Source organism: Streptomyces atratus (genome assembly GCF_040655115.1).
GTDB lineage: Bacteria > Actinomycetota > Actinomycetes > Streptomycetales > Streptomycetaceae > Streptomyces > Streptomyces atratus_D.
In genome coordinates, this window is sequence record NZ_JBFAJH010000001.1 from 1 (window position 1) to 113,149 (window position 113,149).

Annotated in this window: 100 protein-coding genes, 2 tRNA genes and 5 pseudogenes (1 of these 107 cut by a window edge); 67 read left to right on the forward strand and 40 right to left on the reverse strand. The window is 70.8% G+C overall.

Features of this window, described 5'->3' with window-relative positions; genetic code table 11:
* The 3 genes and pseudogenes from AB0I23_RS00005 to AB0I23_RS00015 form a co-directional block, all read right to left on the reverse strand.
* Nucleotides 1-102, reverse strand: a pseudogene (locus AB0I23_RS00005) (FHA domain-containing protein); the annotation flags it as partial.
* A gap of 9 nt (nt 103-111) precedes the next feature.
* Entirely contained in the window at nt 112-534 is a 423-nt protein-coding gene (locus tag AB0I23_RS00010; protein WP_359105157.1) for an ATP-binding protein, read from the reverse strand.
* A 286-nt stretch (nt 535-820) separates the two neighbouring features.
* On the reverse strand, nt 821-1,762 hold the full coding sequence (locus tag AB0I23_RS00015; RefSeq protein WP_359105159.1) for a hypothetical protein: 942 nt from the start codon (nt 1,760-1,762) through the stop codon (nt 821-823).
* Nucleotides 1,763-1,987: 225 nt separating this feature from the next.
* Between AB0I23_RS00015 and dapE the strand changes: the two genes are divergently transcribed.
* Nucleotides 1,988-3,067 (forward strand): succinyl-diaminopimelate desuccinylase, encoded by a 1,080-nt coding sequence (gene dapE, locus AB0I23_RS00020; RefSeq protein WP_359105162.1) that lies wholly within the window; start codon nt 1,988-1,990, stop codon nt 3,065-3,067.
* Nucleotides 3,068-3,161: 94 nt separating this feature from the next.
* Nucleotides 3,162-3,911 (forward strand): TIGR00730 family Rossman fold protein, encoded by a 750-nt coding sequence (locus AB0I23_RS00025; protein ID WP_359105165.1) that lies wholly within the window; start codon nt 3,162-3,164, stop codon nt 3,909-3,911.
* A gap of 147 nt (nt 3,912-4,058) precedes the next feature.
* Here AB0I23_RS00025 and folP read toward each other — a convergent pair whose 3' ends face one another.
* Nucleotides 4,059-4,931 carry a dihydropteroate synthase gene (folP, locus tag AB0I23_RS00030; protein WP_359105168.1) on the reverse strand — a complete coding sequence of 291 codons (873 nt, stop codon included), beginning with the start codon at nt 4,929-4,931 and terminating at the stop codon, nt 4,059-4,061.
* Between the two features lie 103 nt (nt 4,932-5,034).
* Here folP and AB0I23_RS00035 point away from each other — a divergent pair.
* Together AB0I23_RS00035 and AB0I23_RS00040 are read left to right on the forward strand one after the other, a co-directional pair.
* A pseudogene (locus tag AB0I23_RS00035) lies at nt 5,035-5,385 on the forward strand (hypothetical protein); the annotation flags it as partial.
* A gap of 149 nt (nt 5,386-5,534) precedes the next feature.
* Entirely contained in the window at nt 5,535-6,122 is a 588-nt protein-coding gene (locus AB0I23_RS00040; protein WP_359105173.1) for a DNA-3-methyladenine glycosylase I, read from the forward strand.
* Nucleotides 6,123-6,172: 50 nt separating this feature from the next.
* Here the strand turns inward: AB0I23_RS00040 and AB0I23_RS00045 are convergent, their stop codons facing one another.
* Complete coding sequence (locus AB0I23_RS00045) at nt 6,173-6,988, reverse strand: enoyl-CoA hydratase/isomerase family protein (RefSeq protein ID WP_359105175.1); 816 nt, start codon at nt 6,986-6,988, stop codon at nt 6,173-6,175.
* A gap of 312 nt (nt 6,989-7,300) precedes the next feature.
* On the opposite strand from AB0I23_RS00045, the gene AB0I23_RS00050 reads away from it, so the two are divergent.
* Entirely contained in the window at nt 7,301-7,468 is a 168-nt protein-coding gene (locus AB0I23_RS00050; RefSeq protein WP_003966491.1) for a DUF3117 domain-containing protein, read from the forward strand.
* A 184-nt stretch (nt 7,469-7,652) separates the two neighbouring features.
* Here AB0I23_RS00050 and AB0I23_RS00055 read toward each other — a convergent pair whose 3' ends face one another.
* Complete coding sequence (locus tag AB0I23_RS00055) at nt 7,653-8,318, reverse strand: O-methyltransferase (RefSeq protein ID WP_037688857.1); 666 nt, start codon at nt 8,316-8,318, stop codon at nt 7,653-7,655.
* A gap of 181 nt (nt 8,319-8,499) precedes the next feature.
* On the opposite strand from AB0I23_RS00055, the gene sigE reads away from it, so the two are divergent.
* The 5 genes from sigE (at nt 8,500) to AB0I23_RS00080 (ending at nt 13,467) form a co-directional block, all read left to right on the forward strand.
* Nucleotides 8,500-9,261 carry an RNA polymerase sigma factor SigE gene (gene sigE / locus AB0I23_RS00060; RefSeq protein WP_359105178.1) on the forward strand — a complete coding sequence of 254 codons (762 nt, stop codon included), beginning with the start codon at nt 8,500-8,502 and terminating at the stop codon, nt 9,259-9,261.
* Entirely contained in the window at nt 9,258-10,262 is a 1,005-nt protein-coding gene (locus tag AB0I23_RS00065; protein WP_359105181.1) for a zf-HC2 domain-containing protein, read from the forward strand. Before sigE ends, AB0I23_RS00065 begins: the two co-directional genes overlap by 4 nt.
* Before the next feature lie 110 nt (nt 10,263-10,372).
* The gene (locus AB0I23_RS00070; protein WP_359105183.1) at nt 10,373-12,112 is read left to right on the forward strand and encodes a S1C family serine protease; all 1,740 of its coding nucleotides are present in this window, start codon (nt 10,373-10,375) and stop codon (nt 12,110-12,112) included.
* Between the two features lie 99 nt (nt 12,113-12,211).
* On the forward strand, nt 12,212-12,688 hold the full coding sequence (locus AB0I23_RS00075; RefSeq protein ID WP_359105186.1) for a sec-independent translocase: 477 nt from the start codon (nt 12,212-12,214) through the stop codon (nt 12,686-12,688).
* A 119-nt stretch (nt 12,689-12,807) separates the two neighbouring features.
* Nucleotides 12,808-13,467: a hypothetical protein gene (locus AB0I23_RS00080; protein WP_359105189.1), complete on the forward strand. Its 660-nt coding sequence runs from the start codon at nt 12,808-12,810 to the stop codon at nt 13,465-13,467.
* Nucleotides 13,468-13,587: 120 nt separating this feature from the next.
* Here the strand turns inward: AB0I23_RS00080 and AB0I23_RS00085 are convergent, their stop codons facing one another.
* From AB0I23_RS00085 to AB0I23_RS00095, 3 genes are read right to left on the reverse strand one after another with little or no spacing between them, the layout of a single operon-like run.
* Nucleotides 13,588-14,721, reverse strand: a complete 1,134-nt coding sequence (locus AB0I23_RS00085; RefSeq protein ID WP_359105192.1) for an Mrp/NBP35 family ATP-binding protein — start codon at nt 14,719-14,721, stop codon at nt 13,588-13,590.
* A gap of 45 nt (nt 14,722-14,766) precedes the next feature.
* A complete protein-coding gene (locus tag AB0I23_RS00090; RefSeq protein WP_359105194.1) occupies nt 14,767-15,324 on the reverse strand; it encodes a DUF1003 domain-containing protein in 558 nt (185 codons plus the stop codon).
* On the reverse strand, nt 15,314-16,588 hold the full coding sequence (locus tag AB0I23_RS00095) for a magnesium transporter MgtE N-terminal domain-containing protein (RefSeq protein ID WP_359105197.1): 1,275 nt from the start codon (nt 16,586-16,588) through the stop codon (nt 15,314-15,316). The genes AB0I23_RS00090 and AB0I23_RS00095 overlap by 11 nt, the downstream gene beginning before the upstream one ends.
* A gap of 201 nt (nt 16,589-16,789) precedes the next feature.
* On the opposite strand from AB0I23_RS00095, the gene AB0I23_RS00100 reads away from it, so the two are divergent.
* Nucleotides 16,790-17,554: a hypothetical protein gene (locus tag AB0I23_RS00100; protein WP_359105200.1), complete on the forward strand. Its 765-nt coding sequence runs from the start codon at nt 16,790-16,792 to the stop codon at nt 17,552-17,554.
* 127 nt (nt 17,555-17,681) lie between these two features.
* Here AB0I23_RS00100 and AB0I23_RS00105 read toward each other — a convergent pair whose 3' ends face one another.
* The gene (locus tag AB0I23_RS00105) at nt 17,682-18,200 is read right to left on the reverse strand and encodes a hypothetical protein (RefSeq protein ID WP_359105202.1); all 519 of its coding nucleotides are present in this window, start codon (nt 18,198-18,200) and stop codon (nt 17,682-17,684) included.
* Between the two features lie 13 nt (nt 18,201-18,213).
* Nucleotides 18,214-19,329: a magnesium and cobalt transport protein CorA gene (locus AB0I23_RS00110; protein ID WP_359105205.1), complete on the reverse strand. Its 1,116-nt coding sequence runs from the start codon at nt 19,327-19,329 to the stop codon at nt 18,214-18,216.
* Nucleotides 19,330-19,738: 409 nt separating this feature from the next.
* Here AB0I23_RS00110 and AB0I23_RS00115 point away from each other — a divergent pair, with 409 nt between their 5' ends.
* Nucleotides 19,739-20,374 carry a suppressor of fused domain protein gene (locus tag AB0I23_RS00115; RefSeq protein WP_359105208.1) on the forward strand — a complete coding sequence of 212 codons (636 nt, stop codon included), beginning with the start codon at nt 19,739-19,741 and terminating at the stop codon, nt 20,372-20,374.
* A gap of 88 nt (nt 20,375-20,462) precedes the next feature.
* Here the strand turns inward: AB0I23_RS00115 and AB0I23_RS00120 are convergent, their stop codons facing one another.
* Nucleotides 20,463-21,695 (reverse strand): MFS transporter, encoded by a 1,233-nt coding sequence (locus tag AB0I23_RS00120; protein ID WP_359105210.1) that lies wholly within the window; start codon nt 21,693-21,695, stop codon nt 20,463-20,465.
* Nucleotides 21,696-21,852: 157 nt separating this feature from the next.
* Between AB0I23_RS00120 and AB0I23_RS00125 the strand changes: the two genes are divergently transcribed.
* From AB0I23_RS00125 to AB0I23_RS00135, 3 genes are all read left to right on the forward strand, one after another.
* Entirely contained in the window at nt 21,853-22,497 is a 645-nt protein-coding gene (locus tag AB0I23_RS00125) for a DUF6758 family protein (RefSeq protein WP_359105213.1), read from the forward strand.
* 107 nt (nt 22,498-22,604) lie between these two features.
* The gene (locus AB0I23_RS00130; protein WP_359105215.1) at nt 22,605-23,471 is read left to right on the forward strand and encodes a PHP domain-containing protein; all 867 of its coding nucleotides are present in this window, start codon (nt 22,605-22,607) and stop codon (nt 23,469-23,471) included.
* A 275-nt stretch (nt 23,472-23,746) separates the two neighbouring features.
* Nucleotides 23,747-24,352 carry a MarC family protein gene (locus tag AB0I23_RS00135; RefSeq protein WP_037688898.1) on the forward strand — a complete coding sequence of 202 codons (606 nt, stop codon included), beginning with the start codon at nt 23,747-23,749 and terminating at the stop codon, nt 24,350-24,352.
* A 77-nt stretch (nt 24,353-24,429) separates the two neighbouring features.
* On the opposite strand, the gene AB0I23_RS00140 is transcribed toward AB0I23_RS00135, so the two are convergent.
* Complete coding sequence (locus tag AB0I23_RS00140; protein ID WP_167747282.1) at nt 24,430-24,582, reverse strand: hypothetical protein; 153 nt, start codon at nt 24,580-24,582, stop codon at nt 24,430-24,432.
* A 210-nt stretch (nt 24,583-24,792) separates the two neighbouring features.
* On the opposite strand from AB0I23_RS00140, the gene AB0I23_RS00145 reads away from it, so the two are divergent.
* On the forward strand, nt 24,793-25,680 hold the full coding sequence (locus tag AB0I23_RS00145; RefSeq protein ID WP_359105219.1) for an NYN domain-containing protein: 888 nt from the start codon (nt 24,793-24,795) through the stop codon (nt 25,678-25,680).
* A gap of 1 nt (nt 25,681) precedes the next feature.
* Here AB0I23_RS00145 and AB0I23_RS00150 read toward each other — a convergent pair whose 3' ends face one another.
* Together AB0I23_RS00150 and AB0I23_RS00155 are read right to left on the reverse strand one after the other, a co-directional pair.
* Nucleotides 25,682-26,521, reverse strand: coding sequence for an alpha/beta fold hydrolase (locus tag AB0I23_RS00150; RefSeq protein WP_359105221.1), 840 nt, complete (start codon nt 26,519-26,521; stop codon nt 25,682-25,684).
* A 160-nt stretch (nt 26,522-26,681) separates the two neighbouring features.
* A complete protein-coding gene (locus tag AB0I23_RS00155; RefSeq protein ID WP_359105224.1) occupies nt 26,682-28,532 on the reverse strand; it encodes a DEAD/DEAH box helicase in 1,851 nt (616 codons plus the stop codon).
* Nucleotides 28,533-29,132: 600 nt separating this feature from the next.
* On the opposite strand from AB0I23_RS00155, the gene AB0I23_RS00160 reads away from it, so the two are divergent.
* Nucleotides 29,133-29,846: a ferritin-like fold-containing protein gene (locus tag AB0I23_RS00160; protein WP_359105226.1), complete on the forward strand. Its 714-nt coding sequence runs from the start codon at nt 29,133-29,135 to the stop codon at nt 29,844-29,846.
* Between the two features lie 19 nt (nt 29,847-29,865).
* On the opposite strand, the gene AB0I23_RS00165 is transcribed toward AB0I23_RS00160, so the two are convergent.
* The 4 genes from AB0I23_RS00165 to AB0I23_RS00180 all read right to left on the reverse strand — a co-directional run bounded on the left by AB0I23_RS00165 (nt 29,866) and on the right by AB0I23_RS00180 (nt 31,771).
* Nucleotides 29,866-30,135: a hypothetical protein gene (locus AB0I23_RS00165; protein WP_359105228.1), complete on the reverse strand. Its 270-nt coding sequence runs from the start codon at nt 30,133-30,135 to the stop codon at nt 29,866-29,868.
* Between the two features lie 235 nt (nt 30,136-30,370).
* Nucleotides 30,371-30,598, reverse strand: coding sequence for a DUF3107 domain-containing protein (locus tag AB0I23_RS00170; protein ID WP_359105231.1), 228 nt, complete (start codon nt 30,596-30,598; stop codon nt 30,371-30,373).
* 147 nt (nt 30,599-30,745) lie between these two features.
* Entirely contained in the window at nt 30,746-31,387 is a 642-nt protein-coding gene (locus AB0I23_RS00175; protein ID WP_018105511.1) for a TetR/AcrR family transcriptional regulator, read from the reverse strand.
* A gap of 168 nt (nt 31,388-31,555) precedes the next feature.
* Complete coding sequence (locus AB0I23_RS00180; RefSeq protein ID WP_359105234.1) at nt 31,556-31,771, reverse strand: hypothetical protein; 216 nt, start codon at nt 31,769-31,771, stop codon at nt 31,556-31,558.
* 110 nt (nt 31,772-31,881) lie between these two features.
* Here AB0I23_RS00180 and AB0I23_RS00185 point away from each other — a divergent pair, with 110 nt between their 5' ends.
* The 12 genes from AB0I23_RS00185 to moeZ all read left to right on the forward strand — a co-directional run bounded on the left by AB0I23_RS00185 (nt 31,882) and on the right by moeZ (nt 47,185).
* The gene (locus AB0I23_RS00185; protein WP_359105237.1) at nt 31,882-32,847 is read left to right on the forward strand and encodes an alpha/beta fold hydrolase; all 966 of its coding nucleotides are present in this window, start codon (nt 31,882-31,884) and stop codon (nt 32,845-32,847) included.
* Nucleotides 32,832-34,220: a DUF3152 domain-containing protein gene (locus tag AB0I23_RS00190; RefSeq protein WP_359105240.1), complete on the forward strand. Its 1,389-nt coding sequence runs from the start codon at nt 32,832-32,834 to the stop codon at nt 34,218-34,220. The genes AB0I23_RS00185 and AB0I23_RS00190 overlap by 16 nt, the downstream gene beginning before the upstream one ends.
* Nucleotides 34,221-34,364: 144 nt before the next feature.
* Nucleotides 34,365-34,460 carry an Ms4533A family Cys-rich leader peptide gene (locus tag AB0I23_RS00195; protein ID WP_359105243.1) on the forward strand — a complete coding sequence of 32 codons (96 nt, stop codon included), beginning with the start codon at nt 34,365-34,367 and terminating at the stop codon, nt 34,458-34,460.
* Between the two features lie 232 nt (nt 34,461-34,692).
* Nucleotides 34,693-36,417: an ABC transporter substrate-binding protein gene (locus AB0I23_RS00200; RefSeq protein ID WP_359105246.1), complete on the forward strand. Its 1,725-nt coding sequence runs from the start codon at nt 34,693-34,695 to the stop codon at nt 36,415-36,417.
* A gap of 2 nt (nt 36,418-36,419) precedes the next feature.
* Nucleotides 36,420-37,406 carry an ABC transporter permease gene (locus AB0I23_RS00205; protein WP_359105248.1) on the forward strand — a complete coding sequence of 329 codons (987 nt, stop codon included), beginning with the start codon at nt 36,420-36,422 and terminating at the stop codon, nt 37,404-37,406.
* Nucleotides 37,403-38,392: an ABC transporter permease gene (locus AB0I23_RS00210; RefSeq protein ID WP_359105251.1), complete on the forward strand. Its 990-nt coding sequence runs from the start codon at nt 37,403-37,405 to the stop codon at nt 38,390-38,392. Before AB0I23_RS00205 ends, AB0I23_RS00210 begins: the two co-directional genes overlap by 4 nt.
* Complete coding sequence (locus AB0I23_RS00215; RefSeq protein WP_359105254.1) at nt 38,389-40,065, forward strand: ABC transporter ATP-binding protein; 1,677 nt, start codon at nt 38,389-38,391, stop codon at nt 40,063-40,065. Before AB0I23_RS00210 ends, AB0I23_RS00215 begins: the two co-directional genes overlap by 4 nt.
* Before the next feature lie 190 nt (nt 40,066-40,255).
* Complete coding sequence (locus AB0I23_RS00220) at nt 40,256-41,998, forward strand: DUF3492 domain-containing protein (RefSeq protein WP_359106210.1); 1,743 nt, start codon at nt 40,256-40,258, stop codon at nt 41,996-41,998.
* A gap of 613 nt (nt 41,999-42,611) precedes the next feature.
* Nucleotides 42,612-43,970, forward strand: coding sequence for a hypothetical protein (locus AB0I23_RS00225; protein WP_359105257.1), 1,359 nt, complete (start codon nt 42,612-42,614; stop codon nt 43,968-43,970).
* Between the two features lie 185 nt (nt 43,971-44,155).
* The gene (locus tag AB0I23_RS00230) at nt 44,156-45,121 is read left to right on the forward strand and encodes an NAD-dependent epimerase/dehydratase family protein (protein ID WP_359105260.1); all 966 of its coding nucleotides are present in this window, start codon (nt 44,156-44,158) and stop codon (nt 45,119-45,121) included.
* Nucleotides 45,109-45,921 (forward strand): spherulation-specific family 4 protein, encoded by an 813-nt coding sequence (locus tag AB0I23_RS00235; protein WP_359105263.1) that lies wholly within the window; start codon nt 45,109-45,111, stop codon nt 45,919-45,921. The genes AB0I23_RS00230 and AB0I23_RS00235 overlap by 13 nt, the downstream gene beginning before the upstream one ends.
* Before the next feature lie 85 nt (nt 45,922-46,006).
* Nucleotides 46,007-47,185: an adenylyltransferase/sulfurtransferase MoeZ gene (moeZ, locus tag AB0I23_RS00240; RefSeq protein WP_359105266.1), complete on the forward strand. Its 1,179-nt coding sequence runs from the start codon at nt 46,007-46,009 to the stop codon at nt 47,183-47,185.
* Nucleotides 47,186-47,249: 64 nt separating this feature from the next.
* On the opposite strand, the gene AB0I23_RS00245 is transcribed toward moeZ, so the two are convergent.
* The 3 genes from AB0I23_RS00245 to AB0I23_RS00255 all read right to left on the reverse strand — a co-directional run bounded on the left by AB0I23_RS00245 (nt 47,250) and on the right by AB0I23_RS00255 (nt 53,458).
* On the reverse strand, nt 47,250-48,830 hold the full coding sequence (locus tag AB0I23_RS00245; RefSeq protein ID WP_359105268.1) for an alpha/beta hydrolase: 1,581 nt from the start codon (nt 48,828-48,830) through the stop codon (nt 47,250-47,252).
* Between the two features lie 109 nt (nt 48,831-48,939).
* On the reverse strand, nt 48,940-50,550 hold the full coding sequence (locus AB0I23_RS00250) for an alpha/beta hydrolase (RefSeq protein ID WP_359105271.1): 1,611 nt from the start codon (nt 50,548-50,550) through the stop codon (nt 48,940-48,942).
* A gap of 148 nt (nt 50,551-50,698) precedes the next feature.
* Nucleotides 50,699-53,458 (reverse strand): lysylphosphatidylglycerol synthase domain-containing protein, encoded by a 2,760-nt coding sequence (locus AB0I23_RS00255; protein ID WP_359105274.1) that lies wholly within the window; start codon nt 53,456-53,458, stop codon nt 50,699-50,701.
* Nucleotides 53,459-53,694: 236 nt separating this feature from the next.
* Here AB0I23_RS00255 and AB0I23_RS00260 point away from each other — a divergent pair, with 236 nt between their 5' ends.
* The 6 genes from AB0I23_RS00260 to nudC all read left to right on the forward strand — a co-directional run bounded on the left by AB0I23_RS00260 (nt 53,695) and on the right by nudC (nt 64,389).
* Complete coding sequence (locus tag AB0I23_RS00260; RefSeq protein ID WP_359105277.1) at nt 53,695-54,147, forward strand: MGMT family protein; 453 nt, start codon at nt 53,695-53,697, stop codon at nt 54,145-54,147.
* A 209-nt stretch (nt 54,148-54,356) separates the two neighbouring features.
* Nucleotides 54,357-57,758, forward strand: a complete 3,402-nt coding sequence (locus AB0I23_RS00265) for an ATP-dependent helicase (protein ID WP_359105280.1) — start codon at nt 54,357-54,359, stop codon at nt 57,756-57,758.
* A 168-nt stretch (nt 57,759-57,926) separates the two neighbouring features.
* Complete coding sequence (locus AB0I23_RS00270) at nt 57,927-58,238, forward strand: hypothetical protein (protein WP_359105283.1); 312 nt, start codon at nt 57,927-57,929, stop codon at nt 58,236-58,238.
* A gap of 247 nt (nt 58,239-58,485) precedes the next feature.
* Nucleotides 58,486-61,983: an ATP-dependent DNA helicase gene (locus tag AB0I23_RS00275; RefSeq protein ID WP_359105286.1), complete on the forward strand. Its 3,498-nt coding sequence runs from the start codon at nt 58,486-58,488 to the stop codon at nt 61,981-61,983.
* 10 nt (nt 61,984-61,993) lie between these two features.
* The gene (locus AB0I23_RS00280; protein WP_359105289.1) at nt 61,994-63,388 is read left to right on the forward strand and encodes a dipeptidase; all 1,395 of its coding nucleotides are present in this window, start codon (nt 61,994-61,996) and stop codon (nt 63,386-63,388) included.
* Nucleotides 63,389-63,432: 44 nt separating this feature from the next.
* Entirely contained in the window at nt 63,433-64,389 is a 957-nt protein-coding gene (gene nudC, locus AB0I23_RS00285; RefSeq protein ID WP_359105292.1) for an NAD(+) diphosphatase, read from the forward strand.
* A gap of 339 nt (nt 64,390-64,728) precedes the next feature.
* Here the strand turns inward: nudC and AB0I23_RS00290 are convergent, their stop codons facing one another.
* Together AB0I23_RS00290 and AB0I23_RS00295 are read right to left on the reverse strand one after the other, a co-directional pair.
* The gene (locus AB0I23_RS00290) at nt 64,729-67,101 is read right to left on the reverse strand and encodes an ABC transporter permease (RefSeq protein ID WP_359105295.1); all 2,373 of its coding nucleotides are present in this window, start codon (nt 67,099-67,101) and stop codon (nt 64,729-64,731) included.
* On the reverse strand, nt 67,098-67,790 hold the full coding sequence (locus AB0I23_RS00295; protein WP_359105298.1) for an ABC transporter ATP-binding protein: 693 nt from the start codon (nt 67,788-67,790) through the stop codon (nt 67,098-67,100). Before AB0I23_RS00295 ends, AB0I23_RS00290 begins: the two co-directional genes overlap by 4 nt.
* A gap of 224 nt (nt 67,791-68,014) precedes the next feature.
* Between AB0I23_RS00295 and AB0I23_RS00300 the strand changes: the two genes are divergently transcribed.
* Together AB0I23_RS00300 and AB0I23_RS00305 are read left to right on the forward strand one after the other, a co-directional pair.
* Nucleotides 68,015-69,298, forward strand: a complete 1,284-nt coding sequence (locus AB0I23_RS00300) for a sensor histidine kinase (RefSeq protein WP_359105301.1) — start codon at nt 68,015-68,017, stop codon at nt 69,296-69,298.
* Nucleotides 69,295-69,975, forward strand: coding sequence for a response regulator transcription factor (locus AB0I23_RS00305; protein WP_359105304.1), 681 nt, complete (start codon nt 69,295-69,297; stop codon nt 69,973-69,975). The genes AB0I23_RS00300 and AB0I23_RS00305 overlap by 4 nt, the downstream gene beginning before the upstream one ends.
* A 156-nt stretch (nt 69,976-70,131) precedes the next feature.
* Here AB0I23_RS00305 and AB0I23_RS00310 read toward each other — a convergent pair whose 3' ends face one another.
* Nucleotides 70,132-70,389, reverse strand: a complete 258-nt coding sequence (locus AB0I23_RS00310) for a glutaredoxin family protein (protein ID WP_359105307.1) — start codon at nt 70,387-70,389, stop codon at nt 70,132-70,134.
* Nucleotides 70,390-70,522: 133 nt separating this feature from the next.
* Between AB0I23_RS00310 and AB0I23_RS00315 the strand changes: the two genes are divergently transcribed.
* From AB0I23_RS00315 to AB0I23_RS00335, 5 genes are all read left to right on the forward strand, one after another.
* Nucleotides 70,523-72,775, forward strand: a complete 2,253-nt coding sequence (locus tag AB0I23_RS00315) for an ATP-dependent DNA helicase UvrD2 (RefSeq protein ID WP_359105309.1) — start codon at nt 70,523-70,525, stop codon at nt 72,773-72,775.
* Between the two features lie 164 nt (nt 72,776-72,939).
* On the forward strand, nt 72,940-73,263 hold the full coding sequence (locus AB0I23_RS00320; RefSeq protein ID WP_359105312.1) for a hypothetical protein: 324 nt from the start codon (nt 72,940-72,942) through the stop codon (nt 73,261-73,263).
* A 172-nt stretch (nt 73,264-73,435) separates the two neighbouring features.
* A complete protein-coding gene (locus AB0I23_RS00325) occupies nt 73,436-73,804 on the forward strand; it encodes a WhiB family transcriptional regulator (RefSeq protein WP_030915514.1) in 369 nt (122 codons plus the stop codon).
* 32 nt (nt 73,805-73,836) lie between these two features.
* A complete protein-coding gene (locus AB0I23_RS00330; RefSeq protein ID WP_359106212.1) occupies nt 73,837-74,160 on the forward strand; it encodes a hypothetical protein in 324 nt (107 codons plus the stop codon).
* Between the two features lie 165 nt (nt 74,161-74,325).
* A complete protein-coding gene (locus AB0I23_RS00335; RefSeq protein ID WP_359105315.1) occupies nt 74,326-74,529 on the forward strand; it encodes a hypothetical protein in 204 nt (67 codons plus the stop codon).
* Nucleotides 74,530-74,607: 78 nt separating this feature from the next.
* Here the strand turns inward: AB0I23_RS00335 and AB0I23_RS00340 are convergent, their stop codons facing one another.
* The gene (locus AB0I23_RS00340; RefSeq protein WP_359105318.1) at nt 74,608-76,083 is read right to left on the reverse strand and encodes an ABC1 kinase family protein; all 1,476 of its coding nucleotides are present in this window, start codon (nt 76,081-76,083) and stop codon (nt 74,608-74,610) included.
* Nucleotides 76,084-76,124: 41 nt separating this feature from the next.
* A complete protein-coding gene (locus tag AB0I23_RS00345) occupies nt 76,125-77,270 on the reverse strand; it encodes a ThiF family adenylyltransferase (RefSeq protein WP_359105320.1) in 1,146 nt (381 codons plus the stop codon).
* Between the two features lie 287 nt (nt 77,271-77,557).
* On the opposite strand from AB0I23_RS00345, the gene AB0I23_RS00350 reads away from it, so the two are divergent.
* From AB0I23_RS00350 to AB0I23_RS00365, 4 genes are all read left to right on the forward strand, one after another.
* Nucleotides 77,558-78,181 (forward strand): M48 metallopeptidase family protein, encoded by a 624-nt coding sequence (locus tag AB0I23_RS00350; RefSeq protein ID WP_359105323.1) that lies wholly within the window; start codon nt 77,558-77,560, stop codon nt 78,179-78,181.
* A 107-nt stretch (nt 78,182-78,288) separates the two neighbouring features.
* Entirely contained in the window at nt 78,289-79,908 is a 1,620-nt protein-coding gene (locus AB0I23_RS00355) for a TerD family protein (RefSeq protein WP_359105326.1), read from the forward strand.
* A gap of 11 nt (nt 79,909-79,919) precedes the next feature.
* A complete protein-coding gene (locus tag AB0I23_RS00360; RefSeq protein ID WP_037688983.1) occupies nt 79,920-80,600 on the forward strand; it encodes an AIM24 family protein in 681 nt (226 codons plus the stop codon).
* 19 nt (nt 80,601-80,619) lie between these two features.
* The gene (locus tag AB0I23_RS00365; protein ID WP_359105328.1) at nt 80,620-81,375 is read left to right on the forward strand and encodes an AIM24 family protein; all 756 of its coding nucleotides are present in this window, start codon (nt 80,620-80,622) and stop codon (nt 81,373-81,375) included.
* Between the two features lie 90 nt (nt 81,376-81,465).
* On the opposite strand, the gene AB0I23_RS00370 is transcribed toward AB0I23_RS00365, so the two are convergent.
* Both AB0I23_RS00370 and AB0I23_RS00375 read right to left on the reverse strand, forming a co-directional pair.
* Nucleotides 81,466-82,014 carry an NUDIX hydrolase gene (locus AB0I23_RS00370; protein WP_359105331.1) on the reverse strand — a complete coding sequence of 183 codons (549 nt, stop codon included), beginning with the start codon at nt 82,012-82,014 and terminating at the stop codon, nt 81,466-81,468.
* Nucleotides 82,011-83,447, reverse strand: a complete 1,437-nt coding sequence (locus AB0I23_RS00375) for a zinc-dependent metalloprotease (protein WP_359105334.1) — start codon at nt 83,445-83,447, stop codon at nt 82,011-82,013. The genes AB0I23_RS00370 and AB0I23_RS00375 overlap by 4 nt, the downstream gene beginning before the upstream one ends.
* Nucleotides 83,448-83,637: 190 nt before the next feature.
* Here AB0I23_RS00375 and AB0I23_RS00380 point away from each other — a divergent pair, with 190 nt between their 5' ends.
* From AB0I23_RS00380 to AB0I23_RS00395, 4 genes are all read left to right on the forward strand, one after another.
* Nucleotides 83,638-84,780 carry an SDR family oxidoreductase gene (locus tag AB0I23_RS00380; RefSeq protein ID WP_359105336.1) on the forward strand — a complete coding sequence of 381 codons (1,143 nt, stop codon included), beginning with the start codon at nt 83,638-83,640 and terminating at the stop codon, nt 84,778-84,780.
* 143 nt (nt 84,781-84,923) lie between these two features.
* On the forward strand, nt 84,924-85,385 hold the full coding sequence (locus AB0I23_RS00385; RefSeq protein ID WP_359105339.1) for a molybdenum cofactor biosynthesis protein MoaE: 462 nt from the start codon (nt 84,924-84,926) through the stop codon (nt 85,383-85,385).
* Nucleotides 85,386-85,512: 127 nt separating this feature from the next.
* Nucleotides 85,513-85,683, forward strand: coding sequence for a hypothetical protein (locus tag AB0I23_RS00390; protein ID WP_359105341.1), 171 nt, complete (start codon nt 85,513-85,515; stop codon nt 85,681-85,683).
* 141 nt (nt 85,684-85,824) lie between these two features.
* Nucleotides 85,825-86,913: a YlbL family protein gene (locus AB0I23_RS00395; RefSeq protein ID WP_359105344.1), complete on the forward strand. Its 1,089-nt coding sequence runs from the start codon at nt 85,825-85,827 to the stop codon at nt 86,911-86,913.
* Between the two features lie 52 nt (nt 86,914-86,965).
* Here the strand turns inward: AB0I23_RS00395 and AB0I23_RS00400 are convergent, their stop codons facing one another.
* The gene (locus tag AB0I23_RS00400) at nt 86,966-87,535 is read right to left on the reverse strand and encodes a PPA1309 family protein (RefSeq protein ID WP_359105346.1); all 570 of its coding nucleotides are present in this window, start codon (nt 87,533-87,535) and stop codon (nt 86,966-86,968) included.
* A 127-nt stretch (nt 87,536-87,662) separates the two neighbouring features.
* On the opposite strand from AB0I23_RS00400, the gene AB0I23_RS00405 reads away from it, so the two are divergent.
* The 4 genes from AB0I23_RS00405 (at nt 87,663) to AB0I23_RS00420 (ending at nt 93,291) form a co-directional block, all read left to right on the forward strand.
* Nucleotides 87,663-90,542: a UPF0182 family membrane protein gene (locus AB0I23_RS00405; protein ID WP_359106214.1), complete on the forward strand. Its 2,880-nt coding sequence runs from the start codon at nt 87,663-87,665 to the stop codon at nt 90,540-90,542.
* Between the two features lie 54 nt (nt 90,543-90,596).
* A tRNA-Met gene (locus AB0I23_RS00410) sits at nt 90,597-90,670 on the forward strand.
* 213 nt (nt 90,671-90,883) lie between these two features.
* A complete protein-coding gene (locus AB0I23_RS00415; protein ID WP_359105348.1) occupies nt 90,884-92,947 on the forward strand; it encodes a tetratricopeptide repeat protein in 2,064 nt (687 codons plus the stop codon).
* 270 nt (nt 92,948-93,217) lie between these two features.
* Nucleotides 93,218-93,291: transfer RNA gene (locus tag AB0I23_RS00420), tRNA-Met, on the forward strand.
* A gap of 24 nt (nt 93,292-93,315) precedes the next feature.
* On the opposite strand, the pseudogene AB0I23_RS00425 reads toward AB0I23_RS00420, so the two are convergent.
* The 3 genes and pseudogenes from AB0I23_RS00425 to AB0I23_RS00440 all read right to left on the reverse strand — a co-directional run.
* Nucleotides 93,316-93,648, reverse strand: a pseudogene (locus tag AB0I23_RS00425) (hypothetical protein); the annotation flags it as partial.
* Nucleotides 93,645-94,069, reverse strand: a pseudogene (locus AB0I23_RS00430) (ABC transporter permease); the annotation flags it as partial. The pseudogenes AB0I23_RS00425 and AB0I23_RS00430, both read right to left, overlap by 4 nt.
* 673 nt (nt 94,070-94,742) lie before the next feature.
* Nucleotides 94,743-95,162 (reverse strand): Fur family transcriptional regulator, encoded by a 420-nt coding sequence (locus tag AB0I23_RS00440; protein ID WP_359105351.1) that lies wholly within the window; start codon nt 95,160-95,162, stop codon nt 94,743-94,745.
* A 151-nt stretch (nt 95,163-95,313) separates the two neighbouring features.
* Here AB0I23_RS00440 and AB0I23_RS00445 point away from each other — a divergent pair, with 151 nt between their 5' ends.
* On the forward strand, nt 95,314-96,783 hold the full coding sequence (locus tag AB0I23_RS00445) for a catalase (protein WP_359105353.1): 1,470 nt from the start codon (nt 95,314-95,316) through the stop codon (nt 96,781-96,783).
* Between the two features lie 117 nt (nt 96,784-96,900).
* Here the strand turns inward: AB0I23_RS00445 and AB0I23_RS00450 are convergent, their stop codons facing one another.
* Nucleotides 96,901-97,302 (reverse strand): CBS domain-containing protein, encoded by a 402-nt coding sequence (locus AB0I23_RS00450; protein ID WP_359105355.1) that lies wholly within the window; start codon nt 97,300-97,302, stop codon nt 96,901-96,903.
* 182 nt (nt 97,303-97,484) lie between these two features.
* Nucleotides 97,485-98,321: a histidinol-phosphatase gene (gene hisN, locus AB0I23_RS00455; RefSeq protein ID WP_359105358.1), complete on the reverse strand. Its 837-nt coding sequence runs from the start codon at nt 98,319-98,321 to the stop codon at nt 97,485-97,487.
* Nucleotides 98,322-98,443: 122 nt separating this feature from the next.
* Between hisN and AB0I23_RS00460 the strand changes: the two genes are divergently transcribed.
* Nucleotides 98,444-99,052: a TetR/AcrR family transcriptional regulator gene (locus AB0I23_RS00460; RefSeq protein ID WP_359105361.1), complete on the forward strand. Its 609-nt coding sequence runs from the start codon at nt 98,444-98,446 to the stop codon at nt 99,050-99,052.
* A gap of 209 nt (nt 99,053-99,261) precedes the next feature.
* On the opposite strand, the gene AB0I23_RS00465 is transcribed toward AB0I23_RS00460, so the two are convergent.
* The 4 genes from AB0I23_RS00465 to AB0I23_RS00480 all read right to left on the reverse strand — a co-directional run bounded on the left by AB0I23_RS00465 (nt 99,262) and on the right by AB0I23_RS00480 (nt 102,830).
* On the reverse strand, nt 99,262-99,585 hold the full coding sequence (locus AB0I23_RS00465) for a DMT family transporter (RefSeq protein WP_311310331.1): 324 nt from the start codon (nt 99,583-99,585) through the stop codon (nt 99,262-99,264).
* A gap of 91 nt (nt 99,586-99,676) precedes the next feature.
* Nucleotides 99,677-100,693: a ribosome small subunit-dependent GTPase A gene (rsgA, locus tag AB0I23_RS00470; protein WP_359105363.1), complete on the reverse strand. Its 1,017-nt coding sequence runs from the start codon at nt 100,691-100,693 to the stop codon at nt 99,677-99,679.
* A gap of 3 nt (nt 100,694-100,696) precedes the next feature.
* Nucleotides 100,697-102,013: a 3-phosphoshikimate 1-carboxyvinyltransferase gene (aroA, locus tag AB0I23_RS00475; RefSeq protein ID WP_359105365.1), complete on the reverse strand. Its 1,317-nt coding sequence runs from the start codon at nt 102,011-102,013 to the stop codon at nt 100,697-100,699.
* A gap of 103 nt (nt 102,014-102,116) precedes the next feature.
* Complete coding sequence (locus AB0I23_RS00480; protein ID WP_359105367.1) at nt 102,117-102,830, reverse strand: M50 family metallopeptidase; 714 nt, start codon at nt 102,828-102,830, stop codon at nt 102,117-102,119.
* Between the two features lie 53 nt (nt 102,831-102,883).
* Here AB0I23_RS00480 and AB0I23_RS00485 point away from each other — a divergent pair, with 53 nt between their 5' ends.
* From AB0I23_RS00485 to def, 8 genes are all read left to right on the forward strand, one after another.
* The gene (locus tag AB0I23_RS00485) at nt 102,884-103,699 is read left to right on the forward strand and encodes an SOS response-associated peptidase (RefSeq protein WP_359105370.1); all 816 of its coding nucleotides are present in this window, start codon (nt 102,884-102,886) and stop codon (nt 103,697-103,699) included.
* An 18-nt stretch (nt 103,700-103,717) separates the two neighbouring features.
* Complete coding sequence (locus AB0I23_RS00490; protein ID WP_359105372.1) at nt 103,718-104,368, forward strand: alpha/beta hydrolase family protein; 651 nt, start codon at nt 103,718-103,720, stop codon at nt 104,366-104,368.
* A 326-nt stretch (nt 104,369-104,694) separates the two neighbouring features.
* Entirely contained in the window at nt 104,695-105,351 is a 657-nt protein-coding gene (locus AB0I23_RS00495) for a sigma-70 family RNA polymerase sigma factor (RefSeq protein ID WP_037689614.1), read from the forward strand.
* Nucleotides 105,348-105,659, forward strand: a complete 312-nt coding sequence (gene rsrA, locus AB0I23_RS00500) for a mycothiol system anti-sigma-R factor (protein WP_037689023.1) — start codon at nt 105,348-105,350, stop codon at nt 105,657-105,659. The genes AB0I23_RS00495 and rsrA overlap by 4 nt, the downstream gene beginning before the upstream one ends.
* 197 nt (nt 105,660-105,856) lie before the next feature.
* Nucleotides 105,857-107,305, forward strand: coding sequence for an HD-GYP domain-containing protein (locus AB0I23_RS00505; RefSeq protein WP_359105375.1), 1,449 nt, complete (start codon nt 105,857-105,859; stop codon nt 107,303-107,305).
* Nucleotides 107,302-108,573, forward strand: a complete 1,272-nt coding sequence (locus AB0I23_RS00510) for an HD-GYP domain-containing protein (protein WP_359105377.1) — start codon at nt 107,302-107,304, stop codon at nt 108,571-108,573. Before AB0I23_RS00505 ends, AB0I23_RS00510 begins: the two co-directional genes overlap by 4 nt.
* A gap of 92 nt (nt 108,574-108,665) precedes the next feature.
* Nucleotides 108,666-109,658, forward strand: coding sequence for a tetratricopeptide repeat protein (locus AB0I23_RS00515; protein WP_037689618.1), 993 nt, complete (start codon nt 108,666-108,668; stop codon nt 109,656-109,658).
* A gap of 167 nt (nt 109,659-109,825) precedes the next feature.
* Nucleotides 109,826-110,464, forward strand: a complete 639-nt coding sequence (def, locus tag AB0I23_RS00520; RefSeq protein ID WP_037689027.1) for a peptide deformylase — start codon at nt 109,826-109,828, stop codon at nt 110,462-110,464.
* A 276-nt stretch (nt 110,465-110,740) separates the two neighbouring features.
* Here the strand turns inward: def and AB0I23_RS00525 are convergent, their stop codons facing one another.
* Entirely contained in the window at nt 110,741-111,715 is a 975-nt protein-coding gene (locus AB0I23_RS00525; protein ID WP_359105380.1) for a GlxA family transcriptional regulator, read from the reverse strand.
* Nucleotides 111,716-111,796: 81 nt separating this feature from the next.
* On the opposite strand from AB0I23_RS00525, the gene AB0I23_RS00530 reads away from it, so the two are divergent.
* The 3 genes and pseudogenes from AB0I23_RS00530 to AB0I23_RS41570 all read left to right on the forward strand — a co-directional run.
* Nucleotides 111,797-111,997: a hypothetical protein gene (locus tag AB0I23_RS00530; RefSeq protein ID WP_359105383.1), complete on the forward strand. Its 201-nt coding sequence runs from the start codon at nt 111,797-111,799 to the stop codon at nt 111,995-111,997.
* 229 nt (nt 111,998-112,226) lie between these two features.
* Nucleotides 112,227-112,799: an IS607 family transposase gene (locus AB0I23_RS00535; protein ID WP_359105385.1), complete on the forward strand. Its 573-nt coding sequence runs from the start codon at nt 112,227-112,229 to the stop codon at nt 112,797-112,799.
* A gap of 134 nt (nt 112,800-112,933) precedes the next feature.
* Nucleotides 112,934-113,149 (forward strand): annotated as a pseudogene (locus AB0I23_RS41570) (IS200/IS605 family accessory protein TnpB-related protein) (its annotated part continues 396 nt past the right edge of the window); the annotation flags it as partial.

A 113,149-nucleotide genomic window follows, 5' to 3' on the forward strand; every position in this document is an offset into this window, starting at 1 on the left:
GTCCGCCGGGGCTGCGTAGTCGTGCCGCGGTGCCCATACGTCGAAGCTGAGCAACTCGGTACCGGCGGGCAGGACCACCCTGGAGAACTCGAACGTGTCCGGTACGCGGGGTCAGACGATCGGCAGGCCCTGGGCGGGCAGGCCCCGCGTCGTCGGCAGACCGCCGGTCGGCAGACTGCCCCTGGTCGCCGCACCGGTGGCCCCGCCGACCAGCTCACCGGCGTTGCCCGCGGCCTCACGGGCGGCCCTGTGTGCCGCGGGAGCGGCCTGGCTGCCGACGGTCGTGCCCGCTGCGGGGACGGCCGTCCCGACGATCTTGCCGCCGGTGGCGCCCGCGACCTTGGTGCCCTGCTCGGAGGCTCCGCCGACGGTCTTGCCGAGACCGGCGCCGTCGACGGTCGTCAGACCACCGAGCTCCGGGGCCTGCGGGAGCTCCGCGGCACCTGCGGCGCCGGCCGCACCGACCACGGGGGCTGCACCCGCCGCGATCAACAGCGCGGCACGGGCGATCCGACGGGTCAGGGGGAGGGACATGATGCTCCTTCGACGGGATGTGGAATCTGTCTGTCCGGTGATCGGACGCAGTGACAACCGTCGTGGGGGCGGGGGAGGTTGCGGTGCACCGAGGTAAAGAGTCGGTAATGCGTCACATAATCCACAACGGAGGAACCCGGACAAACGCTGTATTCCCGAACGCCGGATGGACCGTCACTTCTCTTTCCCTGCAAGGGAATCGGTGTGCGATCGAGAGGGTGCCGCAGGTGTGTGGCGGCGGCGGCTCCCGAAAGGACCGGATGACCCCTACGGGGGATCCTTCGTCCTAGCGAACGAGCTGCATGCGGACCTGTGTGGTGCCTGATTCCTCGCGGTCCGTCCGCCAGCCCTCCCCGGTCCTCCACACCCGGCCCGCGTACGCGACCCGGTCGATGCCCAGCGATTCGGCCTGCGCCACCGCCCAGTGCGCGAGCTCCCAGCCGCGCTGCGTCCTGCCGCCGCCCCCAGCGGTCCGCGCCGTCTTCACCGGCACCGAGAACGTGCCCGCGGCCTCCGCCCCGCCCGACGCCCCGTCGCCCGCCGCGTTTGAGGCGGGCAAGACTCCCTTGCCGAAGGCCCGTACCAGCGCCGACCGCACCTTCGTCGCGTCGGCAGGTCCCGCCGCCGTCCGCGTCGGCGTGCAGGTCAGCGCGGCGGGCGTGCGGCCGGTCAGCGCGGCGGCCAGCAGTGCGGCATCCGGCTCGTGCTTCGCGTACGCCTGCGGGAAACCGCTGCGCTGCACCCGTTGCGCGGCGACCGTCAGCGGCAGCCGTGAGTAGCCGGGGACCTCGGCCAGATGCCGGTAGAACTGCCCGGCCGAGTAGACCGGGTCCAGGATCTGCTTCTCGGTGCCCCAGCCCTGCGAGGGGCGCTGCTGGAACAGTCCCAGCGAATCCCGGTCACCGTGCTCGATATTGCGCAGTCCGGACTCCTGCAACGCCGTCGCCAGCGCGATCGTCACCGCGCGCTCAGGCATTCCGCGCGTGGTGCCGACCGCGGAGATCGTCGCGGCGTTCGCGGCCTGCTCCAGACTCAGCCGGTACGTACGCCCCCGGCCCGCCGAACCGTCGGCGGACTGCACGGCGCACCGCTCGACGCCCTTCTTGCCCGAGATGTACTGAATGGTCAGATAGCCGGCCAGGCCGACGAGCACCGCAAAGGCCGCCGCGATACGGAAGAGGCGGCTGCGGCCGGTGTGTCGGCGGGCGGAGGAGGCGGTCCGGGGCACGCGCCCACCGTACTGGAGGGCCCGGCCGGGGCCGACGGCGAAGTCCCTCAGGCCTGTCCGACGGATCACGGCCGGGCCCCGACGCCCGGCACGGGCACCTCGCGGCGTTGAAGAAAAGCCCGAACAGATCCGCGAGGAGGACGCTCCGGCACCTTGCGAAGCACGGCACCGGACGCCGCGATCTGTCCGACCACGAACCGCCGTACAGGCCTTAGGGTCGGGGCCATGCCCGAAAGCACCCTTGACCTCACCCTGGACGGTCCGGCCCTCACCGCCCGCCTCGTCGACTTCCCCTCGGTCAGCGGGGACGAGAAGGAGCTGGCCGACGCGATCGAGACGGCGCTGCGCACGCTCCCGCACCTGACCGTCGACCGGCACGGCAACAACGTCGTGGCCCGGACGAACCTCGGCCGCGACGAGCGCGTCGTACTCGCCGGACATATCGACACCGTGCCGATCGCCGACAACGTCCCGTCCCGGCTCGACGAGAACGGCGTGCTCTGGGGCTGCGGTACCTCCGACATGAAGTCGGGCGTCGCCGTCCAGCTGCGGATCGCCGCGACCGTGCCCGAGCCCAACCGCGACCTCACCTTCGTCTTCTACGACAACGAAGAGGTCGCCGCGCACCTCAATGGGCTCGGGCATGTCGCCGACGCCCACCCCGACTGGCTGGCGGGCGACTTCGCCGTTCTCCTCGAACCGTCCGACGCCCAGGTCGAGGGCGGCTGCCAGGGCACCCTGCGGGTCTTTCTCCGTACGGAAGGGGAGCGGGCGCACTCCGCGCGCAGCTGGATGGGGTCCAACGCCATCCACGCCGCCGCCCCGATCCTCACCCGCCTCGCCGCCTACGAACCGCGCCGGCCGGTCATCGACGGGCTGGAGTACCGCGAGGGTCTGAACGCCGTACGCATCGAGGCCGGCGTCGCCAACAACGTCATCCCGGACGCCTGCACCGTCGTCGTCAACTACCGGTACGCCCCCGACCGCAGCCCCGAGGACGCCCTCGCCCACGTCCACGAGGTCTTCGCGGACTGCGGCGTCGTCGAGTTCACCGTCGACGACCACTCCGGCGCGGCGATGCCTGGCCTCTCCCACCCGGCGGCCAAGGCGTTCATGGCAGCGGTCGGCGGCACCGCGCAGCCGAAGTTCGGCTGGACGGACGTCTCCCGCTTCGGCGCGCTCGGCGTCCCCGCCGTGAACTACGGGCCCGGTGACGCGCTCCTCGCGCACAAGCGCAACGAGCACGTGGTGGTCGAACGGATCACCCACTGCGAGGACCGGCTCCGCTCCTGGCTCACCAGCTGACCCACAGCATTTCCCCTGCCCGTAACCTCGGTGGATCTACCCTGACCTGACACAGCACGTCGTCATGGCGTCACGTCGTCGGAGGGAGCGGGTCATGGGCAGCCCCGAAGAAGCACACGTCCCCGAGGAGCAGCGGCTCGGACCGGTACTGCGCCGCAGGGAACAGGTACAGCCCGGCACCACCGATCAGCGGTTGCTCGACTCCGAGGGCGATTCCGAGTGGGTGCACACCGATCCCTGGCGGGTGATGCGCATCCAGTCGGAGTTCGTCGAGGGCTTCGGCGCGCTGGCCGAGCTGCCGAGCGCGATCAGCGTCTTCGGCTCGGCCCGCAGCCCGGCCGACGGCCCGGACTACGAGGCGGGCGTACAGATCGGCAAGGCGCTGGTCGAGGCCGGTTTCGCGGTGATCACCGGGGGCGGTCCCGGAGCGATGGAGGCGGCGAACAAGGGGGCGCGGGAGGCGAAGGGCATCTCGGTCGGCCTCGGTATCGAGCTGCCCTTCGAGTCCGGGCTCAATCCGCACGTCGACATCGGCGTGAACTTCCGCTACTTCTTCGTCCGCAAGACGATGTTCGTGAAGTACGCGCAGGGCTTCGTCGTCCTGCCCGGCGGCCTCGGCACACTGGACGAGCTCTTCGAGGCGCTCACCCTCGTCCAGACGGGCAAGGTGACCCGTTTCCCGATCGTGCTCTTCGGCACCGCGTACTGGGGCGGCCTGGTGGACTGGCTGCGGAACACGGTGGTGGCACAGGGGAAGGCCTCCGAGAGGGACCTGCTGCTGTTCCACGTCACGGACGACGTGGACGAGGCGGTCGACCTGGTCACGAAGGAAGTCGGCCGCTGACCGCGGTGAGCCTCTCCGGTGACTGAGGAGCGGGATCCGGGGCATCGCCCCGGTTCGGGGAAGGGGCGGGGCAGGGGACAAGCCTTGCGCGGCGGCTCCACCGCCCCGGATCCCGGCTCGCGTCGCCGACCCGCTGACTCACCGCCGCTACGCCAGCCCCCGCCGCGCCACCGCCGGCGCCCGGTGCCCCGCGATCGAGGCCACCATGTCCAGCACCTGCCGCGTCTCCGCCACCTCGTGCACCCGGTAGACCCGCGCGCCGAGCCACGCCGAGACCGCGGTCGTCGCCAGTGTCCCGATCACTCGTTCCTTCACGGGCCGGTCGAGGGTCTCCCCGACGAAGTCCTTGTTGGACAGCGATACGAGGACGGGCCAGCCGGTCTCCGCCATCTCACCGAGGCGACGCGTCGCCTCCAGTGAGTGCCGGGTGTTCTTCCCGAAGTCGTGACCGGGGTCGATCATGATGCCGTCCGGCCTGACCCCGAGCTCCACGGCCCGCTCGGCCAGTCCCACCGTCACCCGCAGGATGTCCGCCATCACGTCGCCGTACGCGATCCGGTGCGGCCGGGTCCGCGGTTCGGCTCCGCCCGCGTGCGTACACACCAGCCCCGCTCCGTACCGCGCGGCCACCTCCGCGAGCTTGGGGTCGACACCGCCCCACGCGTCGTTCAGCACATCGGCACCGGCCTCGCAGACCGCCTCACCGACATCGTGGCGCCAGGTGTCGACGCTGATCACCACATCGGGGTGACGCCGCCGCACCTCGGCGACGAACCCGACGGTGCGACGGGCCTCCTCCGCCGCGGTCACCTCCTCGCCGGGACCGGCCTTCACCCCGCCGATGTCGATGATCGCGGCGCCGGCGGCGACAGCCTGCTCGACCCGGGCGAGCGCGGGCTCGTCGTGGAAGGTCGCGCCCTGGTCGTAGAAGGAGTCCGGAGTACGGTTCACGATCGCCATGATCACCGGCTCGTGCGCCCCGAATTCGCGCCGCCCCAGCCTGAGCGCACCGCTTCGCATCCTGTGTTTCTCCTCTGGATAGATCGCCCATCGCCGCCTGCGACCCTAACTGTCAGTACCGCATGGCACGATCGGAGTCGGACAGGTTTCCGCCCCAGGGGAGATGCGCGTGTTCTGGTTCTTGCTGCTGGCGATGGTGGTGGTCGTGGCCGCGGTCACCCTCGCGGTGGTCGGCGGAGGGAAGAGCCACGTCCTGCAGGACGTGGCGCCCGAGCAGCTGACCGACCCGCTGCCCGCGACCCGCCCGGTCGGCCGCGCGGACGTCGAGGCGCTGCGGCTGCCGGTGGCGGCACGCGGATACCGGATGGCGGACGTCGACGACGCGCTCGGCCGGCTGGGCGCCGAGCTCGCCGAGCGGGACGCGCGGATCGCCGAGCTGGAGTCGGCGCTCGCCGGAGCGCAGGCGACGGCGGTGGGCGGTGTCGGGCTCCTCGAGGAGCCGCAGGACCGGCCGCGGCCCGAGCGGACACCCTGGGCGGCGCCGGAGCCCGGGCAGCAGCCCGACCGGCAGCCGGAGCCGCGTTCCTGGCCCCGGTCCGGATCGCAGCAGGAGCCGCCGCCCGGTCCGGAGTCGGGGCCCCGGTCCGGCGAGGAGCCGCGGCGATGAGCGGCGGCGCCGAAGCGGGGGCGGACGGCCGGCTGCGCTGTCCGTGGGGACTGTCCACCGATGACTACCTCGCCTACCACGACACGGAATGGGGCCGCCCCGTCCACGGCGACGACGCCCTGTTCGAGCGGCTCTGCCTGGAGGCGTTCCAGTCCGGGCTGTCCTGGCTGACGATCCTGCGCCGCCGGGAAGGGTTCCGCAGCGCCTTCGCCGGGTTCAAGGTCCGCGCGGTGGCGGAGTTCACCGACGCCGACAAGGAACGCCTCCTTGCCGACGCCGGGATCATCCGCAACCGCGCGAAGATCGAGGCGACGCTCGCCAATGCCAAGGTGCTGGCCGCATGGTCGGACGGCGAGCTGGACGAACTGATCTGGTCGTACGCCCCGGACCCGGCCACGCGTCCCGCCCCGCGCACCCTCGGCGACGTCCAGGCGGTCACGCCGGAGTCCACCGCGCTCGCCAAGGACCTCAAGAAGCGCGGCCTGCGCTTCATCGGTCCCACCACGGCCTACGCCCTGATGCAGGCGTGCGGCCTGGTCGACGACCACCTGGCCGACTGCGTGGCCCGCGGCACCGGGTCGTAACCGCGCTCCGGGGCCGGCGGTCCCACGGAGGAAGCCGACCCTGCAAGGCCCTACCGCCCCAGATACTTCGGCTTCGCCTTGTCCAGGAAGGCCTGCACCGCGATGGTGTGGTCCTCCGAGGCGCCCGCCTTCGTCTGGAGTTCGTCCTCCTTCTCCAGCGTCTCGCTCAGCGTGTGGCCGGCGCCGTAGGCCAGCGACGCCTTGAGCGCGGCGTACGCCACCGTCGGACCGTCCGCCAGCGTGCGGGCCACCGCCAGGGCCTCTGCGGCGAGGTCGGCCGAGGGCACCAGCTTGTTCACGATGCCCAGCTCGTACGCGTCCTTCGCCGAGATCGAGCGCGGGAAGAGCAGCAGGTCGGCGGCGCGGCTCCGGCCGATCAGCCGGGGCAGCGTCCACGAGACACCTGAGTCCGCGGTGAGGGCGACCCCGGCGAACGAGGTGTTGAACGACGCGGTGTCGGCGACCACCCGGTAGTCGCAGGCGAGTGCGAAGCCGAAGCCCGCACCGGCGGCGACCCCGTTCACCCCGGCGACGACCGGCTTCTCCATCTCGGCGATCGCCCGCACGACGGGGTTGTAGTGCTCCTGCACGGTGCTCAGCGCATTGCCGGAACCCGACTCGCGGGTGGCGGTCAGCGTGGCGACGTGTTCCTTGAGGTCCTGGCCGACGCAGAAGGCGCGCGAGCCGGCCGCCGTGAGCAGAACCGCCCGGACAGCGGTATCGGCCGCGGCCGACTGCAGCCCGTCGCGGAGGGCCGCCTTGGCGGCTGTGTTCATGGCGTTCATCGCGTCGGGACGGTTGATCGTGATCGTTGCGAGTCCGTCCGTCACTTCGTAGAGCACGGTGTCGGCCACGTGGTCCGCCATGTGATGTCCCCTCTGCGCCTCGGGCAATGCCTGTCCAGGCAAGCATGGCCGACATCGCCGAGGGCGAACATGTGACCTGCGTCTAACGATTGCGCCCCGATGGAGGGGTGAAGGCGACGGAGTATCGCAGTCGGATCGCCGAATTGGGTGGTTTTGCGGGAGCGCGTTGCGCAAGCGATGCAGACCGATGTTGGTCATCGGGGTCTGTGATGCGGGATAATGGCCTGGAAGCAATGTGTTCGATGCCGGTGAGACAGCGCCTGTCATGGGGCCGCCGGTTGTTATGAGCTGGTTTCAGGAAGGGGAACGAGCATGGCGGCCATGAAGCCGCGGACGGGCGACGGCCCGCTCGAGGTGACAAAGGAGGGGCGGGGCATCGTCATGCGCGTTCCGCTCGAAGGCGGCGGTCGGCTTGTTGTGGAGCTGACCCCGGACGAGGCCGATGCACTCGGCGACGCCCTCAAGAAGGTCGTCGGCTGACGCAGAGGCGCCCACACTTCGTCACTGCCCCGGCACCCGTGCCGGGGCAGTGATGCGTTCGGAACAAGCCCGTCGAAAGGTGTTCCCAGCCCTTTGAGGCCGCGGGGGGATCGGGGGAGACCGAGGGGGACCGAGGGAGACCGAGGACGCCCGGCCCGGGTGAGGGGCATGGAACCACGAACGGTCACCCACGCCGGACGGCGCACAGCAACCCGTCGCCCACCGGCAACAACGTGGCCATCAGTTCCTGGCTCTCCCGTACCGCCCGCAACAGCTCCCGCAGCCGCAGTACCTCCGCCGGCTGCGCCGCGGAGTCGACCGTACGGCCGTCCGCGAAGACGCCCTCGAAGCAGACCAGACCACCGGGTCGCAGCAGGCGCAACGATTCAGCGAGGCAGTCCAGGCTCTCCAGCCGGTCACCGTCGCAGAACACGAGGTCGTATCCGCCGTCCGCGAGTCGCGGAAGTACGTCGAGGGCCCGGCCTGGGATGAATCGGGCCCGATTGGCCGCGAACCCCGAAGCGCGGAAGGCCTCGCGGGCGAACTGCTGCCGCTCCGGCTCCGGATCGACCGTGGTCAGCACCCCGTCCGGCCGCATCCCGTGCAGCAGATAGATGCCGGACACGCCGGTTCCGGTGCCGATTTCGGCCACCGCCTTGGCGTCGGTCGTGGCAGCGAGCAGGCGCAGCGCGGCGCCGGTGCCTGGTGACACCGAGCGGAGCCCTGCCTCCCGGGCCCGGTCTCTGGCCCAGCGCAGCGCTTCGTCCTCGGCGACAAAGGCGTCGGCGAACGCCCAGCTCGTCTGCCGGTTGGCGGTAATGACCCTCTCCTGTCCCCGTAGTTGGCGCAACGGTGACTGTATCCGCTGCACCCGGGAACCCGCAGATGGGACCGGGCGTTATGAAAGGACAGGGGAAAGCTCATGGATCCGGCCCGCAGATCGGCCCGCGATCATGGGCCGGAGGTTCCCGGGGACGATCCCCGGCCCCAGCAGGAAAAAGGCTTATCCGGAGCTAACGGGCGAGGTGGCTATGGTAGGGACTCCACTGGACACCACCAGAGCCGACAGGGGAGGTGCGGCTGCGCCTGTGGATCGGAGAGGAGTGCTGCGGCGCTTCCTCAGATCGGCGGGTGAGCCGAAATCCGTGACCAACATCGCTGACCGTTCTTCCAACGACTCCGCACCGACCGCGACCTTCGCCTCAGATGCGGAATCCCAGGCGTGGATGCCGCCCTCATGGGAAGAGATCGTCAGCACGCACAGCGGTCGTGTCTACCGCCTTGCCTACCGTCTGACGGGAAACCAGCACGATGCCGAGGACCTCACTCAGGAGGTCTTCGTCCGGGTGTTCCGTTCGCTGTCGACGTACACACCCGGCACCTTCGAGGGCTGGCTGCACCGCATCACGACCAACCTGTTCCTGGACATGGTCCGTCGTAAGCAGCGGATCCGTTTCGACTCGCTCGGCGACGACGCCGCCGAGCGGCTGCCGAGCCGTGAGCCGTCTCCGCAGCAGGTCTTCAACGACACCCACTTCGACGCGGACGTACAGCAGGCGCTGGACACCCTTGCGCCCGAATTCCGTGCCGCGGTCGTGCTCTGCGACATCGAGGGACTTTCGTACGAGGAGATCGCCGCCACCCTCGGTGTGAAGCTCGGGACCGTGCGCAGCCGTATCCACCGCGGTCGCTCGCACCTGCGCAAGGCTCTGCAGCACCGCTCGCCCGAGGCCCGCGCCGAGCAGCGCTCGCTGGCGGGAGCCATGGTGGCAGGGGAGGTCGGGCCGGCGTGAGTGGCACAGGGCCGACCCCTGCGGAACAGCACTTGGGGGACCGCCTCGCCGCGCTTGTCGACGGTGAGCTCAAACATGACGCCCGTGAGCGGGTGCTCGCCCATCTCGCGACCTGCGCGAAGTGCAAGGCCGAGGCTGCCGCCCAGCGGCGGCTGAAGAGTGTCTTTGCGCACTCGGCCCCGCCTTCGCCGTCCGAGGGGTTCCTCGCCCGGCTGCAAAGTCTTCCCGGGGGACCGGGCGGTGACGACGACCGTCAGGGAAGACCGTTCGGGGGCTCCGGGCGGTTCGCCGACGGACTTCTCCCGGTGATGCAGCCTCCCGGCAGCCGTACCGATTCGCCGTCGGGGAAGTCGCCGCTCGGCCGTTTCGGCTATCTCGTGGCCCCGCACGGCTCGACGGCCGTACTCCCGGTCGACGGATCGCGTGCGTCGTTCCGGATCCATGAGGTGGGCCGGGAGGGGGACCGGTCGCCGTGGCGTGGCCGCAGGTTCGCTTTCGCGGCGGCCAGCGCCGTCTCGCTGGCGGCCATCGCGCTGGGCGGCGCCCTGCCGACAGGGGCAGGACCCGACGCCCAGACCCGCGCGGAGGGCGCCGGGAACAACGTGACCCCGCTCGATGCGGCCGCACGGGCCGAGAGCGGCAGCGTGACCAGCCGCCGCAATGGCGGCAGCCTCGGCACGTCCGGCCCCCCCGACGCCGGTTCCACGACTGGTCCCCCGGCCCAGCCGCCGAATACCGCGCCACCCGCCCACGCCCTGTTCGGCACCGCCCGGCTCACGGCCAACCCCTTCGCCGCGGCGGTACTGACGGATGTGTCCGCGACCCCGCTGATACGTCCGACCGCCACCAGCCCCCTGTTCGCCCACGCGCTCGGAAGCGGCCTGAACCCCGTTTCCCCCACGTCCTCCGCGTCCTTGCCGACCGCGTCCTGGGCACCCACGTCGGCGGCCGCCAAGCCCACCCCCGCCGATCGCCGTCAGCCGCTTTCCGCCAGGCATTGACCGGGGTCGGCGCAGCCATTCGCAAACCTGGTTGAATCCCGGGAGGAATGCCGGAAGGGATGTCCTTTCGAGCGCGTGCAGAGACCAGTTGTGACGGTTGCGGGGAGAGCATGGACGACGGGAAGCCCACCGGGCCGAAGGCGAAGTGGTGGAGCCGCCCCACGGCGGGGCGCGCCACCACATCGGCGCCGCAGGACGCCCCCGCTCCGGTGGAGGCACCGGCCGAGGCCGCGCGGACCGTGGGCGCACCGGCCGGTGACCCGGACACCACGGTCGTCGCAGAGGTGAGCCCGGCGCCCGTACTTCCTGCCCAGCCCGCACCGCCCGAGCCCGTGGCGTCCGCACCGCTGGTGGCGCCCGTGACACCCGGGCCCGGTGCGCAGGCACCCGCGGCGATGGCCCAAGCGCCGGCGCCTGCGGTGAAGCCGTTGCACGAGCCCGATCAGTACAGCACCCCGCCGTACGGCGGCCCCGGCCCCTGGGCGCCCGCACCACCCGTACAGCGCCCGGTGCCGACACCGGCGCACGGCACTCCCGTACCCCCGCCGTACGCAGGCACCGGCACGAACGTCGCAGGCATGCCCGCGGCCCCCGCGCCCGTCCCGGCCCCTGCCCCGGCCTTCACACCCCCGCCCCGGCCGCCGCAGTCCTCGCAGTGGCTGCAGTACGACCCCTGGGGTGCGCCCCGGCAGCCACTGACCCACCCCGGCCCCCCGCTCGGGTCGGACGGCGGGCGCAGGAAGAGCCGACGCGGCTCCCTGCTCGTCGGCGCGCTGCTGCTCGCCCTGGTGGCGGGCGGCATCGGCGGCGGCATCGGGGCCTACGTCGAGCGCAACGGCGGTCTGACCACGGTCGAGCTTCCGCAGGCCGCGAGGAACAGCGGCGGACGGGCCCCCGACAGCGTCGCGGGCATCGCCGCCAGCGCGCTGCCCAGCGTGGTCACCCTCCACGTCAGCGGCACCACCGAATCAGGCACCGGCACCGGTTTCGTCCTCGACAAGTCGGGCCACATCCTCACCAACAACCATGTCGTCGCCCCGGCCGGTTCGTCCGGTTCCATCACGGTGACGTTCAGCGGCGGCGAGACCGCGCGCGCCGAGGTCGTCGGCAAGGACAGCGGTTACGACCTGGCCGTGGTCAAGGTCACCGGCGTCTTCGGACTCAAGCCGCTACCGCTGGGCAACTCCGACAATGTGCAGGTCGGCGACCCGGTGGTGGCCATCGGCGCCCCCTTCGACCTGTCCAACACCGTCACCTCCGGCATCATCAGCGCCAAGGACCGGCCGATCACCGCGGGCGGCGAGAAGGGCGACGGCAGCGACATCAGCTACGTCGACGCGCTGCAGACCGACGCCCCGATCAACCCGGGCAACTCCGGGGGCCCGCTTGTCGACACCCACGCCCATGTCATAGGTATCAACAGCGCCATCCGCGCCGCCGACAACAGTTCGTCGACCGAGGGCGGCCAGGCCGGTTCCATCGGCCTCGGCTTCGCCATCCCGATCAACCAGGGAAAGCGGGTCGCCGAGGAACTGATCAACACCGGCAGGGCAACGCATCCGGTGATCGGTGTCACCTTGGACATGAAGTACACCGGTGACGGCGCCAAGGTCGGTGCGAAGGGCGCCGGGGGCAAGGCCGCGGTGACACCCGATGGTCCCGGGGCGAAGGCCGGCATCAGGCCGGGCGACATCATCACCGAGGTGGACGGGCAGCGGGTGCACAGCGGCGAGGAGCTGATCGTGAAGATCCGCGCGCACCGTCCGGGTGACCGTCTGGACCTCGGTCTGACACGTAGTGGTAAAGACCTGTCCATGACTTTGACCCTGGGGTCGGCAACCGGCACCTGACGCCTTGGGCACGCTACCGCCCGGACGGTTTCGCCGGGTACCGTGGGCCGGGTCCGGACATCATCCGACCTGGGCTCGGGGAACACGAGGAGCAACAAGGTGTTCAATGACATAGGCGCACTGGAGCTGGTGACGCTCGTGATCCTCGGCGTGCTGATCTTCGGCCCGGACAAGCTGCCCAAGGTCATCCAGGACGCCTCGCGCTTCATCCGCAAGATCCGCGAGTTCTCCGAGAGCGCCAAGGAAGACATCCGTACGGAGCTGGGCCCGGAGTTCAAGGACTTCGAGTTCGAGGACCTCAACCCGAAGACGTTCGTCCGCAAGCAGCTCATGGACGGCGACGACGATCTCGGGCTGAAGGAGATCCGCGAGAGCTTCGACCTCCGTAAGGAGATGGCCGAGGTCACCGACGCGGTCAACGGCCGCGAGAGCGCGTCCAAGGACTCCGCGGGCGGCGTGTCGGGAAGCGGGGCGATCACTGCGGCGAACGGCTCCCCGGGCGCCCCCGACCTGCTCAAGAAGCGCGAGCAGCCCGCGAAGGACGAGCGTCCGCCCTTCGACGCAGACGCCACCTGACACCGGTCAATCCCGACTCGTCCGGACGGTATCGCTATTCTCCATCTGTCCGGTTGCGAGGACGCCCGAGGGGGGCGGGCCGCTGCGGACCCTTAAGGATCGAGGAGGCGGCCGGCCAGATGGAGACGACGAGTCGGGCAGGCGCGGATGGTGCGCCCAGCACAGTCACCGCAGAGGGGGTGCCGGCGACCCGGCGTACGGTCGACGGCTATCTGCAGGCGTCGTTCCCGTGGTACGGACTGGATGAGGCCTTCACCGGCCCGCGCTGGCTGATGCAGGTCGGCACGGCGGCGGACGGCACGGTGCAGCACGGTTCGACCGGGCACGGTGAGGAGCCTGTGGTACGGGGTGACTCCGGCGGTGAGAAGCAGCGGTTCGCCGTCGTGGTGACGGTGGCGAGCAGTCCCGTACGGCGAAGTGGCGACGGTACGGGGGTGCTGGAGGCGACCACGGTGTCGTCGGCGGCGTGGCTGGCGGGCTCGGGTCTGCTGGTGTACACGTGGCCCCCGCAGCTGGACCACGCGCTGCGCGACGACTGGCTCGACCAGCAGACGGAGACGGCGTTCGAACTCGCCGACGATCTGGAGGGGCCCGCGTGGTCGGCGCTGTCCCTGCCGGTGGACGGTGTTCCGGTGCCGTTCCACTACCGGGAGTCCGAGTTCGGGTGGGTGCTGGCGGGGTCGGCACCGGGCGGGGTGCACATCGGGGCGTACGGGCGGGGGATGAGCGCGTACGGGCTGGGGTTCTCCGTGGTGGAGGACATCACGACGTACGCGTAGCGGGGCGGTGACCGGTTGCCGCATCCTCCTCGATCGTCGTACGGGCGCGACAGTGCCGCCGGGCGGGGCCGACGTGCCCCGCCCGGCGGTTTGTTGTGGCCCCGTCAGAGGGACCGTGGTTCAGAACTTGTTGCGGGGGGTGATGCCCAGCGACATGCCCGACAGACCGCGCCGACGGCCACCGATCCGGTCGGCGATCGTGCGCAGCGCCTTGCCGGCCGGGGAGTCCGGGTCCGAGAGGACCACCGGCTTGCCCTCGTCGCCGCCCTCGCGCAGGCGTACGTCGATCGGGATGGAGCCGAGCACCGGGACCTCCGCGCCGACCGTCTTCGTCAGGCCCTCGGCGACCTTCCGGCCGCCACCGGTACCGAACACGTCGACCATCTCGTCGCAGTGCGGGCACGGCATGCCCGACATGTTCTCGACGACGCCGACGATCTTCTGGTGGGTCTGTACGGCGATCGAGCCGGCCCGCTCGGCCACCTCGGCCGCGGCCTGCTGCGGGGTCGTGACGACGAGGATCTCGGCGTTCGGCACGAGCTGGGCCACGGAGATCGCGATGTCACCGGTGCCCGGCGGCAGGTCGAGCAGCAGGACGTCCAGGTCACCCCAGTACACATCCGCGAGGAACTGCTGCAGTGCGCGGTGCAGCATCGGCCCGCGCCACACCACCGGGGTGTTGCCCGGGGTGAACATGCCGATGGAGATGACCTTCACGCCGTACGCCGACGGCGGCATGATCATGTTCTCGACCTGGGTCGGCTTGCCTTCCGCGCCGAGCATCCGCGGCACGCTGTGCCCGTAGATGTCCGCGTCCACGACGCCGACCTTGAGGCCGTCGGCCGCCATCGCCGCGGCCAGGTTCACCGTCACCGACGACTTGCCCACGCCGCCCTTGCCGGACGCCACCGCGTACACCCGGGTCAGCGAGCCGGGCTTGGCGAACGGCACCTCGCGCTCCGCCGTGCCGCCGCGCAGCGACGACGCGAGCTCCTTGCGCTGTTCGTCGCTCATCACGTCGAGCGTGACGTCGACCCGCGTGACGCCTTCGACCTTCGCCACCGCGTCGGTCACGTTCTTGGTGATGGTCTCGCGCATCGGGCAGCCGGAGACAGTGAGATACACCGTGACAGCGACCGCACCGTCAGCTGCGATCTCGACCGACTTGACCATGCCGAGTTCGGTGATCGGTCGGTGGATCTCCGGGTCGTTCACTGTCGCCAGCGCTTCGCGCACCGCGTCTTCGGTAGCCATACGGACGATGTTACGGCGCCTGGTCCTACGCGCGAGTAGCATCCGTCAGCGGTCTTCGTCACTCTCGGCCGGGTACCGGGCCTGCCGGTCGTCCAGGTCCCTCGCGAGGTCTTCCAGTTCGGAGCGGATCCAGTCGCGGGTGGCGACCTCGCCGAGACCCATGCGCAGCGACGCGATCTCCCGGGTGAGGTACTCGGTGTCCGCGATGGAGCGCTCGCTCTGCTTGCGGTCCTGCTCGTAGGTGACCCGGTCGCGGTCGGCCTGCCGGTTCTGCGCGAGCAGGATCAGCGGGGCCGCGTACGAGGCCTGGAGCGACAGGACCAGCGTCAGGAAGATGAACGGGTACCCGTCGAACCGCCACGTCACGGGCGCGAAGGCGTTCCACACCACCCAGATGATGATGACCAGGGTCATCCAGGCGATGAAGCGCCAGGTGCCCAGGAACCGGGCGATCCGTTCGGAGAGCCGGCCGAACGACTCGGGGTCGTAATCGGGCAGCAGCCGACGCCGCGGGGCCTTCGGCTGGTCCAGCCGGGAACGGGGCGGGCGCGCGATGCCCGAGGCACCCGCCGGCGCTCCCTTCGCGCGGTCCTCACCGGCCACGGGCGACCTCCTCCCCACCGTGGAAGTCGGTCTCCCGCCAGTCCTCGGGCAGCAGGTGGTCGAGTACGTCGTCGACGGTCACCGCGCCGAGCAGTGATCCGCTCTCGTCCACGACCGGCACCGAGACCAGGTTGTACGCGGCCAGATAGCTCGTCACGACCGGCAACGGAGTGTCCGGAGCGAGGGGGATGAGATCGCTGTCGACGATCGAGCTGACCAGGGCGTACGGGGGATCGCGCAGCAGCCGCTGGAAGTGCACGGTGCCCAGGTACTTGCCGGTCGGTGTCTCGTCGGGGGAGCGGCACACGTACACCTGGGCCGCGAGCGCCGGGGACAGATCCGCCTGCCGGACCCGCGCGAGCGCGTCGGCGACGGTTGCGTCCGGCCGCAGAATGATCGGCTCGGTCGTCATCAGACCGCCTGCGGTCCGTTCCTCGTACGCCATCAGCCGCCGCACGTCCGCCGCGTCGTCCGGGCGCATCAGCGTCAGCAGCCGCTCCTTGTCCGCCTCGGGCAGTTCGGACAGCAGGTCGGCCGCGTCGTCGGGGTCCATCGCCTCCAGGACGTCCGCGGCGCGCTCCTCCTTGAGCTTGCCGATGATCTCCACCTGGTCGTCCTCGGGCAACTCCTCCAGGACGTCGGCGAGCCGGTCGTCGTCGAGCGCGGCGGCGACCTCGGCCCGGCGCTTGGGCGACAGATGGTGCAGGGCGTTGGCCACATCCGTGGGGCGCAGCTTCTCGAACGTGGCGACCAGCGACTCGGCCCCCTGTCCGTGCTCCTCCAGAGAAAACCCGCTGACCGCCGACCAGTCGACCGTCAGGGTCTCGCCCTTGCGGCGCAGCGCCCCGCCCCTGCCCTTGCGTACGAAGTACTTGTCGATCTCCCAGTCGCGGCGGGCCGGGAGCTGCTGGATCGCGACATCGAGGATGGTGACCTCCTCGCCGGTCTCCACGAGGCGGACCCGCCGGTCGAGGAACTCGCCGAGCACGAGGCGTTCGGTGGGCCGCTGCTCGAAGCGCCGCATGTTGACGACGCCGGTGGTGATGACCTGACCGGACTCGATCCCCGTCACCCGGGTCATCGGGAGGAAGATCCGGCGGCGGCTGAGCACCTCGACGACCAGGCCGAGCAGCCGGGGCGGACGGCCGCCGACCCGCAGCATCGCCACCAGATCGCGGACCCGGCCCACCTGATCCCCGTTGGGGTCGAAGACCGGCACGCCGGAGAGGTGCGAGACGAAGACCCGGGGGGCGCCTGCCACCATGCTCTGTGCCTCCTTCCGTCCCGTAGCGAGGATGTGGTCCGTTCAGGGGTGAATTCCACCGTTATGACGGGATCAGGCTAGCCCGTACCGCTCCGGGTCGGCCCGGTGAGCAGTCCGTACGGCTCTGCGCCGTCCGGCGCAGGCGACACGGGTACGCTGCGGTCTGCCAGCCCCGACCCGCAGATGAGAGGCAGTGCGCCTGTGACCTCTTTTGTCCCGCCCGTCCGGACCCGCCGCCGGACCGCTCTTGCCGTCGTTCTCTGTGCGGGGCTGACCGCGGCCCTGACGGCGTGCGGCGACGAGGATCCGGACAAGGGGACCAACGGCATCGGCAGACTCCCGGCGGCCCAGATCGAGAAGAAGACGCAGGCGGCGGCTGCCTCCGCGGACGCGGTGCGGCTGGCCGGGACACTGGTCAGCAAGGGCGGCACGTACAAGCTCGATATGCGGCTCAAGGAGGACGGCGGCACGGGCTCCGTCACCTCGAAGAGCAGCACGTTCGAGCTGCTGCGGATCGGTGACCAGGTCTATTTGAAGGCTGACTCCGGCTTCTGGAGCCATGAGGAGAAGGACAAGCAGAGCAGCGATTCCGGTGCGGCGGCGGGGGACAAGCTCCAGGACAAGTATGTGAAGGTCCCGCAGGACGACCCGACGTACAAGCAGTTGCGCGGCTTCACGGACATGAAGACCCTGCTCGACGGGATGCTCACGCTGCACGGCAAGGTCAACAAGGGTGACCGCGGCAAGGTCGGCTCCGTCCGCACCATCCAGATCCTGGGCGGCAAGGGTGAGGGCGGGGCACTCGACGTCTCACTGAAGGGCACGCCGTATCCACTGCGGTTCGCCCGTGGCGGCGGCGGAGGCATCATCACGCTCGCCGACTGGGGCAAGGACTTCATGCTGGAAGCCCCGGCCAAGGACGACACCGTCGACTACGGGCAGCAGCTCCCCAAGACGGCCTCGTGACGCCGCAGGCGTCAGCTCCAGTCCTGGTCGTCACACGGCTGTCTGCCGTGCGATGTCCTGCGATCGCACGCACTGGACGCCGCCGGGCCCGCCCTTCGGGCGGACGGCGGGACTTCCGACACACGCCCTAGCGGCGGCGCTTCAGCAGCAACCGCAGAAGGGCGTCGGGGACGGGGTGGCGGGTGGTCGCCGGGGTCGGCAGCGGCGCCGCGGCGTGCGAGCTGTCCGACAGTTCCGTACGGAACTCGCCGGGCGTCAGCCGCAGCACCCGGCATTCGCGCGCCCAGCGCTCGGTCATCTGCTCGGCGTCCGGCGCGTTCAGCCGCTTGCCCTTGAGTTCGGGGACCGCCGCCTCCCATTCCTCGGAGTGCGGCGCGAGCTCCGTCACGGCGGCGGTCCAGGCGATCAGCCGGCCGCCCTTGTCCTTGCTGCGCACGGTCACCTCGGCGGCGGACCCGTCGGCGAGACCGGCCGGGAACGGCTGCTCGCCGGGGCCGTCCCCGACGAGATGGGCCGCGCCCTCGTGCCATACGTGCCACAGCGCCCGTGCGGGCCCGGTGCCCCGCACCCAGATCAGGCCGGACTTCTTGGTGGCCTCCTCGACGAGGGCCGGTCCGAGCAGCGAGTCAGCGACAGCAGCAGTCATGCTGTCAACTCTATTAGAGCCAGCCGTTGCGCTTGAGCGAGCGGTGGATGGAGAAGCAGACGACCCCGATGACGCCCAGCACCATCGGATAGCCGTACGTCCACCGCAGCTCCGGCATGTGCTTGAAGTTCATGCCGTAGACGCCGCAGATCATCGTCGGTACGGCGATGATGGCCGCCCAGGACGTGATCTTGCGCATGTCCTCGTTCTGCGCCACGGTCGCCTGCGCCAGGTTGGCCTGCAGGATCGAGTTCAGCAGTTCGTCGAAGCCGATGACCTCCTCGTGCACCCGCGCCAGGTGGTCGGCGACGTCCCGGAAGTACTTCTGGATGTCCGGGTCGACCAGCCGCATCGGCCGTTCGCTGAGCAGCTGCATCGGCCGCAGCAGCGGGGAGACGGCCCGCTTGAACTCCAGGACCTCACGCTTCAGCTGGTAGATGCGGCTTGCGTCCGAGCCGCGCGGGCTGCCTTTCGCGGGGGTGGAGAAGACCTCGATCTCCACCTCGTCGATGTCGTCCTGGACGGCGCCGGCCACGGCGATGTAGCCGTCGACGACATGGTCGGCGATGGAGTGCAGGACCGCCGAAGGTCCCTTGGCGAGCAGCTCGGGGTCGTCCTGCAGCCGGTGGCGCAGGGCCCGCAGCGAGCCGTGTCCGCCGTGCCGGACGGTGATGACGAAGTCCCGGCCGGTGAAGCACATCACCTCACCGGTCTCGACGACCTCACTGGTCGCGGTGAGCTCGGCGTGCTCGACGTAGTGGATGGTCTTGAAGACGGTGAAGAGCGTGTCGTCGTACCGCTCCAGCTTGGGCCGCTGGTGGGCGTGGACGGCGTCCTCGACGGCGAGCGGGTGGAGGCCGAACTCCCTGGCGATCCCGGCGAATTCCTCCTCGGTCGGCTCGTGCAGGCCGATCCAGGCGAAGCCGCCGTCCTCGCGTACCCGAAGCATCGCTTCGTGCGGGGTCAGACAGCCGGCGCTCTCCACGCGGCGTCCGTCGCGGTAGACAGCGCAGTCGACGACCGCGCTGGAGGCGGACGGGTCACGGGTGGTGTCGTAACTGCTGTGCAGGGCGTTGGGCTTGCGCAGGGACGGGCGCACGGCGGCGCGCAGGTCGCGGATCATCGACATGGCTGGCTCCTTCACGGAGGGCCGTCGTCGGGCGCGTGGAACAGCCCGGAATGGGGACGTGTGCTCACGTCCGCAAAGCGGGCGGCACCGCGGCGGCGCGATGACGGCGTTCGCTACAGACAGGCAAAAAAGGAATGCTCTTCCGTCGTGCGCAACGCCCAGGGTCCTGACGGGGGAGGCGTCAGATCACCGAAGAAGGGTGAGGGGCGGAAGAGCGGTTGGTACTGCACGATCGACTTCGATCCATTGCAGCCCCACCTCCTCCAGCCGGTCCCCCGTGGGGGATGACGTGTTGTCGGGACTGAGAGCGACGCTTCTGCGTGCTGTCCCGACCAGCGGCCAAGACTATCAGCCGGCTCCGGGCCAATCCCTTACTTTGCCCGTTCCATACGCGACCTATGCTCGCGGCATGGAAGAAATTCTTGCTCTGGTCGAGGCCCGGCTCCGTACGGCTCTCGGTGAACCGGACGCGCGCGCCGCGGTGACATTTCTCGGCACGGACCGGATCGAGATACTCCGCTTCATCGACGGCGATGTGGTGCGCTACGCCACGCTCGGCATGTCCGCCCGGCCGATGTCCGATCCGACCGCGGCCCTCGCGGACCCGGTGAAAGGGCCGCGCGCCGAACTCGTTCTCTCCGTGCGGGCTGGGCTCGCCGACACGGACAAGGTGCTCCGCGCGCTGGCCGTGCTGGCGGCTTCCCCGCAGGTCGAGGGGTTGATTGTGGCTCCCGGCGCCTCGCTGGACCTGGGGGAACCGCTGTGGCCCGGGGCGCCGTTCTGCTCCGTACTGGTCGCCGAGCCGGGAGGGCTGGTCGAGGACCTGGAACTGAATGAGCCTGCGCCGCGCAGCGGCTCCGTGGGGGGCGGCGGCCCGGAGACGGGCGGGCCGATGGAGCCGGTGCGGTTCCTGCCGCTGCTGCCGATGACGCACAACGAGGCGGCGTGGAAGCGGGTCCGCGGGGCGCAGGAACTCCAGGAGCGGTGGCTGTCGCACGGGACGGATCTGCGGGATCCGCTGCGTACCTCTGTGACGCTGGACTGAGACGAACGCCATACGGACAGGGGGGAAGCCCCGCCGCGAGGCCAGGAGGGGGAGCCGCGGGCGGGGCGGAACAGGGTTCGCGCAAGGGTCAGTCGGCGAAGACCGTGACGCCGTCCTCGGCGGCGTGCTTCGGCTCCAGCTCCTCCGCCTCGTGGGTCAGCGCCGTGCGCCGGGCCCAGACGACGGCGGCGCCGACGACGGCCGCGACCGCGGCGACCACGAACGGGATGTGGATGTTGCTCCATTCCTCGATCTTGGGGGCGAGGTACGGGGCGGCTGCCGCGGCGAACCAGCGGACGAAGTTGTAACCCGCGCTCGCCACCGGGCGCGGCGCGTCCGAGACGCCGAGCGCCAGCTCCGTGTAGACGGTGTTGTTCATGCCGATGAAGGCGCCGGAGACGACCGTGCAGACGATGGCCGTGGTGTGGTTGCCGTAGCCGAGGATCAGCAGGTCGGCGGCGAGCAGCACCAGTGAGGCGCCGAGCACCTTGAGCGAGCCGAAGCGCTTCTGCAGCCGGGGCGCGACGAGCACCGAGAAGACCGCGAGCAGCAGACCCCAGGCGAAGAAGACCGCGCCGGACTTGTACGGCGTCATGTTCAGCACGAACGGCGTGAACGCCAGGATCGTGAAGAAGGCGTAGTTGTAGAAGAACGCCGACGTCGCGACCGAGGCGAGGCCACCGTGGCCGAGCGCCCTGACCGGGTCGAGCAGTGAGGTCTTGTGGGCGGGCTTCGGCTGTTCCTTCAGGAACGCCGTGATGCAGATGAAGCCGATCGCCATCAGGACCGCGGTGCCGAAGAACGGGTAGCGCCAGCTGGCGTCGCCGAGAAGTGCGCCGAGCAGCGGCCCGCACGCCATGCCGAGGCCGAGCGCCGACTCGTACAGCAGGATCGCCGCCGAGCTGCCGCCGGCCGCCGCGCCGACGATCACGGCGAGCGCGGTCGAGACGAAGAGCGCGTTGCCGAGCCCCCAGCCGGCCCGGAAGCCGACGAGTTCCGCGACGGACGACGAGGTGCCGGAGAGGGCGGCGAAGACGACGACGAGCGCGAGACCGGTCAGGAGGGTCTTGCGGCCGCCGATCCGGCTGGAGACGAAGCCGGTGACGAGCATCGCGACCGCGGTGATCAGGAAGTACGAGGTGAAGAGCAGGGACACCTGGCTGGGCGTCGCCTCGAGCCCCTTGGCGATGGACGGCAGGATCGGGTCCACCAGCCCGATTCCCATGAACGCGACAACAGAGGCGCCCGCGGTGGCCCAGACGGCCTTCGGCTGGCGCAGGATGCTGCCCGCCCCTTCATCGAACGGATCCTCTCCCTGCATGGGCCTTCTCGCTCTCCACTAGATCGATGCGTTATGCACAGAATAAATTAGAGGAACTAATGATTGCAAGTTACATCTAATGTCCCTGATGGGAGCCACGCTGCGGACGGGTGATCGTCCTTGACGCGGCGACAGCCGCGGAGGACCGTTGGTCGCTATGAGGGGCGAACCCAGTTGCCCGAAGTGCGGAGGCCGGGTCAGGGCGCCCGGTCTTTTCGCCGACACCTGGCAGTGCGCGGTGCATGGCGCCGTGTCTCCGCTGCAGCCGGTGATTCCGCCCAGCGTCGAGGCGCTCGGGGTGGTGGTGGCCCGCGCTCAAGTGCCGGTGTGGATGCCCTGGCCGCTGCCGGTCGGCTGGCTGTTCACCGGTGTCGCGTACGCGGGCGACGACCGCAGTGGCGGCCGCGCCACCGTCGTCGCCTGCTCGGGCCCTGGTCCACTCGGCGGTATGGGCGAGCTGCTGCTCGTCGCCGAGGAGTTGGGGGTCGGACTCGGTGCGCGCTACGCCGGGATCGACGGCCCCGACCCCGGCCCGTACCTCAATGTCGACGGACCTCCCGACGCCAAGGTGCTCGCCGCCGGACGCCCCACCTCGCTCTGGCACGTCAAGGGCGCCCCCGAGGACCGGGCGGTCTTCGCCGGTGAGGCGCGCGGGCTCTGGCTCTGGGCGATCGTCTGGCCGGAGCAGTCCGGGCTGCTGATGTACGACGAGCTGATACTGACCGATCTGCGCGAGGCCGGGGCGGAAGCCGACCTCGTGCCGTGCGGGGCGCTCACACCACGGCTGCTCGACCGGCCCTGACCGCCGGTTGCCCGCCCGGCCGCCGCTGTGACCGGCCGGGCGCTGTTCGAATGCCGGTTATCCTTGGGCGTTCCCCCTGTCCGGCTGCGAGCACTGGAGTACACGTCGTGCGCATCGACCTGCACACCCACTCCACCGCCTCGGACGGTACGGACAGCCCCGCGGAGCTGGTGCGGAACGCCGCCGCCGCGGGCCTCGATGTCGTCGCCCTCACCGACCACGACACCGTCCGCGGCCATGCCGAGGCGATCGCCGCGCTCCCCGAGGGCCTCACCCTCGTCACCGGCGCGGAGCTCTCCTGCCGGATCGACGGCGTGGGGCTGCACGTGCTCGCGTACCTCTTCGACCCCGACGAGCCGGAACTGGCACGCGAACGCGAACTGGTGCGGGACGACCGGGTGCCGCGCGCAAAGACCATGGTCCGCAAGCTCCAGGAGCTCGGCGTCCCGGTCGAGTGGGAGCGGGTCGCCGAGATCGCCGGGGGCGGCTCGGTCGGCAGGCCGCACATCGCCACCGCGCTCGTCGAGCTCGGTGTCGTCGAGACGGTCTCCGACGCCTTCACGCCCGAGTGGCTCGCGGACGGCGGACGCGCCTACGCGCAGAAGCACGAGTTCGACCCGTTCGACGCGATCCGACTGGTCAAGGCCGCCGGTGGCGTCACCGTCTTCGCCCACCCGCTCGCCGTCAAGCGCGGCGAAGTGGTGCCCGAGGCGGCCATCGCGCGGCTCGCCGCCGCGGGCCTCGACGGCATCGAGGTCGACCACATGGACCACGACGAGCCGACCAGGGCACGGCTGCGCGGGCTCGCCAAGGAACTGGGGCTGCTGGCCACCGGCTCCAGCGACTACCACGGCAGCCGGAAGACCGTACAGCTCGGCGAGTACACCACCGACCCGGAGATCTACGGCGAAATCACCCGGCGCGCCACGGGAGCCTTCCCGGTGCCGGGCGCCGGCGGGCCCCGCCACGCGTAAGAGGCCGCGCAGACAGGTGGGGCGGCGTCGCGTGCCGATGGGCGGCGCCCGGCGGCGTTGTCGTCGGTCGACGACGCTCCGCGTCGCCTCCCTCCTCCGCCTTGCCAGACTTGCCCCTCGCCCCGCTCCGTCCTCCACCCCACCTGTCTGCGCGGCCTCTAAGCACCTGTCCGCGCGTCTCGCCCCTCCTCATTCCTTCTTGCACGCCCGGCCGCTCATGGCTGCGGGCTGCGCACGTCCTGTCTCGACCCGTTCTCTTCTCGCAAGGCCTCACTGTGTTCGACGTTGCTGTCTTCGGATCCCTCTTTCTCACGCTTTTTGTGATTATGGATCCGCCCGGAATCACCCCGATCTTCCTTGCCCTCACCGCCGGCCGGCCCGCCAAGATGCAGCGCAGGATGGCGCTCCAGGCGGTTGCCGTCGCCTTCGGTGTGATTGCCGTCTTCGGTGTACTCGGCCAGCAGATCCTCGACTATCTGCATGTCTCCGTCCCCGCCCTGATGATCGCGGGCGGGCTGCTCCTGCTGCTGATCGCGCTCGATCTGCTGACCGGCAAGACCGACGAACCGACGCAGACGAAGGACGTCAACGTCGCGCTCGTACCGCTGGGCATGCCGCTGCTCGCCGGCCCCGGCGCGATCGTCTCGGTGATCCTTGCGGTGCAGCACGCCGACAGCTTCGGGAGTCAGGTCTCGGTCTGGACGGCGATCGTCGCCATGCACGTCGTGCTCTGGCTGACCATGCGCTACTCGCTGCTGATCATCCGCGTGATCAAGGACGGCGGCGTCGTCCTGGTGACGAGGCTCGCGGGAATGATGCTCTCGGCCATCGCCGTGCAGCAGATCATCAACGGGGTCACCCAGGTCATCCAGAACTCCTGACGCGGACCCGGACACCACAGCGCCCCCGTACGGACCGTCCGTGCGGGGGCGCTTCGTCTTTGTGCGTCGGTGAGGCGTTACGAAGCCGAGTTCTCGGCCGGGCGGATATAGATGCGCTGGCCTATCGAGGCGGCCTGCTGCACGATCCGGTTGACGGAGGCGGCGTCCACGACGGTGCTGTCCACGGCGGTACCGTCGACATCGTCGAGTCGCATGATCTCGAAGCGCATATGGCTTCCCTTCGTCTGATCCTCCTGCTGGAGAACTACTGGGAGGACGGGTGACCCGTCCGCAAGGATGTGGAGCGTCGGACATCGGCGTCCCGCACTCCACAGGGTGTACAACGGCTTGCCACCAGCAAACATTCCCTACGCTAAGGAAATTTTTTGGATGTCTAAGGACCAGTGGGAAAACGGCCGTGCGCGGACAATGAGGTCCGCATGAACGAGGCGGAGATCAGCGAACGCCTGGACCGCACCAACGAGCTGCTCCAGCGCATGCTCGCCGAGGTGTCCAAGACCCCCTCGACCCACGCGATCTTCGTGGACGCGGGCTATGTGTACGCCGCGGCCGGGCTGCTCGTCACCGGCACGGAGGACCGGCGCTCCTTCGACCTCGACGCGGAAGGGCTGATCGAGGCCTTCATCGACAAGGCCCGCACCATCTTCGCGGACAGCAGGCTCCTGCGCGTGTACTGGTACGACGGCGCCAGGCGCCGGATCCACACGGTCGAGCAGCAGTCCATCGCCGAACTTCCCGACGTCAAGGTCAGACTCGGCAACCTCAACGCCAACAACCAGCAGAAGGGCGTCGACTCGCTCATCCGCACCGACCTCGAATCCCTCGCCCGGCACCGCGCCATCAGCGACGCGGCGCTCGTCGGCGGCGACGAGGACCTGGTGTCGGCGGTCGAGGCGGCCCAGGGGTACGGGGCCCGGGTCCACCTCTGGGGCATCGAGGCGGGCGAAGGGCGCAACCAGGCCGAACCGCTGCTCTGGGAGGTCGACAGCCAGCGCACCTTCGACCTGGACTTCTGCCGCCCGTACGTCACCAGGCGTCCCGTCACCACGTACGAGGACGACACTCCGGCCCCCTCCCGTGAGGACGTCCGCTTCGTCGGCGCGCAGATCGCCGCCTCCTGGCTCTCCGCCCGCGGCCGCGACGCCCTTGCCGACCTGCTGCCCGGACACCCCTACCTGCCGGGCTCCGTCGACCAGGACCTGCTGGTCGAGGCCGAACGGCTGCTCCAGCACTCGCTGCGCGGCCACGCCCATCTGCGCCGCGCGCTGCGCGACGGCTTCTGGCAGCACCTGCAGGCGCAGTACTGAGCTACACGCCGTCCCAGAAGGCGACCAGCGCGGCAGCGGTCTGCTCCGGGCGGTCCGTGTTGGGGGAGTGCTCGGCGCCCGCGATCCGGCTGCGGTGCGCGCCGAGCCGCTGCGTCATCTCGTCGAGCAGTGGCACCGGCCAGGTGTCGTCGCGCTCGCCGGAGAGCACATGGACGGGCAGCGGTACGGCGGCCAGTTCGGCCACCCGGTCCGGCTCGGTCGCCAACTGCCGCCCGGTGGCGATCAGCTGGGCGGGACGGTGGCGCAGCCAACGCCGGCGCAGCCCCTTGCCGTTCGCGGCCACCGCGTCCTCGGGCGGGTCGAGGGCGCGCATCGCGTCCCACACCTCGGCCATGCTCAGCGTCGCGAGCGCTTCGCTGAGCATCTTCACCTTGATCTGCTGCGCCTCGACCACCTGGGCGGGGCCGGAGGACATCAGCGTCAGCGAACGGAACGGTGAGGCGTCGAGCAGCACGGCGGCGCGGGCGATCTGCCCGCCGAGCGAGTGCCCGAGAAGATGCACGGAGCTGCCGAGCGCGTCGGCCTGGGCGAGCACATCGCGAGCCAACTCGATTTGTTCGTAGTCCTCCTGACGGTCCGTTCCGTCGGTCTCGTACTGCCCGCGCCCGTCGGCGGCGACGATGCGGTAGCCGGCGGCGGAGAGCGGTTCGAGGAGCGCGATGAAGTCCTCCTTGCTGCCCGTGTATCCGGGCAGCAGAAGGGCGGTGCCGCGCGGCTCGTCGGGCGGCGCGGCATCCAGCACGGCGAAGGCCCCGCGCGCGGTGGGCAGCGCGTGGACGCGGGTGCAGGAGGGCGGGGTGAAGGTGGGCGGCCGACTCATGACACGAGGCTATGTCCTCGCGCACCGGATGGGCCGGCGGCGTCCTGAAACGCCGGACGGGCTCGAGGATGTCCTCGAGCCCGTCCGGCACGATCAAGCCCCTCCGGCACGCTGAGGAGCGTGGTCAGGGGCAGAGCCCCGAACAACCGTCGGCGTGTGCTCAGCCCTCGGTCCTGGCCGCCGCGGTGCGCGGCGCCCGCCGCCTCCGCGGCTTGGCCTCGCCCTCCGCGACCGGAACCTCCACCACGGTCTCCGCCTTCGGCTTCGCCGCGGCCCGCGTCCGCCGACGCGGCCTCTCCGGCTCGGGCTCGGCGATCGGCGCGATCTGGAAGTCGACCTCGTCCTCGGCCGGCTTGGCGACGATCCGGGCGCGGCGCCGCGGCTTGGTCACCGTCTTCGCCTCCACCATCGGCTCGGCCATGGGCGCGATCTGGAAGTCGACCTCGTCCGCAGGCTTGGCGACCGTGCGGGTCCGACGGCGACGCGGCTTGGCCTCGGCCTGCGCCTCGACGACGGCCGGTGTCCCGACGACGACCGGAGCCTCCGCCAGGGCCACCGCGGCCTCGGCCGCGCCATCCGGGGCCGTGACCCGCGTACGGCGACGGCGTCGCGGCGTACGCGGCTCCACCGGGGCGTCAGCGGCAGACGCGGCAACCGCGGCCTGCACGGGCTCCGTGGCCGGGGACGGCACCGCGGCAGCGGCGCCGTCCGCGAGCGCGGATCCGCCCCGCGTGCGACGACGCTGACGCGGCGTACGCGGCGCCCGCTCCTCCCGTACGGCAGGTGTCGACGGCCCGGACGGCTTGCGGCCGCGGCCGCCCGTCTCGCCCAGGTCCTCCATCTCCTCGGCCCGCAGACCCGCACGGGTCCGCTCGGTGCGCGGCAGGACACCCTTGGTGCCGGCCGGGATGTCGAGCGCCTCGAAGAGGTGTGGCGACGTGGAGTACGTCTCGACCGGGTCGGGGAACTTCAGGTCCAGCGCCTTGTTGATCAGCTGCCAGCGCGGGATGTCGTCCCAGTCGACCAGGGTGATCGCGATGCCCTTGGCGCCCGCACGGCCGGTCCGGCCGATGCGGTGGAGGTACGTCTTCTCGTCCTCCGGCGACTGGTAGTTGATGACGTGGGTGACACCCTCGACGTCGATACCGCGGGCGGCGACATCGGTGCAGACGAGTACGTCCACCTTGCCGTTGCGGAAGGCGCGCAGCGCCTGCTCACGGGCGCCCTGGCCGAGGTCGCCATGGACCGCGCCGGACGCGAAACCGCGCTTCTCCAGCTGCTCGGCGATGTCGGCGGCCGTCCGCTTGGTACGGCAGAAGATCATCGCCAGTCCACGGCCGTTGGCCTGCAGTATCCGCGAGACCATCTCCGGCTTGTCCATGGAGTGGGCACGGAAGACGTGCTGCGAGATGTTGGCGACGGTCGCGCCCTCGTCGTCGGGCGAGGTGGCGCGGATGTGCGTCGGCTGCGACATGTAGCGCCGCGCGAGGCCGATGACCGCACCCGGCATCGTCGCCGAGAACAGCATCGTCTGGCGGGTCGGCGGCAGCATGGTGATGATCCGCTCGACGTCGGGCAGAAAGCCCAGGTCGAGCATCTCGTCGGCCTCGTCGAGGACGAGGGCCCGCACGTGCGACAGGTCGAGCTTGCGCTGGCCGGCCAGGTCGAGCAGGCGGCCCGGGGTGCCGACGATCACGTCGACCCCCTTCTTCAGGGCCTCGACCTGCGGCTCGTACGCACGGCCGCCGTAGATCGCGAGAACGCGGACGTTACGCACCTTGCCGGCGGTCAGCAGGTCGTTGGTGACCTGCTGGCAGAGCTCACGGGTGGGGACGACGACCAGCGCCTGCGGCGCCTCGGTCAGCTGCTCGGGCTTGGCCCGGCCCGCCTCGACGTCCGCGGGGACGGTGACGCGCTCCAGCAGCGGAAGACCGAAACCGAGCGTCTTGCCGGTACCGGTCTTGGCCTGTCCGATCACGTCGGAGCCGGAGAGTGCGACGGGGAGCGTCATCTCCTGGATGGGAAAGGGGGACACAATGCCGACGGCCTCAAGGGCCTCGGCCGTCTCGGGAAGGATCCCGAGGTCTCGGAACGTAGTCAGGGTGCTGCCTCTTCTGTGAGACGCGGTCCGAGGCGAACGCTGGGGGTCGTACCGTGCCGGGGTTGGTCATCCGGCCGTGGATGGGCCGGGTGGCGCGGGACCACTGCCGTCGCTCGAGCGCTCGTGCCGCTGAGGGGGCCCCTCATCTGCGGTCGTACGTGGCGTACGCCCCGCGTGGAGGGCTGTCGGGTCGGAGCCGATCGGGCCACCGACCGGGCATCCTCATTCAAATCGCCCGCTGAATGCTCGGCAAGCGCATTACCACCATACCCCGGATTCGCGCATCCATGCTGGGGGTGCATCGCAAAGGGCCCCGCCCGGCAGTGCCGGACGGGGGCTTTCCTGATGCCGACCGCGGGCTATTCTGCGGTTCGTGACTCCTCCCCGAGGGGCTTCTCACCCGACTGCGAAGCAGTCTCATGACGGACAAGCCCTGCCCGACGCAACACGCGTGGCAGGAAAGTATCAGCCGGACGCGATGCTCCGCTGACAAATCGGAAAGGCTGAGCTGTGGCAGAGAGCGAGCACACGGGAATCGCCGCCCAGGACTGGGCCACCGCATCCGCTGAGCCGCAGTACCGTGCCGCGGTCGTGGATCTGCTGGGAGCCCTCGCGTATGGGGAGCTGGCGGCCTTCGAGCGGCTCGCCGAGGACGCAAAACTCGCGCCGACGCTGGCCGACAAGGCGGAGCTGGCAAAGATGGCGTCCGCCGAATTCCATCACTTCGAGCGGTTGACGGACCGCCTGACCGCGATCGACACCGAGCCGACCGGGGCCATGGAGCCGTTCGCCAAGGCGCTCGACGACTTCCACCGCCAGACCGCCCCGTCGGACTGGCTGGAAGGTCTGGTCAAGGCATACGTCGGCGACTCGATCGCCAGTGACTTCTACCGTGAGGTCGCCGCCCGCCTCGACTCGGACACCCGCTCGCTCGTCCTCGCCGTGCTGGACGACACGGGCCACGGCAACTTCGCCGTCGAGAAGGTGCGCGCCGCGATCGAGGCCGACCCGCGGGTCGGTGGCCGGCTCGCGCTGTGGGCCCGGCGGCTGATGGGTGAGGCCCTCTCGCAGGCCCAGCGGGTGGTCGCCGACCGCGACGCGCTGTCCACGATGCTCGTGGGCGGGGTGGCGGACGGGTTCGACCTGGCCGAGGTCGGCCGGATGTTCTCGCGGATCACCGAGGCGCACACCAAGCGGATGGCCGCGCTCGGACTGGCTGCCTAGCAGACCGCCGACGGGCCCCTCAGGCCGCCGCTGATTGGCTCAGGCGGCGGCCGCGCGGGCGGATCAGCAGCGACAGCGTCACCGCGCCGATCAGTACCGCGCCGATCAGGGTGGGCAGGACATGTCCGGGTCCCAGCACCGAGTGCATCAGATACGCGCCGAACAGGGCACCCGGAGCGCCGGTGGCGAAGACGGCCCGGCGGGACGGTAGCCGTCCGGGCAGCGACCGGAGCGCCGCCCAGGAGAGGGCGAGTCCGAGCGCGACGGAACCGAGGGATTCCCAGATCACAGACGATCACCTCGCGGGTTGCGGAGAGGCATTTCCCATGCTTTCAGAGCGATGGGGGACGGCGAATCGGTCGTAGGCCGTACTACCCGTGGGCCGTGGAACGCAACCCTGCCTGGGGGAGGTTCCGCACAGGTGCCGCACAGCGGAAACCGGTGCTGAGCATCGGCAGGACACGCAGAAGCGGCCCGGAGGGGTATATCCCTCCGGGCCGCTTCGCACTGCTGTGCCTCTGTCCTTACAGCGCGCCGAACCCCACCCGCCGCGTGCTCGGCTCGCCGATCTCCACATAGGCGACCCGGTCGGCCGGCACCAGGACCTTGCGGCCCTTGTCGTCCGTGAGGCTGAGCACCTGCGCCTTGCCGGTGAGAGCCTCGGCGACCGCGCTCTCGACCTCCTCGGCGGAAAGCCCGCTCTCCAGAACGATCTCCCGGGGTGCGTGCTGCACGCCGATCTTGACCTCCACGGCTATGTCCCTCCGACGGTCAGTCCTCTGCGCGTGAGCCGCGCCGTACGCACCACACATTAGCCCGGTGAGCGGAACTGCCGGCGGTCGGCAGGCAACGCCCGCAGCGAACATGTACCGCGGATACGGAGGATCACCGACCGGACGTCAGTGCTGATCGATGCCGTGCAGGGGGAACCCGGCGATGCCACGCCAGGCCAGCGAGGTGAGGAGCTGCACCGCCGTGTCGCGCGGGATCGCCGACCGGCTGGACAGCCAGTACCGGGCGACGACCTGGGACACGCCTCCCAGACCGACCGCGAGCAGCATCGACTCGTCCTTGGAGAGTCCCGTGTCCCCCGCGATGACGTCGGAGATCGCCTCCGCGCACTGCAGCGAGACCCGGTCGACCCGTTCCCGTACCGCCGGCTCGTTCGTCAGGTCGGACTCGAAGACCAGCCGGAAGGCGCCGCCCTCGTCCTCGACGTACGCGAAGTAGGCGTCCATCGTCGCGGCGACACGCAGCTTGTTGTCCGTCGTCGACGCCAGCGCCGTACGGACCGCCTGCAACAGCGACTCGCAGTGCTGGTCGAGCAATGCCAGATAGAGCTCCAGCTTGCCCGGGAAGTGCTGGTAGAGCACCGGCTTGCTGACACCGGCCCGCTCGGCGATGTCGTCCATCGCGGCGGAGTGGTAGCCCTGCGCGACGAAGACTTCCTGCGCGGCGCCCAGCAGCTGGTTGCGTCGGGCGCGGCGAGGCAGGCGAGTGCCCCGCGGGCGCGCCGCCTCTGTCTGCTCGATGGCTGTCACGCCGCCTCCCAAAATTGTGATCGAACACAGCCGTTTTTCTGCACGCTGCGCCGTACAGCCATCGTACTTTTGAGTAACCCGGGTGCGCGCGGCGCGGACGCAGAATTTCACGGACCGGACGGCTGCGGTAGCCACAGATTCGTCGCCTGCACGGCAAAGCGGGGCGTATCAGCGGTAATCGTCCTCGTCTTCCGCGACGACGCGGGCCTGCTCCGCCGCATCCGCCTCATTTGCGGTGTCCCGGTCGATGCCCGTGAGCGGATCGTCGCCCTTCGGCCGGAGATCGGCCTGCTGTTCGGCCGCGTCGGCCTCGGGCGCCTCCGGGTCCGGCTCGTCCGGCTGAATTGTCTCGAAGGTCTCCGGGTCATTGGGGTCGACCGTCATGGTGACTCCCTTCCTTAGCATCGAGCCTAGGAGCTACCCCGGCACGGCGCTATGCGATCTGTGACGGCGAACACATGAACCACGGTGTGATCGTCTCGTAACATTGCCGCATGTCTTCGACCGAGCTGCCGGGAGTCCGGGCCGCTGCTGCAGCGACGGCTCCCACGGTGGGCACCGTCCGCGTCGCCGAGGGGGAGGAGCTGCGCTCCGTCGCGCTCCCCGGCCTGACGCTGAACGTCCGCACCCGGACGCCGGAGCGGACCGGGCTGCCGCCCGCGCTGTACGTGCACGGGCTCGGCGGCTCCTCGCAGAACTGGTCGGCGCTGATGCCGCTGCTCCAGGACGTGGTGGACGGCGAGGCGGTCGACCTGCCGGGCTTCGGGGACTCGCCGCCGCCGGACGACGGCAACTACTCGGTCACCGGACACGCCCGTGCGGTGATCCGGCTCCTGGACGCGGCGGAGCGCGGCCCCGTCCATCTCGTCGGCAATTCACTCGGCGGCGCGGTGGCCACCCGGGTCGCGGCCGTCCGGCCCGACCTGGTGCGGACGCTCACCCTCATCTCGCCCGCGCTGCCCGAGATCCGGGTGCAGTGGCCCGCCGTACCGACCGGACTGCTCGCCGTTCCGGGGATCGCATCCCTGTTCTCCCGGATGACCAAGGACATGACGGCGGAAGAACGCACGCGCGGAGTCATGGCACTCTGTTACGGCGATCCGGCGCGCGTCTCCGAAGCCGGCTTCCGCGATGCGGTGGCCGAAATGGAGCGACGGCTGGAACTGCCGTACTTCTGGGACGCCATGGTGCGCTCGGCTCGGGGCATCGTCGACGCGTACACGCTGGGCGGGCAGCACGGACTGTGGCGCCAGGCCGAGCGCGTGCTCGCGCCGACCCAGCTCGTGTACGGCGGACGGGACCAGCTCGTCTCGTACCGGATGGCACGCAGAGCGTCCGCGGCCTTCCGCGATTCGCGACTGCTGACACTGCCCGATGCCGGGCACGTGGCAATGATGGAGTACCCGGAAGCGGTCGCCCAGGCCTTCCGGGAACTGCTCGACGAATGCGGCGGGAGCTGATCCGGGGCGTGGGACGACATAGCCGAAAAGGCCCCCAACCCGGCAAGCGCGATATCGATGCCGCCGCGGCGGATTGGGGCGGCGGCAGTGAGGCGGCCCGGCCGGAGCCCGGCAGCGGACGGCGCAGGAGGGTGGTCGGAGCACCGACCGGCACGGACGGGCACACTCCGTTCCAGGGGGTCCCCCAGGTGCGTGGCGGCCATCCCGAGCAGCGCGAGGCGGGCGGTGGCTGGGGGTCCGGCCCGCAGCCGGTGTTCGGTGACCGGCAGGCTCCGGGTCGACCGGGCGGCCAGGGTCCGCGGCCCGGAGCGTCGCAGATGCCTCAGCCGACGTCCCGGCCGATGCCGCAGAGGATGTCGCATCGGCAGCCCGCAGTCGGTACGCGGTCGCTGATACCGGGTCCGCGAAGGGAGTTCGTCGACGCCTTCGACGCACCGTCCGCGCCACCCGCCCCTCGTTCCCCGTCCGCTGCACCGGCCCCGCCGACCGGGCCGTTCACCTCGGCCGGCGGCCGGGACGAGCAGCGGCCCCCCGGCGGCGCCGATGCCCCGTCGGCCACCAGGAACGGCAAGGGGCGCACCTTCACCGGTGTCGCTGCCGCCGCGGTGACCACCGTGCTCGCGGTGGTCGTGGCCGGTCAGGTCGCCCATGACAGCAGTGGGCGGGTCGGCATGGCCGCACCCGGGGCGGGCGTCGACCGGGACGGTGGCGAGGACACCTCCTCCCGCTCGGACGACCGGTCGACGCCGAAAGCGGCGGCGGCCGCGCCTCTTTCGTACGAGCAGAAGATGGTCACGGCTTATCCGCTCGCTCCGGCACTCAAGGGTTCCGGGCGCTTCGAGACGGTCCCGGGAACGGCGAAGGCTCCGGGCAAGGGGCATAAGTACCGCTATCGGATCGACATCGAGAAAGGTCTCGGTCTCGACGCCGGACTTTTTGCCGAGGCGGTCCAGAAAACCCTCAATGACGACCGTAGTTGGGCGCACGGCGGTGCCATGACTTTCGAGCGGGTCTCCTCGGGTGATCCGGATTTCGTGATCACTCTGGCCAGCCCGGGAACCACCGGGGACTGGTGCGAGAAGTCGGGTCTCGATACGACCGAAGACAATGTCTCGTGCGATTCGGCGGCGACCGAGCGCGTGATGATCAATGCCTATCGCTGGGCGCAGGGATCGTCGACGTTCGGCCCGAAGAGGCTCTTCGCCTACCGCCAGATGCTGATCAACCATGAGGTCGGCCACCGGCTGGGTCACAATCATGTGAGTTGCCGCACGCCGGGAGCGCTGGCCCCCGTGATGCAGCAGCAGACCAAGTCCCTCGATATCGGCGGCATCAAATGCCGCCCCAACGCCTGGGTGTATCCGGGCAGTTGAGTCCGGACGGGGCGCCCGTCGGCCCCGCCCGGCGGATGCCTGCCATCGGCCGGACGGTCGGCCCCTGGAGGCATCGTCCAGCATGTGGGACGACCGTCTCATTCTGCGTTGACATCATGGGTGCCGTCGCGCATATTTCTCGGCATGTCACGCAACCCCGTCACCTTCGACTGCGCCGCCATAGAGCTGGCGCTCATCGGTGTGACCGGGCACAGCGTCGCCGACATTCACTGTTGCTGACGCCTGCCTGAGCGCGCGTCGACTTCTTCCCCCGAGCCCTGTCTCGCAGGGAACAGTTCTTCCCGACTGCCGCGCCGGGCGTACTCCGTCCGCAGGCGCGGCAGTTCTGGTGTCCCGGTCCGGTTCCTCCGGATCCCCGACCGGGTTGTCCCACCCCGCACCCTCGCTGCTGCCTGCACGGATCCTCGTTCCGCCTTCTTCCGTCAGCAGTACTCCGAGAGGTCATCTTCCGATGCGTCAACCGTCCGTCATATCGCGCCGCGTGGCAGCGGCCGTCGTGGTTCTTGTCGTGGGTTCGGGCGCCGCCGCGTGCGGGCCCCAGGACAGCAAGGGCAGCGACAGCACATCCGGTGCAGCGGGCAAGCCCGCCAAGGGCGGCACGCTCACCGTCCTCAACAGCAACGCGCAGGAGGACTTCGACCCCGCGCGGCTGTACACCTCCGGCGGCGGCAACGTCCCGTCCCTGGTCTTCCGTACGCTGACCACCCGCAACCGGGAGGACGGCGCGGCCGGCGCGAAGGTCGTCCCCGACCTGGCGACCGACCTGGGCACGCCCAGCAAGAACGCCACCGTCTGGACGTACACGCTCAAGGACGGCCTGAAGTACGAGGACGGCACCGCGATCACGAGCGCCGACATCAAGTACGGCATCGAGCGCTCCTTCGCCGCCGAACTCTCCGGCGGCGCGCCCTACCTGCGCGACTGGCTGATCGGCGGCGCCGACTACCAGGGCCCCTACAAGGACAAGAAGGGCCTCGCCTCGATCGAGACGCCCGACGCGAAGACGATCGTCTTCCACCTCAACAAGCCGGAGGGCGAGTTCCCCTACCTGGCGACGCAGACCCAGACGTCCCCCGTGCCGAAGGCCAAGGACAACGGCACGAAGTACGAGAACCACCCGATCTCCTCGGGGCCGTACAAGGTCGTCAAGAACGAGGGCGACGGCGAGCGCCTCGTCCTGGAGCGCAACACGTTCTGGTCGGCCGCCACCGACGAGGAGCGCAAGGCGTACCCGGACCGGATCGACGTACGCTCCGGACTCGACTCCGCCGTCATCAACCAGCGGCTCTCCGCCTCCCGGGGCGCGGACGCCGCCGCCGTCACCACCGACACCAACCTCGGGCCGGCCGAGCTCGCCAAGGTCACGGGCGACAAGAAGCTGGCCGCCCGTGTCGGCACCGGCCACTTCGGCTACACGAACTACATCGCCTTCAACCCGAAGGTGAAGCCGTTCGACAACCCGAAGGTGCGCCAGGCGATCTCGTACGCCGTCGACCGCACCTCGGTCATCAACGCGGCCGGTGGCTCCTCGCTCGCCGAGCCCGCCACCACCTTCCTTCCGGAGCAGCCGTCCTTCGGCCACAGCGCGTACGACGCCTTCCCGGCCGGCAGGACGGGCAACGCGGCCAAGGCCAAGGAGCTGCTGAAGGAGGCCGGTTACGCCAAGGGCCTGACCATCACGCTCACGCACTCCAACGTGAAGAACTTCGCCACCAGCCCGGAGATCGCCACCGCCGTCCAGGAAGCGTTGAAGAAGGCCGGGATCACGGTCGAGCTGGAGGGCCTGGAGGGCAACGCCTACTCGGACAAGATCTACAACGTGAAGAGCGAGCCCGGCTTCTTCCTCACCGGCTGGGGCGCCGACTGGCCGTCCGGTGGTCCGTTCCTCGCACCGATCTTCGACGGACGCCAGATCGTCAAGAACGGCTACAACTTCAACGCCTCCCAGCTCGACGACGCCTCCGTCAACAAGGAGGTCGACGAGATCAACAAGCTGACCGACCTGAGCGCGGCCGCGAAGCGCTGGGGCGCGCTCGACAAGAAGATCGGTGGACAGGCGGTGACCGTGCCGCTGTTCCACCCGGTCTACAAGCGCCTGTACGGCGAGGCCGTCAAGAACGTCGTCATCAGCGACTGGACCGGCGTGCTCGACATCTCGCAGGTCGCGGTCAAGTAACCATGGCCGAAGCACTGCTGGTCAAGGAGACGGGGGCCGCTGCGGCGGCCCCCGTCTCCGGGGCCTCCTCGTTCCGGCGGCGGCTGCGCGCACGGCACTCCGCCGTCGTGGCGGCCGTCGTCGTCGCCCTGCTGGTCCTGGTCGCGCTCACCGCGCCGCTGCTGGCGGGCATCGAGGGCCAGGACCCCACCACGTACCACGCGAACCTCGTCGACTCCGCCACCGGCGGCGTACCGCTGGGCTCGTTCGGCGGCATCAGCGCCGACCACTGGCTCGGCGTCGAACCGCTCACCGGCCGCGACCTGTTCGCCCGTGTCGTGTACGGGGCCCGGGTCTCGCTCGGCGTCGCGCTGGCCGCGACCCTGCTCCAGGTGATCATCGGCGTGGCCGCCGGTCTCGCCGCCGGACTCGGCAACCGCTTCGTCGACCAGGCGCTCAGCCGCGTCACCGACATCGTCGTCGCCCTGCCCGTCATGGTGATCGCGCTCGGCGCGCTCGCCGTCGTCCCCGCCGACTTCCCGCGCCCCGTGCTGATCGCCGCGATCGTCGGCCTGGTCGGCTGGTCCGGCATCTCCAAGATCGTGCGCGCCCAGACCCTCGCGCTCAAGTCGCTCGACCATGTGGCGGCCGCCCGGCTCAGCGGCTGGGGCGGCGGGCGGATCGCCCGGCGCGAACTGCTGCCCGCGCTCGCCGCACCCGTCATCACGTACGCCGTGCTGCTCTTCCCCGGCAACATCGTCGTCGAAGCGGCGCTGTCCTTCCTCGGCGTCGGCATCAAGCCGCCCACGCCGTCCTGGGGACAGATGCTCAGCGACGCCGACACCTGGTACCAGGCGGCGCCCACCTATCTGCTGATCCCCGCCCTGCTCATCTTCATCACCGTGCTGGCGCTGACCGTCCTCGGCGAGGGCGTACGCAACGCACTCGACCCGCGCGTCGCCTCGCGACTGCGGATCGGCACCGGACGCAGGAAGGAGGCCGGAGCATGACCCGGTTCCTGTTGCGGCGCATCGGCGGGGTGCTGTTCGTGCTCCTCGCCCTCAGCGTCGTCGTCTACGCCGCGTTCTACGTCGCGCCGGGCGACGTCGCGCAGATCGCCTGCGGGCCGCGCTGCTCACCCGCCCAGGTGGCGCAGGTCAGCGACCAGCTCCGGCTCGGCGACCCGCTGTACGTGCAGTACGCGCACTTCCTCCAGGGGATCTTCGTCGGCCGCGACTACTCGACCGGCACCGGGATCCTGCACTGCCAGGCCCCCTGCCTCGGCCGCTCCTACCAGGACGACCAGCAGGTCACCCGGATGATCCTCACCAAGCTCCCGGCCACCGCCTCGCTCGCCATCGGTGCCTTCGTGCTGTGGATCCTGCTCGGCGTCGGCACCGGACTGCTCTCGGTGTGGCGGCGCGGCCGCGCGACCGAGCGGATTCTCACCGGACTGACCCTGGCCGGCATGGCCACGCCCGTCTTCGTCGTCGGTCTGCTGCTGATCATCGTGTTCTGCTCGGCGCTGCAACTGCTGCCGTTTCCCGACTACGTACCGCTCACCGAGAACCCGGAGCAGTGGGCCTGGAACCTGCTGCTGCCCTGGGTGTCGCTGGCGCTGGTCTCCGCCGCTCCGTACGCCCGGATGACCCGGTCGTCCATGCTGGAGACCCTCGCCGAGGACCATGTGCGCACGTTTCGCGCATACGGGGTGAGCGAGCGCGGACTCGTCGGGCGGCATGCGCTGCGCGGCGCGCTCGGCCCCGTGATCGCGCTCGGCGCGCTGGACATCGGCTCGATGTTCGGCGGCGCCGTCCTCACCGAATCGCTGTTCAACATCCCCGGCGTCGGACGTGAACTCGTCGACGCCGTGAGGAACGTCGACCTTCCGGTCGTCGTCGGCCTGGTGCTCGTCACCGGCTTCTTCGTCGTCCTTGCCAATGCCGTCGCGGACATCCTGCAGGCGATGGCCGACCGCCGGGTGGTGCTGTCATGAGCCTCGTCGAGGTCTCCGATCTGACGATCTCCTTCGACGGCGCGGCAGGCGCCCGGGCCGTGGACGGACTCTCCTTCACGCTGGAGGCGGGCGCCGCGCTCGGTGTCGTCGGCGAGTCCGGCTCCGGCAAGAGCGCGTCGGCGTACGCCCTGCTCGGACTTCACCGGGGGACAGGCGCGACCGTCGGCGGCTCGATCCGGGTCGCGGGCGTGGATGTCCAGGCGGCGGACGACGCGGAACTGCGCGCGCTGCGCGGGGCGAAGGCCGCGATGGTCTTCCAGGACCCGCTCTCGTCCCTGGACCCCTACTACGCGGTCGGCGACCAGATCGCCGAGGTGTACCGGGTCCACGCGCGTGCCTCACGGCGGGTGTCGCGGGCACGGGCCGTGGAGGTTCTCGACCGGGTCGGCATCCCCGACGCGGTACGGCGGTCACGGTCCCGGCCGCACGAGTTCTCCGGCGGCATGCGGCAGCGCGCCCTCATCGCGATGGCGCTCGCCTGCGAGCCGCAGCTGCTGATCGCCGACGAACCGACGACCGCGCTGGACGTCACCGTCCAGGCCCAGATCCTCGACCTGCTGCACCACCTGCGCCAGGAAACGGGCATGGGACTGCTGCTGGTCACCCATGACGTGGGCGTCGCGGCGGAGAGCGTCGACGACGTGCTGGTCATGCAGTCGGGCCGGGAGGTGGAGAGCGGGCCGGTCGCCGACGTGCTCGGTGCGCCCCGCCGACCGTACACGCGTGAACTCCTCACCGCGGTCCCGCGGGTGGACGCGAAGCGGGTGTCGCCGATTGCGGCACCGGCCGTGAAGGGCGCGGTGCCGGTCCCGGCGCCGCAGGGTCCGGGCGATGGCGAGCCGCTGCTCGAAGCCGTCGATCTGCGGCGCGAATTCGGGCGCGGCAGCGGCGGGGTCACCGCCGTGGACGGCGTCTCCCTCACCCTCCATCGCGGAGAGACACTCGGCATCGTCGGCGAGAGCGGCAGCGGCAAGACGACGCTCGGCCGGATGCTCGTACGCCTCCTCGACCCGACCGGGGGCCGGCTCCGTTACCGAGGTACGGAGATCGGCTCCCTGTCCGACAAGGCACTGCGGCCGTACCGGCGCGAGCTCCAGATGGTCTTCCAGGACCCCGTCGCCTCGCTCAACCCGCGCCGCTCGATCGGTGAATCCGTCGCCGATCCGCTGCGCGCCGCGGGCGTGCTCGACGACACCCGGATCCGCGGACGCGTCCAGGAACTGCTGGAACGCGTCGGGCTCGACCCCGACCGGTACGACCGCTACCCGCACGAATTCAGCGGCGGACAGCGCCAGCGCGTCGGCATCGCCCGCGCGCTCGCCGCGGACCCCAAGCTGATCGTCTGCGACGAACCGGTCTCCGCGCTCGATGTCACCACCCAGGCGCAGGTCACCGCACTCCTCGCCGAACTCCAGCGAGAACTCGGCCTCGGGCTGGTCTTCATCGCCCATGACCTCGCCGTCGTCCGGCAGGTCAGCGACCGGGTCGCGGTGATGCGGCGGGGCCGGATCGTCGAACAGGGAAGTGCCGACGAGGTGTACGGGGCGCCGCAGGATCCGTACACCAAGCAGCTCCTCGCCGCCGTACCCGCGCTCGATCCGGCGCTCGCGACGGTGCGCCGGGCCGCCCGCAAGGAGATGGCCGCAGCCTGACCCTGCGTAATGAATCGCCCCCATAGCGCGACCAAACGCGAGGGGGGCGGGAAAGTTACGAGGTTTCACCCCTTTCGGTGGCGCGACGGACAACCGTCCGTCGCGCCACCGGCGTATCCGCTTACGGTCGTCCCGCTGCGAGTCGCCATTCCCGAGGCGGCCGTCCACAAGGGAGATCGGGGGTGTGCTCGTGCGGATCGGACTCCTCACCGACGGTGGTTATCCGTATGCGACCGGTGAGTTCAGACTCTGGTGCGACCGTCTGGTGCGCGGGCTGACGCAGCACGAGTTCGACCTCTACGCGCTCAGCCGCTCCGCCGAGCAGGAGGCGCAGGGCTGGGTACAGCTTCCGCCCCAGGTCAGCCGGGTACGGACGGCGCCGCTGTGGACGACCGGCGAGGACATCCTGGGCGGCCACACCCCTAAGGGACTGCGCGCCCGACGGGTGACCGGTGGGGGCGGCCGGCCGTACGGACGGCGCGAACGGCGCCGGTTCACGGCGCACTTCACGGCGCTCGCCACGTCGATCCGCACGGCGGACGCGACGGCGGAGGACGGCGGCGGATCCACGGCCGGCGCCGCCGACGCACAGTTCACCGACGGGCTGTACGGACTCGCCGAACTGGCCCGCGAACACGGCGGACTTCCCGCGGCGCTCCGCTCCGAGACCGCCGTGCGCGTACTGGAAACCGCCTGCCGCGCCCCGGGCACCGGGCGGACCGCCCAGGCCGCGACCGTCCCCGACCTCCTCGCCCTCACCGCGGAACTGGACCGCGTCCTGCGCCCGCTCTCCCTCGACTGGTACGGCGAGGAGAGTCTCGGCGCGGTCGACCTCTGCCACGCGGCGTCCGGCGGGGCAGCGGCCCTGCCCGGGCTGTTGGCCAAACGCTTCTTCGGCATCCCGCTGCTGGTCACCGAGCACGGCGTGCAGTTGCGGGCCCACTACCTCGCAGCGACCTCCACACTGTTCGGTGCGCCGGTGCGCGCCCTGCTTGCCGCGTTCCACGGACGGCTCGCCACCGAGGTGTACCGGCAGGCCGCGCTCATCACCCCCGGCAATACGCACACACGCCGCTGGCAGGAACGGTGCGGCGCCGACCGCGCCAAGCTGCGCACCGTCTACCCCGGCATGGAGGCGGCCCGCTTCGCGGCCCTGGGGGAGAGCGACGACGGGGGCGGCCCCGACACCCTGGTCTGGGTCGGCCGGATCGAGCCGTCCAAGGACCTGATCGCACTGCTGCACGCCTTCGCGGAAGTGCGGAAGGCCGAACCGGACGCCCGCCTGCGGATCGTCGGCGCACCGGCGCCGGGCGCGGAAGGCGCCCTGTACCTCGCACACTGCCGGGCACTTGCCGCCCAGCTCTTCCCCGACGAGGCCGCCGACGCACATGCTGTCGGCGACAACCCGGTCTCCTTCGAGGACATCGGCGGCGCCGAGGTCGCGGACCTCGCCGAGGCGTACGCGGCGGGCGGGGTCGTCGTCCTCTCCAGCGTCGTCGAGGGATTCCCGATCAGTCTGGTCGAGGCGATGTTCTGCGGGCGGGCCACGGTGTCGACGGATGTCGGCGCCGTCGTCGAAGTCATCGGCGGTACGGGTCTTGTGGTGCCCCCGCGCAACCCCAGGGCGCTCGCCGACGCGTGCATCGCGCTGCTGCGCGACCCCGAGCGCCGTGCACGCCTGGGCGCGGCGGCGCGCGCCCGCGCGCTCGAACTCTTCACCGTTGAACAGAACCTCGCGGCATTTCACGGCATGTACCTGGAGATGATCTCCCACTCCCCGGTGCGCAGGGAGGCGGACGGCGCCCCGCGCCCGTTCGCGACGCCGCCCGAGGCTCAGGTCCTGGGCAGCTGGACGGTCCCCGCGCACACCCCGAGCTGGGCCTCCGAGGGCGTGTGCGCGGGTGCGCGCGGGACGGTGGACGGCGATGTGTGAGCAGCAGACGGACAGAAGGACGAGCCGGTCCGGCGGACTCGGCATGGAGCACGGAGGATTTCCCATGGGCGGCCGCCCGACCGAGGCGCTCGACGCATCCGTGACCCCGACGACCGGAAGAAGCTGGGACGCCCGCTCGGAGGCCCGGGTCTCCGAACCCGGGGTCGCGGAGATTCCCGCCCCGGTCCGGGAGCGGTCCGGGCCGGGGACGGGGGCGATGCCGGGCCTTGCGGGGGTGGGACCGCTGCGGGGAGCGCCGGTGGCGGTGAGGGAGCAGTCGCCGCTGAGGGGGGCGGCCGAAGGGCCGGACTCCCTGCGGGATCGGGACCCGGACGTGGATTCGCTGCGGGACCCGGCGCCGGATCGGGACTCGGCGGCGGAGCCGGACGTGACCGGGAGCCCGGCACCCGACCGCCCCGCGACCGGCGTCGAGCCCCTTGACGCCACAGGCTGGGCGCTCACCGGCGCCGGGACCGCCGATGCGCGTGTTGAGCCCGCAGAGTTCGCAAAGCCTGGTGCTGGTGCTGGTGCTGGTGCTGGTGCTGGTGCGGGTGCGGGTGCTGGTGCGGGTGCTGAGGCTGAGGCGTCCGGAGCTGCGCACGGTGCCGGTGCCGTGGCGGAGAGCGGAGGCGCGTCCGACGACGGTGTCCTCGCCGAGGCCGGGACCGGCACACCGCCCGAGGCCGGAGCCGTCGAGCAGGCCGAGCGCCCCGCCGAGCCGGCCGCCTGCGCCCCGGAGGAGGCAGAGAAGAAGACACAGAGCGACACGCCCGCCGAGGTGCGGACGCAGGCGCCGAACCGGACGCACCCCGACCGTGACGACGCACCCGCCCCCACGTCCCGGGCCCCAGAGATCGCGCACACCCGTGCCACCCCCGCGCGCAAGCTCAGTGCCTCCCGGCGAGGGCCCGTCGACCCCGTGAAGACACTCATGCACCGGCACCGTGAACTCTGCGAACGCGCCGTCGACCCGCTGGAGATCGCAGCCGGGCTCGAAGCCCACGGGGTCACCGACCGTACCGCCGCCCGTTACCGGCACCGCGATGTCTTCTCGCTCGCCGAGGAGCTCTACGCGCGGGTGCCCGCCGTGACGGGGGAGCCGGCGCGCGCGATGCCTCCCGCGCCGGTGCGCGACATCGAGACGCGCGCCGCCTGGTCGCTCCTCGCGCTGCTGCCCGGTGCCGCCTGCACCGCGACCGCCGTCGTCCTGAAACTCACCGAAGGAGTGCTCGGCGGCGGGGCGCGGCTCTCCGTGGCCCTCGTCGGGGCGCTCGTCGCGTTTCTCGGGCTCGGCCTCTGCCTGCGGAGCGGCCCCCTGCGTGCCCCGGAGGGCCGCTCCTCGGCGGCAGCCGCTCTGTACGCGGGCTGGCTCCTCGGCTACGTCCTGTACGGCGAGGCGCTGCTCCACCAGGTTCTCAGCGGCGGCCCGGAAGGCCCCTGGGCGCTCACCCCCGCACCCCTGCTGGGGCTCGCGCTCGCCGTCGCCCCCGCCGCCTGGTGCGCGCACCTCTTCTCCGTGCACGCACACCGCAGACTCACCGGCAGCCGCGCACTGGAGGAGTTGGCCGCGGGTGTGCGCCCCCTCCTCTTCGGGACCGTCGCCCTCTTCCTCTGCGTGCTCCCGGGGCTGCTCCGCCTCGCCCAGCTCGGGTACGGAGGCGGCGGCAGCCTTGTCGCGGCGGCCGCACTCGGCGTACTCCTCCTGCTCGCCCGGATGCTGACCGTCCACGGCTTCCCGGAACCCGCCACCACCGGACTCGCCGCCGCCTGCGCCGTCGAAGCGGCCGCCCCGGCCCTGATCCTGGCCGGGCGGCTGCCCGGTCTCCATGTCCTCGCCCGCCCCGTCGACGTGGTCGTCGAGGCGGGCGGCACCGGAGCCGTACCCGCCATCGCCTGCGGCGCAGCCGCGCTCGGCCTGTTGATCCACGCCACCGTCGCCCTCTCCCGGGCGTCCGCCCACACCACCGCGTGAACCGCGATGAAGAGCCACTCCCTGAACGACCCCCGCGGAGCCGACGCCGCGGGTCCCTGACCCATGGCGCCTGCCTTTGAACCCGACCGGCACGTACCGCTCGCCCACCTCCCCAAGGAGACACCGGACATGACCCCCCAATCCCCCGCACCGGCAGCCCGCCGTCGGCACGAAGGGGGCACCCGATGAGGGTTCTGCTGCTCGGAGCCAACGGGTTCCTCGGCCGGTTCGTGGCCGACCGGCTGCTCGCCGACCCAGCCGTGCACCTCACCGCGCTCGGCCGCGGCGACGACGCCGACGTACGGTTCGACCTCGCGGGCGGCTCCCCCGGAGCACTCACCCGCTTCCTGGACGCCGTCCACCCCGGCGTCGTCGTCAACTGTGCGGGCGCCACCCGCGGCGGCGCCCGCGACCTGACCCGGCACAACACCGTCGCCGTCGCCACCGTCTGCGAGGCGATGCGGCGCAGCGGCTGCAGCGCCCGCCTCGTCCAGGTGGGCTGCTCCTCGGAGTACGGGCCCTCGCAGCCAGGCTCCTCGACGGCGGAGGACGCCGTCCCGCGCCCGGGTGGCCCGTACGGCGTCTCCAAGCTCGCCGCCACCGAACTCGTTGTCGGATCCGGCCTCGACGCGGTCGTGCTGAGGGTCTTCTCGCCGGTCGGCCCCGGCACCCCGGCGGGCTCCCCGCTGGGCCGGCTCGCCGAGGCGATGCGCCGCGCCATGCAGTCCGGCGACGGCGAACTGAAGCTCAGCGGCCTCGGGGTGCAGCGTGACTTCGTCGACGTACGGGACGTCGCCCGCGCCGTGCACGCCGCCTCGCTCTCCGCCGCGCAGGGCGTCGTCAACATCGGCACCGGCCGTGCCGTACGGCTCCGGGACGCCGCCGCCGTGCTCGCCAAGGTCGCGGGCTACCCGGGTGCGCTGCACGAGCTGGACACGCCCCCGGCGCGGATGTCCATCGGCGCCCCCCGCACCTCCCCCGAGTCCGTCATCGAACACCTCTCGGCGACCCCTTCCCCGTACCCCGACGGCTGCGGCGCCTGGCAGCAGGCCGATGTCCGCACCGCCCGCGACCGGCTCGGCTGGCGGCCCCGGATCAACCTGGAGGAGTCCCTCGCCGACATCTGGATGGAGGCGGCATGCCGCATCTGACCAGCGCCGGAACGGTACGCAGGACCGACGGCGCCGAGCAGCTCGGCTTCGGCGTCCCCGGTTACGCGCATCCGCTGCTCGCCCCCACCGAATGGGCCGAACTGACCCGCCCCGGTACGCCCCTGCACTGGGCGGTCCTCAACATCGACACCGGTCCCGGCACCCTGCCCGACCCGCACTGTCTGGAAGCCGCGGGCCGGCTCCGCAACGCCCGGGAGCGGGCCCTGCACGGCGAGACCCCGCAGGACACCGCCCGGGCGGGTGGCGGCCGGCTGCTGGGCCACCTCGACCTGGCCCACGGCGACCGTCCGTTCGACGAGCTGATCACCGACGCGCAGTCCTTCCTCGACTGGTACCGCGTCGACGGCTTCTACCTGGACCGGTGCCCGGCCGACCGCGCCGACCTCCCGGCGGTCCGCCGCCTCACCGGCACGCTCGCCACGCTCCTCGAGGACGGGCTGCTGGTGCTCGGGCACGGGACCCATCCGTATCCCGGTTACGCCGAGACCGCCGACCAGTTGGTCACCTTCTCCGGGGCCTGGACCGACTACCGCTGGTCGCAGGTGGCGGAGTGGACCGCCGCCTACCCGCCGGGACGCTTCGCCCACTTCGTGCACGGTGTTCCGCGCACTCACCTCGACGAGGCCATGCGCATCGCCCGCTGGCAGGGCGCGGGCACGATCTTCTTCACCGACCGCACCCTGCGGAGGGGCAGCAGGGGACAAAGCGATCCATTCGCGGCGCTGCCCGGGTACTGGGACGAAATCGTCTCGCGGATCGGACCTGGTATCTCGGAATGAGAGGGGGCGTGGCAGTGTTACGGCAAGAACAACCGTACGTAGATGAAGTACGTAGAAACCGACCACCTGCATTGTTGAGGTTCCTGTGTCGCTGCCACCCCTGGTCGAGCCAGCTGCTGAGCTCACCGTCGACGAGGTCCGCAGGTACTCCCGCCACCTGATCATCCCGGATGTCGGGATGGACGGGCAGAAGCGGCTGAAGAACGCGAAGGTGCTCTGTGTGGGCGCCGGCGGTCTCGGCTCGCCGGCTCTGATGTACCTGGCCGCGGCCGGTGTCGGCACGCTCGGCATCGTGGAGTTCGACGAGGTCGACGAGTCGAACCTGCAGCGCCAGATCATCCACAGCCAGTCGGACATCGGCCGGTCCAAGGCGGAGTCCGCCAAGGACTCGGTCCTCGGCATCAACCCGTACGTGAACGTGATCCTTCACGAAGAGCGGCTCGAGGCCGAGAACGTGATGGAGATCTTCTCCCAGTACGACCTGATCGTGGACGGCACGGACAACTTCGCCACCCGCTATCTCGTCAACGACGCCGCGGTACTGCTGAACAAGCCGTACGTGTGGGGTTCGATCTACCGCTTCGACGGCCAGGCCTCCGTCTTCTGGTCCGAGCACGGTCCCTGCTACCGCTGCCTCTACCCGGAGCCGCCGCCCCCCGGCATGGTCCCGTCCTGCGCCGAGGGCGGCGTGCTGGGCGTGCTCTGCGCGTCCATCGGCTCCATCCAGGTCACCGAGGCCATCAAGCTGCTCGCCGGTGTGGGCGACCCGCTGGTCGGCCGGCTGATGATCTATGACGCCCTGGAGATGCAGTACCGCCAGGTCAAGGTCCGCAAGGACCCCGACTGCGCGGTCTGCGGCGAGAACGCGACCGTCACCGAGCTCATCGACTACGAGGCCTTCTGCGGCGTCGTGTCCGAGGAGGCCCAGGAGGCGGCGCTCGGCTCCACGATCACTCCGAAGCAGCTCAAGGAATGGATCGACGCGGACGAGAAGATCGAGATCATCGACGTCCGTGAGCCGAACGAGTTCGAGATCGTCTCCATCCCCGGCGCGAGGCTGATTCCGAAGAACGAGTTCCTGATGGGCAACGCCCTCCAGGACCTCCCGCAGGACAAGCGCATCGTCCTGCACTGCAAGACCGGTGTCCGCAGCGCCGAGGTCCTCGCGGTCCTCAAGTCGGCGGGCTTCGCCGACGCGGTGCACGTCGGTGGCGGCGTGATCGGCTGGGTCAACCAGATCGAGCCCGAGAAGCCGGTGTACTAGAGGCGAAAATCTTCGCAGGGGCCGGTCCGCGTCATGCGGGCCGGCCCCTTCTCCTTTCACTCCGTCACGAACACGTCGTGCCGTCCGCCGGGACCTTCCCGTCCAGGAAGTACGCGTCCACCGTCGACGTCACACAGCTGCCCACACCGTACGAGCCGTGGCCCTCGCCCTTGTTGGTGAGCATGATGCCGACGCCCTTGCCCAACTCGTCCGCCATCCTCTGCGCACCCTCGTAAGGCGTCGCCGGGTCGCCGGTCGTGCCGATGACGAGGATCGGACCGGCGCCCGGAGCGCTCGCGTCCGGGGTGTCCAGCTCACCCTTCACCGGCCAGTCCGAACACCAGCCGGCCGTGTCCCACGCCAGGAACGGGCCGAAGACCGGGGACAGCTTCCGGAACTCGGGCAGCAGGGCCCTGGCTTCCGCGGCCGTCGGCCGGAGGCTGCTGTCCGCGCAGGAGATGGCGCGCTGCGAGTGGTTCTGGGTGTCGTAGTGCCCCTTCTCGTCACGACCGTTGTACTGGTCGGCCAGCTGCAGCAGCAGATTGCCGGTGCCCCGCTTCTCCGCCTCGTCCAGCGCGTTCGTCAGGACGGGCCAGCTGCTCTTGGAGTAGAGCGGCAGCACGATGCCGGTGACCGCCATCGCCTCGTTGAGCTCGCGGCCCGAACCGGTCGGCAGCGGCTTGCTGTCGATCCGCTCCAGCATCCGGGCGATGCGCTGCGTGCCGGCCTTCGGGTCCTGGCCGCGGTCCTTGAAGTAGTTCTCCAGGGCCCGCTGGAAGCCGGTCGTCTGGTTGCGGGCGTGCCCGATCGTGTCGGCGGTGGGGTCGACGACCGCGTCGAGGACCGTGCGTCCCACGTTCTTCGGGAAGAGGTGCGCGTACGTCCCGCCGAGCTCCGTACCGTACGAGATGCCGAAGTACGTCATCTTCCTGTCGCCGAGAACCTGACGGATCAGGTCCAGGTCCCGGGCGGCGTTCGTCGTACCGACGTACGGCAGGACCTTGCCTGAACGGCGCTCGCAGCCGGCGCCGAAGTCCGCGCCGTCCTTCATGAAGGCCGCTTCCTCCACCGCCGTGTCCGGAGTCATGTCGACCTTCCGGTTGGCGTCCTCCTGCTCCCGGTCGGTGCGGCAGTTCACGCCGGCGCTGGCCGCGACCCCGCGCGGGTCGAAACTCACCAGGTCGTAGCGGGTGTTGAGCTTCCCGTACGAACCGGCGGCGCGCGGCAGTATCGAGACGCCGGAACCGCCGGGGCCGCCGAAGTTGAACAGCATCGAGCCGATCCGTCGGCCCTTGTCCCGGGCCTCCTTGCGGATCAGCGCAATCCCGATCGTGCTGCCGTCCGGCTTCGCGTAGTTCAACGGCACCTCGACCGTCGCGCACCGCCAGTCGGAGCCGGGCGCGGTGCCGCCCGCAGGCGCCTTGCACCGGTTCCAGTCCGGGCGCTGGGAGGTGAGGGACGCGGGCACGGCGGGCAGGGCCGGCTTCCCGTCCGAGGCCTTGGACGATCCGGTGGACGAGGGTGCGGCGCCGACGCTCGGCTTGTCGTCCGACGCCGGGTCCGTACCCCCGCCGCAGCCCGCGAGTACCCCCGTGAACAGCAGTGCGGCTGCGGCCAGCGCTCCGGCGCGTGCATGGTGGACCACGTGTACGTCCCTCCCCTTGCTGCGTGTGCGTACGGCATGCGGCGGCAGGCCGGGGCCCGTGAGCCCGGCGTGATCCGGAAGGGGGCCCTGGGCGCCGCCGCCGACAGCTTCAGCGGCAGACGGTACCGGCAGCCGGGACCGTGCCGTCCAGCAGGTAGCTGCCCACCGTCTTCTTCACACAGGCGTTGCCGCTGTTGTACGCGCCGTGCCCCTGGCCCTCGTAGGTCATCTGCACCCCGACGCCCTGGCCCAGCGCGTCCGCCATCGCCTTTGCGCCCTTGTACGGGGTCGCCGGGTCGCCCGTGTTGCCGATGACCAGGATGGGGGCCGCGCCGGGAGCGCTGACGTCCGGGGTCTCCCACGCACCCGCGACCGGCCAGCCGGTGCACTGCACCAGACCCCAGCCCAGATAGTCGCCGAAGACCGGCGACGCCTTCTGGAACTCAGGGATCAGCGCCCTCGTCCCGTCGAGGGTGAACCGCTGCTTGGAGTCGGCGCAGTTGACAGCCGTGTTGGCGGCCGTCGAGTTGTCGTACCGGCCGTTCTGGGAACGGCCGTTCAGCGAGTCGGCGAGGGCCAGGAGCAGTGCGCCGTTCCCGCCGTCCGCCTCGTCGATCCCCTGTTCCAGCAGCGACCAGGTCTCCCTGGAGTAGAGCGAGGCCGCGATTCCGGTGGTGGCCTGGGACTGCGTCAGCTGCCGGGAGCCGAGCCCCTGGATGGGCTGCTTCTCAAGCCGGTCGAGAAGTTCGGCGATCCCCTGCTCGACCTCCTTGCCAGTGGTACCGGGAAGCTTGCAGGCGGCGCCGCGGTCCGCGCAGTTCTGGGTGAAGTTGTCCAGCGCCAGCTGGAAGCCCTTCGCCTGGCCGAGGGAGGTCTGCTGGTAGTCCTCGGTCGGGTCGACGACCCCGTCGAGCACCGCCCTGCCGACCTTCTCCGGGAACAGGTGTGCGTAGACGCCTCCCAGTTCGGTGCCGTACGAGATGCCGAAGTAATACAGCTTCTCGTCGCCGAGCACCTGGCGCATCAGATCCATGTCGCGGGCGGAGTCGGTGGTGCCGACGTAGGGGAGGTCGGAGCCGGAGTTCTTCTCGCAGGCCGCGGCGAACTTCTTCTGCCCGTTGAGGAGGGCCTTCTCCTCGGCGGGGTCGTCCGGGGTGGCGTCGCTCTGGAAGCGCGCGTCGAGCTGTTTGTCGTTCTCGCACTCCACCCCTGCGCTGCGGCCGACCCCGCGCGGATCGAAGCTCACCAGGTCGTAACGGGTGCGGAGGTTGGCGTAGGTGGCGCCGAAGGCGGGCAGCGTGGCCACGCCGGAGGCGCCGGGGCCGCCGAAGTTGAAGATGAGGGAGCCGATGCGCTTGTTCTGGTTGACGGCCTTGGCGCGGATGAGCTCCAGCGCGATCGTGTGGCCGTTCGGCTTCGCGTAATCGAGCGGGACCTTCATGAAGGAGCACTCCCAGACGGCGCCGCCGGGGAGCGGGGTCGGGGCGGTTCCGCCGCCCTGCGCCGTGGACGGTGCCTGGCAGGGCTTCCATGTCAGCTTCTGGGAGGCCAGGTCGGCCGATCCGGATGCGTCGGCGGCGTTCGCCGCGTGCGGAGAGTTCTTCGTACGGTCCGTACCGGTGGCCTCGTTGCCGCTGTTGTCCGAACAGGCGGTGAGGGGCAGCAGAACGGTGGCGGTGGCCGCGAGGGCCGCGGCGCGCAGGGCAGGGGAGGTCCTCATCGCCCCATCGTGCGACGGCGTGCGGGGCGGCGCGCGGGACACCGGTCCAAGTGGGTGGCCCCAGGGCACCCGGGTACGGGGTCGACCCGAGGCAGGAGGCGTGGGGGATTCTCCCCGGTGGGCGGTTCCACAGGATGGCGGCGGCGTGTCAGAGGGCGCCCTTGCGGGTGAGGTGGTTGAAGCAGAGCCAGCCGGGCAGAACCGGCAGCCACAGGGTCATCAGGCGGAACAGCAGCACGGCGGGCGCCGCGACCTCCTTCGGCAGACCGACCGCGATCAGCCCCAGCGTCAGCGCGCCCTCGACCGCGCCCATACCGCCCGGCGTCGGCGCCGCCGACCCCAGTGCGTTGCCGGCGAGGAAGACCACCGCGATGCTCGCGTAGCTGAGCTGCGGCACGTCGGGACCGCTGAACGCCCGGATCGACGCGTCCAGGCACATCACGAACAGGCCGGTCAGCAGCAGCATGCCGCCGATACCGGTGAACAGCTTCTGCGGACGCTGCACGACGTCGAGCATGCGCGGTACGACCCCGGCGAACAGCGACCGGAGGCGGGTCACCACGAACTTCCGCAGGAACGGGATCGCGGTCACCACCAGGACCAGCACAGCGACCGTCAGCAGCCCGGCGATCACCGTCCTGGACGGGGTGAGCGACGACGGAGTCTTCTCGGTCCCGGTCAGATATCCGAACGCGGCCAGCAGCAGGATGTGGCAGCCGAGCCCGAACAGCTGCGAGGCGCCGACACTCGCGACGGCGAGCCCCGGGCGTACCCCGGAACGCTGCAGGAACCGCGTGTTCAGCGCCACACCGCCGACCGCGGGCGGCGCGACGATCTTCACGAACGAACCGGCCACCTGTGCCAGCACGGTCTTGCCGAACGGCACCCGCTCCGGCACGAACCCCAGCAGGCTCATCGCCGCCGCGATGTAACTGAGTGCCGAGAACCCGAGCGCCGCCGCCACCCAGCCCCACTCCGCCTGCTCGACGACCGCACCGAAGTCGGCTTCCGTGACCTGCGAGATCAGGAAGTACGCGGCGATCGCACCGGCGATGAAGCTGAGCAGCGTGCGCGGTTTGATCCGCTCCAGCCGGACCGGTTCCACGGGCGCCTGCGGCCGGATCAGCAGCACCTGGCGGCGCATCTGGGTCAGCAGATCCTCCTCCCGGGCCTCGTCCAGGGCATCGTCTATCGCCCGCTTCTCCGCCCGCTTGTCCGCGCGCTTCTCCGCCTGCTTCTCGTTGCGGAGAACCTTGCGGTCGGCAGGGGCCGACGCCTGCGCCTCCTGGGCCCTGGCGAGCTTTGCCGCGTCCGACGCCGCGATCACCGCCTCGCGCTCGCGCTGCGACCGCTCACGGGCCAGCCTGCGCAGCGCCGCCCGGGTGGAGCGGCTGAGGGCGATCGGCTGGAGCAGCGGCAGACAGTCCGCCACGGCATCGGGGCCGAGGACCTCGAGCGCCGCCGCGACGGCCCGCTCGGCGCCCACCCGCAGACCGGTGGTGGTGAGCAGCTGCGCGATGTCCATCCGCAGCACCAGATCACCGGCAGCGATCTCACCGCCGCGCAGATCGGTCACGAACACCGTGCCGGCACGGTCCACCAGGATCGCGTCGCCGGTGAGCCTGCGATGCGCGATCCGCCGGGACTGGAGTGCCTTCACCTGACGCCAGGCGCCGCGCACCAGGTCGTCGGTGATCTCCACGTCCTCCAGCGCGTCGAGGGAGCGCCCGCCGATGTGCTCGTACACCAGCATCACGGCGTCGGGACCGAGCTCCGAGGTGGCGATCAGCTTGGGAGCGTTGGCCCCGGCGGCGATCGCCGCGTACGCGAGCAGCGCCTCCTGCTCCAGGGCCTGGCGCAGCGACTGGATGGACCGGCGCTGGGTGATGCCGCGCAGGGTGAGTCTGCGCCACACCCGGTAGAAGAAGCCCTGTGCCTGCTGTTCCCGGTCGACGACCGTCACATCCAGCGGTGGACCGTCCTCCAGGGAGACCAGATAGCGGCGGCCCCGGTCGCTCGGGTCGCCGGAGTCGGGAGTGTCCTCGGCGCGCATCGCGGTGACCGGGCGGAAGCCGACGTGACGCAGACCGGCCATCAGATGCTGACCGGTCGGCCGGACGTTCGGCGAGCCGACCGTGTACAGCGTGCCGTAGGCGACGGTCCAGCCGATCAGCACGGTGAGGACGATCGAGAACGGGGTCGTGTAGCCGCCCACCAGCATGGCGAAGGCGTCGAGCAGCAGCACCACCCACAGCACGACCCGCCAGCGCGGCCGTCTCGCCATTCCGACCGCCGTCATGTAGGCGATCACGGGGGCGAGATAGCCGTGTACGGGATCGGTGAGCGCGGCACCTGGCTGCGGCTGGGTAAGGGCGTCCTGAATGGTGCCGGGGGCGGACTTGGCGACCCAGAGGTCGGTGGCGAGCGTCACCCCGTGGGCGAGGACGGCGGCGAGGACACCGTCCGCGATCCGCAGCCCGTCACGTTTGATCAGCCGCTCGATGGCGAAGGCGACGGGCACCAGCAGCACCGCGATGCTGGAGACCAGGCCGGCGAGCTTGATCAGGACGTCGGGCGCCTGGTCCGTGCCCTTGTTGATGTCGTGTTCGAGACCGGTGGTCGTGCCGTGGGCGAACGCGGCGACGGAGAACAGGACGGCGATCGCCAGGACACCGACGAGGAGCCGCATGAGGTCGGAGGGGCGGTGCACCCGGGCGGGGAGCAGGGGTTCGTCACCGGAGACCCGGTCGGCCTGTTCGGCCTCGGCGGCGGTCGAGAGGGTGGAGCCGACCAGATGGTGCGGGGCGGGTTCCCGCTCCTCGCGCTTCCGCGCCGGCCCCTGCTGCTTCCGCTGCTTTCCCGGGCGCCGTTCGGCGTCAGAGGCGTCGGCCGCCTTCGGTGGCTGCACGCCCTGCTCCTTCGTCGCCTCTGATTGGTCTTCGTGGTCTCGTATCACCGGTCACCGCCCGCATGATGGTGGCACGGCCCGGGGACAGAGGGGGGTATCAGGGTGCATTGCACGGTCGCGCGATGCGCAAGATACGCCCCTTTTCTCTTGCGTGCACCCTCGGTGAATGCACGGCTACGCGCCCTTCGGCCGGGGACCGGGCCGGACTGTCGGTGGCGTACGGCACCATGGGCCGGATGAGCCAACACCGGACGAGCGGCGACGAGGCGTGGGGCGACCGGGCGCCCGACGCGTCGCCGGAGTACGACGCACTGCCGGAGTACGCGGAGCGCGTGCTCGATGTCGCCGACCTGATCCCGCCCGGCCGCGTCATGACGTACGGCGATGTCGCGGAGTGGCTGGGGGAGGGCGGCCCGCGCCAGGTCGGCCGGGTCATGGCGCTGTACGGCGCCGCGGCGCCGTGGTGGCGGGTGGTGCGGGCCGACGGGACGCTGCTGCCAGGTCACGAACTGCGGGCGCTGGACCACTACCTCGAGGAGAGCACCCCGCTGCGCGAGGCCCCGCGCAGCGCGGAGGGCCACCTGCCGCGCCTCGACATGAAGCGCGCGCGGTGGGACGGCGCGACCGGCGGTGACGGGGGCGCCGGCCAGGAGGGGGACCAGGACGGGGTCGGGGGAGCTCACACCTGACAGCTTCCGCCATTCGGCCCCATGACGGGCAGAGCCGGGCCCGTTCGACGGACGAGAAAACCTGCGTGACCTGCCGTGCGACGCGGAACGTGACGTTCGACGCAGTGGACCCGCCGCATCCCACGCCCCCGCTGGCGTAGCGTCGACAGTTCGCGGCAGGCACCCCCGCCCCCTCACCATCAGCACACCCCCCAGGACCGGCGATCCACGTGAGCTCCTCCTCCTTCACCCGGCACAGTCCGCACCGTCAGGCACGGCAGGGGGTCCCCCCACGCCCGCAGGGGCGTAGGGGGAGGACCACGGGCGCGTACCGGCTGGTGCGTACCCGGCCGGGTTCCGTGGTCCCCCCCGTTCTGGACGCAGCGCAACAGACGGTGGTTGATCACCCCGGCGGCCCGCTGCTGGTCCTCGCCGGACCTGGCACCGGCAAGACGACCACGCTCGTCGAAGCGGTCGCCGCCCGCGTCGCCAGGGGCGGCGACCCGGCCCGCATCCTGGTCCTCACGTTCAGCCGCAAGGCGGCGGTGGAGCTGCGCGACCGGATGGCTGCCCGGCTCGGCGCCGCCCGCGGCCCGCAGGCCACCACGTTCCACTCCTTCTGCTACGCACTGGTCCGCGCCCATCAGGACGCCGACCTCTTCGCCGAACCGCTGCGGCTGCTCTCCGGACCCGAGCAGGACGTCACCGTCCGCGATCTCCTCGCCGGCCAGCTCGAACTGGAGCAGGAGGGCATCGCGCACATCCGCTGGCCGGACGAGCTGCGGGCCTGTCTGACCACGCGTGGCTTCGCCGACGAGGTACGCGCGGTGCTCGCCCGCAGCCGCGAGCTGGGCCTCGGCCCGGATGCCCTCGCCGACTTCGCGCGCCGCACCGGCCGCCCGGACTGGGGTGCGGCCGCCGCGTTCCTCGCCGAGTACCTGGACGTGCTCGACGCGCAGGGGGTGCTGGACTACGCGGAGCTGGTCCACCGGGCGGTGCTCCTCGCCGAGCGCCCCGAGGTCTCGGCGGCGCTGACCGGGGCGTACGACGCGGTGTTCGTCGACGAGTACCAGGACACGGACCCGGCGCAGGTGCGGCTGCTGCACGCGCTGGCCGGCAACCGCGGGAGGGCGTCAGGGTCCGGCGACGGCCGGGACCTGATCGCGTTCGGCGACCCGGACCAGTCGATCTACACGTTCCGGGGCGCCGACGTGAACGGCATTCTCGACTTCCCGGAGACGTTCCGACGGGCGGACGGCTCCCCGGCCCCGGTCGGCGTCCTCACCACGTCGCGCCGCTCCGGCGCGCAGCTGCTGGCCGCCACCCGGCTGCTCACCCGCCGGATGCCGCTGACCCGGCTGCCGTCGGCGAAGGTCCGCGCCCACCGGGAGCTCGCCGCGGTACGCGAGGGCGGGCGCGTCGAGACGTACACCTACCCGACCGCCTCCACCGAGCTGGACAACATCGCCGACCTGCTGCGCCGCGCCCACCTGGAGGACGGCGTGCCATGGAACGAGATGGCGGTGCTGGTACGTGCCGGCGGCCGCACGATCCCCTCGGTGCGTCGCGCTCTGACGTCGGCGGGCGTGCCCCTGGAGGTCGACGGCGACGACCTCCCGCTGCGCCACGAACCCGCGGTGGCCCCGCTCCTCACCGCTCTCCGCACGGTCGCCACGGCCGCGCTGCACCGCACGACGGCCGCGGCGCCGACGACCGCGGACGACGGCGTCGCCCCCGCGTCCGAGGAGCCCGCCGCTCGCCGGCTCGACACCGAGACCGCACTCACCCTCCTCACCTCCCCGCTCGGGTCCATGGACGCCGCCGATCTGCGGCGGCTCGGCCGGGCGCTGCGCGACGAGGAGCGGGCCGCGGGGAACCGGGTACCGCCGTCCTCGGGCGAGCTGCTGGCCCGCGCGCTCGCCGAACCGGAACGCCTCGTCGCACACGACCCCGCGTACGCCCGCGGTGCACAGCGCCTCGGCGCGCTGCTGCGCAAGGCACGCGAACTCCTCGAAGGCGGCGGCACCGCCGAAGAGGCCCTGTGGGAGCTGTGGGCGGGTACCCCCTGGCCGGGGCGGCTCGAACGCGCCGCGCTGCGCGGCGGCGCGGGCGGCCGCAACGCCGACCGCGATCTCGACGCCGTCTGCGCGCTCTTCGACACCGCGGCCCGCGCCGAGGAACGCACCGGCGGCCGCGGCGCGCTCAACTTCCTCGAAGAGATCGACGCCCAGGACATCGCCGCCGACACCCTCTCCAAGCGGGTCGGACGCCCGGACGCCGTGCGGCTGATGACCGCGCACCGCTCGAAGGGGCTCGAGTGGCGGCTGGTCGTCGTCGCCGGGGTGCAGGAGGGGCTCTGGCCGGACCTGCGCCGCCGCGGCTCGCTGCTCGAAGCGGACCGGATCGGTCGTGACGGCCTGGCCGAACCGCTCACCCCGGGCGCCCTCCTCGCCGAGGAACGACGCCTCTTCTACGTGGCGGCGACCCGCGCCCGCGAACGACTGATCGTCACCGCGGTGAAGGCCCCCGCCGACGACGGCGACCAGCCGTCCCGCTTCCTCACCGAACTGGGCGTCGAAACGCGCGACGTCACCGGACGCCCGCGCCGACCGCTGGCCGTCGCCGCGCTCGTCGCCGAGCTGCGCGCCACCACCGTCGACCCCGACGCCTCCGACGCCCTGCGCGACGAGGCCGCCCGCCGGCTGGCCCGGCTGGCCGCGCTCACGGACGACGACGGGCAGCCGCTCGTACCGTCGGCCCATCCGTACCGCTGGTGGGGGCTGTACGAGCCGACCCGCTCGACCGTCCCGCTCCGTGACCGGGACCACCCCGTGGCGCTCTCCGGCAGCGCACTCGACCAGCTGGCCAACACCTGCGCCCTGCAATGGTTCCTCGGCCGCGAGGTGAAGGCGGACGCCCCGGCGACGGCCGCACAGGGCTTCGGCAACGTCGTGCACGTACTCGCCGACGAGGTCGCCTCCGGCCGTACCCCCGCCGACCTGGCGGTCCTGATGGAGCGACTCGACTCGGTCTGGGACGGGCTGGTCTTCGACGCCCCCTGGAAGTCGCAGCAGGAGAAGGAACAGGCGAGGGTCGCCCTCGAACGCTTCCTGCGCTGGCACGTCATGGACCGCACCGGCCGCACCCCCGCCGCGAGCGAGCACGACTTCGACGTGACGCTCGAAGCGGGAGAGTACGAGGTACGGATCCGCGGCTCCATGGACCGTGTCGAACGGGACGCCGACGGCCGGGCGTACGTCGTCGACTTCAAGACCGGCAAGCAGTCCCCGACGAAGGACGAGGTCGCCCGCCATCCCCAGCTCGCCGTGTACCAGCTGGCCGTCCGGGAAGGGGCGGTCGACGAGATCTTCGACGGTCACCGCCCCGCCCCCGGTGGCGCCGAACTCGTCCAGCTGCGGCAGCCCGCCCCCAAGAAGGAGGGCGGCGATGCCCTTCCCAAGGTGCAGGCCCAGGAGCCGCCCACCACCGAGTGGGTCTCCGACCTGCTGGCCACGGCCGCGGGCCGGGTCCTGGACGAACGCTTCACACCCACGACCGGCCAGCACTGCACCCACTGCGCGTTCCGGGCCTCGTGCAGCGCACAGCCGGAGGGCCGCCACATCCTCGAGTGACTCTTTCGGAGTTTCTCCCCATGGTTGAGGGTGACCATGACGTCGATGTCGATGCGGGCGGACCGGGCCGGTGCCCGAGCTGTGCCGTGCGAGACAGTGGTGCGCGTGGCCGAATCATGGACTTTCGACAGTGACACAGTGCCAGTGGCTCCGGACGAGGCGCTTGACGTGCTCAGGCTCAGGATCGCCGACGGGAACCTTGAGACATGGCTGACCGGTTCGTCCGGACGCCGGCTCGCTGTCGTCAGCAATGCCGAACGCGCCATGGTGATGCTTCTCGACAGCGAGGGTGACCCGGGCGAGCACGCGGCGGACCCCGGGGCCGAAGGCTGGAGCGACGGTTTCAGGCTGTCGAACGGCCAGGACGACGAGTACCCCGATGAGGACACCGTGCCGCTGGCCGAGGCACTCCGGATCGTCCGGCACATCCTCTCGGCCGGCACCCCGCCGACCGGCGCGGCCTGGACCACCGACCGCTGACCGGACAGGCTGCGGCATCAGGCCGGATGCGCCTGGCGCTCATGAGGTCGTCCTCGCAAGAAAGTCGAGGCGACCGTCCCCGTCCCACTGAGCAGCCGTCCTTCGGAGCGGTCCGGAACAGGGCCGGCGGGTGGCCCTGTTAACGGCCACTGCGTGGCCCCGTTGCCCGTCCGCCGGATCCTCCGGGTCGGCCGGGGCCTCCGGCCGGCCCCGCACCTTGTCGGTGCGCCCGGTTAGCCTCTGTGGGGTGTCCTCACGTATCACCGATCCCGAGCAGCTCAAGGAGCTCCTCGGGATCCCCTTCACTCCGGAGCAGACGGCCTGCATCACCGCGCCGCCCGCCCCGCAGGTGATCGTGGCCGGAGCCGGGTCCGGGAAGACCACGGTGATGGCGGCGCGCGTGGTGTGGCTGGTGGGGACCGGGCAGGTCGCCCCGGAGCAGGTGCTCGGGCTCACCTTCACCAACAAGGCGGCGGGCGAGCTCGCCGAGCGCGTCCGCAAGGCACTCGTCGCCGCCGGGGTCACCGACCCGGACGCCATCGACCCGGACAACCCGCCGGGCGAGCCCAGCATCTCCACGTACCACGCCTTCGCCGGACGGCTCCTCACCGAGCACGGACTGCGCATAGGACTCGAACCCACCACCCGCCTCCTCGCCGACGCCACCCGCTACCAGCTCGCCGCCCGCGTGCTGCGCGAGGCCCCCGGCCCGTACCCGGCACTGACCAGGTCGTTCCCCACCCTCGTCAGCGATCTGCTGGCACTCGACGCCGAGCTGGCCGAGCATCTCGTACGCCCCGAGCAGCTCGCGGAGTACGACGCCGAGCTCCTCCGTGCGCTCGCGTCGGCCCGGCTCACCAACGCCGAGCTGCGCAAGATCCCGGAGACCGCCGCGGCACGCCGCGAACTCCTCTCGCTGACCCGGCGCTACCGGGACGCCAAGCGCAGCCGCGACCTCCTCGACTTCGGCGACCAGATCGCGCTCTCCGCCGAGCTGGCCCTCACCCGCCCGGAGGTCGGCGCGATCCTGCGCGACGAGTACCGGGTCGTCCTGCTCGACGAGTACCAGGACACCTCCGTCGCCCAGCGGCTGCTCCTCTCCGCCCTCTTCGGCAGCGGCCCCCAGGCGACGGCGGGCGCCACCGCGTGCGGGCACGCCGTCACCGCCGTCGGCGACCCCTGCCAGGCGATCTACGGCTGGCGCGGCGCCTCCGTCGCCAACCTCGACGACTTCCCGCACCACTTCCCGCACGCCGACGGCGCCCCCGCCACCCGGTACTCCCTCAGCGAGAACCGCCGCAGCGGCGGCCGCCTGCTGCACCTCGCCAACGGGCTCGCCGAGCCGCTGCGCGCCATGCACGAAGGCGTCGAAGCGCTGCGCCCCGCCCCCGGCGCCGAACGCGACGGCATCGTCCGTTGTGCCCTGCTGCGCACCCACACCGAAGAGATCGACTGGCTCGCCGACTCGATCGCCCATCTCGTACGGACCGGGAAGGAACCCGGCGAGATCGCCGTCCTGTGCCGAACGGCGGGCGACTTCCCGGAGATCCAGGCCGCGCTCGTCGCCCGGGACATCCCGGTCGAGGTCGTCGGTCTCTCGGGGCTGCTGCACCTGCCCGAGGTCGCCGACCTCGTCGCAGTCTGCGAAGTCCTCCAGGACCCCGGCGCCAACGCCTCCCTGGTCCGGCTGCTCACCGGCCCCCGCTGGCGGATCGGCCCCCGCGACCTGGCCCTCCTCGGCCGCCGCGCCCGCCTCCTCGTCCACCGCGCGGCTCATGCGGACGACGACGACTTCGACCCCGACCGCCGGCTCGCCGAGGCGGTCGAAGGCATCGACCCGGCCGAGGTGATCTCCCTTGCCGACGCCCTCGACACCTTCCTCGAATCGAGCGGTACGGAGGACGACGGGCTGCCGTTCTCCGCCGAGGCACGCGTCCGCTTCGCCCGCCTCGCCGCCGAACTGCGCGAGCTGCGCCGCTCGCTGGCCGACCCCCTCATGGACGTTCTGCACCGGGTCCTCGCGACCACCGGTCTCGAAGTCGAGCTCTCCGCGTCGCCGCACGCGCTGGCCGCCCGCCGCCGCGAGACCCTCGCCAACTTCCTGGACGTGGCGGCCCGCTTCGCCGCAGCCGACGGCGAGGCCACACTGCTGGCCTTCCTCGGCTTCCTGCGCACCGCCGTCCAGTACGAGAAGGGCCTGGACAACGCGCTGCCCGGCGGCGAGAACACCGTCAAGGTCCTCACCGCCCACAAATCCAAGGGCCTGGAGTGGGACGTCGTCGCCGTGCCCGGCCTGGTCACCGGCCAGTTCCCCAACGACCGGTCCCGTGACGCCTGGACCTCCCAGTCCAAGGTCCTTCCGCACGCCCTGCGCGGCGACGCACCCACCCTGCCCGTCATCCACTCCTGGGACGCCAAGGGGCTGGGGGGCTTCAAGGAGGAGATGAAGGAGCACCAGCACACCGAGGAACTCCGCCTCGGCTACGTCACGTTCACCCGGCCGCGCAGCCTGCTGCTCGGCTCCGGCCACTGGTGGGGACCGTCCCAGAAGAAGCCGCGCGGCCCGTCGGACTTCCTGCAGGCGCTGTACGAGCACTGCGCGGCCGGGCACGGCGAGATCGAGGCGTGGGCGGACGAGCCGGCCGAGGACGAGGAGAACCCGGCCCTCGCGGAGGCGGCCACCGATCGCGCCTGGCCGCTCCCGCTGGACGACACGGCGCTGGCCCGCCGCCGGGCGGCCGCGGAGACGGTGCTGGCCCACCTGGAGACACTGGCGGGGGAGTCGGTGGCGGGTGCGGCGCCGGGGGCGTACCCCGTGGCACCGGACGACCAGCGGTACGCCGACGACGAGCCGTACCCGGACGACGAGCCGTACCCGGACGACGAGGCCGCGGACTGGGACTCCCTGTCGAGCGAACCCCCCGCGGACCCCGCCCTCACGTCATCGGCCCCCCGGATCCCCGCCCCCCACGTCCCCGCCGCCCGCACCCCCTCACGGCTCACCCCGGAGGAGACCCGCACCCTCGCCTCCTGGGACCGGGACCTCGACGCGCTCGCCGGTGAGCTGCGCCGCGCCCGCGCCACCGTGCGCGAGGTCCTCGTGCCCGCCTCGCTCTCCGCAACACAGCTGCTGAGGCTCGCCGACGACCCCGACGGCTTCGCCCAGGAGCTGGCCCGACCCATGCCACGGCCCCCCGCGCCCGCGGCCCGCCGGGGAACCCGGTTCCACGCCTGGGTGGAGGCACGCTTCGAGGAGCTGCCGCTGCCCATGCTCGGCCCCGACGAGCTGCCCGGCGGCGACGAGAGCGACGCCGACATCGCGGACGAGCGCGACCTCGCCGCGCTCAAGGAGGCCTTCGAGCGCACCCCGTACGCCCACCGCACCCCGTACCGCGTCGAGACACCGTTCCAGATCACGCTCGCGGGCCATGTGATCCGGGGCCGGATCGACGCCGTGTACCGCACGGAGGGCGCGGACGGGGTCACGTACGAGATCGTCGACTGGAAGACGACCCGGCACGCCCCCCACAGCCATGAAGGCACCTCGGCCGTCCGCACGGCCGACCCACTGCAGCTGGCCGTCTACCGCCTCGCCTGGGCGGAACTGCACGACGTACCGCTCGACTCCGTCACCACCACGTTCCTGTTCGTCCGCACCGGAGAGGCCGTCCGTCCGACCGGTCTCCCCGGTCGGGCCGAGCTCGAACACATCCTGTGGGACGAGCCACCTCCCACAGGCCGATAGGCTCAAGACCATGAGCGACACCCCGGACAGCGCCGTCCGTACGTACACCGAACAGCACCGCGCAGCCTTCCTCGACGACCTTGCCGAGTGGCTGCGCATCCCCTCCGTATCCGCTCAGCCGGAGCACGACGGAGACGTACGGCGCAGCGCCGAGTGGCTGTCCGCCAAGCTCAAGGAGACCGGCTTCCCGGTCACCGAGGTCTGGGAGACGCCGGGCGCCCCCGCCGTCTTCGCCGAGTGGCCGTCCGACGACCCGGAGGCCCCGACCGTCCTCGTCTACGGCCACCACGACGTGCAGCCCGCCGCCCGGGAGGACGGCTGGGACACCGACCCGTTCGAACCGGTGATCCGGGACGGCCGGATGTACGGGCGCGGCGCGGCCGACGACAAGGGGCAGGTGTTCTTCCACACCCTCGGCGTGCGGGCCCACCTCGCCGCCACCGGCCGCACCACCCCCGCCGTGCACCTCAAGCTTCTCGTCGAGGGCGAGGAGGAGTCCGGCTCCCCGCACTTCCGCGCCCTGGTCGAGCAGCGGGCCGCGCGCCTCACCGCCGACGCCGTGATCGTCTCCGACACCGGCATGTGGGACGAGACGACCCCGACGGTCTGCACCGGCATGCGCGGTCTCGCCGAGTGCGAGATCGAACTCCACGGCCCCGAGCAGGACATCCACTCCGGATCGTTCGGCGGCGCCGTCGCCAACCCGGCGACCGCCGTGGCCCGCCTCGTCGCCGCGCTGCACGACGCGGACGGACGGGTCGCGATCCCCGGTTTCTACGACGGCGTGACGGAACTCACCGACACCGAGCGCGCCCTCTTCGCCGAGCTCCCCTTCGACGAGGCCACCTGGCTGCGTACCGCCAAGTCGCAGGCCGCGACGGGCGAGGCCGGCTACTCCACGCTGGAGCGCATCTGGGCCCGCCCCACCGCCGAGGTCAACGGCATCGGCGGCGGCTACCAGGGCGCCGGAAGCAAGACCATCATTCCGTCCTCCGCCCTCGTGAAGATCAGCTTCCGGCTGGTCGCGGGCCAGGACCCCGACCACGTCCAACAGGCCGTCCGAGCCTGGGCGCAGGCGCAGTTCCCGGTCGGCATCCACCACCGGATCACCTTCGCCCCCGCCACCCGCCCCTGCCTGACCCCGCTGGACCACCCCGCCCTGCAGGCCGTGGCCCGCGCCATGGGACGGGCCTTCGGCCAGAAGATCCTCTTCACCCGCGAAGGAGGCTCGGGCCCCGCCGCCGACCTGCAGGACGTGCTCGGCGCCCCCGTCCTCTTCCTGGGCATCTCCGTACCGTCCGACGGCTGGCACGCCCCCAACGAGAAGGTCGAGCTGGACCTCCTGCTCAAGGGCGTGCAGACGGCCGCCCACCTCTGGGGCGAACTGTCCGCCGCACTCCGCTGAATCCTCTGAACACCCGATCCGTCCCGGGGGAGTAGGAAGCACCTGTGAGCACCTTCGACAACGCCACCGCAGACCGGCCCATCGGTCTCACCGCGCCCAGCGGCATCGACCGCGTCGCGCACCACCGCCTCGACGAGGCCTGGCTCTCCGCCGCCTGGAGCCACCCGACCACCCGGGTCTTCGTGGTCTCCGGCGGGCAGGTGCTGATCGACGAACCCGCAGACAGCACAGACGGCGGCACGGAGATCGTCATGACCCCGGCCTTCGAGGCACCGGTCACCGAGGCCCACCGCTACTTCCTCGGCACCGACGAGGACGGCGTCAGCTACTTCGCGCTCCAGAAGGACTCGCTGCCCGGCCGCATGGACCAGTCGGCCCGCCCGGCCGGGCTGCGCGAGGCCGGACTGCTCCTCGGCCCCCGCGACGCGGGGCTGATGGTGCACGCGGTGGCGCTGGAGAACTGGCAGCGGCTGCACCGCTTCTGCTCCCGCTGCGGCGAACGCACCGTCATCGCGGCGGCCGGCCACATCCGCCGCTGCCAGGCCTGCGGCGCCGAGCACTACCCGCGCACCGACCCGGCGGTGATCATGCTGGTCACGGACGACCAGGACCGCGCCCTGCTGGGCCGTCAGGTGCACTGGCCGGAGGGCAGATTCTCGACGCTCGCGGGATTCGTCGAGCCCGGGGAGTCGATCGAGCAGTCCGTCGCCCGCGAGGTCTTCGAGGAGGCGGGCGTCACGGTCGGCGAGGTCGAGTACATCGCCAGCCAGCCCTGGCCCTTCCCGTCCAGCCTGATGCTGGGCTTCATGGCCCGGGCCACGTCGTCGGAGATCAACGTCGACGGCGAGGAGATCGAGGAGGCGCGCTGGTTCTCCCGCGAGGACCTGACGGCTGCCTTCGAATCGGGCGAGATCCTGCCCCCGTTCGGCATCTCGATCGCGGCCCGTCTGATCGAGCTCTGGTACGGCAAGCCGCTCCCGAAGCCGGGCAGCGTCGGCTGACACACGGTGCGGGGCGGGCGACGGGGCACCGGCACGACCGGGTCGTCCGCTCACCCCTGCGCCCGCGGGCCCGCCGTCGAGCGAGCCGACTCCGCGCCTGAGCCCCCGGCGCCCCGCCCGGGGTCTGCCGCCCGAGCGCGCGGGCACCATGTGCGGCGCCCGCCTCACCGCTGACACCCTGCACCGCTTCCCGCTTCCCGCTTCCCGCTGTCCGGCCCGTCCGGACCACCCGGGTCCGCCTCGACACCTGCCCGGACGGGGGCATCGCGCGCCTGCGGCTGCACGGCAGCCCGGCCCCCGCGGGCCTGACGGACGTGACCCCGGCGGTTCGCCCGGTAGTCACTCCGTGCGCAGCGCCGTGGCCGTGCGGGCCCTGGCCGCCCAGCCGGCCGGAAGCAGCGCGCCCAGCATGGCGATCACGATCCCGGCCAGCCCCAGCAGCGCCAGCTGCGGAGCGTCGTAGACCTCGAGGATCGACGGCGGCAGACCGGTGCCCGCCGCGTGCCCCATCACCGGCAGCACAAAGCCGTGCAACGCGAACCCGGCCGGCACGCCGATCAGTCCGCCCAGCAGGCCGATCCCGGCCACCGAGGCGAGCACGAGGCTCACGGTCTGCCGCGGCGACATGCCGAGCGCCTTGCAGACACCCAGGTCGTGGACGCGTTCCCGGGTGTCGAGGACGACGGAGTTGAGCACGCCCAGGCCCGCCACGGAGACCAGCATCAGGGTGAGCAGCACCGCCATCGCGTCCAGGATGAGGATCATGTTCTCCTGCTCCGAGGCCGAGTTCGCGAAGGCGTCGCCGCCCAGCGGCTCCACCACCGCGGCGAGCTTGCGGGCGTACTCGTCGGGGGAGACGCCCGGCTTCACCTCGATGTGGAAGGACTGCGCCTCGGCCGCGGCGAAGCCGGCGATGTCCGCGTGGATGTGCAGGCCGTCGTCGGACGTATCGAAGGCCTCGCCGACGATCCGCAGGGTTTCCGTGTCCTTCTCGAAGGTGACCCGCACCGTGTCGCCGATCCTGGTGCCGGTCCGTTCCAGGAAACGCGTCGACACGACGAGCTGTCCCGCACCGGAGAGCCAGTGTCCGGAGATCATCTCGTAGCTGCCGGGACTCGAATCGCCCTGATACAGGCTGGCCCGGACCGAACCGGAGATTCCGGCCAGAGTGACCTCGGCCTGGCTCAGGCCGTAGTAGGTGGCGGTACCCGCCTGCGCCTCGATGGCGGCGCGGACCTTCGCCGGGTCGGCGGACGGCGGCGTGCCCTCTCCCCTGGAACGAGGAGGCCCGCCGCCCTGGGCGACCGGTCCGCCGCTGACGGCGGTGACCGCGGCGCGATCCTCGGGATCCGACGCCTTGCCGACCGCGTTCAGGGACTGCGTCAACCCCACCGCGAAGGTCGCCGCGACCGTGCCGAAAGCAACCGCCAGCAGCAGCGCGGCCGTACGGACCGGGTGTGCGAAGGGGCTTGCGAGGCCGTAGGTCACCGGCCGCGGCAGCGGCAGCCGCCCCGCCGCCCGGTGCGCCCACTGGCCGCGCCCCGTGCGCGGCGCCCGGCCGACCGCAATGGCCTCGACCGTACGCAGCCGCCCGGCCCGCAGCGCGGGGACCAGCGCCGCGATCCCGACGATGAGCAGCGCCACGGCCGGCACCACGACGTCCACCCACCAGGCCACGGCGAGCGAGGCCGTACCGTACACCTGCTCGGTGTCCTCCAGCAGCGGTACGGCCAGCAGATTGCCCAGCACGACCCCCAGCGCGATGCCGGCGCCGGCCGGGATCAACGCCTGGGCCACATAGGCGTGTACCACCTCGCGCGGGCTGAAGCCGATGGCCTTGAGGATGCCGATCCGGCGCAGGCTCGTGCCGACCGCGCCGCTGACCACACTGCCGACGATGATCACCGACATGACGATGCCGAGCAGACCGAAGGCGATCAGGAACGGGATGGTCGCTGCCGCGCCCTCATCGGCGGCGTGCTTGGTATCCAGATAGGACTGGGCGCCCAGCATCGCCCCGGACGGCACCGCCGCGGCGAGCTGCGTCCGGTCGACGGCGATCTGTCCCTTCGTCCCGGCCGAGTCGAAGCGGTAGAGCATCTGACTCGTGACCGGGCTGTCCTTCGACGCCAGCCCACCGACCTGTGCGGGGATCGCCCAGGCGTCGGCGGTCCGGCTGGCCGACAAGGCGAAGCCGACGATGGTGAGTGTCCGGCTGTCCGCGGCGTCCGAAGCCTTCAGGGTGGAGCCGGTCTTGAGGATGGGTCCGGCGAGCGCCGCGGAGAGCACGACCTCGCCGGGCTTCTGCGCCCACCGGCCGGACTTCAGGTCCAGGTCGTCGACGGCACCGCCCGGACCGGACCGCCCGACCAGGGTCAGCCCCGGCAGATGCCCGCCGTTCTCATCCACCGGGTGGATGGTCGTGGAGGGGAACGGCCCCGCGCTCGCCGTGACTTCGTCCAGCTGCCGGGTGGCCTCGAGATCCGCCGCCCCGGCCTTGGCCGGATCGAACTGCACGGTCAGATGCGCACCGTGCTGCTTCGCGAAGGCGTGGTCGAAGGGCGCGTTCGTCGCGACCATGAGCGATCCGGCGACGACGGCCGAGGCCACGGCCATCATCGTGGCCACGGCGATCACCACCGTCTGCACCCGGCGCCGGCTCACCCCGGAGCGTACGACCCGGCCGAGCGCGCCCGTGCCCCAGCGGCTCATCGGGCGGCCTCCGCATGCGTGTCGAGGGCCAGGTGACCGTCGACCAGATGAATCGTGCGGCTCGCGCACGCCTCCGCCAGCGCCAGATCGTGCGTGACCAGCACGATGGTCTGCCCGCCGCGGTGCAGATCCACCAGCAGTTCCCGTACGTCGTGGCCCGAGGCGGTGTCGAGCGCGCCGGTCGGCTCGTCGGCGAGCAGCAGCGCGGGCCGGTTGACCAGGGCCCGGGCGACCGCGACCCGCTGGCGTTCGCCACCGGACAGCCGGCCCGGACAGGCGCGGGCGTGCTTGGTGATGCCGAGCACCTCCATCAGCTCACCGGCGCGGGCCGCGGCCTCTCGTCGCGGGATGCCGGTGAGCTGGGCGGGGAGCTGGATGTTGTCGGCGACGGTGAGGTCGTCGAGCAGATTGAAGAACTGGAAGACCATGCCGATCTGCTCGCGGCGGAACGTGGCCAGGGCGTGCTCGCTCAGCTGGTCGATCCGCCGCCCGGCCACGGTCACGGCGCCCTCGGCCGGCTTGTCCAGGCCGGAGACGAGGTTCAGCAGCGTGGACTTGCCGCTGCCCGAGGGGCCCGTCACGGCGAGCGCCTCACCCTGTTCGACGGTGAGCGTGAGCGGTCCGAGCGCGGGCGCGCCGGCGCTGTCGTACCGCTTGGCCACGCCCTCCAGTTGGATCACCTGGGTCATCGGAGTGTCCATCCTTTACGGTCGAGAGGGGACTTGCGCTGACTGCCGGCTCGATGAACGTAGGGGCGGCCCCGCTCCGGACGCGTCGGCCGCGGCACCGACATCGGGCCCTTCCCGCGGAGGATCCGGCTGCGGGGTCATCCCTGCGATGTACGCCTCGGGGACAGCGGGCCTGCTTATGGAGGCGGACGCGGGACAGGGCGGAAGGGCCGCACACTGAGCTGATGGAGACGGAAGACCGGCGCGGATGGCGTCAGCAGCTGCGCGACGCGCTACGGCCGGAGACGAAGCCGGCCCCGCTGTCGCGCCGGGCGGTGCGCGCCGATGTGGTGCTGGCGGTCGTGCTGACCGTCATCGCGCTGATCGTCGCGACGCGTTACCCCGACAGCGGGCCGGTCCAGATCAAGCGGGACGTGCCGTTTCCGCCCCCGCTGCCCCCGCTGCCCCTGGGCGTCCCGGTCCGGGAGGAAGGACCCTCGTCGACGATCTGGCCGCTCGTCGTGCTCTCGGCGCTGCCGCTGGCCTACCGGCGCCGGTATCCGCTGATCGCGTTCGCGGGGGCGATGGGCGCGACGCTGGCCATGGGCGACGACGCCACCTGGATGGGCGTGGTCACCTGCGTCATCGGCGCCTACAACGCCGTCATGTACAGCCGCTACCGGACGCGGGCCATGGCCGCGATGGTCCTCGCCGCCGTGCTGGCCGGCCTCGCGTTCAAGGACGCGGAGCCCATCCTGCCGGGCTGGTCGAGTCCGGCCGTTGTGCTGCTGATCGCCGGGGTGCTGGCCAGCCTGGTCCGGATCTGGCAGCGACAGCTGGCGGCGAGCCGGGACCGCTACACGCAGCTGCAGCAGGCTCAGGAAGAGGCCACGCGCCGGGCCGTCGAGGAGGAGCGTTCCAGAATTGCCGCCGAGCTGCACGACGTCGTGACCCACAATGTGAGCGTGATGGTGATTCAGGCGGGCGCGGCGCGCAAGGTGATGGACGCGGCGCCCGAGCGGTCGAAGGAAGCGCTGCTCACCGTCGAGGCCGGCGGCCGGGCCGCCATGGCCGAACTGCGCCATGTCATGGGCCTGCTCGCGGCCCCGGACCACGAGCGCCCCGACGGCCTCGAGCCCCAGCCCGGGCTCGGGCAGATGGACGCCCTGGTCGAGCGGGTGCGCGCCGCCGGCACACCGGTGCACGTAGCGGTGTCGCTGCCACCGGACCCGCTGCCGCCCGGGGTGGACCTCGCGGCGTACCGGGTCGTCCAGGAGGCGCTGACCAACACGATCAAGCATGCGCCCGGGGCCGAAGCCTCCGTCATGATCGGTTACGCCGAGGACAGCCTGGAGATCGAGGTCATGGACACCGGCGGCGTGCGGGACGCTGTGCCGGCGGCAGGCAACGGCCGCGGCCTCATCGGACTGCGCGAGCGGCTGACGGTGTATCACGGGGAGCTGACGTCCGGTACGACGCTCGCCGGCGGCTACCGGATCAAGGCTCGTATCCCCTGGCGGACCGCATGAGCCGGCCGGCCCTGCGCGCTGTCATCGCCGACGACCAGGCCCTGGTGCGTACGGGCTTCGGGATGATCCTCGCCGCCGACGGCATCGAGGTGACGGCCGAGGCGGCCGACGGGGCCGAGGCGGTCGCCGCAGTCCGGCGAACCCGGCCCGACGTCGTTCTCATGGACATCCGGATGCCGCAGATGGACGGCATCGAGGCGACCAGGCGGATCCTCGCCGACGGCGGCCAGGACGGCACCCGCGTCATCATCCTGACCACGTACGACCTCGATCACTATGTCTATGCCGCGCTCACCGCAGGCGCCAGCGGCTTCCTGCTCAAGGACGTCACGCCCGAGCATCTGGTCGCCGCCGTGCGCCTGGTGCAGTCCGGTGACGCGCTGCTCGCGCCGACGATCACCCGCCGCCTGATCGAGCGCTTCGCCCACCGCGACGAAGTGCAGGCCACCACCTTGCACCGCGATCTGTCCGGGCTGACCCCGCGAGAGCTCGAGGTCCTCCGGCTACTGGCTACGGGTCTCAGCAACGCGGAGCTCGCAGAGCGCCTGTTCCTCAGCCTCACAACTGTCAAGACCCACATCGGCCGCATCCTGTCCAAGCTGGACCTCCGCGACCGCGTCCAGGCGGTCGTCCTTGCGTACGAGACGGGGCTGATCTCCCCGGGAGGCGACGCCTAGATCGTTTCCTTCGGATCACCTGCCGGACCACAGGTCCGGGCTGGCCGGAGGCAGGGGTGACCGGCTGCGCGAGGGTCCGCGAGGGGCTGCCGGCCCTCCGCTGAGCGCCGCCCCCTCCGGCGACCTCGACCGGAGGGGGCGTGGCGCGCGGGAGCGTCAGACCGCGAGAGCCTGCTTCACCTGGGCCAGGCTCGGGTTCGTCATGACGATGTTCTCGCCACCGTTGGGGGGAACCACCAGAACCGTCGGTACGGTCTGGTTGCCCCCGTTGGCCTTCTCGACGAACGCCGCGGACGCCGGGTCCTGCTCGATGTTGATCTCGTTGTACGTGATGCCCTCGCGGTCCATCTGGCCCTTGAGCCGACGGCAGTAGCCGCACCACGTGGTGCTGTACATCGTCACAGTGCCCAGCATGTTTTCGCGCTCCTCTGTCTTGTTGGTCTCACTCACGAATCGCGGAAAAGCCCCCCCATGCGCATCCCCGCAGGGAGTGGAACGTATGTGACCTGGTCACCATTCCCGCGCCGGCCCCGCATTAGTACGACGGATGCTGCTCCCCTGTGGACAACTTCCGCGTCCGCCGCTCCCGACCTGGCAGCATGGCGGGGTGACAGCAGCAACGCATTCCTCTCTTTTCCCGCAGGTCCCCGAGTCGGCGGACGCCGTGCTCGACGGGCTGGACCCCGAGCAGCGCGAGGTCGCCCTGGCCCTGCACGGCCCGGTGTGCGTGCTGGCCGGAGCCGGTACGGGCAAGACGCGAGCGATCACGCACCGCATCGCGTACGGGGTGCGCGCCGGGATACTCCAGCCGACCAGTGTGCTGGCCGTCACGTTCACTAACCGGGCCGCGGGCGAGATGCGGGGCCGGCTCCGCCAGCTCGGCGCGGCCGGAGTGCAGGCGCGGACCTTCCACTCCGCCGCGCTGCGCCAGCTCCAGTACTTCTGGCCGAAAGCAGTCGGCGGCGAGCTGCCGAGGCTGGTGGAGCGCAAGGTCCAGCTGGTCGCCGAAGCGGCCGCGCGCTGCCGCATCCGGCTCGACCGCAACGAGCTGCGGGATGTCACCAGCGAGATCGAGTGGGCGAAGGTCACCCAGACCGTGCCCGCCGACTATCCGGCCGTGGTCGCCAAGACCCAGCGCGACGCCCCGCGCGACACCGCCGAGATCTCCCAGATCTACGCGATGTACGAGCAGCTGAAGCGCGACCGCTCGGTGATCGACTTCGAGGACGTACTGCTCCTCACCGTCGCCATCCTCCAGGACCGTCACGACATCGCCGACCACGTCCGGCGCCAGTACCAGCACTTCGTGGTCGACGAGTACCAGGACGTCAGCCCGCTCCAGCAGCGCCTGCTCGACCTCTGGCTGGGCGACCGGGACAACCTGTGCGTCGTCGGGGACGCCAGCCAGACGATCTACTCCTTCACCGGGGCCACCCCCGAGCACCTGCTGAACTTCCGCACCCGCCACCCGAACGCGACCGTGGTCAAGCTGGTCAGGGACTACCGTTCCACGCCCCAGGTCGTCCACCTGGCCAACGGCCTGCTCGGCCAGGCCCGTGGCCGCGCCGCCGAGCACCGGCTCGAACTGGTCTCGCAGCGGGAGAGGGGCCCCGAGCCGGCCTACACGGAGTACGGGGACGAGCCCGCGGAGGCGGAAGGCACCGCCCGCCGGATCCGCGATCTGATCGCCGCAGGTGTCCCGGCCGGGGAGATCGCCGTGCTCTACCGGGTCAACTCCCAGTCCGAGGTCTACGAGCAGGCCCTCTCCGACGCGGGCGTGCCCTATCAGCTGCGCGGCGCGGAGCGCTTCTTCGAGCGCGCGGAGGTACGGGAAGCAGGCGTCGCTCTGCGAGGAGCGGCGCGCGCCGGGGGGAACGACTCCTTGCTCGACGACGCGGAGGGGCTCCCCTCACAGGTGCGGGCCGTGCTCTCCACCAAGGGGTGGACCACGGAGCCGCCTGCGGGCTCCGGCGCGATGCGTGACCGCTGGGAGTCCCTCGCCGCGCTGGTCCGGCTGGCCGAGGACTTCGAACAGGCCAGGCCCGGGGCGACGCTCTCCGACCTGGTGGCGGAGCTGGACGAGCGGGCTGCCGCCCAGCACGCCCCCGCGGTCCAGGGAGTCACGCTGGCCTCGCTGCACTCGGCGAAGGGTCTGGAGTGGGACGCCGTGTTCCTGGTCGGGCTGTCCGAGGGCATGATGCCGATCACGTACGCCAAGACGGATGAGCAGATCGAGGAGGAGCGCCGCCTGCTGTATGTCGGTGTCACCCGGGCGCGTTTCCATCTCTCGCTGTCGTGGTCGCTGTCCCGGTCGCCGGGCAGCCGCGGTGGGCGGCGCCCGAGCCGCTTCCTGAACGGACTGCGTCCCGGCTCGGCGGCGCTCGGCGGGCGTGGTACGGCCGGCGGTGGAGGAGGAGGCATCGAGCGCCCCGCGGTGACCAGGCGCAGGCGTCGTGGCCCCGCGCTGTGCCGGGTCTGCGGCAAGACACTCACCGACGCCGGCGAGATGAAGCTGATGCGCTGTGAGGACTGCCCCTCCGACATGGACGAGGCGCTGTACGAGCGGCTGCGCGACTGGCGGGCGGACCGGGCGAAGGAAATCGGCCAGCCCGCCTACTGCGTGTTCACCGACAAGACGTTGATGGCGATCGCCGAGGCGGTGCCGGGCAGCGAGGGCGAACTGGCCGGGATCTCCGGGGTCGGTGTCCGGAAGATGGACCGGTTCGGAGCCGCAGTGCTGGCCATATGCGCAGGTGAGGACCCGGTCGAGGGGCTTGAAGGAGACGACGGGGAAGGGTGAGAAAAACTCGTCGAAAAAATAGTTTGCGCCCGCCCCAGTCATCACCATAGGTTCTTAACCACGGGAACAGCGACTTCTCTGAAGCCCTGATCCTGTGCTGTACTTATCCGAATACGCAGGACCGGCCCGCCGGTCCACCGAGACGCCGAGAGGAGGCGATTGTCGTGATCAGCATCATCAAGACCAACAAAATGACCGATCTGTCGGTCGTCTCCGCCTGCTCGCTCGGCCTCGCCTGCTCTTCGGAATTCTCGCTTCGTGGCACCGGTCTGTCCGGTATTTCTGCCGTCAGCCCGCTGTCCCTGGCGAGCCTCCCCGTGCGGGAGCGCAATGAGCGACCGACCCAGGCACCGACGGCAGCAGTAGCGAAGGGACAGGCCAAGGCGGCCTATGCCTTTGCGGCAGTCGGTGCCGGAGCCGAGAAGCAGACGACGCACCACATGATGTGGGCCTTCCGTGGGCCTGAACCCTGGAGTGATCCAGCCTGATCGACCATCAGGCCGGCGCCTTCAGGGCCGCGGAACCCCACTCGGGATCCGCGGCCCTTTTGTTTTGTCCCAACGGACGACACAGCGAGAAGGCGCCTCGGGACAAGCAGTACCCGGTACCAGCAGCCACCCGGCCGACCGGCCGGAACAACCAGACGAGGACACCACCACCGTGCAACTCGAAGCGCACGCCCCGTCCGTACCGCCTTCCGAAACGATCCCCCCGCCCGGCCTCACGGAGGACTCCACCTTGATCCCCCTCACTGCGCTCACCGCGCTCGACGACGCCATCGAGAACCTCGGCGTGCCCGTCCCCTGCCGTTCCTACGACCCGGAGGTCTTCTTCGCCGAGTCGCCGGCCGATGTCGAGTACGCCAAGTCGCTCTGCCGCACCTGCCCGCTCGTCGAGGCCTGCCTCGCCGGCGCCAAGGAGCGCCGCGAGCCGTGGGGCGTCTGGGGTGGCGAGCTCTTCATCCAGGGCGTCGTCGTCGCTCGCAAGCGGCCGCGTGGCCGTCCGCGCAAGAACCCGGTTGCGGCGTGACCGCCGGCCTGGGAGCCACGGTTCCCAAACCCATGAAGCGCATCGGAACCATCGACCGTCCCCGGACCCACGACCCTCGAAATCAGGCACCAATGACCGTCCCCACGAACGAGCCCATCGGCTCCGCGACACCGAACGTCACGATCATCGGCGCGAACGACTCGCGTCAGAACAGGACCCGCGAGATGCAACTCATCCCAGAAGCCCTGGCTCGTGCGCATATGCACGACCGCCTGAGGGAAGCCGACGCGGAGCGCCGGGCCGTGCGCCTGGTCACCGCTCGGCGGATGCAGCGCCGGGCGGAGCGCGTTTCGATGCGTGCCCGCCGCGCGCTGGCCATGGCGGTCATGCACTAGCCAGGCCGGAAACCGCAGCAACCGCTGCCGGGCGCCGCTCCGCCCGGCAGCAGCCAGCACCCCCTTGTCAGTACCCCTTCCGCGGGGCCGGTCCGAACGGGCCGGCCCCGCGGTCGTGCTGTGTGGTGCCGTGCCGCGCAGCGAGGACGGAGTTATCGTCACGGGGTGGACGAGGAGACTCATCACCCCGCGCAGCCGGGTGCCGAGATCGTGGTGTGCGCCCTGTGCGGCACCACCGCCGACAGCGCGTACGCACCGCCGACCTGGATCTGCTCCGTGGAGAACGGCAGGCGCCAGTACTTCTGCGACAACTGCGCCCGCACTCACCTCAGGGCGATCGAGGGCCGCCTCGACTCGGCCTGGTGGTGACCTGCCCGCCCGGTGCCGAGGCCGTGCCGGCGCCGGGGGCGAGGTCGACGCGGGCGGTCCCGGACACTGCGCCGGATCCTAGGCCGGCCGGTCGTCGAGCAGCTCGCCCTCGGTCAGCTCCTGACCGGTCAGCTCGTGGCCGGTCAGTTCCTGGTCCGGGAGCTCCAGGTCCCGGATGTGTTGCTCGGGCAGGTCCTCGACGGGCAGGAACCCCGGGACCCAGGCCTCCAGTTCATCCCGAAGCCGCACTGTCGCACCCAGCTGGCACAGCACCCCGATCGTGCTCAGCGTCACCCGGTGTATCAGCAGATAGGCGGGCGGCAGATTCAGCTGCTTGCCCAGCTGATGGGCCGGGGAGCGGGGATCCGCTATCCGGGCCGCCTGATTGCGCATCCAGCTCCGGGTGAAAGTGAACTCCTCCACCTGCGCCGGCTCGATGATGGGCAGGAGATAGTCCAGTACCTCATCCGGGTTGAGGTCGATGGACTTCTTGACGAAGCCCTCCTCGCGCAGCAGTTCGTACACTGCCTCCGCGTCACCCTCCAGCGTCAGCCGCAACGAGTCCCCGATGGGCTGAGGCAGGCCGCCCGGCAGCCGGTCCACCGTGCCGAAGTCCAGCACTCCGAGCCGCCATGTCCCGCTGCCATCGCCTTCCGTCTCCCCGTCCGCTTCACCGCCCCCGGGCAGGAGCCGGAAGTTGCCCGGATGCGGGTCGGCGTGCAGCAGACTCGTGCGTGCTGGACCCGAGAAGAGGAACCGCGCCAGCAGCTGACCCGCCCGGTTCCGTTGTTCCTGGGTGCCCTCCGCGATCACCTCGGACAGCGGGACGCCGTCGATCCACTCCGTCACCAGCACCTGGTCGGACTGGTACACCACACCGGGAACCACCACATCGGGGTCGTTCGCGAACTCCTCGGCGTGTTCTCGCTGCGACTGTGCCTCCAGTTCGTAGTCCAACTCCTCCGACACCCGGTCGCGCAGCTCCGCGATGAGCGGCTTGATGTCCATTCCGGGGATCAGCGGGCCGAGCAGCCGGGCGAAACGGCTGAGTTGGGTCAGGTCCGAGATCAGGGCCTCCCCGGCGCCCGGATATTGCACCTTTACGGCGACGGCCCGCCCGTCGTGCCAGACCGCCCGGTGCACCTGCCCGATCGACGCGGCGGCCGACGGCTTGTCCTCGAATTCGAGGAACAGCTCCCGCCAGTCCTCGCCGAGCCGCTCCGTGAGCACCGCGTGGACCGTGCGGGTCGGCATGGGGGGAGCGGCTTCCTGCAGTTTGGTGAGCGCCGCCCGATACGGCCCGGCGACCTCCTCGGGCAGCGCGGACTCGAAAACGGACAGGGCCTGACCGAGCTTCATGGCACCCCCCTTCAGCTCGCCCAGCGTGCGGAAAAGCTGGTCCGCCGTGCGTTGCTGGAGCTCACGGGTCACTATCTCCGCGGACTTGCCGCCGATCCGTTTGCCCAGCCCCCAGGTGGCACGGCCGGCGAAGCCGAGTGGCAGCGCGGCCAACTTGGCTGTACGGGTGACCGCTTTCCGGGGAAGATCAGACATACGCCCCTCCAAATCCCAGACTGCCGTGCCGCGTGCGGCGGTTACCCGGCCATTGTGTCGTGCGCCGCGCCGAGCCCTGAGGTGCGCTCCACTCCAGTGTGCCCACTCGCCCCGCAGGAACAGTCGAGGTGTGGCCCGATCCGCTCCGACCGCCAGTCCAACAGCGGCAGGGCGGCCTCGCATCGAGCCCCTGTGCCGGCGGGCAGTTCGCCGTCGAGAAACGCAAGTGCCTGGGCCGCGGCGAGACCGGCCACCGCTGTCGCCAGCGCCAGGTCACACGCCTGCACGGCGCTGCGCCGCCCGGACCGCCACTGGGCCAGCATCCGCGGCCACTGCGGATCCTGATCCGTGCGGTGCAGGTCCAGGCATCCTGCGCAGGCCGTGCCGCCGGGCAGTACCAGCGGACCGACCACGCCGGTGGCCTCGATCACCCCGGCATAGAGATGGGGAGTACCCGAAGCGATCCACGGCTCGGCTGCACGCGGGTCGGGGGCGTACACCGCGAGACCGTCCCGAGGAGCGACCACGACCAGGGACAGCCCGGGACCACCACGCGAAGGGGAGCGGTCCGTCCCCGTGGCCCGGGGAACGGGACCGACAGCGGATCGTCGTACCAACTGCCGGGCGGCGGTGTCCCTGCGCTCACCGACCGCGGTGGCCGGTAGCCCGCCGGGCGCGACGTCCGACGGCTCGGTGACCCCACCGTCCAGGACCTCGACCAGGCCCACACCGGATCCGGACAGCACCGCCGCGATGGCCGCACCGACCCGGCCGGAGCCCCGCACCTGGACCCGCATCGCGCGGCGGGCCGCCAACCGCCGCAGCCCGCCGCCTGGTTCGGGGTACACGACCGAGAGCGCTGCCAGATCGGGGCGCTGCCGCTCCAGCACACCGGCCCGGTTGCGCAGCGCATCGGCGTCCGGCCCGCCCGCCCGGACGTCGTCGATCAGTCCGGCTTCCGCCAATCGCGCCACCAGCGTGTCCACTTGATGGCCGGACAGATTCAGTGCCCTGGCTTGCTCGCGCAGCAGCGGCAGTCCGCGCGTTCCGTCGAGCAGTTCCAGGAAACTGCCCGTGGCGATATCCATCGGACCGACCTTCACCGCGTGAGCGGGCGTCACCCCGAATTGCACGGTGTTCCTTCCACGCCACGCTCGGCGCAGTGCGGGTTTCAACATCGGATGCATGGCTTCCCCTTGGCCCGTGTTCGTCCTGCTGCGGTTTCTGCTCCGTGCGATATCTGTGCGCTCTCTGTGCAGTCCCGGAGTGATCCGCGGGCGCGCTGCGTGCGTCGTCCGCGGACCGGAGCTTCGCGAGATCCGTTGCCAGAATGCAGGCCGGCGCCGAAGTGTGCAGAAAGTTATCCACAGGCATGGGGTATTAGTCGTTCAAATGGTGCACGCCGTGGAACGGATCATGCGCGAACCGTCCCGGAGGCGGGACTTCCCGCACTGGCAGCGGGTAACGTCGGGGCGTGCCCGCCGACCCGTCACCCGGCTTCGCCGGGGAGACTCCCGCGCGCAGCGCCAAAGACCATCAGCGCAGCGCGGCCAGCCATCCGCCCCGCATCTCGGCGACGAGCGCGGTCGAGGTCCGCAGGAGCACCCGACGCAGCAGAACGGTCTCCGCGTACCGGGAGGGCGACCGCACCATCGTGCTGATCCCCGCCAGGATGTCGGAGGCGGAGGAGCGGCGCTGGGTGACCGTGATGCTCGACAAACTCGCGGCCCAGGAGAGCAAGCGCGTCCTCGGCGACAGCGAACTCACCGAGCGGGCCGAGCGGTTGTCCGCCCAGTATTTCGCGGGCCGGGCCAGGCCCGCCTCGGTGCGGTGGGTGACCAACCAGAACACCCGGTGGGGGTCCTGCACCCCGGCGGAGGGCAGCATCCGTCTGTCGCACCGCTTGCAGGGAATGCCGGAGTACGTCGTCGACTACGTGCTCGTCCACGAGCTGGCACATCTGCTGGTTCCCGGTCACGGTCCGCGGTTCTGGCGGCTGCTGGAGGCGTATCCGCGCACCGAGCGGGCCCGCGGCTACCTCGAAGGAGTGGTGGCGGCGGACCGGCTGCCTCATCTGCCCGCCGCGCGTGGTGAGTGACGTTCAGTGATTCTGTACCGGGTGTGTACCGACTTAGCTCAATGTCGGAGTTTGCGGCTAGCCTGGCGCGACGCATTCACATTCGGGATGGGGGACGGTCGTTACGCATGGCCAGGGAATTCCAACGCGGCCACAAGGCCAAGATCAGCGATCTCACGCCGGGGACGGATCTGTACGTAGGTGTGCAGATCGCCGGTCCTGGACTGACCTTCGACATCAGCTGTTTCGGCCTCGACGCCCATGAGCAGCTCTCCGACGACCGGTATTTCATCTTCTTCAATCAGCCGAAATCGCCCGAGGAGTCCATTCAGCTCCTCGGCGCCCAGTCCGGTGACACCGAGTCGTTCCGCGTCACTCTGGACCGCATTCCGGCGAACATCCACAAGCTGTCGTTCACCGCGACCGTCGACGGCGCGGGGCAGATGTCGCAGATCGGTCCGGGATACATCCGGATCGTCGCGGGCGGCGAGGAAGTCGTCAGGTACGCCTTCACCGGCTCCGAGTTCACCACCGAGCGCGCGGTGATGCTGGGCGACTTCTATCTGAAGGACGTCTGGCGGTTCGCCGCTGTCGGACAGGGCTTCGACGGCGGCCTCGACGCGCTGCTGAAGAACTTCGGCGGTGAGGTCGCCGAGGAGGCGTCCGCCGCACCGCAGCCGCAGACCGCGGTCCCCTCGTTCGCCCCGCCCGCGCAGCCCTCGGCGCCCGCTCCGTCCTTCGGTGCCCCGGCCGCTCCGCAGGTCCCTCAAGTCCCGCAGCCGGCTCCGTCCTTCGGTGCCCCGGCCGCGCAGGCCCCCACTCCCCAGCAGCAGATGCATGCCGCGCCGACGATAGCGGCGCCGATGGTGCCGCACGGTGGCACCGTCCCGCCGCCCGCGCCCGCCCCCGCTCCCTACGGCCAGCCGGGACAGCCGCCCCAGTTCGGGCAGCTCCCCGGCCAGGCCATGCCGGCCGCCCCCTACGGCCAGCAGGTCCCGGCACCGTACGGTCAGCAGGCTCCGGCTCCGTACGGGCAACAGCCCCCCGGAATGCAGCCGGGCATCCCCCAGGGTGTGCCGCAGGCCGGCGCCGGTCTGCAGGCCGCGCTCCAGCCGTACAAGGAGACGGCCACCGGCCAGCGTTGGACGCCGCAGAACCAGCAGCTCATGCGGGTCGACCTCACCATGGGCGGTACGCCGGTGCTCGCACGCCAGGGCTCCATGGTGATGTACCAGGGCAAGGTCGACTTCAGCTACAAGGGCGCCGGTTTCGCGGGCCGCATGGTCGGGAATGCGACCGGCCAGGAAATGCAGCTGATGCGCTGTACCGGTCGCGGCCAGGTCTTCCTCGCCGAGGACGGCTCCCATCTGCACTCCATCGAGCTCCAGGGCGACGGCATCTGCGTCTCCGCGGAGAGCGTCCTCGCCTTCGACGAGTCGCTGCAGTACGAGGTCCGCAGGATCGAGGGGCACGGCATCCCCGGCGGTGCACTGTTCACCATGCAGTTCCAGGGCACCGGCACGGTCGTCGTCAAGACCCACGGTGTCCCCGTCGTCCTGCCGGTCACGCCGACCACGTTCGCCGACTGCAACGCCGTGGTGGCCTGGTCGGCCGCGTCCCAGGTGATCATCTCCAGCCAGGTCCGGCTACGCCGCAACGCGTACCCGGGGCACAGCGGAGAGACTGTGAACCTCCAGTTCCGGGGAGCCCCCGGCAACTTCATCGTCGTCCAGCCCTACGAGGTCTGAGGGAGCCCGTCATGAACCAGCAGCTCGCGGGCTTCGCCCCGACCCCTGTCACGGCCCGTATGGAGAACCACGGCCATACGATGCTCAAGGTCGCCATGGCCACCGGCCAGGACCTCTACGCACGTACCGGCTCGATGGTGTCCTACGAGGGCTTCATCCAGTACGAGCCCAACCCGCCCGCCGTCCGGCAGATCGCCTCCCAGTGGATCACCGGCGAAGGCGCACCCCTGATGAAGTGCTCCGGTGACGGGCTGCTCTACCTCGCCGACTACGGCGCCGATGTGGTCGTCATCAATCTCAACAACGACTCCCTCTCGGTCAACGGTACGAACGTCCTGGCCTTCGACGGCCACCTCACCTGGGGCGTGGAGCGGGTCAAGGGCCTGGCGAAGTTCGCCGGCCAGGGTCTGTGGAACGTCTGTATCTCCGGCACCGGCTGGGTCGCGATCACCTCGCGCGGTACGCCGATCGTCGTGGACTGCGGACGCGGCGAGGACGAGACCTATGTCGACCCGGACGCCCTTGTGGCGTGGTCCCCGAACCTCAAGGTGAAGGGAAAACGCAGCTTCAAGGCCTCCTCGCTGATCGGGCGGGGAAGCGGCGAGGCGTTCCAGATGGCCTTCTCCGGCCAGGGCATCGTCGTCGTCCAGCCGAGCGAGGACAGTACGGACCGCCTGCGGGTCCGGAACTGAGGGGGAGCGAGAACACACCATGCAGAGTCCGCTTTTCAACTACACGGAACAGCAGTCCCAGGACCGGTACACCCTGCAGAACCCGCAGCTCCTGCGGGTCTCGCTGGCCGGCCACGACGACGTCCTCGCCCGCAAGGGGGCCATGGTCGCCTACCAGGGGCTGATGGAGTTCGACGGCGAGTACCAGTCGCACGGGCAGCGCCGCGCCCGCGCGAGCACCGGTGAGGGCCTCGACCTGATGCGCTGCTCGGGGCAGGGCACCGTCTACCTCGCCAACCTCGCGCAGTACGTCCATGTCGTGGACGTCGACCGCGATGGCATGACGGTGGACAGCGCCTATGTCCTGGCGCTCGACTCGTCGTTGCACACCGAGGTCATCGCCGTGGACAGCCAGTACGGCATCTCGGGCAGCGGCAAGTACCAGCTCAACATCTCCGGCACCGGCAAAGTCGCCCTGATGACGTCCGGTCAGCCGCTGATGATGCAGATCACGCCGGACAAGTACGTCAACGTCGACGCCGACGCGATCGTCGCCTGGTCCAGCTCCCTGCGCGTGCAGATGCAGGCACAGACGCACTCCTCGGGCGTCTGGCGGCGGCGCGGCAACACCGGTGAGGGCTGGGAGCTCAGCTTCCTCGGACAGGGCTTCGCCCTGGTCCAGCCGAGCGAGGTGCTGCCCCCGCAGAGCGCCCAGATCGGCCAGGGGCTGCGCGCCCAGTACGGCATGGGCCAGCAGGGAGCACACGGCCAGAACCAGAACAACGTTTGGAACTGAATCGCGGCGCACGGACGCGGGTGAGGGGCGCCCTCCCAGGAGGGCGCCCCTCACCCGTTGCGGTGTCGGTGCCGAGGGCCGTCGGTACGGCTACCGGCCGCCTTCCAGTGCCGCGCGCGTACGCGCCATCAGCCGCACGACCGAGGTGTCGGCCACCTCGGCCACCTCGTCGTACGCGAACCAGCGCAGATCCAGCGACTCGTCGCTGATCTCTTCCGTCGCGCCCGGCGGTGCCAGCGCCGCGTACTGCACATCCAGATGCCAGTGGCAGGGCGCCGGGATCGCATGCCGGTCCAGCACCACCGGGCCGCCCGCCAGCAGCGTCAGACCGCTGATGCCGGACTCCTCGGTGGCCTCACGCAGCGCCGCAGCCGCCAGCGTTGCGTCCTCGGGCTCGCAGTGGCCGCCCATCTGCAGCCACATCTGAAGCTTCCGGTGCAGCGTCAGCAGCACCCGGCCGCGCTCCGGATCGACGACCAGCGCGCTGGCCGTCAGATGCCCGGCCCCGCACGCCTTCCACATACCGTCCGGATGCCGTGCCAGATGGTCCAGATAGGTCTGGCGCAGCTGCTCCTGGTCAGGATCGGCCGGGTCCTCGTACCTCTTCAGTACGAGGACGGCGTCGTCGTACAGGCTCACTGGTCGGTGTCGTCCTTGCCGTCGCCGGCGCCGCCGGTTTCCTCGCCCTTGTCGTCCGCGGGCTTCCGGGGACCCTTCGCGGCCTCGCCGAGCATCTTGTCCAGCTCGGAGAAGTCCAGCTGCTCGTGGTGCACGAACCCGTCCGGGTCGTCCAGGTCATGCGCGGTCGGCAGCATGTCCGGGTGCTCCCAGAGCGCGTCGCGCCCGTCGAGACCGCGCGCGTCCGTGAGCGACGCCCACAGCCGCGAGGCGTCCCGCAGCCGACGCGGCCGCAGCTGCAGCCCGATCAGCGTGGCGAACGTCTGCTCGGCCGGACCGCCGGAGGCACGGCGCCTGCGCATTGTCTCGCGCAGTGCGTCCGCCGAGGTCAGCCGGGACTTCGCGGCCTCGTGGACCACCGCGTCCACCCAGCCCTCGACCAGCGCGAGCGCCGTCTCCAGCCGGGCCAGCGCCGCCTTCTGGTCCGGCGTGTCCTCCGGCTGGAACATGCCCTGCTGAAGGGCGTCCTGCAGCTGCTCGGGCTGCGACGGGTCGAACTGGCCGACCACGTCCTCCAGCTTGCTGGTGTCGACCTTGATGCCGCGGGCGTATCCCTCGACGGCGCCGAACAGGTGCGAGCGCAGCCACGGCACATGGGCGAAGAGCCGCTGGTGGGCGGCCTCACGCAGGGCCAGATAGAGCCGCACCTCGTCCTGCGGCACGCTCAGGTCCTTGCCGAACATCTCGACGTTCAGCGGAAGGAGCGCGGCCTTGCCCGCCGGGCCGAGCGGCAGCCCGATATCGGTCGAACCGACCACCTCACCCGCCAGCACACCCACCGCCTGCCCGATCTGCTGACCGAACATCGCACCGCCCATCGACCGCATCATGCCGATCAGCGGGCCGGCCATGGCCTGCATCTCCTCGGGCAGCACATCACCCATGGCCATGCCGACACGCTCCGCCACCGGGTCGACCAGCTTCTGCCAGGCGGGCAGGGACGCCTCGACCCACTCCGCACGGCTCCACGCCACGGTCGAGACCGCCCCGGAGGGCAGCGACGTCACGCCGTCCAGCCAGTGATCCGCCAGGCGCAGCGCCTCGTCGACCGCCGACCGCTCGGACGGGCCGATGCTCACGTCCTTGGTGCCGTCCGGCGTGCCCTGCGAGACCGTCTGGCGGGCGATCTGCTTGGCCATGTCCCAGTTCACGGGACCGCCCTCGTAGCTCAGCATCTGGCCGAGCTGTTGGAAGGCGGCTCCCAGGTCGTTCGGGTTCATCGTGCCGAACATCGCCGCGAACGGGTTGTCCCCGCCCGCGCCCGGCCCGAAGCCGAACGGGTTCGCCGGCCCGCCCGAACCCTGCCCACCTCCGGTGGGGTCCTTCGTCTTGCCCTCGTCGCCGTTCTCCGGCTCCTCCGGCGGAAGGCCGAATCCGAATGGGGTGTCACTCACGGGTTTCCTCGGCTCGTAGGGCCGCCGGCTCGAACCGACGGCGACTGCCCGACATCACCATCCAGCGTAGACACCATGTCCGCTCAGGGCCTCAGTGCTCCGCCGGCTGCCGGCCTGCGGCAGGATGGACGCCACCTGGTACGTACGCGTCATTCGGGTACGTACTGAAGACAACCGCTGGAGACGCCCGGTGAGTTCCCCAGATCCTCAGGTTCGCGCAGCGCGAAACCTGGCCGACCCTTCGCCCGAGAGCAAGCCCTCGAAAAGCCGCTCCAAGAGCCGCGGCCCCGTCGTCGCGGTCACCGGTGCCGCGACCGGCGTCGGTGAGCTGCTCACCGCGCGCCTCGCGGCATCCGAGGAGATCAAGCAGGTCATCGCCATCGACGAGCGCCGAGGCGAGGTCTCCGAGGCGACCTGGCACATCCTCGACGTACGCGACCCCGCCATCGCCGAGAAATTGCGCGGCGCCGACGTCGTCGTCCATCTGGCGCTCGACCTCGACCTGGAGACCGACCCCGCCGCCCGTACCGCGTACAACGTCCGCGGCACCCAGACCGTGCTGACGGCCGCCGCGGCCGCCGGTGTCCACCGGGCCGTGCTCTGCACCTCGGCGATGGTCTACGGGGCGCTGCCCGACAACGACATCCCGCTCGCCGAGGACGCCGAGCTGCGCGCCACGGCCGAGGCCACCGGTGTCGGCGACCTTCTGGAGATCGAGCGGCTCGGCCGCCGCGCCCCCCGCGCCCACCCCGGACTCAACGTCACCGTGGTCCGCCCCACCGTACTGGTCGGCGGTACGGACACCGCGCTGACCCGCTACTTCGAGTCGCCGCGCCTCCTCGTCGTCGCCGGATCGCGCCCCGCCTGGCAGTTCTGTCACGTCGACGACCTGGTGACGGCCCTCGAGTACGCCGCGCTGGAGAAGATCGACGGGGAGTTCGCGGTCGGCTGCGACGGCTGGCTGGAGCAGGAGGAGGTCGAGGAGCTCAGTGGTGTACGACGGATGGAGCTGCCCTCCGCCGTCGCCCTCGGCGCCGCCGCCCGGCTGCACCGGATCGGTCTCACCCCGTCTCCCGCGGGCGACCTCGCGTACACGATGCACCCCTGGGTGGTCAGCGTGAGCCGACTGCACGACGTCGGCTGGCGTCCCCGATGGACCAACGAGGAGGTGCTCGCCGCGCTCCTCGAAGAGGTCGAGGGCCGCCACACCGTCGCCGGACGCCGACTCGGCCGCAAGGACGCCACCGCTGCCGGTGCGGCCGGTGCGACCGTGGCGCTGCTCGGCACCGCCGCCCTGGTGCGTCGCGCCCGCAAGGCACGCCGGCGCATCTAGGTGTACGTGGTCATGACGTCGTCGACAGGCGGCTGATCTGGGGCCGGCCGCCGGGGGGCCTGCAGAAGGCTCCAAGGCTGCCGATGCCCGCCGGTGGAAAGGGCTATTCCGCGTTGTCAGTGCGGTACGGCACCATGGGCGGCATGGCACCCACCCATGACCACCCCGGTGAGCAGGCGGCGCAGGACCCGATCCGGCTGCTGGAGATCCGCGAGACACCGTTGTCGGTCGACGAGATCTTCCGCGCCGTCGGGGACGACGCCGCGGGCGGCACCGCGCTCTTCGTCGGCACGGTGCGCAATCACGACGGCGGACAGGACGTCGACGCGCTCGCCTACTCCTGCCATCCGTCGGCGCAGGACGAGATGCGCCGGGTGGCCGAGAAGGTCGTCGCCGAGTTCCCGGTCCGGGCGCTGGCGGCGGTACACCGTGTGGGTGAACTGGAGGTGGGAGATCCGGCCGTCGTCGTCGCCGTCTCCTGCCCGCACCGAGCGGAGGCGTTCGAGGCGTGTCGCAAGCTCATCGACGACCTCAAGCACGAGGTTCCGATCTGGAAGCACCAGCGGTTCTCCGACGGCACGGAGGAGTGGGTCGGCGCCTGCTGATCTCAAACCTTACCGGCGGTCATCTGCCCCGATTTGCGTAACCGCCCCCCTGCCATGAGCGTTGGATCTGCAGATGGCTAATCTGCTGATCAGCAGTCGCGGTCGCTCATGGGGCAGGGAGGTCGTCATGGCAGCACTCGCCTGGTTGTTGATTCCGTTTTTCGCTGCTCTCGGCGCTGCGATATGGGGGAGCTGGGCCGCCAGAAATCGCACGACCGGCGATGTCACCGAACTCGCCGAGTATGCCCGGTTCCGTGAGGCGATGGAGAAATCTCACTCCGGTTCCGACGCTGCCTGAGGCAGCACCGCACGTACGCAGTCGCCCGTCATCGCGGCGCCGGCTGCCCACGCCGATCGGCACAGCACCACGCCCCGCCCTCCGCCCCTTACGGACCGGCCCCGGCGGTGCACTGACAGACCCTTCCCGTACTGTCGTTCCATGCCACGCCGCACCGCGACGATGCTCGCCTCCACACTGATCCTCATCGCGCTGCTCTGCGCGGGCGTGCTGATGAAAGTGCCGTACTCGGAGATGTCTCCCGGTCCGACGGTGAACACGCTCGGCAAGATCGGCGGAGAACCGGTCCTGCAGATCTCCGGGCACAAGACGTACAAGACGTCCGGCAACCTCAATATGACGACGGTCCGGGTCACGGGCGCCGACTACAACATGAACCTCGTCGAGGCCGTCTACGGCTGGCTGGCCCACGACAGCGTCGTCGTCCCGCACGACACGCTGTATCCGAACGGCAAGACCGAGCAGCAGTCGACGCAGGAGAACGCCGAGGAGTTCAGCCAGTCCCAGGAGAGCGCCAAGGTCGCCGCCCTGACCGAGCTGGGCATCCCGGTGACCTCGCGCGTCGTGGTCTCCACGGTGATCAAGGACAGTCCCGCGCAGGGCAAGCTGCACGCGGGCGATGTGATCAAGGCCGTCGACGGTACGGCGGTCAGGCAGCCCGAGGACGTCGCGAAGCTCGTCACCAAGCACAAGCCGGGTGAGAACGTCACGTTCACGGTGATCCCGGCCAAGACTGCGGCCGCCGCCGAGAAGGCCGGCAAGGCGCCACAGGGATCCGAGAAGATCACCATCACGACGGCGAAGGCGGCCAAGGAGAACCGGGCGATCGTCGGCATCCAGGCAGGGACGGACCACACGTTCCCGTTCCGGATCGACATCAAGCTCGCCGATGTGGGCGGCCCGAGCGCCGGTCTGATGTTCTCCCTGGGCATCATCGACAAGCTGACCCCCGGCCAGCTGACCGGCGGCAAGTTCATCGCGGGCACCGGCACCATCGACGACCGGGGCAAGGTCGGCCCGATCGGCGGCATCAACATGAAGCTGGTCGGCGCGCGCGACGCGGGCGCCAGATACTTCCTGACACCGGACGACAACTGCAGGGCCGCCGCGTCCGACACCCCCAGCGGGCTCACGCTCGTGAAGGTCAAGACGATCGACGACGCGAAGAAGTCGCTGGAGAAGATCCGCACGGGAGACACGGCCGCTCTGCCGAGCTGCTCGGCAGGCTGACCGCGCCCCCACGGGGACGGCGGGCGCGATACCGCCCGCCGTGGTCGGACTCTCAGGACTCGAATGTGGCGGCCAGCGCCTCGGCGAGCCCCGGTACCAGGCCCGCGCCGGTCAGTACCTCGCTCGGGGAGTCCTTCTCCCGGAGCCGTACGGCCGACTCCCGCGCACCGTTGCGCAGGACGGCCACGGTCATCCGTACCTCCTGCCGGTCGGGGTGCCGGGCGACCCACTTCGTCAGCTGGGCGTCACTGAGCCCGTCCGGTACGGAGGCCTCGGCGGACGGCGGCAGCATCAGGCGCTCCACCGTCAACGCGCATCCGGCCACAGCGTCGGGCCAGGCAATCGTGGCGAGGAATTCGTCCAGTGCCTTACCGCGGGGGATCTCCTCCTGCTCGATCGGGGTGAGTGCGGCGGTCGTCGACTCCGGGCTGTCGAGACCGAGCTGGGCGGCGAGGCCCGGTTCCTGGGCGCGCAGCTTGGCGGTGTCGACGAGAGCGAAGAGCCGGGCGGGCTGGTCCCAGCCGAGGCCGGCGGCGTACTCGTCGATTTCGAGCACGGCGACGGTGAGGGGACTTGCGGCCATCGGGGGGCCTGAGGGGGAAACGTTGGGCATGCCCAACATCCTGCCTCCTTCCGCCCCGGGAACGGGAACTAGGTAAAGCCTCAGTAAGTTGCATAGGTGGGCTCTACGATCGCTGGGCCCGCTTCACACGACCGCGAACTTCGAGGGGCGCACGTTGGCTTTCCAGATGCCGGACCGCGGCGGAGGCCCGACCGGGCCACGGATCAGAGTCGGCCGCCCGTCCCGGCGCGCCCGTACCCTGCTCATGACATTGGGCGTCCTGGCGATTCTCGCCATGGCGTTCGTCATGTTCGCGGGGTTCTGGACGGACTGGCTCTGGTACCGGTCGGTCGCATATTCGTCCGTCTTCACCACCACCCTGCGGACCAAGATCGGGCTGTTCCTCGTCTTCGGACTGCTGATGGCGATCGCTGTCGGCCTGAACATCTGGCTCGCGCACCGGCTCCGGCCGCCGCTGAGCGCGATGTCGCTGGAGCAGCAGAGCCTGGACCGCTACCGGATGAGCGTCGCCCCGTACAAGAAGTGGGTGCTGCTCGCGGTCACCGCGCTCGTCGGGCTGATCGCCGGAGCGTCCGCATCGGGCCAGTGGCGCACGTGGCTGATGTACGTGAACGGCGTGGCGTTCGGGCAGAAGGACCCTCAGTTCCATCTGGACGTCTCCTTCTACGCCTTCGACCTTCCGTGGTACCGCTTCCTGCTGGGCTTCGGTTTCGCGGCCACGGTACTCTCGCTGATCGCCGCCGCGCTGACCCACTACCTGTACGGCGGGCTCCGCATCACCAGCCCCGGCGCGCGGGCGACCGGCGCGGCCACCGGTCATCTGTCGGTGCTGCTCGGCGTCTTCGTCTCACTGAAGGCCGTGGCGTACTGGCTCGACCGGTACGGGCTGGCGGTGAAGTCCAGCGACTTCAAGGCGACGGACAACTGGACGGGCCTGCGGTACGTCGACGCCAACGCCTACCTGCCGGCGAAGACGATCCTGTTCTGCATCGCCGCGATCTGCGCCGTGCTGTTCTTCGCGACGCTGTGGCGCCGCACCTGGCAGCTCCCGGTGATCGGCTTCGGCCTGATGGTGCTCTCCGCGATCCTGATCGGCGGGCTGTACCCGGCGATCGTGCAGAAGTTCCAGGTCCAGCCGAACGAGCAGGCCAAGGAAGCCCCGTTCATCCGGAAGAACATCCAGGCGACGCGTGACGCGTACGACATCGACGACGCCCAGGTGAACGACTACTCGGGCAAGAGCACCACGACGGACGACGCGAAGCTGCGCGCGAGCGCGGACGACGCGGCGAGCTACCGGGTGATGGACCCCAACGTCGTCTCCCCGGCCTTCCAGCAGCTCCAGCAGAAGCGGAACTACTACCAGTTCCCCAAGACACTGGACGTCGACCGCTACAAGGACGCAGCCGGCAAGGACCAGGACACGGTCATCGGTCTGCGCGAGCTCAATCTGGACGGCATCCCCAAGCGCAACTGGATCAACGACCACTTCACGTACACCCACGGCTACGGCGCCATTGCCGCGCGGGGCACCACGACGGGCAAGAACCCGAAGGGGTCCCCGGACTTCACCGAGTCCGGTCTGCCGACCACCGGCGAGCTCGGCACGTACGAGCAGCAGATCTACTACGGCGAGAAGACCGAGCAGTACTCCATCGTCGGCGGGCCCCAGAAGGAGCTCGACTTCGAGGAGGACGGTGAGAAGACCACCAGTTACCAGGGCAACAGCGGGGTCAGCCTCTCCAACGCGTTCAACCGCGCCGCGTACGCGGTCTCGTTCAGCGAGCCGCAGATCCTCTACTCGGGGGCCATCGGCGAGGGCTCGCGAATCCTCTACAACCGCACGCCCAAGGAGCGCGTCGAGGCGGTCGCCCCGTGGCTCACCATCGACGGCGACGCGTATCCGGCCGTGGTCAACCACCGCATCCAGTGGGTCGTCGACGCGTACACCACCACCAACGGATACCCGTACGCCTCGCGTACGACGCTCGGTGACACCACGGCCGACTCGCTGACCACCAACCAGCGCGCGGTCGTCGCCCAGCAGAACCAGGTCAACTACATCCGCAACTCGGTGAAGGCCACCGTCGACGCGTACGACGGCAAGGTCAAGCTGTACGAGTGGGACACCAAGGACCCGGTCCTCAAGACCTGGCGCAAGGCGTTCCCGGGGACGGTGGAGCCGCGGGCCGACATTCCGCAGGACCTGGTGGCCCACCTGCGCTACCCGCAGGACCTGTTCAAGGTGCAGCGCGAGCTGCTCACCCGCTACCACGTCACCAACCCCGCGCAGTTCTACAGCGGCAGTGACGCGTGGCAGGTCCCGGACGACCCGACCAACAAGGAGTCCGGCGCCGTCCCGCCGTACTACCTGAGCATAAAAATGCCGGACCAGTCGGCCCAGAAGTTCTCACTGACCACCACGTTCACCCCGAAGGGGCGGCCCGACCTCGGGGCGTTCATGGCGGTGGACGCGGATGCGGCCAGCAAGGACTACGGCACCATAAGGCTGCTCAGAGTCACCACGACGGTGAAGGGCCCCGGGCAGGTGCAGAGCGAGCTCAACGGCAACGACGATGTCGCCGAGTTCGTGAGAAACCTCAAGGGAACCGACTCCGACATCGAGTACGGCAACCTGTTGACGGTGCCGCTCGAGGGGGGCTTCCTCTACATCGAGCCGGTCTACACGCGCGGTGGTACGCAGAACTATCCGCTGCTGCGCAAGGTGGCCGCCTCGTACGGTTCGAAGACCGTCTTCGAGAACAGCCTCGGGGAAGCGCTCAACGCGGTCTTCGGGGTGGACGGCACCGAGACCACGCAGCCACCGCAGACCACCCAGCCGCCGGGCGAGACCACGAAGCCGCCTGCGGCCACCGGCGACGCCGCGCTCAAGCAGGCGATCGCGGATGCGCAGAAGGCCTATGCGGAAGGTGAGGCAGCCCTCAAGAAGCAGGACTGGACCGCCTACGGCAAGGCCCAGACGGATCTGCAGGATGCGCTGAAGCGTGCGGCGGCGGCCGCGCCCAAGGCGGACAAGGGCAGCTGAGAAGCTGCTGGTAAAGCCCCACCTCCGCGTCGTGGTACGGTTTGAACACAACGACGCGGGGTGGAGCAGCTCGGTAGCTCGCTGGGCTCATAACCCAGAGGTCGCAGGTTCAAATCCTGTCCCCGCTACTGAAAAATGAAGGCCCGGATCCTTTCGAGGATCCGGGCCTTCGTCGTGCCGTGAAGCCACTCTCATGTCATAGGCGTGAAGTGCGGTTCGCAGGGCACGTGTTGGGTCCGGACGTGTTTGACTTATCTCTCTGTGGGCATGTCGACAAAACGCTGAAGTGACCTCACTGGCCGCGGTATACCAGGTGTACGCGGGTTGCAGGTGGTGGGACGATGGTATTTATGGGGGACAGGGCAACTCTGTTGGAGACAGGGCGGTTTGTGCAGCGGCACGTCCATGGGATGGAAAACGTGACGGACGCGGCTTTTGTCGCTGACGCTGCGGGCAACGCCGAGACCGTGGACAGCGTCGAGGCCGCGGGGGCGGTCGGGACCACGGGAATCGCCGGGACTGCGGCGGCTTCCGGCGACGCCGAGAGCACGGAGAGCGCCGAGACCGAAGCGCGGCACCGCCGCGCCGCCGACGCCGGGGACACCGTGTCGATGAGCGTCCTCGGCGCGCTGCTGCTGCGCCGCGGTGATCTGAAGGGTGCCGAGCCCTATCTGCGGGGAGCCACCGCCGACGGCGACCGGGCCGCCGCCAACAACCTGGGAGTCCTTCTCCACCAGCGCGGTTACGCCGACGAGGCGGCCGGCTGGTGGCGTATCGCCGCCGTCGCCGGTTCCGCAGCCGCCGCGCACGCCCTGGGCCGCCACTACCGTGAGCGCGGCGACGAGCCCGGCGCCGAGTACTGGCTGCGCCAGTCCGCCGAGCAGGGCCATGCGCTCGGCGCGTACGCCCTTGCCGACCTGCTGGAACACCGCAGCGACGTCGGCGCCGAGCGGTGGCTGCGCGCCGCCGCCGAGCAGGGCCACCGGGAGGCCGCGTACCGTCTGGCACGCACTCTGGAGCGCAGGGCCGCCGACGACCCGCACGACGCGTTCGGCCGTCCCGGAGCGGACGCGGGGCTGGGGATGGACATGGGGCCCGGCCCGGGCGCGGCCGGTGGCTCCGTGACCGGCACACGTCACGCGGGTCGGGCCGCCGCGCGCAAGGACGACGGACCCGTGGCCGGTTCCGCCACCGGGCAGGTCGGTGAGGCCGAGCAGTGGTACCGGCAGGCCGCCGCGCGCGGACACCGTCGCGCCGCCCTGCATCTCGGAGCCATCCTCGAACGGCGCGGCGAACTCAAGGAGGCCGGCCGCTGGTACCTCACCTCCGCCAAGGACGGCGAGGCGCGGGCCGCCTGCGCGCTCGGATTCCTGCTGCGCGATGCGGGCGACGAGGAGAGCGCCGCCGTGTGGTGGCTGCGCGCCGCCCAGGACGGTGACGGCAACGCGGCCAACGCGCTGGGCGCCTTGCACGCCGCCCGCGGCGAGCAGCAGACCGCCGAGCGCTGGTACCGCGCCGCCATGGACGCGGGCGACGTCAACGGCGCGTACAACCTCGGACTGCTCTGCGCCGCCCAGGACCGTACGCCGCAGGCCGAGCAGTGGTACCGCCGCGCCGCATACGCCGGTCACCGCGAGGCCGCCAACGCACTGGCCGTACTCCTGCTCCAGGCGGGGGACGCGACCGGTGCGGAGCCCTGGTTCTCCAAGGCCGCCGAGGCGGGCAGCGTCGACGCCGCTTTCAACCTCGGCATCCTGCACGCAGGGCGCGACGAGGACCGGGCGGCGCTGAGCTGGTACGAGCGGGCAGCCGCCGCCGGGCACACCGAGGCGGCGCTGCAGGTCGGCATGGCGCTGCTGCACCATGGCGAGGAGCAGGAGGCCGAGCGTCATCTTCGCTGCGCCGCGGGCGGCGGCAGCGCCGAGGCGGCCTTCCGGCTGGCCGGGGTGCTGGACTCGCGGCAGCCGCCGCCGGGACCGCCGGCGCTCGGCGAGCCGATGCCGGAGAAGACCGAGTGCGAGGAGTGGTACGAGCGGGCCGCCGAGCAGGGGCACCGCCGCGCCCAGGTACGCGTCGGCATGCTCGCCGCCGCCCGCGGCGACGTGGACAGCGCCGCCCACTGGTACCGCGAGGCGGCCGAGGCGGGCAGCCGCAACGGGGCCTTCAACCTCGGGCTGCTCCTTGCCCGCGAGGGCAGCGAGCGCGAGGCCGCGTTGTGGTGGAGCCGCGCCGCGAACGACGGGCACGGACGGGCCGCGCTGCGCCTCGCCCTGCTCGCCGCCCGCCGCGGCGAGCTCACCGAGGGGCAGCGCTGGTGCGCGCGGGCGGTCGAGCTGGGCCCGGCGGAGGTCGCCGAGCGGGCGGCACGGCTGCTCGAGGCACTGCACCAGGAGCTGACCGCGTAACGGAGCGTGGGGGCGCGGCGCGGGGGCGGCGTGGCGTCGGCCGTAGTGCCCCGCCCGTCCGGCCCCGGCGCGCGGTCGCCGGGCGGGCCGCATGCCACCCGGGATGTGTCGCCCGGGCCGGCGCCGTGCCACGGTCGGCCACCCATGATCCTTCTCCGCGCCCCTTTGGCCCCTGCACGGTCTGGTGAGCCGGTCGGCCGCAGGCCCGCACCACCCCGCGGAAACGGATTTGCGCTGGTCGGGGGCGTACCGTAAGGTTGTGTTCACCGACGCGGGGTGGAGCAGCTCGGTAGCTCGCTGGGCTCATAACCCAGAGGTCGCAGGTTCAAATCCTGTCCCCGCTACTGAAGGCAGAGGGCCGGATCCTTTTACAGGGATCCGGCCCTCTGTTCATGCCCGTGACCATCGCCTCGGAGCGTGTGGCCCACCGCCTCCCCCGTACATCGCCCGGTCGACGGCTTTCTCCTCCGGTACCGGCTTGCCCGCCGAGACGCCCGCATCGCGGTACGCCTGCTGCAGGCGGTCCGTCGTGCCCTTGCGGATCTCCCAGTCCAGCGCATCGACGGCGTCGACCGCAGCGTCACCTCGTCGATCTTCATCAGCTTCGCCAGTTCCGTGACGAACGCGGGATCGGACTTGCAGTCCCCGGCGAAGTAGGTGTTCACCGTGCGTATGTAGGCGCGGAGGAAAACGACGTCGGCCGCTTGCCGAGGCCGAACATATTGAGGAAGACCGGCAGCGGAGCCAGCTTCGGTACGACGTACAGGGCATCGAGCAACGGTTCCAGCGCGGCTCGTACGAGGGAGAACGCCCCCTCAGCGGGCCGAGCGCGTATCCGGCGACGGTGCCGATGGCGTAGCCGCCGAGGACCCGCTCGAGCGTGGCCCACACGTCGGGCCACAGCTCGCCGTCGGCCGCGCGGTCCCAGCCGTCCGCGAGGATGGTGGACGGGGCCGGACAGACCCGGTCGTCGACCCAGGACTGCGCGGCGGCCGGCTGCCAGAGCAGGACGAGGAGCAGCGGTACGGCGACGGCGAGCGCCAGCTCCAGGGTGCGACGCCTGCGGTAGGTGCGTACGGGATGCAGCTCCTGGGGCCCAGCCTGCGCACGGACGGCCCCCACCGTCTTCCTGACGTGCGCGTTTCACGGCTGTGCTCATGCCGGGGCCACCTCTTTGCCGACCTCGCCGCGAAGCAGCCCCCACAGCTCGCTCTTCAGTGAGGTGAAATCGTGCCCGTCCTGTGCAGGGCGGCCGGCGACGGAGGACCCGGGGGTCGGGGTCAGTGACCTCCAATCGCGTACAGTCCCGGTCGCACGAGGCGCGGACCGTTACGGGGACGCCCTCGCCGAGGTGGCGGATGACGTTGGCGATCAGCTCGGTGGCACACAACTGGAGGTCGGCACAGGAGCCGCCCAGGTACGCGCGCAGGGCGTGACGCACCTCGGGCACGGCCTCGGGGGTGGCGAGAAGCTCCAGGATCAGCGCGCCTCCGGCGCCAGGTGCGGTCGGGTGCGTGAGCCTCTGCGGCGCGGGCTATGGCGGCCGCGCCACGGCGCCGTGCGATGTCGACGTGCTCGCCCGCGAGCACCGGGAAGTACCGGGAAGTACCGGGAAGTACGCCGGCCGGCTCTGCGCTGTCGCCGTCCTCGCCGTCGCGTCACCTCGCTTCGGCGCCCAGGTCGCAGATTGTTTGCCCGGGGATGATTTTCAGTCGTACGGTTTCGCGCGGCGAGGAGCCATGACATGCGAAAGGCCCGGTGCGAGCGACACTCGCACCCGGCCCCTCGTTGCGTCTCAGGCCGTCGCCGCGCAGTTCGGGCAGATGCCGCGGTACGTCACCTCGACGGCGGAGACCGTGAAACCGAACCGCTCGCCGGCCGGCAGGTCCGCCAGCGGGTCGCCGGCCGGGTGCACGTCGCGGATGGCGCCGCACCGGGCGCAGACCAGATGGTGGTGGGGGCGGTGCGCGTTCGGGTCGTACCGCTTCGCGCGGCGATCCGTGGAGACCTCGAGGACCTCACCGAGCGTCACCATCTCGCCGAGCGTGTTGTAGACGGTGGCGCGGGAGATCTCGGGCAGCTTGGCGACGGCCCGGGCGTGGACCTCGTCGGCCGTCAGGTGCACATGCTCCCCGTCGAGGACTTCGGCCACGACACGCCGCTGCGCGGTCATGCGCCAGCCGCGTCCGCGGAGCCGTTCCAGCAGGTCACTCATGGAAGCAAGCCTAACAGTGAGGGGACCCTGGCCCCGAATGAGTGTGACTTTAGATGTTCACTTGACTTGGACTTAGTCCATTGTAGGATCGGGATCGGCATACGCCAAGGGACAGGCTGTGCGGACATCAGGACATGACGGATGTGCAGGAATGACGCAGGAGGCGCACGTGACGCAGGGACCGCTCACCACGGAGGCCGGCGCGCCGGTGGCCGACAACCAGAACAGCCAGACCGCGGGCGTCGGCGGTCCGGTCCTGGTGCAGGACCAGTCGCTGCTGGAGAAGCTCGCGCACTTCAACCGTGAGCGCATTCCGGAGCGCATCGTGCATGCCCGCGGCGCCGGTGCGTACGGCACGTTCACGCTGACCCGCGACGTCTCGCAGTGGACGCGGGCGAAGTTCCTCTCCGAGGTCGGCAAGCAGACCGAGACGTTCCTGCGCTTCTCCACCGTCGCGGGCAACCTCGGCTCCGCCGACGCGGTGCGTGACCCCCGCGGCTTCGCGCTGAAGTTCTACACCGAAGAGGGCAACTACGACCTCGTCGGCAACAACACCCCGGTGTTCTTCATCAAGGACGCCATCAAGTTCCCGGACTTCATCCACACCCAGAAGCGCGACCCGTACACCGGCTCGCAGGAGGCGGACAACGTCTGGGACTTCTGGGGTCTGTCGCCCGAGTCCACCCACCAGGTGACCTGGCTCTTCGGTGACCGCGGCATTCCGGCCACGCTGCGTCACATGAACGGGTACGGCTCGCACACCTACCAGTGGAACAACGAGGCCGGCGAGGTCTTCTGGGTCAAGTACCACTTCAAGACCGACCAGGGCATCAAGAACCTCACCCAGGCCGAGGCGAACAAGCTCGCCGGCGAGGACCCGGACAGCCACCAGCGCGATCTCCGTGAGGCGATCGAGCGCGGCGACTTCCCGTCCTGGACCGTGCAGGTCCAGATCATGCCCGCGTCCGAGGCGGACACCTACCGCTTCAACCCGTTCGACCTCACCAAGGTGTGGCCGCACTCGGACTACCCGCCGATCGAGATCGGGAAGCTGGAGCTCAACCGCAACCCGGAGAACATCTTCGCGGAGACCGAGCAGTCGATCTTCAGCCCCGCGCACTTCGTGCCGGGCATCGGCCCGTCCCCGGACAAGATGCTCCAGGGCCGTCTCTTCGCGTACGGCGACGCCCACCGGTACCGCGTCGGCATCAACGCCGACCACCTGCCGGTGAACCGTCCGCACGCCACCGAGGCCCGGACGAACAGCCGCGACGGCTACCTGTACGACGGCCGCCACAAGGGTGCGAAGAACTACGAGCCCAACAGCTTCGGCGGTCCTGTCCAGACCGACCGTCCGCTGTGGGAGCCCACCACGGTCACCGGCGGGATCGGTACGCACGAGGCCCCGAGCCACGCCGAGGACAACGACTTCGTGCAGGCCGGAAACCTCTACCGGCTCTACTCCGAGGACGAGCAGGCACGCCTGATCGACAACCTCGCCGGGTTCATCGCCAAGGTCTCGCGCGACGACATCGCCGAGCGCGCGATCAACAACTTCCGTCAGGCCGACGGCGACTTCGGCAAGCGACTGGAAGCCGCGGTCCAGACCCTGCGCGGCTAGGGGGCGTCGGGCCCTGATCCGCCGGACACCCCCTGGTGCCGGCTCTCCCGCCGACCGATGGGCCTGTCCCCCTCACCGAGGGGGACAGGCCCATCGGTCGTACGCACGTGGGAGAGCTCAGCCGACCAGTTCCACCGGGTGGCGCCGGGCGGGTGCCCAGCAGCGGATGATGTCGCGGACCGAGACGATGCCGACGGGCCCGTGGTCGTCCAGCACGATCAGATGGCGGAATCCGCCGTGCGTCATGGCCTCCGCGGCCTCTTCCAGGGTCCAGCTGGGCGCGGCGAAGACCACATCGTTGGTGGTGTGGGTGGACGCGGTCTCGGTATCGGGGTTCTGGCCGGAGCCGACCGCGTTCAGGATGTCGCGCTCGGTGAGGATGCCGATCCCGCTGGTGTCGCGGTCGAGGACGACTGCTGCCCCGATGCGGCGGGCCGACATCAGTTGGGCCGCCTGGCGGAGCGTATGAGTGGGGCCGATAGTGAGGACCAGCGTGCTCATGGCGTCACGGACGAGCATGAAGGGAGCCACCTCCTTCGTGAAGCGACTGCGTGAGCCGATTCACAAGTTCACAAGTGGGGGGACTCTCAGCGTTGCATCGTTGGGGGAGTCCAACAAGGGGTGCGCGGAGATCATTCGAGGGGCGCGCGGAAGTGCAGCACACGCCCCTCGGGGTCCTCACGCCTCGTGACGGCCCGGGATCAGTAGCGCTGGTTGAGATACCCCAGCAGCTCGTGGTGGAGCAGACCGTTCGAGGCCGCCGCGTTGCCGCCGCCCGGACCGGAGACTCCGTCCAGGCTCGTGAACCGGCCACCCGCCTCCTGGACGATGATCGCGTTCGCCGCCATGTCCCAGAGCGAGAGCTCGGGTTCCGCGCAGATGTCGACGGATCCCTCGGCGACCATCATGTACGGCCAGAAGTCGCCGTACCCACGCGTACGCCAGCAGGCCCGGGTCAGGTCCATGAAGCCGTCGAGCCGGCCCTGCTCCTCCCAGCCGGTCATCGAGGCGTACGCGAACGAGGCGTCCGCGATCCGCTCGACCTTGGAGACGTGCAGCCGGGTCGCGGAGGTGAGACTGCGGCCGGAGTACGCCCCCGCACCCTTCGCCGCCCACCAGCGGCGGCCCAGCGCGGGCGCCGACACGACGCCGACCACCGGCTGGAACCCTCCCCCGCTCTCGGCTCCGCTCGAGCGGGAGGTGCCCCCTCCGCCCGCCTCCATCAGCGAGATCAGGGTCGCCCAGACCGGGACACCGCGGACGTAGTTCTTGGTGCCGTCGATCGGGTCGATGACCCAGCGGCGCGGACCGGTGCCCTCGATCCCGTACTCCTCGCCGAGGATCGCATCGCGCGGACGCGCCCGATGGAGGTGGCCGCGGATCAGCTCCTCGGCGGCCTTGTCGGCCTCGCTCACCGGCGTCATGTCCGGCTTGGTCTCGACCTTGAGGTCCAGAGCCTTGAACCGGTCCATCGTCGCCGCGTCGGCGGCGTCCGCCAGCACGTGGGCGAGGCGCAGATCATCGTGGTAATCGGGCATGTCGTCACAGTATCGACCGCAGGTGAACAGGGCTACACGGACCCGGAGGCTGCGCGAAGCCTTGACAGTGCCCGGTGGCGCGTCAACTCTGAACCGCAGAGTCCCTGGCGTGGGAGGCGACGATGCCTACAGCGCGCGAAGCACTGCTGGACGCCGCCCTCTCGGCGCTCACCACTCTGCCCTGGCCGACCGTGCGGATGGTCGACGTGGCGTCCGCCGCCGGAGTCTCCCGGCAGACCCTCTACAACGAGTTCGGCAGCAAGGACGGCCTGGCCCGGGCCCTGGTCCGGCGCGCTGCCGACGGCTATCTCGCCGGTGCCGAACGGGCGCTGGGATCGCTCGGTGGCCCGGGGGACAGGCTGGCCGCGACCGCCGCCTGGACGGTGCGCGCAGCCCGTACGGACGCCCTGGTCAGGGCGTTGCTCACAGGCTGTTGGGGCGAGCGATTGCCCCGGCCCGCACGCCCGGCGGCGCCGGTCGGCTCGTCCGTACCGGCGCAGCGGCGGGCCGATGCCGGACCGCCGACCCCCGCCGAACTGCTCGGCCTGGTGTGCGAGCGCGCGGTGGCCGCGCTGGACGAGGGGCGCCCGCCGCACGACCCGGCGGCACTGGCCGCGACCTGCGAGACCGCGATGCGGCTGGCGCTGTCGTACGCGGTTGCCGCGTCCGCCCTCCCCACGGACGCGGCGCCGCTGGTGCGCGAGGTGGTGGAGCGGTGGTCCGCAGCGTGACGGACGGGCCGCCGGTATCCCGGAGCGCGAGCGCGCCCGCATCCTGCCGGCCGTGTACCACCGAGCGCGACGCGGCGGTACGAGGGGTGCCGGTCCGGGTCACGCTGCCCGGAGTACGCGGAACCGGGCGAGGGGGGCGCTGCGTGCGAGGTGCCGGTCGCCGAAACGGTCGGGCACAGCGCCGCCTGTCGCTTTTCCCGTACCGGCCGTCAGTGGGACGAGCCCGACAACTGCAGCCCGATCACACCCAGGATCACCAGCGAGATCGACACCAGCTTGAGCGTGGAGACCACATCGTCCAGGAAGACCATGCCGTAGATCGCGGTGCCCGCCGCCCCGATGCCCGTCCAGACGGCGTAGGCGGGCCCCACGTCGAGCTTCTTCAGGGAGAGCGTCAGCAGACCGAAGCTGCCGAGCGCGAAGGCGGCGAACGCGATGGTCGGCCAGAGCCGGGTGAAGCCGTGGGACAGTTTCAGGCAGACGGCGAAGCCGGTCTCCAGAAGTCCTGCGACCACGACCAGCAGCCACGCCATCGTCAGTGCCCTCCCACGTCGGTGACTGCTCCGTCCCGCTGAGCGCGATTATGCACTTACCATCGGCAGCAGGTCGCAAACAGTACCCAGGTCAGTCGCCTTCGCGCCGCTCCCGGGTGGCCAGCAGCCGGTGCAGCGAGTCCAGCCGTGCCGGATCGGCATGCCCCCCGGCCACCCAGGCGCCCAGCGCACATTCCGGTTGGGCGGCGTCATGGGTACAGCCGCGCGGACAGTCCTCGGTGCCCGGCTCCAGGTCGGGGAACGCGTGGATGACCCGCGAGGGGTCGATGTGGTTCAGCCCGAAGGAGCGCACCCCGGGGGTGTCGACCACCCAGCCGCGCCCGTCCGGCAGCGGCAGCGCGAGCGCCGAGGTGGTGGTGTGCCGGCCGCGGCCCGTGACCGCGTTGACGACACCCGTCGTACGCCGCCGGTCCTTCGGCACGAGGGCGTTGACCAGGGTGGTCTTCCCGACACCGGAATGCCCGACAAAGGCGGTGACCCGGTCGTTCAGCTGCTCGCGCACCCGGTCCGCAGCGTCGCCGTTCTCCAGCTCCTCGCGGCTGGTGACGATGTACGGGACCCCCAGGGGGGTGTACGCCTCCAGGAGCTTGTCCGGGGACGCCAGGTCCGACTTGGTCAGGACCAGGAGGGGGGAGAGTCCGCCGTCGTACGCCGCCACCAGACAGCGGTCGATCATCCGCGGGCGGGGTTCCGGATCCGCCAGCGCGGTGACGATCGCCAGCTGGTCGGCGTTGGCGACGACCACCCGCTCGTACGGATCGTCGTCGTCCGCCGTCCGCCGCAGCACCGAGCGGCGCTCACCGATCCGGACGATGCGCGCGAGGGTGTCCTTGTCGCCGGACAGATCGCCGACGATCGAGACGGTGTCGCCGACCACCGCGGCCTTCCGGCCCAGCTCCCGGGCCTTCATCGCCATGACCGTACGGCCGTCGACGAGGCACGTGAGGCGGCCGCGGTCCACGGTGAGGACCATGCCCTTCTCGGCGTCCTCGTGCTTCGGGCGGGTATGCGTACGAGGCCGGTTGCCCTTCGGATTGGGGCGGAACCGGATGTCGTCCTCGTCGGGGTTCTTGCCGTAGCGACGCATGGCTCAGACCCCGAGCATTCGGGTCCACATCTGCGGGAAATCCGGCAGGGTCTTGGCGGTGGTCGCCACGTTCTCGATCTCCACTCCGGGGACGGCAAGGCCGATGATCGACCCGGCGGTTGCCATCCGGTGGTCGTCGTACGTATGGAAGGTACCGCCGTGCAGCGGGCGCGGCTCGATGTGCAGCCCGTCGGCGGTCTCGGTGACGTCGCCGCCGAGCTCGTTGATCTCCTTGGTGAGCGCGGCCAGCCGGTCCGTCTCGTGCAGCCGCAGATGCGCGACGCCGCTCAGTGTGGAGGGGGAGTCGGCGAGGGCCGCGACCGCCGCGATGCCGGGGGTCAGTTCGCCGACCTCGCCGAGGTCCACGTCGATGCCATGGATACGGCCCGATCCGGTGAACGTCAGACCGTGCTCGGTCAGCTCGCAGCTGCCGCCCATCGCGGTGAAGATCTCGCGCAGCGTGTCACCAGGCTGGGTGGTGCGCTCCGGCCAGTCCGGAATCGTCACCCGGCCGCCGGTGACCAGCGCCGCCGCGAGGAACGGCTGGGCGTTGGAGAGATCCGGCTCGACCGTCAGGTCGCGGCCGAGCAGTGCCGACGGGGACACCCGCCAGACATTCGGCTCGCCACCCGTCTCCGGCTCGTCGACCTGGGCGCCGACGGCCCGCAGCATGTCGACGGTCATCCGGATGTGCGGCATCGAAGGCAGCCGGGAACCGGTGTGACGTACCTCCACGCCCTGGTTGAAACGCGGCGCCGACAGCAGCAGCGCCGAGACGAACTGGGACGACGAGGAGGCGTCGATCGCCACCGGGCCGCCGTCCAGCGCCCCGCTGCCGTGCACGGTCATCGGCAGCGAGCCGCGCCCGTCGTCGTCGATCCGGGCGCCGAGCACCCTCAGCGCGTCGATCACGCCGGTCAGCGGCCGCTCGTACGCACGCGGGTCGCCGTCGAAGCGGATCGGACCGTCGGCGAGGGCGGCGACCGGCGGCAGGAAACGCATCACCGTTCCGGCGTTGCCGACGTCGACCGTGGTGGGACCGTGCAGCCCGGCCGGAATGACCCGCCAGGCCTCGCCGGAGCCGTCCGGGCCGACGCCCTCCTCGATGCCGACGCCCATCGCGCGCAGTGCCTGCGCCATCAGCAACGTGTCGCGGGAGCGCAGCGGGCGGCGCAGCCAGCCCGGCTCGGCGGCGAGGGAGGCCAGGACCAGCGCCCGATTGGTGACCGATTTCGATCCGGGCACGGTGACGGTCGCGTCGACGGCCCCGCTCGCGTGAGGGGCGGGCCAGAGGGCGGGGTGCACGGAGCTTTCGGTCATGGACCTCACTTTAGTGGCTCGCCGCAATCCCGGATTTTGATCAAATGGGCCGAAACCGGGGCGTAATACAAGCATGGTAGGCGTCGCCGCGGGTTGTCGTCCCTCACCGGCCGAGCATCCAGCGGCCGCCGCCGATCAGCGAGCAGATCGACACCGCATGGAAAAAGCACAGCCACAGCACGGCCGGCACATCCGTGAGCCGGGACAGCTGGTCCGCGTCCGAGTCCGGCGCCCCGCCGCGCCGCCGCTTCGACTGCAGCTCGAACGCCGGACGTACGCCCCCGAGCAGCAGGAACCAGACCACGGTGTACCCGAACAGCGACTGCACCGCGGGTGAAGCCAGCCAGGACACCAGCAGGAACGCCGTACCGGTGAAGATCACCGTGAGCGCCCCGTACAGATTGCGGATCATCACCAGCATCACCGCGAGCAGCGCGGTCGACACCCACAGCAGCAGCGTGATCCGGCCGCCTGTGAGCAGCCAGGCGCCGCCGAGCCCCAGCAGCGGCGGCGCCGTGTAGCCCGCCGCCGCGGTGAGGGCCATGCCGATGCCGGTGGGCCTGCCGCGGCTGACGGTCAGCCCGCTGGTGTCCGAGTGCAGCCGGATGCCTTCCAGGCTGCGCCCGCTGACCAGGGCGATCAGCCCGTGTCCGCCCTCGTGGGCGATGGTGATCGCGTTGCGTGAGAGCCGCCACAGGACGTTCGGTACGACGGCGATGAGCGCGACCGTGGCCGTCACGACCACCAGCCACTGCTCGGGTGCGGGCTGGGTACCGAAGACGCGATCCCACAGATTGCCCAGTTCGGTGCTGTCCATGGTGCGGGCGGCTCCTTGCGGTCGTGTCGGTGGGTCGTGGCAGTCTGGCACTTATGTGCGGACGGTATGCGTCGAGTCGGCGGCCCGAGGATCTGACCGGACTCTTCGGGGTCGAGAAGTGGGAGCCGGCGGAGACGCTGGAGCCCGACTACAACGTGGCGCCGACCAAAGAGGTCTACGCCGTACTGGAACGTCCCGTGAAAGACGCGGATGATCAACGCCCGGTTCGCCAGCTGCGCGTCCTGAAATGGGGACTCGTCCCCTCGTGGGCCAAGTCGCCCGAGGGCGGAGCCCGGATGATCAACGCCCGCGCGGAGACCGTCCACGAGAAGCCGTCCTTCCGCCGCCCCTTCGTCTCGCGCCGCTGCATCCTGCCCGCCGACGGCTACTACGAGTGGGTCACCGGCACTGACGAGCGGCAGCTGGAGGAGAAAGGGAAGAAGAAGCGGCCGCGGAAGCAGCCCTACTTCGTGACGCCCGCCGACGGATCGGTCTTCGCGATGGCCGGACTGTACGAGTTCTGGCGCGACCGGACGCTGCCGGACGACCACCAGCAGGCCTGGTGGGTGACCTGCTCCGTGATCACCACCGAGGCGGAGACCACCCCGCTCGCCGTCGCCCCCGCCGAGGGTCCGGCCGCGCTCGCCGACATCCACCCCCGGATGCCGCTGATGCTGACCCCGGACCGCTGGGACGCCTGGCTGGACCCCTCGCGCACCGACATCGAGGAACTGCGGGCGCTGCTGGCGCCGCCGCCCGGCGGACTGATGCGGGCGTACCCGGTGACCACGGCCGTCAGTAATGTGCGCAACAACGGGCCCGAGCTCCTGGAGGAACTGATCGCGCCGGAGCTCGGCACGCTCTTCTGACCGGGCAGGATGGGCTCTGTGAGCCGTAGAGAGACAGCCCCGACGACCGAGGCGGTCGACACCGCCGCCGGGCCCGCCCGGATCACCTGGCTGCCCGCGCGCAGCCCCCGCCTGGTGCTCGCCGTCAGCCATGGCGCAGGCGGTGGCATCGAGACCCGCGACCTCCAGGCGATTGCCGCCGCCCTGCCCGCACGCGGCGTGACCGTCGCCCTGGTGGAGCAACCGTGGCGGGTCGCCGGGAAGAAGCTCGCGCCCGCCCCGAAGACCCTGGACGCCGGCTGGCGCGATCTGTGGCCCGCTCTCACCGCCCCCGGGCTGCCCGTCGTGGCCGGCGGACGCAGCGCGGGCGCGCGGGTCGCCTGTCGCACGGCGTCCGAGCTCGGCGCGCACGCCGTCCTCGCGCTCAGCTTCCCGCTGCACCCGCCGGGCAGGCCGGAGAAGTCCCGCAAGGACGAGCTGCTCGGCGCGGGCGTGCCCACGCTTGTCGTGCAGGGCGGCCACGACCCGTTCGGGCGGCCGGCCGAATTCCCTCCGGGGGAGTACGAGATCGCCGAGGTGCCGTACGGGGACCATGGCTTCGCCGTACCGAAGAAGTCCGGAACGACCGAGGACCGGGCGATGGAACTCCTCACCGCCGCCGTGACGGAATGGCTGGACCGACTCCCGTAAGGCAGACCCGCACGGCCTTTCCGGGTGGATCGGATCACACCCGCGCACGACCCGGCGGACCCCGGGAATGTTGCGTCGGGGACCACTGTTGTTCGGGACATCGGTTCATCAACGTCGTACGTGGAGAGGGAGTCCGTCGCATGGGTTCGACCATCTGCCCGCGCCGCTCGAACGCCGCTGACCTGGAGTGGGCGGTGCTGCACGTGGCGAAGACCACCCCCGGGCGGGCACGGAGCGGATCGGAACGACAGCCCGCGTCGAAGCAAGGTCGACTATTCTCCGATTCGAGCGGGTCCGGTCTCGGAACCGCCACAGCGTTGGAGGAGGTGGGTCCGGTCACCGGTACCGACACAGGGACCGACGACGGCCGCGCGGAGGAGACGACCGCCGAGCGCAATGCGCGCTTCGAGCGGGACGCCCTCGGTTTCCTCGACCAGATGTACTCGGCCGCGCTGCGCATGACGCGCAATCCCGCGGACGCCGAGGACCTGGTTCAGGAGACGTATGCGAAGGCGTACGGCTCCTTCCACCAGTTCCGCGAGGGGACGAACCTCAAGGCGTGGATGTACCGCATCCTCACCAACACGTTCATCAACTCGTACCGCAAGAAGCAGCGCGAACCCCAGCGCAGCGCCGCCGAGGAGATCGAGGACTGGCAGCTGGCGCGCGCCGAGTCGCACATGTCCACAGGTCTGCGCTCCGCCGAGTCGCAGGCGCTCGACCACTTGCCGGACTCGGACGTCAAGTCCGCACTGCAGGCGATCCCCGAAGAGTTCCGCATCGCGGTTTATCTTGCCGATGTAGAGGGCTTTGCCTACAAGGAGATCGCGGACATCATGGGGACTCCCATCGGTACGGTGATGTCCCGACTGCACCGGGGCCGCCGCCAACTGCGCGGCATGCTGGAGGACTACGCCCGTGAACGCGGGCTCGTCCCGGCCGGTGCCGGAGAGTTGGACGATCGGAAAGGCTCGGGCTCATGAGCTGCGGAGAGCCGCACGAGACAGACTGCTCAGAGGTCCTCGATCATCTCTACGAGTTTCTCGACCATGAGATGCCCGACAGCGACTGCAGCAAGTTCGAGGTGCACTTCGAGGAGTGCTCGCCGTGCCTGGAGAAGTACGGGCTGGAGCAGGCGGTGAAGAAACTGGTCAAGCGCTGCTGCGGTCATGACGACGTGCCGGCTGACCTGCGCTCCAAGGTGATGGGCCGGATCGATCTGATCCGCTCCGGGCAGGCCGTGCCGGAGCAGGACGTGGTGGCCGAGCTGCCGAGCGCTGCCACGGAGTGACGAGCGGCCACCCCTGACGACGGGGCTTCTCTGCTCGCCGAGGGCGTGCCGCGGCTGTCGCGGCACGCCCTCGGTGGTACCGCCGCCAACGCGTGCACTTCACCCGAACGTGCTAATCGGGCTCAACCACGCTCGACCGAGTGCCCAACTCGCTAACCTGGCGCCTCCATTGACCAGTTGGGGGGCGGGCGGGACGGGTGAGAAGCACCGGGGCTGCGGCGCGCGCGGTCATTCTGGCCGCCGCGGTCTGCGCTGTCCTCTGTGTGCGGCCCGCGCTGCCGCCCGGCGGTACGGGGGTGCCCTGGGACACCGTCGGTCTGCTCGCCGGGCTCTATCTGGTCTGCGAACTGCCCGGACGCCACCCGTTCTTCGGCAGTTCCGTGCCGATCAGTGCCGGATCGTTCTTTCCGCTGCTGCTCGCGGCGGCGTTCCTGGTGCCGCCCGCCGCTGCCGCGCTGGTCGCGATCCCCGGCTCACTCGCCGGCCGGGTGGAGAGCGCGCCCGTCGCGGCCCGCCGCATCTGGCGGACGGCCCAGCTGACGATCACCGTCTGGGTGGCGTCGTCCGTCCACGGCCTGCTCGGCGGCGCCGCCACGCTCGGTGGGCCCGGTCCCGGCCTGCTGCCGGACTTCCCGTACGCCGTCCTGCCCGCCTGTGTCGCCGCGCTGGCCTTCAGTCTCGTCCTCACCGCCCTGGACGGCTCGATCCTGGCCGTGGCCGAACGGGTGCCGGTCCGGCACGCCTGGAGGGGACTGCTGCCGAGCTCACTCGGACCGCACCTGGTGCACGGGCTCGCCGGACTGATGATGGCCCTGCTGTGGCGCAGCTCGTACGGGCCGCCGGCGGCGCTCTTCGTGCTCCTGCCGATGTACATCTCCTGCTGGGTCTTCTCCCAGTACCACCGTCAGCAGGCCGCACACCGCGCCACCATCCGGGCGCTGGTGCAGGCCGTCGACATCAAGGACACATACACCCGGGGGCACAGCGAGCGCGTCGGGCGGGCTTCCGTGCTGATCGCCAGGGAGCTGGGCATGGCGGAGGACCGGCTCGAAGTGCTCCGGTTCGCCGGGATCCTGCACGACGTCGGCAAGCTCGGTGTGCCGACCCGGGTGCTGCGCAAGGACGGGCCGCTCACCCCGGAGGAACGGCGCGTGATCGAGCTGCATCCGGAGTACGGCCACGAGATCGTCCGGGGCATCGGCTTCCTGGGCGAGGCACGGGCGGCGATCCTGCACCATCACGAGCGGCTCGACGGCAGCGGCTACCCGTACGGGCTGAGCGGGCGGGAGATTCCCGAGTTCGCGCGGGTCGTCGCGGTGGCCGACGCGTTCGACGCGATGACGTCGACGCGTTCGTACCGCAGGGGGCGGCCGGTGCCGGCGGCGGTGGAGGAGCTGAAGCGTTGTGCGGGGACGCAGTTCGATCCGCAGATGGTGCGGGCGCTGGCTCGGGGAGTGGAGCGGTGCGGGTGGGCTGCGGAGACGATGGCGGTGACGGCGGACGAGCCGGTTCCGCTGCCGGGTGCGGGTGCGGGTGCGGGTGCGGGTGCGGGTGCGGGGGTGGCCCGGCAGGTGTCTCGTCCCCGGATGCCGGACGGGCTTGACGGCGCCGACGGGTTCGACGGCGCCGCGGAACGTCCCCGGTGACCGGCGCTGTCCCTGCCGTCCGTGGCGGTGCCGCCCTGCTGGCCCTCGGGGGGCTGGTCCACACCCTCTGGTACGGGGTTCATGAACCCGGGCATGCCCTTGCCTTCGGAGTGCTCGTCACCGTCGGTGAGCTCGCCCGCTGGGGTGCGCTGCCCGAGGAGCGGGAGCCCGCGCCGCTCGGGGCCGCCGGCGCGCTCGCCTACGCCCTGCTCGGCCGCAGTGGCGGGCAACCCACCACCCATGGGGTTCTCCAGGTCATCGCCGTCCTCGTTGCCGCGCAGCTGGTGGCCGCCGTGCCTCATGTGGCGCGCGGCAGCGGGCCAACCGCCGACCAGGCCGCCCGGCGGATCGTCACCGTCTCGTTCGCCGCCGTGTGCTTCCAGCCGCTCCACAACTCCGGCCGGACCGCCGACTGGTTCGGTGACGGCCCGTACGTCGCGCTGTTCCTTCTCGTCCTGCTCGGGCTCACCGCCCTGTGTGACGCCGTGCTCGGCGCCCTGCTGCTGCGCTCCGGCGCCCTCCCGCACGGCTTCGGGGGCAGGGGAGGTCCCTCCATCCCGTACGGGCCGCTGCTCCGCGACGAGCTGCGCGCCCTCCTCGGCATCGGTTCGGCGGTCTGTGCGACCGGTGCGGTGATGGCGCTCGGGGTCGCCGTCGCCGGGCTGTGGGCGCTGCCCGTGCTCTGCGTACCGCTGCTGCTCACCCAGGTGTCGTTCCGCAGATTCGTCGCCGTACGCGCCATCTACCGGCAGACCATCACCTCGCTCGCCCGTTCCACGGAGATCGCCGGCTACACCCCCCATGGGCATGCCCGCAGGGTCGCGGTGCTCTGTACGGCCGTCGGCCGGGAGCTGGGGCTCTCCGGGGCCGAGCTCACCGTGCTGGAGTACGCCGCCCTGATGCACGACATCGGTCAGCTCTCCCTCGTCGACCCGGTGCCCGACGGGGCGACAGCCCCGCTGCCCGCCGTGGAGCAGCGCCGGATCGCGCTGCTGGGCGGGGCCGTGGTCCGGCAGACCGGCGTGGACTCCGAGATCGCCGTCGTGGTGGAGCGGCAGGCCGACCCGTACCGCGAGCAGCCGCTGCCCGCCCGGATCGTCCGCGCCGTCAACGCATACGACGACCTGTGCGGGGAAGGTCTCAGCGGCCCGCTCGGTGCTCTGGAACGGCTTCGGCTCGGCACCGCCCACGACTACCAGCCGGAGGTGGTCGAATCGCTTGCCAGGGTCCTGGCCCGGGGCGGTCTGACCCCTGTCCCACCTGGGTAACCCATGGGTAATGAGCGGGTGTCCGGCCAGGCATGGTTGGATGCGAAGGAGAGCGCAAGAACGAAGGTGTCCAGTCGGGACAGGCGGGAATCGTGAGGATCTTCGGGAAGGTACGGCATCGGCCCTCCGCCTCTTGGCGGCAGGCCACGGACCGCGCGTTCACGCTGATCGGCGACGGCCGGTACGAGGACGCGGGCGCACTGCTGACACGGGCGGCGGACCTGGAACCCTGGCTTTCCGAGTCATGGTTCAACCTGGCGCTCCTGCACAAATTCCGGCATGACTGGGAGCAGGCGAGAGCGGCCGGGCTGCGCGCCGTCGCGCTGCTCGACAAGGAGTCCGGCGCCCCTGACTGGTGGAACGTCGGGATCGCCGCCACCGCCCTGCAGGACTGGCCCCTGGCCCGCCGCGCCTGGCAGGCGTACGGCCTGAAGGTGCCCGGCGCCGGCCAGCACACCGCGGCGGCCAACAGCGAGCCGGTCGGCATGGAGCTGGGCAGCGCGGCCGTGCGGCTGTCGCCCGAGGGCGAGGCCGAGGTCGTCTGGGGCCGCAGGCTGGATCCAGCCCGGATGGAAGTGCTGTCGATCCCCCTGCCCTCCTCCGGGCGACGCTGGGGAGAGGTCGTGCTGCACGACGGGGTGCCACACGGCGAGCGGGTCACCGCGGCCGGTCCCTCGTACCCCGTGTTCGACGAGATCGAGCTCTGGGCGCCGTCCCCCGTACCCACCTGGGTGGTGCTCCTCGAAGCCGCCACGGAGGCGGACCGGGATGCTCTGGAGCAGCTGGCGTCCGATGCCGGTTTCGCCGCCGAGGACTGGTCGTCATCCGTACGGCTGCTCTGCCGGGCCTGTTCCGAGAGCCGGATGGAGAGCGACGAGGGCGACGGCGAGCATCTCGACCCGCACGACCACAGCGAGCCGGGCCATCCGGGTCCGCTCGGCCACCGCACCGCCGGAGACCTGTGGGTGCCGGAGCGCGAGTGCGGGATAGCCGCACCGGCCGGGCTGGTGCGCGGACTGCTGGACGGCTGGGTGGCGGACAGCCCGGACAGCCGTGAGTGGCGGGATCTCGAAGAAGTCTGCTGAGCCGTGCGTCCGCGGCCCCGGATGGAACGGCCCCCCGTGACAGGGAGTGGATCAGCGAGCGGCGTCAGGCGGAGTCCAAGGGCGTCGGGAGTCCGCTCCCTGCCGTGAGGGAGGCCGTTACGCTGTACGGGCATCGATTCGGGTTTTGAGGAAGGCGTACGGCGGACATGGCGCAGCAGGAGACGGACGAGCAGATCAGCGTCGACGACGAAGGCTTCGTCGTGGACACCGAGGACTGTGAGGCGCGTGAGGCGGCGTACCGCGAGCGCGGGACCTCTCGTCCGATCACGGTCGTGGGCAACCCGGTGCTCCACAAGGAGTGCAAGGACGTCACCGAGTTCGGTGACGAGCTGGGCCGGCTGATCGACGACATGTTCGCCAGCCAGCGGACGGCGGAGGGTGTGGGCCTGGCCGCCAACCAGATCGGCGTGGACCTCAAGGTCTTCGTCTACGACTGCCAGGACGACGACGGTGTGCGGCACGTGGGCGCCGTCTGCAACCCCGTGCTCGAAGAGCTGCCGCCGGAGGAGCGCATCCTCGACGACTCCAACGAGGGCTGCCTCTCCGTCCCGACCGCGTACGCCTCGCTGGCCCGCCCGGACTACGCGGTGGTGCGCGGCCAGGACGCCAAGGGCAACCCGGTCAGGATTCGCGGCAACGGCTACTTCGCGCGCTGCCTGCAGCACGAGACGGACCACCTGTACGGCTACCTGTACATCGACCGGCTCTCGAAGCGGGACCGCAAGGACGCGCTGCGGCAGATGGCGGAGAACACGCCGCGCTACGAGATCGTGCCGAACGACTAGAACCTTCGGCGGGCCCGGTCTCCCCGCGTGGGAGGCCGGGCCCGTCTGCGTTCCCCCGCACCCTCGCCGGTCTTCAACTGCCCTTTTTCCGGGCCTGGTTGACGCGCGGCGACCGGTCCGACAGGCTCTGCCTCCATACCTTCCTCGCGGTAGGGAGCCCGCCATGCTCAGACGTATCGTAAGATCAGTCTTGTCATGACCATGGCTTTCGCGGGCGGGTCGGTGCTCACCTCGGGCACCGCGCAGGCCGACGGCTGCCAGGAAGGGCCCCGCGTATCAGGCAGCTTCGGAGACGGCTACCGGGCCGCGGAACGTGCGGCGGTAGGCATTCGGAGTGGTTCCCAACGACTTGACGAACTGATGGCGCAGCGCGGCCGCATTTCCGAAACCGGTGCGGCCGGCGATCGTATCCATTGTTTCATCGGAGGTCTCCAGCAGGTGCTGTGCCAACAGGACCCGCTGGCGCAGCAACCAGCGGTACGGGGTGGTGCCCGTCTCCTGCTGGAACCGGCGCGCGAAGGTGCGCGGGGACATGTGCGCCTGGGCGGCGAGCTGTTCGACGGTCATCTCCTGGTCGAGATGGCGCTCCATCCAGGTGAGCGTCCCGCCGACCGTGTCGCACGCGGTGCGGGGCAGCGGGCGCTTGATGTACTGCGCCTGGCCGCCGTCGCGGTGCGGCGGGACCACCATCCGGCGGGCGATGGCGTTGGCGACATCGGGGCCGTGTGCCTGACGGACCAGATGCAGACAGGCGTCGATCCCGGCGGCGGTGCCCGCCGAGGTGATGACCGGCCCCTCGTCCACGTACAGCACGTCGGGCTCGACGACGGCCCGCGGGAAGCGGCGGGCCAGCTCGGTGGTGTGGCGCCAGTGGGTCGTGCAGCGGCGGCCGTCCAGCAGCCCGGCCGCGCCGAGGACGTACGCACCGGAGCAGACGCTCAGCACGCGGGCGCCGCGGTCCACCGCCCGACGCAGGGCGTCCAGGACCTCCTCGGGGTACTCACGGTCCATGAAGTGGCTGCCGGCCGGTACGGCGACGAGGTCGGCCTCCTCCAGCCGGTCGAGACCGTGCGGTGTGCTGATGGTGAACCCGGCATGGGTCTGCAGCACCGGGCCTTCCGCGGAGACCACCGCGAAATCGTGGACCGGCAGGCCCTCGTCGCTGCGGTCGAGGCCGAACACCTCGCACAGCACGCCGAGTTCGAAGGGGTGGACCTCGTCCAGCAGGAGAGCGGCGACATTCTTCAGCATGAAGCCAGTGTGGCAGTAATTCGATGCTGTGTGACAGTCCTGCCACTGCCGAATTTCGACCGCACGGACGACAGTAGAGACATGAACACATTCATGAACCTCCTGGGCATAGCCGTACTTTTCGCTCTCGTCCTCCTGCCCACCCTGGTCGGGATCGCAAGGGAGCGCCGGATCGACCGCCGACTGCGGGACGCGGAACGGGGGCGGCGGGCGAAGCCGCGGGGAACGCAGGCCGCAGCCGTTGAGCGGCACCCGTACGTGCGGGGCTGGGCGAGGATCTAGCCCGGTACCTCAAGCGCCGGACGGGCTCGCCCCGGCGAACCTTCTCGGGGTCATGGGTGCCCGAGGGAGATTCGGGTATCGCACAGCGTTACCTCCAAGCCGAGCCGTCGTTCATATGACTGCGAGTCGAACGATGGCACGTGTCTGTGGGGGTGTGAACTGCACTCGTTCTATTGAAGAATGAGCATTTATTAGCGATCACGAGTGATACGTCTCTACGGTCGGTTTTGTGAATCTGACCGAGTGGGCGAAGGCTCAGGGCATTCATCCGCAGACCGCGCGCCGTTGGTTCCGTGAGGGAACGATGCCGGTGCCTGCAATGCGGGTGGGTCCGCGCACGATCCTGGTGAACGTCGAGGTCAACCAGGCCGTCGGTGTCGTCGGTGGTGTGGGTCTGTATGCCCGGGTCTCCTCCCACGACCAGAAAGCCGATCTGGAACGGCAGACCACTCGGCTGGTGGAGTGGGCGGCGAAGGCCGGACACCGGGTCGTGCGCGTCGAGTCCGAGGTCGCCTCGGGCATGAACGGCTCGCGGGCCAAGGTCCGCCGTCTGCTGGCCGACCCGTCGGTGATGACGGTGGTCGTCGAGCACAAGGACCGCCTGGGCCGGATGAACGTCGAGCTCGTCGAGGTCGCGCTGGCCGCGCACGGTCGCCGATTGGTCATTCTTGACGAGGGTGAGGTCGAGGATGACCTGGTCCGCGACATGACCGAGGTGTTGACCTCGTTCTGCGCCCGTCTGTACGGCCGCCGCTCGGCGAGGAACCGCGCGCAGAAAGCGCTTGAGGCGGCTGCGGAGTGAGCGAGCGCAAGAAGCCGTTCCGTCCGATCCGGGACCCGTTCGTGGTCCAGGACGCGACGGGTGTCGCGATCCGCACCCGCCTCAAGGACCTCGCGCCTGCCGATGACAAGGTCATCCGGCTGATCGGCGCCCACATGGGCGGTCTCGCCGCCGCTGACCTCGCCCTGTACTCCCGGGCCGGCTTCGAGCGGAACAAGGACACATGGGCGGGCCGTAAGCAGGGTCTGACGGCTCAGTCGTCGTCCCGGTGGGCGGGCGCGGTCACCAAGGGCACCCACGACCAGTACGCTCTCGCCCGTCGCGGCCAGTTCGCCTGCCGGGACACGCTCCACGACGGCATCCGCATGCTC

What these genes read in the sequence shown, in the direction of transcription:
- AB0I23_RS00105 (WP_359105202.1), bottom strand. Translation starts at nt 18,200, where the DNA reads ATGACTGCTGCTGTCGCTGACTCGCTGCTCGGACCGGCCCTCGTCGAG.
- AB0I23_RS00260 (WP_359105277.1), top strand. Translation starts at nt 53,695, where the DNA reads ATGAGCCAACACCGGACGAGCGGCGACGAGGCGTGGGGCGACCGGGCG.
- AB0I23_RS00390 (WP_359105341.1), top strand. Translation starts at nt 85,513, where the DNA reads ATGGCAGCACTCGCCTGGTTGTTGATTCCGTTTTTCGCTGCTCTCGGC.
- AB0I23_RS00115 (WP_359105208.1), top strand. Translation starts at nt 19,739, where the DNA reads ATGGAAGAAATTCTTGCTCTGGTCGAGGCCCGGCTCCGTACGGCTCTC.
- AB0I23_RS00290 (WP_359105295.1), bottom strand. Translation starts at nt 67,101, where the DNA reads ATGAGCCGCTGGGGCACGGGCGCGCTCGGCCGGGTCGTACGCTCCGGG.
- AB0I23_RS00295 (WP_359105298.1), bottom strand. Translation starts at nt 67,790, where the DNA reads ATGACCCAGGTGATCCAACTGGAGGGCGTGGCCAAGCGGTACGACAGC.
- AB0I23_RS00315 (WP_359105309.1), top strand. Translation starts at nt 70,523, where the DNA reads ATGCTGCTCCCCTGTGGACAACTTCCGCGTCCGCCGCTCCCGACCTGG.
- AB0I23_RS00230 (WP_359105260.1), top strand. Translation starts at nt 44,156, where the DNA reads ATGAGGGTTCTGCTGCTCGGAGCCAACGGGTTCCTCGGCCGGTTCGTG.
- AB0I23_RS00080 (WP_359105189.1), top strand. Translation starts at nt 12,808, where the DNA reads ATGGAGACGACGAGTCGGGCAGGCGCGGATGGTGCGCCCAGCACAGTC.
- AB0I23_RS00340 (WP_359105318.1), bottom strand. Translation starts at nt 76,083, where the DNA reads ATGTCTGATCTTCCCCGGAAAGCGGTCACCCGTACAGCCAAGTTGGCC.
- AB0I23_RS00150 (WP_359105221.1), bottom strand. Translation starts at nt 26,521, where the DNA reads ATGAGTCGGCCGCCCACCTTCACCCCGCCCTCCTGCACCCGCGTCCAC.
- AB0I23_RS00415 (WP_359105348.1), top strand. Translation starts at nt 90,884, where the DNA reads ATGGTATTTATGGGGGACAGGGCAACTCTGTTGGAGACAGGGCGGTTT.
- folP (WP_359105168.1), bottom strand. Translation starts at nt 4,931, where the DNA reads ATGCGAAGCGGTGCGCTCAGGCTGGGGCGGCGCGAATTCGGGGCGCAC.
- AB0I23_RS00095 (WP_359105197.1), bottom strand. Translation starts at nt 16,588, where the DNA reads ATGGTGGCAGGCGCCCCCCGGGTCTTCGTCTCGCACCTCTCCGGCGTG.
- AB0I23_RS00125 (WP_359105213.1), top strand. Translation starts at nt 21,853, where the DNA reads ATGAGGGGCGAACCCAGTTGCCCGAAGTGCGGAGGCCGGGTCAGGGCG.
- AB0I23_RS00480 (WP_359105367.1), bottom strand. Translation starts at nt 102,830, where the DNA reads ATGGACAGCACCGAACTGGGCAATCTGTGGGATCGCGTCTTCGGTACC.
- AB0I23_RS00140 (WP_167747282.1), bottom strand. Translation starts at nt 24,582, where the DNA reads ATGCGCTTCGAGATCATGCGACTCGACGATGTCGACGGTACCGCCGTG.
- AB0I23_RS00110 (WP_359105205.1), bottom strand. Translation starts at nt 19,329, where the DNA reads ATGTCGATGATCCGCGACCTGCGCGCCGCCGTGCGCCCGTCCCTGCGC.
- AB0I23_RS00355 (WP_359105326.1), top strand. Translation starts at nt 78,289, where the DNA reads ATGGCCAGGGAATTCCAACGCGGCCACAAGGCCAAGATCAGCGATCTC.
- AB0I23_RS00185 (WP_359105237.1), top strand. Translation starts at nt 31,882, where the DNA reads ATGTCTTCGACCGAGCTGCCGGGAGTCCGGGCCGCTGCTGCAGCGACG.
- AB0I23_RS00525 (WP_359105380.1), bottom strand. Translation starts at nt 111,715, where the DNA reads ATGCTGAAGAATGTCGCCGCTCTCCTGCTGGACGAGGTCCACCCCTTC.
- AB0I23_RS00465 (WP_311310331.1), bottom strand. Translation starts at nt 99,585, where the DNA reads ATGGCGTGGCTGCTGGTCGTGGTCGCAGGACTTCTGGAGACCGGCTTC.
- AB0I23_RS00330 (WP_359106212.1), top strand. Translation starts at nt 73,837, where the DNA reads ATGAAGCGCATCGGAACCATCGACCGTCCCCGGACCCACGACCCTCGA.
- AB0I23_RS00280 (WP_359105289.1), top strand. Translation starts at nt 61,994, where the DNA reads ATGAGCGACACCCCGGACAGCGCCGTCCGTACGTACACCGAACAGCAC.
- aroA (WP_359105365.1), bottom strand. Translation starts at nt 102,013, where the DNA reads ATGACCGAAAGCTCCGTGCACCCCGCCCTCTGGCCCGCCCCTCACGCG.
- AB0I23_RS00045 (WP_359105175.1), bottom strand. Translation starts at nt 6,988, where the DNA reads ATGGCGGACCACGTGGCCGACACCGTGCTCTACGAAGTGACGGACGGA.
- AB0I23_RS00300 (WP_359105301.1), top strand. Translation starts at nt 68,015, where the DNA reads ATGGAGACGGAAGACCGGCGCGGATGGCGTCAGCAGCTGCGCGACGCG.
- AB0I23_RS00025 (WP_359105165.1), top strand. Translation starts at nt 3,162, where the DNA reads ATGGGCAGCCCCGAAGAAGCACACGTCCCCGAGGAGCAGCGGCTCGGA.
- AB0I23_RS00530 (WP_359105383.1), top strand. Translation starts at nt 111,797, where the DNA reads ATGAACACATTCATGAACCTCCTGGGCATAGCCGTACTTTTCGCTCTC.
- dapE (WP_359105162.1), top strand. Translation starts at nt 1,988, where the DNA reads ATGCCCGAAAGCACCCTTGACCTCACCCTGGACGGTCCGGCCCTCACC.
- AB0I23_RS00010 (WP_359105157.1), bottom strand. Translation starts at nt 534, where the DNA reads ATGTCCCTCCCCCTGACCCGTCGGATCGCCCGTGCCGCGCTGTTGATC.
- AB0I23_RS00485 (WP_359105370.1), top strand. Translation starts at nt 102,884, where the DNA reads ATGTGCGGACGGTATGCGTCGAGTCGGCGGCCCGAGGATCTGACCGGA.
- AB0I23_RS00040 (WP_359105173.1), top strand. Translation starts at nt 5,535, where the DNA reads ATGAGCGGCGGCGCCGAAGCGGGGGCGGACGGCCGGCTGCGCTGTCCG.
- AB0I23_RS00210 (WP_359105251.1), top strand. Translation starts at nt 37,403, where the DNA reads ATGACCCGGTTCCTGTTGCGGCGCATCGGCGGGGTGCTGTTCGTGCTC.
- rsrA (WP_037689023.1), top strand. Translation starts at nt 105,348, where the DNA reads ATGAGCTGCGGAGAGCCGCACGAGACAGACTGCTCAGAGGTCCTCGAT.
- AB0I23_RS00365 (WP_359105328.1), top strand. Translation starts at nt 80,620, where the DNA reads ATGCAGAGTCCGCTTTTCAACTACACGGAACAGCAGTCCCAGGACCGG.
- AB0I23_RS00385 (WP_359105339.1), top strand. Translation starts at nt 84,924, where the DNA reads ATGGCACCCACCCATGACCACCCCGGTGAGCAGGCGGCGCAGGACCCG.
- AB0I23_RS00050 (WP_003966491.1), top strand. Translation starts at nt 7,301, where the DNA reads ATGGCGGCCATGAAGCCGCGGACGGGCGACGGCCCGCTCGAGGTGACA.
- AB0I23_RS00360 (WP_037688983.1), top strand. Translation starts at nt 79,920, where the DNA reads ATGAACCAGCAGCTCGCGGGCTTCGCCCCGACCCCTGTCACGGCCCGT.
- AB0I23_RS00070 (WP_359105183.1), top strand. Translation starts at nt 10,373, where the DNA reads ATGGACGACGGGAAGCCCACCGGGCCGAAGGCGAAGTGGTGGAGCCGC.
- AB0I23_RS00345 (WP_359105320.1), bottom strand. Translation starts at nt 77,270, where the DNA reads ATGCATCCGATGTTGAAACCCGCACTGCGCCGAGCGTGGCGTGGAAGG.
- AB0I23_RS00440 (WP_359105351.1), bottom strand. Translation starts at nt 95,162, where the DNA reads ATGAGTGACCTGCTGGAACGGCTCCGCGGACGCGGCTGGCGCATGACC.
- hisN (WP_359105358.1), bottom strand. Translation starts at nt 98,321, where the DNA reads ATGCCCGATTACCACGATGATCTGCGCCTCGCCCACGTGCTGGCGGAC.
- AB0I23_RS00215 (WP_359105254.1), top strand. Translation starts at nt 38,389, where the DNA reads ATGAGCCTCGTCGAGGTCTCCGATCTGACGATCTCCTTCGACGGCGCG.
- AB0I23_RS00250 (WP_359105271.1), bottom strand. Translation starts at nt 50,550, where the DNA reads ATGAGGACCTCCCCTGCCCTGCGCGCCGCGGCCCTCGCGGCCACCGCC.
- AB0I23_RS00405 (WP_359106214.1), top strand. Translation starts at nt 87,663, where the DNA reads ATGCCGGACCGCGGCGGAGGCCCGACCGGGCCACGGATCAGAGTCGGC.
- AB0I23_RS00445 (WP_359105353.1), top strand. Translation starts at nt 95,314, where the DNA reads ATGACGCAGGAGGCGCACGTGACGCAGGGACCGCTCACCACGGAGGCC.
- AB0I23_RS00400 (WP_359105346.1), bottom strand. Translation starts at nt 87,535, where the DNA reads ATGTTGGGCATGCCCAACGTTTCCCCCTCAGGCCCCCCGATGGCCGCA.
- AB0I23_RS00450 (WP_359105355.1), bottom strand. Translation starts at nt 97,302, where the DNA reads ATGCTCGTCCGTGACGCCATGAGCACGCTGGTCCTCACTATCGGCCCC.
- AB0I23_RS00155 (WP_359105224.1), bottom strand. Translation starts at nt 28,532, where the DNA reads ATGACGCTCCCCGTCGCACTCTCCGGCTCCGACGTGATCGGACAGGCC.
- AB0I23_RS00180 (WP_359105234.1), bottom strand. Translation starts at nt 31,771, where the DNA reads ATGACGGTCGACCCCAATGACCCGGAGACCTTCGAGACAATTCAGCCG.
- AB0I23_RS00460 (WP_359105361.1), top strand. Translation starts at nt 98,444, where the DNA reads ATGCCTACAGCGCGCGAAGCACTGCTGGACGCCGCCCTCTCGGCGCTC.
- AB0I23_RS00205 (WP_359105248.1), top strand. Translation starts at nt 36,420, where the DNA reads ATGGCCGAAGCACTGCTGGTCAAGGAGACGGGGGCCGCTGCGGCGGCC.
- AB0I23_RS00395 (WP_359105344.1), top strand. Translation starts at nt 85,825, where the DNA reads ATGCCACGCCGCACCGCGACGATGCTCGCCTCCACACTGATCCTCATC.
- AB0I23_RS00190 (WP_359105240.1), top strand. Translation starts at nt 32,832, where the DNA reads ATGCGGCGGGAGCTGATCCGGGGCGTGGGACGACATAGCCGAAAAGGC.
- AB0I23_RS00235 (WP_359105263.1), top strand. Translation starts at nt 45,109, where the DNA reads ATGCCGCATCTGACCAGCGCCGGAACGGTACGCAGGACCGACGGCGCC.
- AB0I23_RS00310 (WP_359105307.1), bottom strand. Translation starts at nt 70,389, where the DNA reads ATGCTGGGCACTGTGACGATGTACAGCACCACGTGGTGCGGCTACTGC.
- def (WP_037689027.1), top strand. Translation starts at nt 109,826, where the DNA reads ATGGCGCAGCAGGAGACGGACGAGCAGATCAGCGTCGACGACGAAGGC.
- AB0I23_RS00305 (WP_359105304.1), top strand. Translation starts at nt 69,295, where the DNA reads ATGAGCCGGCCGGCCCTGCGCGCTGTCATCGCCGACGACCAGGCCCTG.
- AB0I23_RS00120 (WP_359105210.1), bottom strand. Translation starts at nt 21,695, where the DNA reads ATGCAGGGAGAGGATCCGTTCGATGAAGGGGCGGGCAGCATCCTGCGC.
- AB0I23_RS00145 (WP_359105219.1), top strand. Translation starts at nt 24,793, where the DNA reads ATGAACGAGGCGGAGATCAGCGAACGCCTGGACCGCACCAACGAGCTG.
- AB0I23_RS00195 (WP_359105243.1), top strand. Translation starts at nt 34,365, where the DNA reads ATGTCACGCAACCCCGTCACCTTCGACTGCGCCGCCATAGAGCTGGCG.
- AB0I23_RS00085 (WP_359105192.1), bottom strand. Translation starts at nt 14,721, where the DNA reads ATGGCTACCGAAGACGCGGTGCGCGAAGCGCTGGCGACAGTGAACGAC.
- rsgA (WP_359105363.1), bottom strand. Translation starts at nt 100,693, where the DNA reads ATGCGTCGCTACGGCAAGAACCCCGACGAGGACGACATCCGGTTCCGC.
- sigE (WP_359105178.1), top strand. Translation starts at nt 8,500, where the DNA reads ATGGTAGGGACTCCACTGGACACCACCAGAGCCGACAGGGGAGGTGCG.
- AB0I23_RS00200 (WP_359105246.1), top strand. Translation starts at nt 34,693, where the DNA reads ATGCGTCAACCGTCCGTCATATCGCGCCGCGTGGCAGCGGCCGTCGTG.